Origin of the sequence: Pseudomonas sp. BIGb0278, from assembly GCF_024809895.1 — a bacterium.
Classification (GTDB): Bacteria; Pseudomonadota; Gammaproteobacteria; order Pseudomonadales; family Pseudomonadaceae; genus Aquipseudomonas; species Aquipseudomonas shirazensis.
On the sequence record NZ_JANUEL010000001.1, the window covers coordinates 285159 to 397962 of the forward strand.

The window sequence follows — 112804 nt, forward strand, 5'->3', positions numbered from 1 at the left end:
GCTGCTGATCGCGCTGGTTTGCTTCCAGTTCCTGTCGTCCAGCGTGCGCAGCTATGCCGAGCTGGTCGATGGCCCATTGCGCGCGTCACAGTTGATCGACGAGGCCAATCTGCAATTCAAGATCCAGGTGCAGGAGTGGAAGAACGTGCTGCTGCGCGGCCGCCAACCGGCCGAGCTGGACAAGTACTGGCAACAGTTTCAGAGCCGCGAGCAGCAGGTGCAGAGCCTGCTGGCGCAGTTGCTGGCAGACAGCGATGGCGAGCTGACGGCGCCACTGCGCCAGCTGCGCGACAGCCATCGCCAGTTGGGCCAGGCCTACAGCAAGGGGCGTGAGGCGTTTCTGGCCGCCGGCGGCGACCCGGTGGCAGGCGATGCGGCGGTCAAGGGTGTCGACCGCGCCGCCAGTGAGCAGATGAGCGCGCTGGTCGAGCAACTGCGCAGTGAGGCCCGCGAGCGTGCGGCGATCATCAATGACAGCGCCCAGCGTACCGTGTGGATCGGTCTGCTGGTCATGCTCGGCTCAGCCATATTGGTGGGGTTGCTCAGCCTGTGGCTGGTCAACCGCAGCCTGATCGAGCCAATCCGCCAGTTGATCGACTACGTGGCCCAGCTCAGCCAAGGACGTTTCGCCGCCCGCGTTGATGATCGCCGTAAAGATGAGCTCGGGCGCCTGGCGCGTGCGGCAAATACCTTGCGTGATTTTCTTGCCGAGACCATCGGCCGGCTCAAGGACAACGCCGAAGAACTGGAAGGCGCCAGTGGCCAGTTGCGCAACCTTGCCGGCGACATGGCGCGGGGCACCCAGGATCAGTTCCAGCGCACCGATCAGGTGGCCACGGCCATGCATGAAATGTCGGCGACTGCGCAGGAGGTCGCGCGCCATGCTGCCCAGGCCGCCCACGCTGCCGACGATGCCGATCACAGTGCCCAGGCGGGCGAGCAGGTGATGCAGGCAACCATCGAGACCATTGCCGGGGTCAACCGCGAGATTGCCGGTACCGCTGCAGTGATTCGCGACCTGGAGCACGACAGCACGCGCATTGGCAAAGTGCTTGAAGTCATCCGCGGGATCGCCGAACAGACCAACCTGCTGGCACTCAATGCCGCGATTGAAGCGGCGCGTGCCGGAGAGGCCGGGCGCGGATTTGCCGTGGTCGCCGATGAAGTACGCAGCCTGGCCCAGCGCACGGCGGCTTCGATTGCCGAGATCAATCAGATCATCGACGCGGTGCAATCAGGAGCGGTGGAGGCGGTCAAGGCGATCGAGAGCGGCCAGCGGCGCAGCGAGGAGGGCGCCGAACAAGTCCAGCATGCGGGGCAGATGCTGCAGCGGATTACCCAGGCGGTCGAGGCGATTCGCGATATGAATCGGCAGATTGCAACGGCAGCCGAGGAACAGACCAGCGTGGCCGAGGACATCTCGCGCAACTTGATCGAAATCACCCGCATCGCCACGGCCAATCAGCAGGCGGTCGAGCATACCGAGCAGGCTGGGCAGCGTTTGCATGGATTGTCCGGGCAGTTGGGGCAGGTGACGGCGCGGCTGGGGGTGTGAACTTTGTTCGACTCAGAATTGCCGGGGCCGCTACGCAGCCCTTTCGCGACACAAGGCCGCTCCTACGCCGACCGCGTATTACCTGAATGCGCGGTCTCTGTAGGAGCGGCCTTGTGTCGCGAAAGGGTCGCGTAGCGGCCCCAGCGATTTAGCATTAGCGCAGATCAGAGCTCTTTGACAGTACGAACCTGATCTTTATTGATGCGGGTACGCTTGCCGTCAAGCTGCTCGATTTCATAGAAGCCGGAATCGTCGTCATAGCTTGGAGTATCTACCGCCTGAATTTCGCGGCCGTCGTTCAAGGTGATCACGGTTGGCGAAGCACAGCCGGCGAGGGCGCCGAGGCCAAGTGCAAGAATAAAGGCGGGAAGGGTCCGTTGAATCATCGTGTCTCTCCTGTCGATGGTGCTTGATGGTTTTATGACGCGGTGTGTCCGCGCAAGTTCCTCAGCCAGTGCAGCATAGTCACAGCAGGCTGACATTGACCGAGAACAAGCGTCGCGTTCGGCGCTGTGCGGGCTGTGATATAACAGGCGCCATCTTCTTCCTTCCCTGCGCTGGAGCCCCTATGAAAGCCAAGGCAGACACCCCGTTCGTGCCGCTGAACATTGCCGTGCTCACGGTCAGCGATACCCGCACTTTTGAAACCGACACCTCTGGCCAGGTGTTCGTCGACCGTCTCACCGAGGCTGGTCACCAATTGGCCGCGCGGGTGCTGCTCAAGGATGACCTGTACAGGATTCGCGCTCAGGTTGCGACTTGGATTGCCGACGACCAGGTGCAGGTGGTGCTGATCACCGGCGGTACCGGCTTCACCGGCCGTGACAGCACGCCCGAGGCGGTCGCCTGCCTGCTGGATAAACAGGTCGATGGCTTTGGCGAATTGTTCCGGCAGATATCGCTTGCCGACATCGGCACCTCGACCGTCCAGTCCCGGGCCTTGGCTGGTCTGGCCAATGGCACGCTGGTGTGCTGCCTGCCGGGCTCGACCAATGCCGTGCGCACCGGCTGGGACGGCATTCTTGCCGAACAGCTCGACGCGCGTCATCGCCCGTGCAACTTTGTCCCTCATCTGAAGCAGGCAGCGGCCTGTGACAGCCGTGGTTGAACCCGCCCCAAGCCGGCCATTGATGCCGGTCGAAGAGGCCCTGCAACGTCTGCTGGCCTTGGCCGAAGCAGCGCCAATCAAGGACACCGAGTGGGTTGCCTTGGCGGACGCTGAAGGCCGCGTGCTGGCCACCGAGCTGGTGGCCGCACTGGACCTGCCGCCCTGGCCGAACAGCGCCATGGACGGCTACGCCCTGCGCCTGGCTGATTGGCACGGCGAGCCGCTGGCGGTCAGCCAGCGGATCTTTGCCGGGCATGCGCCGCAGCCGCTCCAGGCCGGGACCTGCGCGCGGATTTTCACCGGTGCGCCGCTACCCGAGGGCGCCGACTGTGTCGAAATGCAGGAAAACGCCCAAGTGCTGGATGACGGCCGGGTAACCTTCAGCGAGCCGTTGCGGGTGGGCCAGAATATTCGTCCGCAGGGCCAGGAAACCCGCGTTGGCGAGCAGGTCATGAGCGCTGGCACTCGGCTTGGGCCGATTGAACTTGGCCTGGCGGCGACGCTTGGGCATGCGCGCCTTGAAGTGGTGCGCAAGGTGCGCGTGGCGCTGCTGTCGACCGGTGACGAACTGGTTGAGCCGGGTTTGCCCCTGGGGCCGGGGCAGATCTACAACAGTAATCGTCGCCTGCTCGCCAGTTGGCTGCAACGTCTGGGCTGCGAAGTGGTCGATGCCGGTATCCTGGCTGACGACCTGCAACTGACCCGCGACTGCCTGGCGCGGTTGGCTGACGTTGACCTGATTCTTTCGACGGGCGGGGTTTCGGTAGGCGAGGCTGATTATCTCGGCATCGCCCTGCGTGAAGCCGGCGAGCTGGCGCTGTGGAAGCTGGCGATCAAGCCCGGCAAACCGCTGACCTTTGGCCATTATCGCGGTGTACCGGTGATCGGCTTGCCTGGCAACCCGGCCTCGACCCTGGTCACCTTTGGCCTGCTGACGCGACCTTATCTATTGCGTCGCCAGGGCGTGGCAAATGTCACGCCGCTGCAGTTCAGCGTGCCGGCCGGGTTCGATTGGCCCAAGGCCGGGACGCGCCGCGAGTACCTGCGCGCACGTATCGAAGACGGCCGCGTGCGCATTTACAAGAACCAGAGTTCGGGTGTGCTGCGCAGCGCGGCGTGGGCTGAAGGTCTGGTCGAAGTGCGCGAAGGCAGCACCCCGCAACAGGGCGACAACGTCAGTTTCATCCCCCTCAGCGAACTACTTGGCTGAGCGCCTCAGAATCACCGCCGCTGGCGCTGGGGCGGTGCTTGGCAGCGTCTGGGTCAAGCGCGTGTGCACGCTCTCCAGCTGCTGCGCGACGACGCTCCAGTCATGCCGCTGGCGGGTGAACTGGCGGCCGCTTTCGCCCAGCTGACACATCCGCCACGGCTGGTTGAGCAACTGGGTGATCTGCAACGCCAACTGGCCGCTGTCATCGCTGCCCAGATAATGCTCGCCGTTGTTGACCGCCAGTCCCGACACACCCTTGCTGGTAGTGATCACCGGCAGGCCGGCCGCCATGGCTTCGAGAATCTTCACTTTGGAGCCGCCGGCATACCGTAGCGGGGCAAAAAACAGCGCGGAGCGGCGCTGCAGTTCGCGCAGGTCGGGGCGGTAGCCGATCCATTCGATACGCGGGTCGTTCCAGTGCAGCTTCCAGCTCGCCGGCAGGGCGTGCCCGGCAATCGCCAGTCGCACGGCGGGGTTGCTCAGCCAGACCTGCGGCAGGATTTCTTCCAGCGCCCACTCGATAGCCTCGAGGTTGGCGCCATACTCGAAATTGCCGACAAACAGCAGGCGCTGACTGTGCGCGGCGGGGCGCACCTGTTCGAAGTAGTCGCAATCAACGCCGTTGACCACCACATTGACCGGCCGGCCGCTGATCTGGCTGATCAACTCGGCATCATGCGGGCTCACCGCGACCACCTCCGAGGGCTGGCGCAGCACCCGCTGCTCCCAGCGCCGGTAGCGCCAACGGTCGAATGCGTTCAGAGGCCTGAGCCACAGCGGCAGGCGGTCGTGACAGGCCGCACCCATCACCGACTCCAGCGTGTGTTCGCTGAGCATGTAGGGCAAGCCGCGGGCCTGCAGAGCTTTTTCGAAGGGCTGAAAGCTGTAGCTGTGCTCGATCTGGATAACATCCCAGGGCTCGTCCAGCAGTTGTTCGAACTGATGACGCAGGGCAGGAGCCAGGCCATGGATGATCGCCCGCATGGGGTAATCGATGATCGGCGAAGCAAGCAGGTTGAGTGGGCTGTGCAACGCGCGCCTGGGCAGCACGATCAGGCGCTCGAGCAGGGGTTCAAGGGCAGTGCGGGCGGCGTCGCCGAGGGGCACCTTGGACTGCACCAGCAAGGTAATCCGGTGACCACGCTGCGCCAGTTCGCGCAGCAGGTGGTATTGCCGGGTCTTGCTGCCACTGGTGGTTGGCCAGGGCAGGTAGGGCAAAGTCCAAAGTATGCGCATCGCCCCAAATCCTCGCTGACGGTTGGGTCATGGATGGCAAGGCACGCCCGCACAGGTTCAGCCGATGGCGGCTTCTTCCGGGACGCGTCCGTAGATATCAGTAAAGCGCACGATGTCGTCTTCGCCCAGATACTCGCCGCTCTGCACCTCGATCATCACCAGATCGATCACCCCCGGGTTGGTCAGGCGGTGGGTACGGCCTGGCTTGATGAAGGTCGACTCGTTGGTGTCGAGCAGGAACTCTTCGTCACCGTTGGTCACGCAGGCCATGCCACTGACGATGATCCAGTGCTCGCTGCGGTGATGGTGCATTTGCAGCGACAGCGATTCGCCGGGGCGGACCATGATCCGCTTGATCTTGAACCGCGCACCTTCCTCGAGGATGGTGTAGGTGCCCCATGGCCGGGTCACGGTCCGGTGCAGGCGATAGGCTTCGTGGCCCTCGCGCTTGAGCTGCTGGGCGATGATCTTGACTTCCTGGCTGCGCGCCGCATCGGCGATCAGCAGCGCATCGGGGGTGTCGATGATGATCAGGTTGTCCAGGCCCACGCCACCGACCAGGCGCCGCGGCGAGTCGATGTAGCAGTTGCTCACATCATGCAGTACGGTCTCGCCATTGGCGTAGTTGCCCTGAGCGTCGGTCTGGCGCAGTTCGCGTACTGCTTCCCAGCTGCCGATATCGCTCCAGCCCAGCTCGCACGGTACCACTGCAACCTGGCTGGAGCGCTCCATCAACGCGTAGTCGATGGAGATGTCCGGCGCCAGAACGAACGTGTCCGGGTCCAGTTCTACCTGAAGGGCACGCTCACCTTGTTTGCTGACGCTCTGCTCAAGGCAATGGGCGACGGTTTCCAGCACCTCGGGCGCGTGGGTCTGCAACTCGCGCAGCACGGCGTCGACGCGCAGGCAGAACATGCCGGCGTTCCACAGGTGGCGGCCGCCGTCCAGGTAGGCCTGAGCGGTCGCGGCGTCCGGTTTTTCGACAAAGCGTGCGACCTTGTACGCGCGCTCACCCAATGTCTCGCCTTGCTCGATATAGCCAAAGCCGGTTTCAGCACGGCTGGGCAGCAAGCCGAAGGTGCTCAACCAGCCGTCATGGGCGAGCTGGGCCGCTTGGGCGACCGCTTGTTCGAAGGCTTGGATGTCTTCGATCAAATGATCTGCCGGCAAGATCAGCAGCAGACTATCCTCACCATACTGCTTGGCGCAGTGCAGCGCGGCGGCAGCGATGGCCGGCGCAGTGTTGCGGCCACATGGCTCGAGAATGAAGTCCAGCGCGACATTGAAGCTGTTGACCCGGTTGTATTCATCCTGGGTGCGGAACAGCACGTCGCGGTTGGTCACTGTCAGCACGCGCTCGACACCCGGCAGGGCGCTGGCACGCACGAAGGTCTTCTGCAGCAGGCTTTCACCATCGGCCAGGCGCATGAACGGTTTGGGCATGGCTTCACGGGAAACCGGCCACAATCGGGTGCCGGCACCGCCAGCAATGATGCAAGGGATCAGAACGCTCATTATCACAGCCTCGAAGCGGGGGCGCTGAGGGCAGCGCGATCAAAGGGACTTCGCCATAAACTCAGGCGATCTGTCAGATGTACGGCGAGGCAATAAGTCAAAAAACCGACATTTATTAGCGGCATCCTCCGTGATGGCCAATTATTTGTCGATGATGCGCTTGCTCGCCCCGGCTTTCAATGACATTTGTGTTAAACCCGCTTATTTTCTGACGCAAGCGCTCTTTGTATGCAGCAATTTGCCCTCGGCCATGGTCGAGATTGGGATAGGTATTTTTGCGGAGTGGAACGGATGAGCGAGCGCAAGGCGATGTTGGTGCTGCATGGCAAGCAAGCCATGAACGAGGATGTCAGAGCCGCTGTGGGCACCATGCGCGAGCAAGGCTGGCAGCTCGATGTGCGCCTGACCTGGGAGGGCGGCGACGCCCAGCGGCTGGTCACTGAAGCCCTGGCAGCAGGGTACAGCCACATCATCGCCGGTGGTGGTGATGGCACCCTCCGCGATATCGCCGAAGCCATGGGCCTGGCCGCGACACAGGCCAGCCTGGTGCTGCTGCCACTGGGCACTGCCAATGACTTCGCCAAAGCGGCCGGAATACCGCTAGAGCCAGCCCAGGCGCTGGCCTTGATGGACCAGCCCGCACGCGCCATCGACCTGGGGCGGGCCGGTGATCAGTTGTTTCTGAACATGGCTACTGGCGGCTTCGGCAGCCAGGTCACGGCCAACACTTCCGAGGACCTCAAGAAAGTCCTGGGCGCAGCGGCCTACTTGTTTACCGGGCTGTCGCGCTTCAGTGAGCTGCAGGCCGCTGCAGTCGAGCTGACCGGGCCGGATTTTCACTGGCAAGGCGATGTGCTGGCGTTGGGTATCGGCAATGGCCGCCAGGCCGGAGGTGGGCATGAGCTGTGCCCCGAGGCGCTGGCTGACGACGGCCTGCTCGATATCGGCATCTTGCCCGCACCGCAGGAGGTGGTCGGTGCGCTGAAAGAGCTGATCGGTGGTGAGGGCTTGTACGTGCGTGCGCGCCTGCCGTGGGTCGAAATAAAAAGTGCGCAGGGGTTGGATATCAACCTGGATGGTGAGCCGATGCACGGCGAAAGTCTGCGCTTCGAAGCCGTCCCAGCAGCACTGCGTGTGCACCTGCCAGCCGATTCACCGCTGCTCAGTCGTCCAGGCTGATGATCTTCTCGCGCACGGCAAACAGCACCAGGCCTGCGACGTCGTAGATCTGCAGGCGCTTCATGATCTGGGAGCGATGGGTCTCCACGGTCTTGATCGACAGGCCCAGGCCGCCGGCTATTTCCCGAGTTGATTTGCCGCGTACGATCAAGCGCAGGATTTCCAGCTGGCGTGCAGTGAGGTTAAGTCGGTCGTTGATGCTTTGGCGGCTGTTCTGCACGCGCAGCAAGGCCTGGTTGATCACGGTGTGAGCGATCGCTGGGCTGAGATAGCGTTCATCCCCACGCAAGGCGCTCAGCGCCTGCTCCAGTTCAACAGCGCTGGTGTCTTTGAGCAAGTAGCCATGCGCACCGCATTCGAGCGCACGCATGATCAGCTCCGGATCAGTGTGCATCGACAGAATCAGCACTTTGCAGGGATGACCGCTGGCACGCAGTTGGGTCAAGGCGTCAAGGCCGCTGGTAGAGCGCATGGAGATATCCAGCAGGACGATGTCCGGCTGCAGCTGTTCGACAAGCGCGTTGAGCTGGCCGCCGTCATCCGCTTCACCAACCACCGTATAGCCAGCGATGTCCGCCACGAGCGCGCGCACCCCCGCGCGAATGAGCGAATGGTCATCGACCAGAAGTAATCTACAGGTCATGGCTGGCAAAGGTCCTGGCGCGTTCTTGAGTGCGGGCTGGCCACGGCAGCATGGCCTCGATGCGGGCGCCCCGTCCCGGTTGGCTGTACACGCTCAGGCTACCGTGCAACGCGCGGGCGCGTTCATGCATGCCGGCCATACCGCGCTGACCGGCCGCAGCCGGATCGCTGTTGGGGATGAATCCGCAGCCGTCATCCTCGATGGTCAAGGCCAGCCCCGCAGCGGTGCGCTGCAACTGCACCCGCAGATTGCGCGCGCTGGCGTGGCGCAGCATGTTGGTGACAGCCTCCTGGGTGATGCGAAACGCAGCCATGCTGATATCGTCGTTGATCCCGGTCAGGCGCTGTTTGCACTCCAGGCTCCACTGCACCTCGCTATCGTTCAGCGTGCGCAGCAGGTGCTCGCGCAGGCTGGCTTCCAAGCCGAGGCTTGCCAGCTGGCGCGGATTAAGCAGGGCGGCAACATCACGCACGCTGTTCAAGGCCTCATCCAGGGTGCTGCGCAAGCTGCTGGCATGGCTCAGCAGCTCACTTGGCAGGCGCCGCTGGAGCCAGTCCAACTGCAGCTTCGCTGCTGTGAGCAATTGGCCGATATCATCATGCAATTCACGGCTCAGACGCTGGCGTTCGTTCTCCTGGACCTTGAGCATGCGCTCGGCCAGTTCTGCGGGGCGCAGGCTGATCGAGCGGGCCCACTGGTGCCATTGCCAGGCGGCGCCAAGCAGGGCCGCCATCTGCAGCAGGATCAGGCCGATCGGCATCGGCAAGGCTTTTACGTGCAGTGCCACGTTAGCGCTCAGTGACGCCACGCATAGCGCCGCGGTCGTCCAGCGCGCCACGGCGCTGCGAGAGCAGTGGCGCGGGGTAAGATTCAAACGTGGGAACATAAATTGGAAAGCCACTGAGTTAATGCTATTGGAGGCCTTGCACGTGTCTAGTCAGCGGCTTTGGCGTCCTGCTCACAATCAATTAAAAGCATCTGTTCAATTGACGGCTATCTGCATGGGCTGCATTCATTGGCGCGCATGGTATCACTTAAGTTGTGTTTGGTCGCCTTGCTCAGGGGTCTCAAACCGCCGTATTCACGGGCTCAAAACGATCTGGCCGGGTCTGGCATAACTATCAAAAAGCCAGCATTGGCGAGTGCGTGCATAATCGAGCACTGCAACTAACGACTATTACTCAAGCGGCCATTCGGAACTTGCCAAGTGTCTGGCTGATAAATGCAGCTTGATTGACTTAGTTGCAGACGAATGCCGAACTTACTGTACGTTTGGCGGTGATTCCGATGGCGACCTGGCTGACCCTTGCAGGGCGCTGGCCAGATCATCCAGAAGCACTGCCTGCTCGCTGCGGTCCAGGTTCAGTTGTCCGGTTTGTGCATCGACCAGCTCCAGTTGCCAGTCCAGCAGGTTCAGGCAGGCTTCGACTGCCGGCAGTGCTGTGCTATGCAGGTGTCGCTGGCCGCAGGCAGGTGCGAGCAGATGGTGCAGGGCGGAGCTGTAGTGGGCGACCTCGTCAAGGCCCAGTTGCTCGGCGCGCTTGGCCAGCTTGGTGAGGGTGTCGTTGAGGCACCGGCAGGCATCTGGATCATTGTCGATCAGTTGCAGGTGTAGCAGGCACTCCTGCGCCTGGCTCAACAAGCGCTGTGCATCCCGCAGGAATTCCGGCAGCTCGGCGCCGGGCGGCACGCAGCTATCCATCCTGAGCCTCCAGCACGGTGGGCTGGAGCGGGCTGGGCAACACCGAAACGATTGCTAGCAAAAGCCTGACTCCATTCATGCAATGAGAATGGCGTCACATTAATGGCTAATGGATATCGCGAACATCAGGTTAGGCCTGATCGCGGCATAGGGGAAACCCTGAGGGGCGTTGCTGGTTACGCCGCCGTAACAGGTGTTGCTGAAAGTGTCGAAGCAGTAAAGCATGATGGTAAAATGATATCAATCGCCTGGTCTGGATTTGCTGACGAGGGTCAAGCTGCCGGTTTACCCGCCGATATAGAGCAGATGATTACATTTTCCCGATACGCGCCTGGGGGCTTCCAATGGCTGGCATTCTCGACACTGTAGACCAACGTACGCAACTGGTAGGTGAGAACCGCCTGGAAATCCTGATGTTCCGTCTGGCGGGCCGTCAGTTGTTCGCCATCAACGTGTTCAAGGTGCAGGAAGTGCTGCAGCTGCCCAAGTTGACCTTGATGCCGCAGCGTCATGCTTATGTGTGTGGGGTGGTCAACCTGCGCGGGCAGACCTTGCCGGTGATTGACCTGTCCCAGGCGATTGGCATGCGCCCGCTGCAACCAGGCCCGGACAGCACCATCATCGTCACCGAATACAACCGCTCGGTGCAGGCGTTTCTGGTCGGCGGTGTCGATCGCATCGTCAACATGAACTGGGAAGCCATCATGCCGCCGCCGACCAGTGCCGGTCGCCAGCATTATTTGACGGCGATCACCAAGGTCGAAGAACAGTTGGTCGAGATCATCGACGTCGAGAAGGTGCTGGCCGAGATCGTGCCGTACAACGCCAAGGTGTCCGGCGACAAGCTTGCCGATCCGGTACTGGCCAAGGCGCGCGGCCGCGAGATATTGCTGGTCGACGATTCCACCGTGGCCTTGGCGCAGTTGCGCGATACCTTGTCGCAACTGGGCGTAAAACTGCATGTGGCCAGCGATGGCCTGAAGGCCTTGCGCATGCTCAAGGCCTGGGCAGATGCCGGTGAAGACCTGTGTGAAAAACTGCTGATGATTTTCACCGACGCCGAAATGCCGGAAATGGACGGCTACCGCCTGACCACCGAGATCCGTAGCGATCCGCGTCTGCGTGGCCTGTACGTAGTGCTGCATACCTCGTTGTCGGGTAGCTTCAACGAGTCGATGGTGAAAAAAGTCGGCTGTGACAACTTCCTGTCCAAATTCCAGCCAGACCGTCTGGTAGAGGTGGTGCGGCAGCGCCTGATGCTTGATCACGCGCCGGCCTGATACCTGCACGCGTCCTGCTGGGTATAAGCTAGGCGTTTTTGCACTGGCATGAGGCGGGCAGGGATGTTTGTAAGTGAGTTGTATCGGTATCCGGTGAAGTCGTGTCGGGCGCAAAGCCTGCAGGCCTCGCCGGTAGGTCTGCTCGGCCTGGAAGGCGACCGCCGCTGGCTGGTGGTAGAGGAGGGCAACGGACGCTTCCTGACCCAGCGCGCCTGGCCACTGCTGAGTCAGCTCAGTGCCACGGTCGCTGCCAGTGGTGATCTGCTGCTGGAGACGCCAGGGCAGGCACCGCTGCTGGTCGCCGTGCCGGCGGACGACGAAGACTTGCGCGGTGTGACCATCTGGCGCGACACCTTGCGCGTGCCAGACGCAGGCGACGCTGCTGCGCTGTGGTTGAGCCAACTGCTCGGCAAGCCGGTGCGGCTGGTGTATTGCCCCGAGCCGCGCGCGCGTTACCTGCCCAGCGGCTATGGCTTGAACAGCGACCGTGCGGCGTTTCCGGATGGCTTTCCGTTGCTGCTGATCGGCCAGGGATCACTGGATGAGCTGAGCCGGCGAGTTGGCCGGGCGATGGAGATGCTGCGTTTCAGGCCCAATCTGGTGGTGCAGGGCAGCGCAGCGTTTGCCGAAGACGGCTGGAAACGGATCCGCATCGGTGCGCTGACTTATCGCATCCTCAAACCCAGCGTTCGTTGCATATTCACTACCCTTGACCCGCACACGGGCGAGCGCAGTGCTGACCGCGAACCGCTGGCCACCCTGAAGACATTTCGTGAGCGTGACGGCGATGTGCTGTTCGGGCAGAACCTGGCGGTGGATGGGCCGGGTGAGATTGCCGTGGGCATGCCGGTAGAAGTGCTGGAGTAAGCCGCCAGCTCAAGCCCGCTGCAGCCGATGGCAGCGGGCTTGAGCTTAGGGTGGCTCGATTACATGTCGTCGAAGTAACGCTCGTGCCAGTCCACCAGCGGCTGCGGTGAATTGAGCTTTTGCCCGTAGATCACCGAGTACGACAGCACGTTCTGCACGTACTGGCGGGTTTCATCGAACGGGATCGACTCGACCCAGACATCGAAGCTCAAGTGCTTGGCGCCTTTGAGCCACTGCCTCACGCGCCCTGGCCCGGCATTGTAGGCGGCCGATGCCAGCACCCGATTGCCGTTGAATTGACCATGTACCTGGCTCAGATAGGCGGCGCCGAGCTGGATGTTCTTGTCCGGGTTGAGTACCTGAGCCGGTGACGCCAACGGGATGCTGAACTTGCGTGCAGTCTCCTTGGCGGTGGCTGGCATCAGTTGCATCAGGCCGCTGGCGCCCACCGGCGAGCGAGCGTCTTCCATGAAGGCGCTTTCCTGGCGGGTGATGGCAAACACCCAGCTCGAGTGCAGGCCGCGGACCTTGGCTTCGCGCACCAGGGTGTCGCGGTGCGCCATCGGGAAGCGAATATCCAGGTCGTCCCAGTACTGCGCCTGGCTGATGGTGCGAATCGCCGGGAAGTACCAGCGCAGGTCGTAGGCCAGGCGGGCCTGGGCGACCATTTCGTCGCGGTTGAAGTGGCGGCTGACGTGGTACCACTCGCGGCGGCCCTCGACGATCTGGCCGCGGGCATGGAATTCCAGTGCGCGGCGCACGCCCGGGGTGTTGCGCACCTTGTTGACCAGCTGCGGGCTGAGCACCAGCGGTTTGTTGTTCAGCTGGTAGGGCGTCTGCACCCGATCTGCGGCCAGGAAGCCATAGAAGTCACGCTCACGCGCGACCGCTTTGTACAGCAACGGGATCTGCGCGTTGTTCGGCTGTGCCAGTTCCAGGCTGCGCGCCTGCCAATAGCGCCAGCGGCTGCTGGCGGCCAACTCCTGCGGCAGGCGCTTGGTCAGCTCGTAGGCATCTTCCCAGCGGCCCAGGCGCAGCAGCAGGCGCAGGCGCCATTCGCTGACGGTGTTGTCCCGCAGCTCCGGATCGTAACGGGTCATCAGGTCGATCGCGCGCGGGTCGTAGCGGCGAGCCAGGGTCAGGCCGATCTCGCGGGCGATGGCAACCTTTTCGTCGCGCGAGAAATGCATGCGCTGGGCATAGTCATCGAGCAGCGCCATGGCCCGCTCGGGGTCCTGGCGTGCCAGCCGGCGCAGGCCTAGGCTGACCACGTCGGACATTGCCTCGTTGACCGGGGTGAAACGCGACGGCTGATTGAGCAGCTCGGGCTTCTGCGCCACATCGATCAGCAATTGGCCCTGGGGGGCGAGGGTGGTCAGGGTCTTGACCAGACTGTTCGCCAATGGGTAGTTGCGCGCCTGTGCGGCCAGTTTGGCTCGCTCCCAGCGTCTGGCTTCGGTGAGCTGACCTTCGGCCGCCCACATCGCAAACAGCGTGTCACACGCAGCAGGTTGCGACTTGCCCACGTTCCACAGCTTGGCAGCGCTGGCAAAGCCTTCGGCGCGTTTGCCGGTGCTGAGCTGGTACTGCCCGTTGATGCAGTCCAGCTCGGTGAAGTTGAGCTTGGGGTCGTAGTACTTGGCGAAGGTGGCCCACTCGCCGCGCTCGGACAACCAGCGCAACCAGCGCAGTTTCATCCAGTTGGCTTGTGGCAGGTCGCCGTGTTGGGCCAGAAAACCCTCGATCTCTTCGTTGCTGGCGCTCTTCAGGCGAGCAGTGAGTTCGTCGTACGCCAGATACGGGGTCAGTGGATAGTCACTGAGGGCCTGCGAGTAGCGCAGGTAGGGACCTTTGTCGCCCTTGGCCAGGGCGCGTTTGGCTTCGTCGTAGTACTGACGCTGCTGGCTAAGGTCGATGGCCTGTGCCGCACTCGTGGTGGCGGCAGTCAGCAGCAGGCATGAAGCAATCTGTAACAGGCGGCTGCGCATGATACGTCCGGGCAGTTGAACCATGGGAAAGTGACGGCGGTGCCAGCACTGTTGTATGGCGTTAGCTTAGCCGGTTGCCGGCTACCGGCGAAAGCACTGCGGTTGTATCGGGGTGTTATCGGCGACCGGATATCGCAAAGCCTTGATACACACGCTGACTTAGTGCTGGCGAGGGTCAAGTCAGGTAGAATACGCGCCCAGTTTTTGGAGATGATCATGACCCTGCTCAAATTAAGCGATGTGTCCCTTGCATTCGGCGCGATGCCGCTGCTGGACAAGGTTTCCTGGCAGATCGCCCGAGGTGAGCGGGTGTGCATCATCGGCCGCAACGGTACCGGCAAGTCGAGCATGCTGCGCCTGATCAAGGGCGAGCAAAAGCCTGATGACGGCTCGGTCTGGCGCGCACCCGCGCTGAAAATCGGCGAGCTGCCGCAGGAACTGCCGGTGGCCGACGAGCGGACCGTGTTCGACGTGGTCGCGGCTGGCCTGGACGGCGTAGGCGAGCTGCTCGCGCAGTATCACCACCTTAGCCAGAACATCCATAACGACGAAGATCTGGACAAGCTCATGCACGTCCAGCACGAGCTCGAAGCGCGCGATGGCTGGCGTTTGCAGCAAGTGGTCGACAGCACCCTGAGCCGCTTGCAGCTACCTGCCGACAAGACCCTGGCCGAGCTCTCCGGTGGCTGGCGTCGCCGTGTGCTGTTGGCCCAGGCGCTGGTTTCCGAACCTGACCTGCTGCTGCTCGATGAGCCAACCAACCACCTGGACATCGGTGCGATTGCCTGGCTGGAAGAAGCCTTGAGCGGCTTTGGCGGCGCGGTGCTGTTCATCACCCACGACCGTTCCTTCCTGCAAAACCTGGCCAACCGCATCCTTGAACTGGACCGCGGTGGGCTGATCGACTGGAACGGCGACTACGCCAGCTTCCTGGTGCACAAGGAAGCCGCGCTGGCGGCCGAAGAGACCGCCAACGCGCTGTTCGACAAGCGCCTGGCCCAGGAAGAAGTGTGGATTCGCCAAGGCATCAAGGCCCGCCGCACCCGTAACGAAGGCCGCGTGCGTGCGCTCAAGGAGCTGCGCGTCGAGCGTGGTGAGCGCCGTGAGCGTCAGGGCAAGGCCAACATCCAGATCGACACCGCGGAAAAATCCGGGAAGCAAGTGATGCTGCTGGAGAACGTCAGCTTCTCGCACCCGAACGGGCCGATGCTGGTCAAGGACTTCTCCATGGTCCTGCAGCGTCAGGATCGGATTGGCCTGCTCGGCGCCAACGGTACCGGCAAGACCACCCTGCTCAAACTGATGCTGGGTGACTTGCAGCCGACGTCGGGCAAGGTCGAGAGCGGCACCAAGCTGGAAGTGGCCTATTTTGACCAGATGCGCCACCAACTCGATCTGGAAAAGACTGTCATCGAGAACCTCGCCGAGGGGCGCGACTTCATCGAAATCGACGGCCAGAACCGTCACGTGCTGTCCTACCTGGGCGACTTCCTGTTCAGCCCGCAGCGTGCCCGGACGCCGGTCAAAGCCTTGTCCGGAGGTGAGCGTGCGCGTCTGCTGCTGGCCAAGCTGTTCAGCAAGCCAGCCAACCTGCTGGTGTTGGACGAACCGACCAACGACCTCGATGTGGAAACCCTCGAGCTGCTCGAAGAAGTCCTGTGCAACTACAAGGGCACCGTGCTGATGGTCAGCCACGACCGGGCCTTCCTCGACAACGTGGTGACCAGCACCCTGGTGTTCGAAGGCGGCGGCAAGGTTCAGGAATACGTCGGCGGCTACGAAGACTGGATCCGTCAGGGCGGCTCGCCGAAGCTGCTGGGCGTCACCGAAAGCAAGGGTGGCAAGTCCGAACTCAACAGCGCCGTGGTCGAAAAGGCTGCCGATGTGGCCGCGCCAGTTGCTGCTGCACCGGTAGAGGCGAGCAAGAAGAAGCTCAGCTACAAGCTGCAGCGTGAGCTGGAGGCGTTGCCAGGGCAGATCGACGTGATCGAGAAAGCCATGGCCAAGCTTCAGGAAGAAGTGGCTTCGGCGAACTTCTACCAGCGCCCGATCGGCGAGACGTCCGAGGTGCTGGCCAAGCTCGAGAAGCTACAGGGCGAGCTGGATGTTCTGGTCGAGCGCTGGGCAGAGCTGGAAGGCTAAGCGGCCATCAGCCATCGCGGGGTTGCCCGCGATGGCGTCAGTGCATTTTTCAGTCTTTCTTCAGCAGGCGTACTGCCAGCACATCACACGGCGCGCCGTGCAGCACATCGTTGGCGGTGGAGCCTAGCAGCAGCGCCAGGCCGTGGCGACCGTGGCTGCCGACCACGATCAGGTCGCACTTCTGATCCTTGGCCAACTGGTGGATTTCCTGGCGCGGCTGGCCGTAGACCAGGTGCGAGTCACCCCGGTTGATATCCGGGTACTTGTTGAACAGGCGATCCATGCGTTCCTTGGCCTGGTCGAACTGCTGTTGCTGCAGCTGCGACAGGTCCATCGGTACGTCGCCGCCAAAGGCCATGGCCATCGGTTCGACGATATGCACCAGCGATACCTTGGCGCCGCTCGCCGAAGCGATTGCCTTGGCGCGCTTGATCACCGGATCGCATTCTTCGGTGAGGTCGACAGCGACCAGAAGATGTTCGTAGGACATTGGAGGTGCTCCTGACAATCGCGATAGTAGAAGTATGGTCGCTTTGTGGCGGTTTACCGTGAAACCTGGCTAACCAGCTCATTTGCAACGCTTTATGGGATCTACAGATATGACGGTATGGCTGGTGGTGTCAATCCTTGCGCTGATTCTCAGCCCACTTGCCTGGCTGCGTCCATCACGCAAACAGAGCGAGCAGATGAGCCTGCGCCTGGCCGGCAGGCGCATTGGCCTGGCCATGCAGCTGGCGCCGCAGCAGTGGCCGCACTGGCTCGAACAGCAGCCGCCGAGCCCGTGCCCGCAGTACCATCGGCCGCGGCGCAAGGGCCGGGATGACTGCTGGGCGTATTGGCAGGTCAGCCCTGGGGTGTGGTGGAACAAGTGGCGTGAGGCCTGCGAAGATCCGCGCCTGGCCAAGGCCTTGGCGGTGTTGCCGGGCAATGTCTACATGATTGAAGCCACCACGCAAATGGTTGCCCTGTACTGGGGCGAGCGCGGTGATGAATCTGTGTTGCAGAACATTGCGCAAACCCTCGAAGACCTCGCTTAACCCTTCGTAACGACATCGCGGGGCACCCCTGCCGATCCGCCACCCATGCTCAGGTGGCGGATCGGCAGGGGTGCCCCGCGATGCGTTCTGCTGCCGCAGAAAGGCCAGGCAGGCCGGGATACTTTGCTTGCGAGAGTGACTATAGCCTGCTGCGCAGTTTTTGCCGGGTGCCTGGCGCAGCTTCTGCTGCCCGCCAAGGGTTTATCGCTGGCATGAATGGCTGGCGATCACTGTCATCAAGGTTGATACCTAGTCGCGACAAAATGACCGGAAAGTCGCGTTTTCACCTCCTCAGGGAGGATTTGACAACGCCGACCTTTTCGGAGAATGTGTGCGTACCCAAATCAAACGGGCGTATGAATTGAGCGTTTGTATGTTGCGCCGTTCATGCCAATCCCGACTATCGCGCTGACGGGTGTGCCTGACCAAGCCGCTGTTGTGACAGGGTTTAGCCAGCGTCCGGCGTGTACAGTTTAGCTTCCATATCGTGGAGATCAGTTGATGATTTACGAAGGTAAAGCCATCACGGTTAAGGCTCTTGAAAGCGGCATCGTCGAACTGAAGTTCGACCTCAAGGGTGAGTCCGTCAACAAGTTCAACCGCCTGACCCTGGACGATCTGCGTCAGGCCGTGGCCGCCATCAAGAGCGACGCCTCGGTCAAGGGCGTCATCGTCAGCAGTGGCAAGGATGTGTTCATCGTCGGCGCCGACATCACCGAGTTTGTCGACAACTTCAAGCTGCCCGAGGCCGAGCTGGTCGCTGGCAACCTGGAAGCCAACCGCATCTTCAATGATTTCGAAGACCTCGGCGTACCTACTGTTGCCGCGATCAACGGCATCGCACTGGGTGGCGGCCTGGAAATGTGCCTGGCAGCTGATTACCGGGTGATGTCCAGCACCGCCAAGATCGGCCTGCCGGAGGTCAAACTGGGCATCTACCCAGGCTTTGGCGGTACCGTGCGCCTGCCGCGCCTGATCGGCTCGGACAATGCCATCGAGTGGATTGCCTCGGGCAAGGAAAACCGCGCCGAAGACGCCCTCAAGGTTGGCGTCGTTGATGCCGTGGTCACCCCAGAGCTGCTGCAGGCTGCAGCGCTGGACCTGATCAAGCGGGCCATCAGCGGTGAACTGGACTACAAGGCCAAGCGCCAGCCCAAGTTGGAAAAACTCAAGCTCAACGCCATCGAGCAGATGATGGCCTTCGAAACCGCCAAAGGTTTTGTTGCCGGCCAGGCCGGGCCGAACTACCCGGCGCCGGTCGAAGCGATCAAGACCATCCAGAAAGCCGCCAACTTCGGTCGTGACAAAGCGCTGGAAGTGGAAGCTGCCGGCTTTGCCAAACTGGCCAAGACGCCCGTCGCTGCCAGCCTGATCGGCTTGTTCCTGAATGACCAGGAGCTCAAGCGCAAGGCCAAGGCGCACGACCAGATCGCCAATGACGTGAAGCAGGCTGCCGTACTCGGCGCTGGCATCATGGGCGGTGGTATCGCCTATCAGTCGGCGGTCAAAGGCACCCCGATCCTGATGAAGGATATCCGCGAGGATGCCATCCAGCTGGGCCTGAACGAAGCCTCCAAGCTGCTCGGCAATCGTGTCGAGAAGGGTCGCCTGACCCCGGCGAAAATGGCCGAGGCGCTCAATGCGATTCGCCCGACCTTGTCCTACGGCGACTTCGCCAATGTCGACATCGTGGTCGAAGCTGTAGTCGAGAACCCCAAGGTCAAGCAAGCCGTTCTGGCCGAAGTCGAAGGTCAGGTCAAAGAGGACGCGATTCTCGCCTCCAACACCTCGACCATCTCCATCAACTTGTTGGCCAAGGCCCTCAAGCGTCCGGAGAACTTCGTCGGCATGCACTTCTTCAACCCGGTGCACATGATGCCGCTGGTGGAAGTGATCCGTGGCGAGAAGTCCAGCGAAGTGGCCGTGGCCACCACCGTTGCCTATGCCAAGAAAATGGGCAAGAACCCGATCGTGGTCAATGACTGCCCAGGCTTCTTGGTCAACCGCGTACTGTTCCCGTATTTCGGCGGCTTTGCTCGCCTGGTCAGCGCCGGTGTCGACTTCGTGCGCATCGACAAGGTCATGGAGAAATTCGGCTGGCCGATGGGTCCTGCGTACCTGATGGACGTGGTCGGCATCGACACCGGCCATCACGGTCGCGACGTCATGGCTGAAGGCTTCCCGGACCGCATGAAGGACGATCGCCGCACCGCCATCGATGCCTTGTACGAAGCCAAACGCCTGGGCCAGAAGAACGGCAAGGGCTTCTATGCCTACGAGACCGACAAACGCGGCAAGCCGAAAAAGGTTGCCGACGAGAGCGTGCTCGAAGTGCTCAAGCCGATTGTCTTCGAGCAGCGTGAAGTCAGCGACGAGGACATCATCAACTGGATGATGATCCCGCTGTGCCTGGAAACCGTCCGCTGCCTGGAAGACGGCATTGTCGAAACCGCAGCCGAGGCCGACATGGGCCTGGTCTACGGTATCGGCTTCCCTCCCTTCCGCGGTGGTGCATTGCGCTACATCGACTCGATCGGGGTTGCCGAGTTCGTCGCCCTGGCTGACCAGTACGCCGACCTGGGGCCGCTGTACCACCCCACCGCGAAGCTGCGCGAAATGGCCAAGACCGGCCAGCGTTTCTTCAACTGAGCGCCCAACGAGTTAGAGCGAGAGTATTGATATGAGCCTGAATCCAAGAGACGTGGTGATTGTCGACTTCGGTCGGACCCCGATGGGTCGTTCCAAGGGTGGCATGCACCGCAACACCCGCGCCGAAGACATGTCGGCGCACCTGATCAGCAAGTTGCTCGAGCGCAACGACAAGGTCGACCCGAAAGAAGTCGAGGACGTGATCTGGGGCTGCGTCAACCAGACCCTTGAGCAGGGCTGGAACATCGCCCGCATGGCCTCGCTGATGACCCAGATTCCGCACACCTCGGCGGCGCAGACCGTCAGCCGCCTGTGCGGCTCGTCGATGAGCGCACTGCACACAGCTGCCCAGGCGATCATGACCGGCAACGGTGACGTATTCGTCATCGGCGGTGTCGAACACATGGGTCACGTCAGCATGATGCACGGTGTCGATCCCAACCCGCACATGTCCTTGCACGCTGCCAAGGCCTCCGGGATGATGGGTCTGACTGCAGAGATGCTCGGCAAGATGCACGGCATCAGCCGCGAACAACAGGATGCTTTCGCTGTGCGTTCGCATCAGTTGGCGCACAAGGCCACGGTCGAGGGCAAGTTCAAGGACGAGATCATCCCGATGCAGGGCTATGACGAGAATGGCTTCCTCAAGGTCTTTGACTTCGATGAAACCATTCGTCCGGAAACCACCCTCGAAGGCCTGGCCTCGCTCAAGCCTGCGTTCAACCCCAAAGGTGGTACCGTCACTGCCGGTACCTCGTCGCAGATTACCGATGGCGCTTCGTGCATGATCGTCATGTCCGGTCAGCGCGCCATGGACCTGGGCATCCAGCCGCTGGCGGTGCTTCGCTCGATGGCGGTGGCCGGTGTCGACCCGGCTATCATGGGTTACGGCCCGGTGCCTTCGACGCAGAAAGCGCTCAAGCGTGCCGGCCTGAGCATGGCCGATATCGACTTCATCGAGCTCAATGAAGCCTTCGCTGCACAGGCCCTGCCGGTGCTGAAAGATTTGAAAGTGCTCGACAAGATGAATGAGAAGGTTAACCTGCACGGCGGCGCCATTGCCCTGGGTCATCCGTTTGGTTGCTCCGGTGCGCGAATTTCCGGCACCTTGCTCAACGTCATGAAGCAGAATGGCGGTACCCTCGGCGTCGCCACCATGTGTGTCGGCCTGGGCCAAGGCATCACCACTGTCTTCGAACGCGTCTGATCGCGGCGCAAGACAGCAGCCGGGGCCATGTGCCCCGGTTTTTGTTTTTTACAGGATTTATCACGAGGGTCAGCAACATGCACATACAGCCAGGCGTGTACCGGCATTACAAAGGGCCTGAGTATCGTGTGTTCGGCGCAGCCCGCCATTCTGAAAGCGAAGAGTGGATGGTGTTCTACCAATGCCTGTATGGTGATTACGGGCTGTGGGTGCGACCCTTGGCAATGTTTGTCGAATCGGTCGAAGTTGACGGCGAGCAGGTCCCGCGCTTTGCTCTGGTCACGGCCGAGGAGGGGCGTTTTGGCCCGTCCGAACAGGCCAGCGGTTAGTCGAGCGCGCTTGACCTGACCCTGTAGCCACTATATATAGCGGTGCCGCGTGCGGCACCTGACGCGATTTTTAATTTTCAGATTCAGGAATACACCGATCCATGGGCAAATCGCTGGTCATTGTGGAATCCCCGGCCAAGGCCAAGACCATCAACAAGTACCTGGGCAACCAGTACGTGGTGAAGTCGAGTATCGGCCACATCCGTGACCTTCCCACCAGCGGTTCGGCCAGCGCCAGTAAGGAGCCGGCGGCCAAACGTGGCAAGGCAGCTGCGGCTGAGGCACCGGTACTGACGCCGAAAGAAAAGGCTCGCCGCCAGTTGGTCTCGCGCATGGGTGTCGATCCGGACGCTGGCTGGAAAGCCAAGTACGAGATCTTGCCCGGCAAGGAAAAGGTCATCGAAGAGCTGCGCCGCCTGGCCAAAGATGCCGACACCATCTATCTCGCGACCGACTTGGACCGCGAAGGGGAGGCAATCGCCTGGCACCTGCGTGAAGCCATTGGTGGTGATGACACCCGCTACAAGCGCGTGGTGTTCAACGAGATCACCAAAAAGGCCATCCAGGAGGCGTTCTCGCAGCCAGGTGAGCTGGACATCAACCGGGTCAACGCCCAGCAGGCGCGGCGCTTCCTCGACCGTGTGGTGGGCTATATGGTCTCACCACTGCTGTGGTCGAAGATTGCCCGTGGCCTGTCTGCCGGCCGTGTGCAGTCGGTAGCGGTCAAGCTGGTGGTCGAGCGTGAGCGCGAGATTCGTGCGTTCAACCCGGAAGAGTACTGGGAAGTACACGCCGACCTCGGCACCGCCAAGGACGCCAAGGTCCGCTTTGAAGTAGCGCGCGAGAAGGGTGAAGCCTTCAAGCCGCTCAACGAAGCCCAGGCCATGGCTGCCCTGGATCAGCTCAAGTCGTCGAGCTACACCGTCGCCAAGCGTGAAGACCGGCCGACCAGCAGCAAGCCGTCGGCGCCGTTCATCACTTCGACCCTGCAGCAAGCGGCGAGCAATCGCCTCGGCTACGGCGTGAAGAAGACCATGATGATGGCCCAGCGTCTGTACGAAGCCGGCTACATCACCTACATGCGTACCGACTCGACCAACCTCTCGGCCGATGCCGTGGAAATGGCCCGCAGCTACATCGAGCGCGAGTTCGGCAAGCAGTACCTGCCGGAAGCGCCGATCGTCTACGGCAGCAAGGCCGGCGCACAGGAGGCGCACGAAGCGATTCGTCCGTCCGATGTGGCGACCCATCCAAGCAAGCTGACTGGCATGGAACGCGATGCCGAGCGCCTGTACGAGCTGATCTGGCGCCAGTTCCTGGCCTGCCAGATGCCACCCGCGCAGTACCTGTCGACCAGCGTCACGGTCAAGGCCGGTGACTTCGAGCTGCGCGCCAAGGGCCGCATCCTCAAGTTCGACGGTTACACCCGCGTCCTGCCGCAGCAGAGCAAGCCAGGCGAAGATGACGTGTTGCCTGACATGGGCCAGGGCGAAGTGCTCAAGTTGATCAAACTTGATCCAAGCCAGCACTTCACCAAGCCGCCGGCGCGCTTCACCGAGGCCAGCCTGGTCAAGGAAATGGAAAAACGCGGTATCGGTCGCCCGTCGACCTATGCAGCGATCATTTCCACCATCCAGGACCGCGGCTACGTCACCCTGCACAACCGCCGCTTCTACTCCGAGAAGATGGGCGACATCGTTACCGAGCGGTTGTCCGAGAGCTTCTCCGACCTGATGGACTACGGCTTCACCGCCGGCATGGAAGAGAACCTCGACGACGTCGCCCAGGGCGAACGTGACTGGAAAAACGTACTCGACGAGTTCTACGGCGATTTCAGCAAAAAGCTGCAAACCGCTGAGTCTCCCGAGAACGGCATGCGCGCCAACCAGCCGACCATGACCAACATCGCCTGTAAGGAATGTGGCCGGCCAATGATGATTCGTACCGCCTCTACCGGCGTGTTCCTCGGTTGCTCGGGTTACACCCTGCCGCCGAAAGAGCGCTGCAAGGCGACCGTCAACCTGGTCCCCGGCGACGAAATCGCCGCGGACGACGAGGGTGAGTCCGAATCGCGCGTGCTGCTCGGCAAGCACCGTTGCCCGATCTGCGCCACGGCGATGGATGCCTACCTGCTGGACGAGAAGCACAAGCTGCACATCTGCGGTAACAACCCGGATTGCGTTGGCTACGAAATCGAGCAGGGCAGCTACCGGATCAAGGGCTACGAAGGTCCGAGCCTTGAGTGCGACAAGTGCGGCAGCGAAATGCAGCTCAAGACCGGCCGTTTCGGCAAGTTCTTCGGTTGCACCAACCCGGCCTGCAAAAACACTCGCAAGCTGCTCAAGAACGGCGAAGCAGCGCCACCGAAGATGGACAAGGTGGAAATGCCTGAGCTCAAGTGCGAGAAGGTCGATGACACCTACGTGCTGCGTGACGGTGCCTCGGGCTTGTTCCTGGCGGCCAGCCAGTTCCCGAAAAACCGCGAAACTCGCGCGCCATTGGTGAAAGAAATCATCCCGCACAAGGATGAGATCGATCCCAAGTACCACTTCCTCTGTGAAGCGCCTGCCAAGGATCCAGACGGTCGCCCGACCGTGATCCGCTACAGCCGCAAGACCAAGGAGCAGTACGTGCAGTCCGAAGTTGACGGCAAGCCGACCGGTTGGAAGGCGTTCTACGACGGCAAGGCCTGGAAGGTCGAAGACAAGCGCTGATCCGGCGCCGCAGCACCTGCGCGGGGCAAGCCCGCTGTTGTGTCCTCAGGGTGAGGCGCAGCAGCAGGCTTGCCCCGCGCTGCTTTTGCGCTTGCGGCTTTTGTGCTTGCGAGAGTGCCCGGCGATAGCTGAAACTTGCTGATCGCCACGCTGCCCTCAGGAGGCCAACCGCCATGGCCCAGGAACTCTATACCCGCACCAACCAGAAACTGTTCTTCGCCGGCCTCGCGCTGGAGTCCATGGCTAAGGCTGAGCAAAGCCAGGCCATGAACGCCCAGGGGCTGGTGCAGGCTGAGCGCGAAGCGGCGCAGTTTCATCTGTACGGTGCGCTGCTTGGGTTATGTCACGAAATCGCCGGCTTCTACCGCCTGCCGCAAGCGGGCGCTGCTCGCGCTGAACAGCTACTGGACGCCGAAGTGCTGGCCGGCATGGCCATCCCGGAGTTGGCCGAGCTGATCGAACTGGCAGACAATCGGCAAACCTGGCTGGCGCAGATGTTGACCGCTTATGCAGATTTATTCCGACCACCTGTCGCGAAAAAAACCGCCAAAACTGACGTCACCCAGCCGTTGATTCAAGCCATCAACCTCGACGAGCCCGAGCAGCCTGCGCTTTCGCGGGCAGAGCTCGAGCAGTGGCGGAGCAATTTGAAAGACCTGGCCAGGCGCTTTCGTGATGCGTTGAGTGAGTGCTGAGCAGGCACTTGGCTGGTACAATGCTCGCCTTTCGTGGAGAACAGCCTTTTATGTCGACGTCCTTTCTTGAAATTGTAGAGTTGCCTGATGGCCGGATCGAGCTGCGTCGCGCCGAAGATGAAGGCTCATTGGTAACCCTGGATTTCTCCGAGGACGCCAAGGTGTTTTTGCAGGGTCAACACGTCGAAGTGGCCAAGGCCATGCTCAGCGTCGGCGTGCAAATGGCTGGCAAGCTGGTGGAAGGCGAGTTGGAGCGTGACGAAGGGCCGCGCGTTCTGCACTGAGTAGTGCCAGACCCCTACACGATCACGATGAGAGCAGGCGAAGCCTGAACATCAGCCGAGGCGGATGTTCAGGCTTTGTGCGTTTCCGACCGTGGCGGCGCGGATCAGCTGCTGACGCAGGGTGACATTGAGGCTACCCAGCCAGCTGACTACGGTATGGCTGTGGCCCATGCGCAGGGCTTCGCAGGTGAGCTGCAAGGCGCTTTTGTTGCTGCTGGGGTGCAGCAGCAGAATGCGCTCGCGGTTGAGCCCGGCATCGCGCAGCCAGGCCTGGGTCAGGCTGGTCGGCGGGGCGATCAGCGTCAGCCAGCGGGCATCCACTTCTTCGCTCAGGTCGCGCAGTACCGGCGCCAGCAGGCTTTGGCAATGTCCCGGCGCACCGCGCAGGGCCAGTTCGCTGAACCGCTCGGGGTCGCTGTTTTTTTGCCGTGCCTGGGCGCTGGCCTTGAGGCCAGGCAGCACCGGTTCGGCCAGAAACGCTTCGAATAATGGCAACTGGATTGACTGCGGTACGTGGATTGCTTGCTGCATGACGCCTCCTGGATCAGCGACGAATGACGCCGACGCTCAAGCCCTCGATCACCAAGTCCTGTTGCTTGAGGTCGACTTCGATCGGGGCAAATTCGGGGTTCTCGGCCATCAACCAGACCTTGTTGCCTTCACGCTTGAAGCGCTTGACCGTGACTTCGTCGCCAATGCGTGCGACCACGATCTGGCCATTGCGTGCTTCGCGGCAGGTATGCACGGCCAGCAGGTCGCCGTCGAAGATACCGACGTCCTTCATGCTCATGCCGTGTACGCGCAGCAAGTAGTCAGCGGGCGGGTGAAAGAAGGTCGGGTTGATGTTGCACGACTGCTCGATATGCTGTTCAGCCAGGATCGGCGCACCGGCAGCGACGCGGCCAATGATCGGCAAACCGCTCTCTTCGGCCTTGGCTTCGTGGCCAGGGATGCGGATGCCGCGGGACGCGCCCGGAGTCATCTCGATGGCGCCTTTGCGCGCCAAGGCCTTGAGGTGTTCTTCAGCGGCGTTGGGCGACTTGAAGCCCAGCTCCTGGGCGATCTCCGCGCGGGTCGGCGGATAGCCGTTGTCGTCGAGGCAGCGTTTGATGAAAGCCAGGATTTCGGCTTGGCGTGGCGTCAGTTTCAACATGGCGATCGCTCTGTCTTTTTATACAGTGACTGGGATTATATACAGTAGAAGGCTGGCTGCAAGCATCTTGCCGCAGAAGATGCTCGGGCTGACGCACGGCGTGGCCTGCAGCTCTGTACGCGAGGCTGTGTTTTAATGGCGACCGGTGAGTCAGCCAACCTTGACAGATAGAAGCCTGAAACGTATGTTTCAAACAACTGTTTGTCAGGCCCCCACCCCGGAGTAGCGAGTAGTCATGGCCCAATCGGAAACCGTTGAACGCATTCTCGATGCTGCCGAGCAGCTATTCGCGGAAAGGGGGTTCGCGGAAACCTCGTTGCGCCTGATCACCAGCAAGGCTGGCGTCAACCTCGCAGCGGTGAATTACCACTTCGGCTCGAAAAAGGCGCTGATCCAGGCGGTCTTCTCGCGCTTCCTCGGGCCGTTTTGCGCAAGCCTTGAGCGTGAACTCGAGCGCCGCCAGGGCCGGCCGGAACTCAAGCCGAGCCTTGAAGAGCTGCTGGAGATGCTCGTTGAGCAAGCGCTGGTGGTGCAGCCGCGCAGCAATAATGACCTGTCGATCTTCATGCGCCTGCTCGGCCTGGCGTTCAGCCAGAGCCAGGGCCACCTGCGCCGCTACCTTGAAGACATGTACGGCAAGGTGTTCCGCCGCTACATGCTGCTGGTCAATGATGCCGCGCCGCGTATCCCGCCGATCGAGTTGTTCTGGCGGGTGCACTTCATGCTTGGCGCGGCGGCGTTCAGCATGTCCGGGATCAAGGCCTTGCGCGCTATCGCCGAAACCGACTTTGGTATCAACACCTCGATCGAGCAGGTCATGCGCCTGATGGTGCCGTTCCTCGCAGCCGGTATGCGTGCCGACAGCGGCGTCACCGACCAGGCCATGGCTGCCGCGCAACTGCGCCCGCGCAGCAAGACCAGCCCTGCTGGCACGCCGGCCAAAGCCTGAGCCGGCACTGGCGCGTGGGCACAGGCTTCGCAGATAATTCACTGCACGACATTCCCTGAAGGACTTTTCATGACTGCCAGCCTGCAAGGCTCCCTGATGATCGACATCGCCGGTACCTGGCTGACTGCCGAGGACCGGCAGTTGCTGCGCCAGCCTGAAGTAGCTGGCCTGATCGTCTTCGCCCGCAATATCGACAGCCCGCGCCAGGTGCGTGAGTTGTGTGCGTCGATTCGGGCGATCCGGCCTGACCTGATTCTGGCTGTCGATCAGGAGGGCGGGCGCGTGCAGCGCTTGCGTCAGGGCTTTGTGCGCCTGCCGGCCATGCGCGCTATAGCCGACAACCGCAATGCCGAGTACCTGGCCGAGCAATGTGGCTGGTTGATGGCCACTGAGGTGCTGGCGGTCGGTCTGGACCTGAGCTTTGCGCCGGTGCTCGACCTTGATCATCAGCGCAGCGCAGTGGTTGGCAGCCGCGCCTTCGAAGGCGATCCGGAGCGGGCCACGCAACTGGCCGGCGCGTTCATCCGCGGCATGAGCTCAGCCGGCATGGCTGCCTGCGGCAAACACTTCCCGGGGCATGGTTGGGCCGAGGCCGACTCGCACGTGGCCATTCCCACCGACGAGCGCAGCCTCGAGCAGTTGCGCCAGGCTGACCTGGTGCCGTTCACCCGCCTGCGCGGTCAGTTGGCTGCGGTCATGCCCGCGCATGTGATCTACCCGCAGATCGACAATCAGCCTGCTGGCTTCTCGCGCCGCTGGTTGCAGGACATTCTGCGTGGCGAGCTGGGCTTTACCGGGGTTATCTTCAGTGACGACCTGTCGATGGCCGGTGCGCATGTGGTCGGCGATGCCGCCAACCGGATCGAAGCGGCCTTGAGCGCCGGCTGTGACATGGGCTTGGTGTGTAATGACCGGGCCGCGGCAGAGCTGGCTTTGAGTGCAGCGCAGCGGCTCAAGGTCAAGCCTTCGCCACGGGTTGCCGGCATGCGCGGGCAAGGTTTTGCCAGCACCGAGTATCGCCAGCAGCCACGCTGGCTGGAGGCGCTTGGCGCTTTGAAAGAAGCACAGTTGATCGACTGAACAAATGCCGAGCTGACCTAGGTGACAGGTCAGCCCGGCTCACCTAACGGCTGCGCTTGCCCGGCAGCGGCGCGAACAGCGCTTCAATCTCTTCATCACCCAGACGCCACTGGCCGCTATGGCCGCCATCGAGCAGGCCGGCGGCGAGTGCTGCCTTCTCTTGCTGCAGCAACTGAATCTTCTCTTCGACGGTACCGCGAGTGATCAGCTTGTAGACGAACACTGGTTTGTCCTGGCCAATCCGGTAGGCACGGTCGGTCGCCTGGTTTTCGCTTGCCGGGTTCCACCATGGGTCATAGTGGATCACCGTATCCGCGGCGGTCAGGTTGAGCCCGGTGCCGCCGGCCTTGAGGCTGATCAGAAACACTTCGCTGTCACCCTGCTGGAACTGCTGCACCGGTGCGCGCCGATCGCGAGTGTCGCCGGTCAGCAGGCTGTAGCGGATGTCACGCTTGATCAGCTCCTGCTCGATCAGCGCCAGCATTGAGGTGAACTGGGAAAACAACAGGACCCGGCGGCCTTCGCTGAGTAACTCTTCGAGCATCTGCAGCAGGCTGCCCAGCTTGCCCTTGTCGGCTTGATTACCCTTGCTCTCGACACTCTTGACCAGGCGCAGGTCGCAGCACACCTGGCGCAGCTTCAGCAGGGCATCGAGAATCACGATCTGGCTGCGTGCTGCGCCGTTACGGGCAAGTTCGTCGCGGACCTTCTTGTCCATCGCCACTCGCACCGCCTCGTAGGTGTCGCGCTGGGCGTCGCTGAGCTCGACCCAGTGCACCATCTCGGTCTTGGCTGGCAGCTCCTTGGCCACCTGCTCTTTGGTACGACGCAGCAGGAACGGGCGAATGCGCCCAGCCAGGTGGGCCAGGCGGTCCTGATCGCCGTGGCGCTCGATGGGGGTGCGATATTCCTGATTGAAGCGTTTGCTGTCGCCCAGCCAGCCGGGCATGAGGAAGTGAAACAGCGACCAGAGCTCGCCGAGGTTGTTTTCCATCGGCGTACCGGTCAGGCACAGGCGCTGGCCTGCCTGCAGCTCGCCGACGGCGACGGCGGCCTTGCTGGTGCTGGTCTTGATGTTCTGCGCTTCATCCAGCACCAGCGTGTGCCAGTGCTGCCCGCGCAGCTGCTCTATATCGCGCGGCACCAGCGCGTAGGTGGTCAGGACTAGGTCGTATTGGTCAAGGCTGGCGAAGTGCTTGCTGCGCGCCGGCCCATGCAGGGCCAGCACGCGCAGGTCGGGGGCAAAGCGCTGAGCTTCGTCGATCCAGTTGGGGATCAAGCTGGTCGGCATCACCGCCAAGGCTGGCTGCAGCAGGCGTCCATGTTGTTTCTCCAGCAGCAGATGGGCGAGGGTCTGCAGAGTCTTGCCCAGGCCCATGTCGTCGCCCAGAATCCCGCCCGTGCCGATCTCGCGCAACGCCTGCAGCCAGTTCAAGCCCTGTTGCTGGTACGGGCGCAGGGTGGCGTTGAGCGCGAGCGGCGGCTCGACCTGGATATCCCGTGCATCGCGCAGGCGCCGGCCGAGGCCGCGCACGTGCTCGCCGCCTTCCCACAGCAGCGGCATGTGTTCCATGTCGCTCAGGCGCGCGGCATCGGCGCGGTCTAGGCGCAGCGCCGGGCCGCCTGCATGTTCATGCAGGTACAGCTCGCCGAGGGTCGCCATCACGGCCTTGATCCGGCCATAGGGCAGGGCAACGCGCAGCGGCGGGCTGTCGAGGCGGCCGCGGTTGAGGTCCAGCAGCAAGTGCTCATCGTCACTGCGCCGGGCCAGTTCGCTGGGGCGCAGCATTTCCGGATTGCTGCGCAGCAGTTGCAGCACGATCGGCAGCAGGCTGTGACGCTGGCCATCGACAACGATGCCCAGCTCAAGGTCGAACCATTCGTGGCCAGGCGCTTCGTCGACGCTGGCGTACCAGTCTTCGACCTCCTGCAAGTTGAAGGCAAAGTCGCGGTGCACATCGATGTGCCAGCCGGCCTCACGCAGGCGCGGCAAGCCGTCGCGGGCAAATGTCAGCCACGCTTCGTCGTCGGCAAGCTGATGCATGTCGCCGGCACTGTCGGGCAATGCTTTGCTTTGCCGGGTGGCCAGCTTGAAGCCCAGCTCGCGCAGGGTCTTGCGCATGGCTTGCTCGGCCTGTGGCTGACGGCGGATGCGCTGGCTGGTGGCGCCAACCAGGCGGGTCAGGGGCTTGTCGTCGTTGCCGATTGCCAGCACGCCGTCGTAGTCGAACGCCAGCGCGGCGCGGTGTTGCATCTGCCGCTGCATGCGCCCGGTCTTGGGCGTGTAAGCGCTGAACTCGAGGCTGCCCAGGGTCAGGCGCGGGGTCGGCTGGATATCTTCGAGCAACTGCTGCTTGACCTGGGTCGGGGTCGGCACTTGATGGTTGAGGGCGTTAAGCTTGTGACTTAGCGGCACTACCAGATGCTCGGGTACCGGTGGTGCCAGTGATAGTTGCAGGGCAATATGCGGGTCGAGTGAGTGGCTGACACGGCCAATTTCACCGGCGCGTACATCCAGCCAGAACAGCGGCGCCAGTGCCAGCACGAACAGCTTCTCCTCGCCGCTGAACCAGCTGCCGCAATAGGTGGCGTCGCTCTGGCGCACCCAGCGGAACTCGGCCTCGCGCTCCGGGCCCTGGCGCAGCAGTGGTCGGTCGTCGCTGTACAGGACGCGGCCGGTGTCCAGTGCGCGCTGCAGCAATTCGCCGCCTTCCTGGCCTTTGAGTGCGTAGCCGCGGTCCTGGCCGTAAGGGATGTTCTGTCCATTCAACTGGCGCAGGATGCGCAGGTCTTCAGCTGTGACGAAGCGCGGCGTGTCATACAAAAAGTCATACAGCGACTGTACCCGGCTGAAGCGCAGGCCACGCTCATCGTCGGTGCCTTTGCGCACGCGCAGGCTGCAGCTGCGGTCTTCATGGAGTACCAGCTGATAGCAGACCATCCGCCCGCGTTTGTCATCTGCGCCGAGGCTGACGGTGGCCGGTTGCTGCATTCCTTGCAGCCAGTGCTGTAAATGATGGGGCAGGGCGTCGCTTTCAGCCGGCGCGCTGCTGTCGAGCAGGGCGAACAGCACCGCAGCACAGTGCTTGCAGTTCTCTCTGACCGGGCACGAACAGTGGCCGCGCACATGGCACTGGCCAGCTGCCGCAGTGATGAAAATGCGCTGGGTATAGATGCCGCTGCCGCTACCGCGACAGGTGGCTTCAATCCGCGTGTCGTCATGGTCGAGGATCTGTACCCGGTCTTCTTCGGCGTAGCGCTGGCCGCGTTGCAAAACCGCAGCGGAGAAGGCGCGTTTCCAGCTGATGTTGCTGCGCACCAAGGCGACTGCGTCGGAAGTCACGGTGTCACTGCTCCATCATCTCCGGAGTCATCTCCGGCAGTTTGCGCGCGCCGACAGGTGCGACCTTGAGCAGAAGTGCCAGGTGGCCACCGTCGAGGAAGGTCAGCTGGCCGCTTTTCATGTTGCGATTGCTCTGCTGGAAGTGCTCGCTGCGCAGCACGTTACCGTTGCCATCGAGCTGGTTGACCCAGAAGCTCGCCTGCACGGCGATGAAGCGGCCGTCGGCCAGGCTCAGGTTGCCCTCGATCGGGAAGTGACCGAACTGCTCCTCGCCAGCGCCCAGAGCAATGCTGCTGGGCTCGCTGCCGAGCTGTTGCTGCCAGGCCTTGTGCAGCAGCACGGTGTAGCTCGGCGTGGCCTCGAGGCGGGTCGCTTCGTCGGTCAGCACCGGTGGCCGTTCGGCTTCCTTGCTCAAGCGCGGCGCGCCGGCGCGCCAGTCTTCCGGGGCGAACTGGCTGGTCACCGCCGGCACATCGTTTTGCCGCACCAGCAGCATTTCCACCTGATACAAGCCATCAGCAAACGCCGTCGGCGCACACAGCGTCAACAGCAAGGTCAGGCAACGAATGGCACGCATGTAACTTCCTTCAAGCAGGCTGTGGGGTGAGGCGCTCGAACAGCGCCTCCACGGTATTGAAGCGTTCTTCCGGGCGTTCCATCGGCACCAGGAAGCGGAACTGGGTAGCGCCTTCGAACTTGTAGCGTTTGGGCTGGCCCTGGATCAGCTTGATCAGGGTCAGCGGGTCGACCGGGGTCTCGGCTTCGAATTCGATCTTGCCGCCGTTGGGGCCGCCGTCGACTTTCTTGATGCCGAGTTTTTCGGCCTGCAGCTTGAGCAGGGTGATGCGGATCAGGTTCTTGGTCGGCTCCGGCAACAGGCCGAAACGGTCGATCATCTCGACCTGCAGGTCCTTGAGGCCTTCTTCGTCGGCCGCTGAAGCGATGCGCTTGTACAGGATCAGCCGCGCATGCACATCGGGCAGGTAGTCTTCCGGGATCAACGCCGGCAGGCGCAGGTTGATTTCCGGGCCGCCGCCAAGCGGTTGTTCCAGGTTTGGCTGATTGCCCTTGCGGATCGCCTTGACTGCGCGTTCGAGCATTTCCATGTACAGGGTGAAACCGACTGCCTGGATCTGACCGCTCTGGCCATCGCCAAGCAACTCGCCGGCGCCGCGGATTTCCAGGTCGTTGGTGGCCAGCACGAAGCCGGCACCGAGGTCCTGAGTGTTGGCAATCGCCTCCAGGCGTTTTTCGGCGTCGCTGCTGACCTTCTGCCGGGCAGGGGTGAGCAGGTAGGCATAGGCCTGGTGGTGGCTACGGCCAACCCGGCCGCGCAGCTGGTGCAGCTGGGCCAGGCCGAATTTGTCGGCGCGCTCGATGACGATGGTGTTGGCGCTGGGCACGTCGATACCGGTTTCGATGATGGTCGAGGCGATCAGCACGTTGAAGCGCTTGTGGTAAAAGTCGCTCATGACCTGTTCCAGCTCGCGTTCGCGCATCTGCCCGTGGCCGATGCCGATGCGCGCTTCAGGTACCAGTTCGGCGAGGTCGGCGGCGCACTTCTCGATGGTCTTGACGTCGTTGTGCAGGTAATACACCTGGCCGCCACGCAGCAGTTCGCGCAGTAGAGCTTCCTTCACCGTGCTGTTGTTCTGCTCCATGACGAAGGTGCGCACCGACAACCGGCGCGCCGGCGGGGTGGCGATGATCGACAGGTCGCGCATGCCGGCCACGGCCATGTTCAGGGTGCGCGGGATCGGCGTGGCGGTCAGGGTGAGGATGTCGACTTCGCTGCGCAGGGCCTTGAGCTGCTCTTTTTGCCGCACGCCAAAGCGGTGCTCTTCGTCGATCACTACCAGACCGAGGTCTTTGAAGCGCACGTCATCCTGCAGCAGCTTGTGCGTGCCGATCAGGATGTCGATCTTGCCCTCGGCCAGATCGGCAGCAGCAGTGGCGATGTCCTTGGCCGACTTGAAGCGGCTCATCACCTCGACGGTTACCGGCCAGTCGGCAAAGCGGTCGCGGAAGCTGTTGTAGTGCTGCTGGGCGAGCAGGGTGGTCGGTACCAGCACGGCCACCTGGCGGCCGCTGTGCACGGCGATGAATGCCGCGCGCATGGCCACTTCGGTCTTGCCAAAGCCGACGTCGCCGCAGACCAGGCGGTCCATCGGCTTGGCAGCGAGCATGTCCTCGCGCACCGCGTCGATGGCGTTCTGCTGATCGGGTGTTTCCTCGAACGGGAAGCCGGCGCTGAAGGTGGCGTAATCGGCTGCAGGATCGGCAAAGGCATAGCCCTTGCGTGCGGCGCGACGGGCATAGATGTCGAGCAGTTCGGCAGCCACGTCGCGGACCTGCTCGGCAGCCTTGCGCTTGGCCTTCTGCCAGGTTTCCGAGCCGAGCCGGTGCAGCGGCGCCAGGGCGTCATCGCTGCCGGTGTAGCGGGCGATCAGGTGCAGGTTGGCGACCGGCACGTACAGCTTGGCGTTCTCGGCGTACTCAAGGGTGAGGAATTCGGCGGCCTGGCCGTCGATTTCCAGTGTGGCCAGGCCCAGATAGCGGCCGACCCCGTGATCGATATGCACCACCGGTGCGCCTTCGCGCAGCTCGGTGAGGTTTTTGATCACCGCATCGTTGGCCGCCTCGCCGCGCTTTTCGCGGCGTCGGCGCTGCATCACGCGCTGGCCGAACAACGGGCTTTCGGCGATCAACGCCAGTGCCGGGTCGTCCAGCAACAGGCCGTAGTCGAGCGGTGCGATGGTGATCGCCAGGCGCTCTTTGCCGGTAATGAAATCGGTCCAGCCGTCAACGGTCTGCGGGCGCAGCTTGAGCCGTTCGAGCAGCTCCAGCAGCACTTCGCGGCGGCCGGCAGATTCTGCAGTGAACAGCACCCGGCCCGGGAACTGCTCAAGAAATGCCGACAATGCCGCCAGGGGTTGATTGGCCTTGGCTTCGATGGCCAGGTTGGGCAGCTCGCGCGCCGGGAAGCTTTGCCGGCCAGCGCCGGGTTCGAGGTCGTCACTGCTGACCACCACGCGCGGCCACTGCTTGAGGCGGGCAAAGCAGTCTTCCACTGGCATGAATAGTTCAGCCGGCGGCAGCAGTGGTCGGGTCAGGTCGCCGCGGCGGTCTTCATAGCGCCCGCGCACGTCGTTCCAGAAATGCTCGGCAGCCTGCTCGACGCCGGGCATCGAGAACACCTGGGTGTCAGCCGGAAGGTAGTCGAACAGTGTCGCGGTTTCTTCAAAGAACAGCGGCAGGTAGTACTCGATGCCGGCCGGGATGATCCCGCTGGCAAGGTCCTGGAAGATCGCGCTGCGGCGAAAATCCACGTCGAAGCGCTCGCGGAAACGTGCCTTGAAGCGGGTGACTTCTTCCTTCTGCATCGGAAATTCGCGTGCCGGCAGCAGGCGTACCGATTCGACCTTGTCGATCGAGCGCTGGGTCTCTGGATCGAAGGTGCGCAAGGTCTCGATTTCGTTGTCGAACAGGTCGATCCGAAACGGCAGCTTGCTGCCCATCGGGAACAGGTCGATCAGCGCGCCGCGCACGGCAAATTCGCCATGCTCGTAGACCGTGTCGACGCAGCGATAGCCGCTGGCTTCGAGGCGGCTGCGCATCTGCTCGACATCGATGGTCTGGCCGACGTCGAGGACCAGGCTGCTGCCGAGCAGAAAGCGCGTTGGCGCCAGGCGGTGCAGGGCGGTGGTGATCGGCACCACAAGAATGCCGTGGTCCAGCTCCGGCAGCCGGTACAGGCTGGCGATACGCTGCGAGATGATGTCCTGATGCGGCGAGAACAGATCGTATGGCAGGGTTTCCCAGTCGGGGAACGGCAGCACCGGCAGGTCCGGGGCAAAGAAGCGCAGCTCCTGCTCGAGACGGTCGGCGGCCTGGCTGTCGGCGGTCAGCAGCAGGGTAAAGCGCCGGGCGCCACTGGCGGCCTCGGCGATGGCCAGGCTGAGGGCGGCACCGGGCAAGTTGCCCCAGGTTTGTTTGCCGGCCTGGGCCGACAATTGCGGTAAGCGCAGAACTGACACGGGAGAATGCACTCCAAGCGTTGCGGCAAAGAGGTCGATTGTACCGACGCCGGTGCCAGCTGTCAGGCTCGCGAGGGCTCAGGCAGCGGTGTGCAGCGTTAACGACAGGCGCTCATTGCTCGATACGCCGTGGGGCGTCATAATGTAGCCCCTTTTTTCTACCCCTACATGTGGAAGGTTCCCGTGACTCAGAAGCCCGACCAGTGTCTTGGTGAGTGGATTGATCGTGAAGCTTTGGCTGAAGCCATGATCCCGCTTATCGGTCAGCTCTACCGCAACAACAATGTGGTGAGCTCGATCTATGGCCGTAGCCTGATCAACCGTTCGGTGATCTCGATCCTCAAGGCGCACCGCTTTGCGCGTCACCGTCAGACCGACGAGACCGAACTGTCTGTCCACGAGACGTTCCCTTTGCTCAAGGCGATGAGCGAGCTGAAACTGGGCGCCGCTTCGGTCGACCTGGGCAAGCTGGCCAACAAGTTCAAGCTTGAAGGCAATGGCCGCAGCGCCGAGCAGTTCGTCCGCGAAGAACTGGCCGACGTGGTTGGTCAGCAAAACGTTTCGGCGCGCAAGGGCACCGACGTCGTGCTGTACGGCTTCGGTCGTATCGGCCGTCTGCTGGCACGCATCCTGATCGAAAAAACCGGTGGTGGCGACGGCCTGCGTCTGCGCGCCATCGTTGTCCGCAAGGGTGCTGAAAACGACCTGGTCAAGCGCGCCAGCCTGCTGCGTCGTGACTCGGTGCATGGCCCGTTCGATGGCACCATCACCATCGACGAAGCCAACAACACCATCACCGCCAACGGCAACCTGATCCAGGTTATCTACGCCAAGAGCCCGAGCGAAGTCGACTACACCCAGTACGGCATCAAAGATGCGCTGATCGTCGACAACACCGGTGTATGGCGTGACGCCGACGGCCTCGGCCAGCACCTGGCATGCCCAGGCGCTGCCCGCGTGATCCTCACCGCACCTGGCAAAGGCGCGCTGAAGAACATCGTGCACGGCATCAACCACGGTGAAATCAGCGCTGATGACAAGATCATCTCCGCGGCTTCCTGCACCACCAACGCCATCGTGCCGGTGCTCAAGGCAGTCAACGACAAGTTCGGCATCATCAACGGCCACGTCGAAACCGTTCACTCGTTCACCAACGACCAGAACCTGATCGACAACTTCCACAAGGGCAGCCGTCGTGGCCGCGCCGCGCCGCTGAACATGGTCATCACCGAAACCGGTGCTGCCACCGCCGCTGCCAAGGCGCTGCCTGTGCTCAAGGGCAAGCTGACCGGCAACGCGATCCGCGTACCGACGCCGAACGTGTCCATGGCCATCCTCAACCTGAACCTCGAAACCGGCACCAGCCGCGAAGAGATCAACGAGTACCTGCGCCAGACCGCGATGCACTCCGAGCTGCACAAGCAGATCGACTACGTCAACTCGCAGGAAGTGGTTTCGACCGACTTCGTTGGCTCGCGCCACGCCGGTGTGGTTGATGCTGAAGCGACCATCTGCAACGAAAACCGTGTTGTCCTGTACGTCTGGTACGACAACGAATTCGGTTACAGCTGCCAGGTAGTGCGCGTGATGGAAGACATGGCCGGGGTCAACCCGCCAGCCTTCCCGCGCTGATCCGCCGATAGCATTGTTTTGCTGATTTTGGGGCCGCTTTGCGGCCCTTCGCGGGTGAACCCGCTCCCACAGATAGCCGCGATCCTGTGGGAGCGGGTTCACCCGCGAAGGGCCGCAAAGCGGCCCCATTGCTTAACTGATGGGCATTCGGCCGCCTCACGCAGGCGTGCTTGCCACGATATGTAGTGAAGGCAAAATTCGCCTACGACGCGACCAAGGGTTAATGTGCGCGGCGTTCCCGCTTGATTAGACTGCACCCGAATTTTTCCATGGCGCCGCGGCGACATGATCGCGCCCCGCGGCCAACCGGCCGGCGGGCCAGTTTTGAAGGAGTACGCATGGCTGTCTACAACTACGACGTAGTGGTGCTGGGTTCCGGCCCGGCCGGAGAAGGTGCGGCAATGAACGCCGCCAAAGCAGGGCGCAAGGTGGCGATGGTCGATAGCCGTCGCCAGGTTGGCGGCAACTGCACCCACCTGGGCACCATCCCGTCCAAGGCACTGCGTCACTCGGTGCGGCAGATCATGCAGTTCAACACCAACCCGATGTTCCGTGCCATCGGCGAGCCGCGCTGGTTCTCGTTCCCTGACGTGCTCAAGAGCGCCGAGAAGGTGATCTCCAAGCAGGTCGCTTCGCGCACTGGTTACTACGCCCGTAACCGCGTCGACGTGTTTGTCGGCACCGGCAGCTTTGCCGACGAGCAAACCGTCGAAGTGGTCTGCGCCAATGGCGTGGTCGAAAAGCTGGTGGCCAAGCACATCATCATCGCCACCGGTTCGCGCCCGTACCGCCCGGCTGACATCGACTTCAACCACCCGCGTGTGTACGACAGCGACACCATCCTCAGCCTCAGCCACACCCCGCGCAAACTGATTGTCTACGGCGCTGGCGTGATCGGTTGCGAGTACGCCTCGATCTTCAGCGGCCTGGGTGTACTGGTCGAGCTGGTCGACAACCGTGGGCAGTTGCTGAGCTTCCTCGATTCGGAAATCTCCCAGGCACTGAGCTACCACTTCAGCAACAACAACATCACCGTGCGTCATAACGAAGACTACGAGCGGGTCGAAGGCCTCGACAACGGCGTGATCCTGCATTTGAAGTCGGGCAAGAAGATCAAAGCCGACGCCTTGCTCTGGTGCAACGGCCGTACCGGCAACACCGACAAGCTGGGCCTGGAAAACATCGGCATCAAGGTCAACAGCCGTGGCCAGATCGAAGTCGACGAAGCCTACCGCAGCACCGTGCCGAACATTTATGGCGCCGGTGACGTGATCGGCTGGCCGAGCCTGGCCAGTGCCGCCCACGACCAGGGCCGCTCGGCAGCGGGCAGCATTGTCGACAATGGCAGCTGGCGCTTCGTCAACGACGTGCCGACCGGGATCTACACCATCCCCGAGATCAGCTCGATCGGCAAGAACGAGCAGGAGCTGACCCAGGCCAAGGTGCCGTACGAAGTCGGCAAGGCATTCTTCAAGAGCATGGCGCGTGCGCAGATCGCCGGTGAGCCGCAAGGCATGCTGAAGATCCTGTTCCATCGCGAGACCTTGCAGATCCTTGGCGTACACTGCTTTGGTTACCAGGCCTCGGAGATCGTGCACATCGGCCAGGCGATCATGGATCAGCCGGGTGAGCGCAATACCCTGAAGTACTTCGTCAACACCACCTTCAACTACCCGACCATGGCCGAAGCCTATCGCGTAGCGGCCTACGACGGCCTCAACCGGCTTTTTTGAGCGGCTCCGACCGGTGGCCTGAGCCGGTCGGGGAGCTCGGTTTCAATCCTACCCAAGGGTGGTCTTGGCCAAACCGGGAAAGTCTGTAATCAGGCTGTCAGCGCCAAAGTCGGCGAGTCGGCGCATCAGTGCCGGCTCGTTGACCGTCCATACCGACACGTGCAAACCCTGGCGCTGTGCCTTGATCAGGCGCTCGGGAGTGCATAGCGTCCAGTTCAGGGCGAGCATCTGGCAGTTGTAGTTCTGCGCGACCTTCAGTGGGTCGAGCCAGGCATATTCCGCCACCAGTCCACGCGATACATCCGGCACCAGCTCGACCGCAGCGCTGAGCACTTCACGCGAGCTTGAGGTGATGGTGACCTTGTCGAGCAGGCCATATTGCTGCGCCAGCTCACGGATGGCCAGCACGGTGCTGGCGGCGCGGGTGCGCGACGCGCTTTTGACCTCAAGCTGCCAGTGCTCGAATGCGCATTTCTCGAACAGCTCTTCAAGCCGTGGAATAGGGCAGGGCTGTACATGGCCGGGGCCGCCGGCACGGGCGTCATAGGTGGTCAGGTCAGCGGCGCTGTGCTCGACCACCTTGCCGCGGCGGCCAGTGGTGCGCTTGAGTGTCGGGTCGTGGATCACCATCAGCTGGTTGTCGGCCGACAGGTGCAGGTCCAGTTCACAGCGATTGACGCCGTGCTCCAGGCACTGACGGAAGCTGGTCAGGGTGTTTTCAGGTGCTTCGCCCTTGGCGCCGCGATGGCCGTAGATCAGGGTCACGTTCGTTCCTTCAAATCAATAAGAGCGGAGCTCAGGAGGCGGGGTCGTTCTGTTCCAGTGCCTGCCTACGTTGCTGTTGCTGGCGCTGCAGGATATACCGCGCCAACAACTGGCGCTGGGCGTCGGTCATGTCGGTGAATTCGGTGCCGACTTCATAGTCGCCCCCGGGGCGAGCGTCGCAGTGGGTAACCTGGCCGCGCAGCAGCAAACCGTGGGCGCGGGGCATCAACACCATCTTGACCTTGACCCGGGTGCCGGCGGCGATCGCGCTGGTCTGGCTGAACTCGATGCCGCCCTCGGAGAGGATCACCCGATGCGGTGCGCCGATCTCGCCGAGCAGGCTGTGCGCGACCACTGCGCTGAGCAGGTCGAGGCGTTTGTTCTGGGCCCGTAAAAACGCCGCCAGGGTGCGGTCCTTGTCGCTCAACTGGCGCAGCAGATGTTGCGATTCAAAGTCCGACAGATGCAGTTCGCTGAGCAGGTTGAACAGCGGCGAATCATCCTGCAACAGTTCTGGCTCCAGGGCCTCAGCCGCGCTCAGCGGGGTGATTTCCAGTGCGATCCTGTCTTCGATGCGGTAGTATTCGCGGCGATCTTCATCGTCTATTGTCGTCATGGCGAACCCAAGGTTACGGCGGTGGTCCGAGTGTAAAGCCGCCGTAGGCGCCTCGCCACAAGGACGTTCCCTTTCATCCGAACAAGCCCCGACATGTTCAGACCTCTTTTCGTATTTATTGGTACTCGCTACACCCGTGCCAAACGCCGCAACCATTTCGTCTCGTTCATTTCCCTGACCTCGATGATCGGCCTCGCCCTGGGCGTGGTGGTGATGATCGTGGTGCTCTCGGTGATGAATGGCTTTGACCACGAGATGCGTACCCGCGTGCTTGGCATGATCCCTCACGCCACGCTTGAGAGCGGCCAGCCGATCAATGATTGGCCTGCCCTTGCTCAACAAGTAAAGCAGAATCCACAAGTCGTGGCGGTCGCGCCCTTCACCCAGATGCAGGGCCTGCTGACCTTCGATGGCAAGGTCAGCAAGGTGCTGCTCAACGGTATTGATCCTGCGCGTGAGCGGGAGGTGTCGATCATCGACAACTTCATCCGCGAAGGCAGCATCGACAAGCTGGCGCCGGGCGAGTGGGGCATCATGATCGGCGACAAGGCCGCGGCCAAACTGGGTGTCAAGGTCGGTGACAAACTGACCTTCGTGGCGCCAGAGGTCAGCGTCACGCCGGCGGGCATGTTCCCGCGCATGAAGCGCTTCACCGTGGTCGGCACCTTTCATGTCGGTGCGGGCGAGATCGACGGCTTCCTGGGCTTGACCAACATCGCCGACCTATCGCGCCTGCACCGCTGGAAAGCGGATCAGGTGCAGGGCCTGCGGCTGAAATTCGACGACCTGTTCGAAGCCCCGCGCGTGGCCTGGAGCATCGCCCAGCAGTTGGGCGAGCAGGAGTTCTACTCGCGTGACTGGACCCGCACCCACGGCAACCTGTATCAGGCCATCCGCATGGAGAAGGCGATGATTGGTCTGCTCCTGCTGCTGATCGTGGCGGTGGCGGCGTTCAACATCATTTCTACCCTGGTGATGGTGGTCAATGACAAGCGCGGCGACATCGCCATCCTGCGCACCCTGGGCACTACGCCGGGGCAGATCATGGCCATCTTCATGGTCCAGGGTACGGTGATCGGCGTGGTCGGCACCTTGATTGGTGCGGTGGTCGGCATTCTCGCAGCGCTCAATGTCAGCGCGGCGATTGCCGGCATCGAGAAGCTGATCGGGCACAAGTTCCTCAACGCCGATGTGTACTTCATCGACTACCTGCCTTCGCAGATCATCGCCCAGGACGTGTGGATGGTCTGCGGCGCGGCATTGATCCTGAGTTTCCTCGCCACCCTGTATCCGGCCTGGCGTGCGGCGCGCACCCAGCCTGCAGAGGCGCTACGTTATGAGTGAGTCGCGCATGAGTGATAAAGCCGTTCTGAGTTGCCGCAACCTGGGCAAGTCCTACGACGAGGGCCCGGAGTCGGTGCAGGTGCTGGCCAATCTGCAGCTTGAACTGCTGCCGGGTGAGCGGGTGGCGATTGTCGGCAGCTCCGGTTCCGGCAAGAGTACCTTGCTCAACTTGCTGGGCGGCCTCGACACGCCGAGCCAAGGCAGCGTGTGGCTGGCTGGCGAAGAGTTGTCGGCACTGGGCGAGCGCGCCCGTGGCCTGCTGCGCAACCGTGCGCTGGGCTTCGTTTATCAGTTTCACCACCTGCTGGCCGAGTTCACGGCGCTGGAAAACGTGTGCATGCCGCTGCTGATCGGGCGCACGCCGATCCCGGAAGCGCGCGAGCGTGCCGAGGCCTTGCTCAAGCGGGTCGGCCTCGGCCATCGCCTGAGCCACAAACCGGCCGAGCTGTCCGGTGGTGAGCGCCAGCGTGTGGCGATCGCCCGCGCTCTGGTCAATCGGCCGGGGCTGGTGATGCTCGATGAGCCGACCGGCAACCTCGACCATCACACTGCGCAGGGCATTCAGGAACTGATGCAAGAGCTTTCCAGCTCATCGCGCACTGCGTTCCTGGTGGTGACCCACGACCTGAGCCTGGCGCGGCAGATGGATCGCGTGCTCAAGCTGGAAGATGGCCACCTGGTGGCGATCTGAGTCGACTGCCCGGGGTGGAATGATCCACCCCGCAACTTTTGTTCATTGGGTGTTCTCGTACATGTTCAGACCCTTGCCCTTGTTCATCGGTGCTCGCTACACCCGTGCCAAGCGCCGCAATCACTTCATCTCGTTCATCTCGATGACTTCGATGATCGGCTTGTCCCTGGGCGTGCTGGCCATGATCGTGGTGCTGTCGGTGATGAACGGCTTCCAGCGCGAAATGAGCTCACGCATTCTTGGCCTGGTTCCGCATGCGAGCATCCTTGGCGCGCAGCCGCTGAGCGACTGGCGCAGTGTGGCTGACGCAGCGCTGAAGAACCCGGCAGTGGTCGCTGCGGCGCCGGTCACCGAAATGGAAGGCATGCTCTCGTACAAAGGCGCGATGCAGCCGATTCAGGTCAGCGGGATCGAGCCGGCCGAAGAGGGCAAGGTGTCGATCGTCGGCCAGCATATCGTCCAGGGCGCGTTGCAGGATCTGGTCCCGGGTGAATACGGGGTGGTGATCGGCGAGCTGACGGCGCGGCGCTTCCGGCTCAACACCGGTGACAAGCTGACTTTGATCGTGCCGGAAATCAGCAAGGCCCCGGGTGGAATCACGCCACGCATGCAGCGCCTGACCGTGGTCGGCATCTTCAAGGTGGGTGCCGAGCTGGATGGCTCGCAGGCTTATATCAACGTGGCCGACGCCGCCGAGATGCAGCGCTGGGTGCCGGGCAGCGTGCAGGGCGTGCGGCTCAAACTTCAGGACCTGTACGCGGCGCCGCAGGTGTCCAAGGCCATCGCCGGGCAGTTGGGCGATGCCTACCACGCCGATGACTGGTCGCACACCCAGGGCAGCCTTTTCAGCGCCATGAAGATGGAAAAGACCATGATCGGCTTGCTGCTGATGATGATCATCGCGGTGGCGGCGTTCAATATCATCGCCACCCTGGTGATGGTGGTGAACGACAAGGGCGCGGATATCGCCATCCTGCGCACCATTGGCGCCACGCCGATGCAGATCATGGGCACGTTCATGGTTCAGGGTAGCTTGATCGGTGTGGTCGGCACGCTGATTGGCGGGGTGCTGGGGGTAATTGCGGCGATCAACGTGAGTCAGATCGTTGGCTGGCTGGAGCGGGTCAGCGGCCAGCACATCTTCACCTCCGATGTGTATTTCATCAGCAGCTTGCCTTCGCAGTTGCAGTGGGGGGATGTGCTGATGATCTGTACGGCGGGCTTGGTGATGAGCTTCCTGGCGACTGTGTATCCGGCTTACCGGGCTTCGCAGATCGAGCCGGCTATGGCATTGCGTTACGAGTAAGGGCGGCGTTGGTATCTTTGGGGTCGCTGTGCGGCCCCTTGCCGAAATCAATCACAAACCGCGTCCATCCTGCTTCGCACTCCACCTGAATCCCGCCACCATGGGCGAGGACGATCGAACGGGTAATTGCCAGGCCCAGCCCGGCGTGCTCAGCGCCTCCTTCGGCCCGTGCCGAATCCCCGCGGTAGAATCGATCAAACAAGCGCTGCGCAGCCGCTGCTTCAATCGCCACACCGGTATTGGCGACCGTAACTTGCCCTCCAGCTTGTAAACCCACCTTCACCACGCCACCTACTCCAGCAAACCGCAGCGCATTTTCCAGCAAGTTGGAAAACGCCCGCCGCAACATCTGCCGATCGCCCTCGATCACCAGCTCACCCTCGCGGAGCAGGGTCGCTCCAGCGTCCTCAGCCAGTGGCGCGTAATACTCCAGCAGTGCATCCACTTCCGAGGCAAGGTCCAGCACCTGCTGTTCTGGCACCAGCAGGCCGTGCTCAGCCTTGGCCAGATAGAGCATGTCGTTGACCAGTTGCGCCATCCATTGCAGCTCCTCAAGGTTGCCATGCAAGGCCTCGCGATATTCGTCCAGGCTGCGTGGGCGGGTTAGCGTTACCTGAGTGTGGGTCAGCAGGTTCGACAACGGCGTGCGCAGTTCATGGGCGATGTCCGCGGAGAACGCCGACAGCCGTTGAAACGCATCGTCCAGCCGCTGCAGCATGGCATTCATGCTTTCTGCCAGCTGAGCCAACTCCTCGGGCATCTGCGCCACTGGCAGACGTGTGGTCAGCGAACGAGCGTTGACGCTCGCCGCCACCGCGCCGATCTGGCGCAACGGGCGCAAGCCGCGGCGTACCGCCCAGGCGCCGAGCAATGCCGTGGCCAGTGCCGACAGACCCACCGTTAGCCAGATCAAGCGCTGCATGCTCTGCAAGAAGTGCTGGTGATGGGTGATGTCGAGCAGCACGGTCAGTTGCGGTGACTGTGGGTCATGCTCGATCAATGGCGCCGACAAGCCGCGATAGTCGACGCCGCCGGCCTGCAGTGTCTTCAGTTGTGCAGACTGGTTGGCATCGGGCAAACCTGGCCGGCTTTCGAACCAGGCTTCGCCCGTGCCGCTGCTGATGCGCAGTGCGACATCGGTCTGGAGGTTGAATTGGCTTCGTAGCTCGGGGAGCCTGTCGACTACCTGCTGCCGTGTCTGGAAACCGGTAAGTTGCTCGCGTAACTGCGTCAGGCGAGTGTCGAGCAGCTGCTCATCCAACTCGATGAAATGCTGCTCGCTGGCTTGGGTGAAGAGCACGCCGGCGCCAAGCGAAACCGCCGCGGTACAGGCAGCGAACAGCAGAGCGAGGCGGCTGCCGAGGGATATCCGGCGCATCAGTCCTGGCGCTCTTCGAGTACATAACCCATGCCACGCACCGTGTGTATCAGCTTGCTGGCGTGACCGTCGTCGATCTTCAGCCGCAGCCTGCGGATGGCCACTTCGATGACGTTGGTGTCGCTGTCGAAGTTCATGTCCCACACCTGCGAGGCAATCAACGACTTGGGCAGCACCTCGCCCTGACGGCGCAATAGCAATTCCAGCAGGGCGAACTCCTTGGCGGTGAGGTCGACGCGCTGGCCGGCACGCTCGGCGCGGCGGCGGATCAAGTCCAGGCGCAGGTCCGCCAAGGCCAGGGTGGTGTCCTGCACCCCGGCGCCGCCTCGGCGCAGCAAGCTGCGCACGCGGGCCAGCAGCTCGGAGAAGGCGAACGGCTTGACCAGATAGTCGTCTGCGCCCAGTTCCAGGCCATGCACGCGGTCCTCCACGGCGTCGCGGGCGGTGAGGAACAATACTGGGGTGGCGAGCCCTGCCTGGCGTACCGCCTGCAGAATCTGCCAACCGCTGCGGCCTGGCAGCATCACATCAAGAATCAGCAGGGCATGATCGCCGGTCAGCGCCAGGTGCAGTCCGGTTTCACCGTCGGCGCTGAGTTCGCAGGCAAAGCCGGCCTCGGTGAGGCCTTGTTGCAGGTATTGGCCAGTCTTGACCTGGTCTTCGACGATCAGCAGTTTCATCAGGTTTTTGCGTCGGTCAGGGAGTAGTGGAAATGATACGTGACGAACCCGCTCTCAAGCCAAGCTGACAAAGTTGTAATCTTGCGGTCAGCCAGTTGCCAGCTGCGCCAGCCCAGAGTGGTACGACATTGCCGTCATAATCGGAGTAGATATGAAACACCTGTTCATCGCCGCTGCCTTCGCGCTGTTCAGCACGTCGGGCTGGGCTGACGCCGAGCACACCAGCTTCGCTTTCGGTGAGCCAGCGCCAGCGGCCAAGGCCACTCGCACGGTTGAGGTGGTGCTCAAGGACATCGCCTTTGAGCCCAGCAGTTTGCAGGTCAAGGCCGGCGAGACCGTGCGTTTCGTGCTGATCAACCAGGGCCAGTTGCCCCACGAGTTCAACTTGGGCGACAAGGCCATGCACGCAGAGCATCAGAAACAGATGGTGGCGATGCAGGGCAAACTGTTCACCGGGGGCATGGATCACAGCCAGATGGGCCATGCTGAACACGGCCACGACAGCGGCAACACCGTGCTGCTGCAGCCCGGCCAGCGCGGTGAGCTGACCTGGACCTTCCGTAGCGCTGCGCCGATCGAGTTTGCCTGCAACGTGCCGGGGCATTATCAGGCCGGGATGGTCGGGCCGCTGACCATCGAGTGAGTTCGGACCCAAGGCGGGCTGCAAAACCGGTAAACTGGGCGCATCCGTTTTTTTCAGGTCCTGACCATGCATCCCGCTGCCGAAGACTCTCCGCTGGGTAAATCCAGTGAATACATTGCAACCTACACCCCGTCGCTGCTGTTCCCGATTCCGCGCCTGGCCAAGTGGGCCGAGCTCGGTGTCAGTGGCGACGCCCTGCCGTGGCAGGGCGTTGACTACTGGAACTGCTTCGAGCTGTCCTGGCTGTTGCCGTCCGGCAAGCCGGTGGTGGCCATCGGTGAGTTCGCCATCCCGGCACAGTCACCGAATATCATCGAATCGAAGTCGTTCAAGCTGTACCTCAACTCGCTTAACCAGACGGCCTTTGCCAGCAGCGCTGAGCTGCAGGCTTGCCTGGAGAAAGACTTGTCTGCCGCTGCGGGCGCGCCAGTGACGGTGCGCGTGCGCAGCCTGGCAGAAGTGCAGAGTGAAGGTGTAGTGGCATTGCCTGGGGTGTGCATTGACGAACTCGATGTCGCGATCAGCAACTACGAGCAACCGCAGCCGCAACTGTTGCAGTGCGATTCAACCCAAGTAGTGGAAGAGACGGTGCACAGCCACCTGCTCAAGTCCAATTGCCCGGTGACGGGTCAGCCTGACTGGGGCACGGTGGTAGTCAAGTACAAGGGCCTGGCGCTGGATCACGCCAGCTTGCTGACGTATCTGGTGAGCTTCCGCCAGCACGCTGACTTCCATGAGCAGTGCGTCGAGCGGATCTATCTGGACCTCAAGCGCTTGCTGCAGCCTGAGCACCTGACGGTGTACGCGCGGTACGTGCGTCGCGGTGGGCTGGATATCAACCCGTACCGCAGCACCGGGCCGATCAGCCCGCAAAACCTGCGTCTGGTTCGGCAGTAATAGTGGGCCGACGGGGCACATGAGTGCCGCGTCGGCCCCGCCTGATTCAGATGCCCATGCTGTGCAAGCTGTTGGCGATGTTGCGCAGCGTGGCGGTGAGGTCGGGGTGGGCCACCTCGAAGCGCTCGACGGCGAGGTTGACGCCGTCGACCAGGTTGGTGTCCTGGGTGGCTTCTTCCAGTTTGATCTGCGCCTCGATCTGTTGCATCAGGCTGTGCAGGTTGTCGCGCTCTTCCAGCGTGAGCGGCGGGTTGCGATCCAGTTGATCGCGCAGGCTATCGAGCTGCTCTTGCAATTCGCGGGCAGGCATCAGGTGTTCTCCCTCTATGACTTGGCAAAGCATGGACCTCGGCCATTGGGCAAAGGTTCGCGCATGCCTCAAGCGTAATCCACTCGCCACGGCTTTGCATGATCCGCGTCAAGCCGCCTGTATCAGGGTTTTTCACCTTTGCGGCGGCGTTGGGCGATATCTGCCAGGCACGGTTGTAGCGCTTCCAGATGATCGATCACCGAATGCGCGCCGAGCCTGAACAGCTCTAGGGTGGCCTTGCCGCGATTCGCTTGCTGGTCTTGGGCGGTCATCGCCTGCCAGCGCTTCGACGAGGCCTCGCAGCGGGGACTGCATGCCGCCAGGCCGATAGTCCACAAACCGGCTTTGAGCGCAGATTCAAGCAGGCGCGGATCACCGCTGACCAGCACGCTGCCATCAAGCTTCGCGCTGTTGAGCTGCATCAGCGCCTGCCAGCAGGCATTCGGTGCCGGCCACGGCAGGGAAGGGGTCGAATGCCCCGGCAGCCAACTCGGCAGCACCCTGGTCAATGACTCGCCGGTGCCGGGCTCATCCAGCCAGATGCAAGGCACCTGCTGGCTGTGCAGGTCAGCCAGCATGGCCAGCGCGCCAGGCGCTGGCGCAGATACGTCATTGGCGGTTTCCACCAGGCAGCCACGCAGCCCGAAAAGCACAGCGGTGAAGGCGGGTGCGTCGTGCATGGCAACTTCCCTGAAAATAGTCAGACTAAGTAGCGACTGTTACACGTAGATGACGTAGCAACAGTTACTAACAAAATATCGAGCAATACTCAGCGAAGCTGTTTATCAGCCGTCGACGCTTTATACTGTCGCCCAAACTCAGCAGAGCAAACGCGCATCTGCGACCGTGAATCTTGATGGAGAAACATCTATGCATAGGATCGGCGCCAGTGTGATCGAGCGAATCACCCAGGCCTGTGTCTGCGCCAGTCTGTTGCTGGCGCCCGTGGCTGCTACGCAGGCAGCTACCGAAGAAGATCCCTGGGAGGCGGTCAACCGGCCGATCTTCCGGTTCAACGATACGATCGACACCTATGCATTCAAGCCGTTGGCCCAAGGCTACCAGGCGATCACCCCGCAGTTCGTCGAAGACGGCATTCACAACGTCTTTCGCAACATCGGCGATGTCACCAACCTGGCCAACAACATTCTGCAGCTCAAGCCCCACGCTGCTGGCGTCGACACTGCCCGCTTGATCGTCAACACCACGTTCGGTATTGGCGGCCTGTTCGATGTGGGTACCCGCATGGGCCTGCAGCGCAACGACGAAGACTTCGGTCAGACCCTCGGTTACTGGGGCGTCGCAAGTGGCCCCTACGTGGTCATTCCGCTGCTCGGCCCGAGCACCGTGCGTGACGGCCTGGCCAAGTACCCGGACAGCTACACCAAGCCGTACCGCTACATCGATCATGTACCGACCCGCAATACGACGCTCGGGGTAGACCTGGTTGACACCCGTGCCAGCCTGCTCTCGGCTGAAAAGCTGATCAGTGGCGACAAGTACGTGTTCATCCGCAACGCCTACCTGCAGAACCGCGAGTTCAAGGTCAAGGATGGCGAAGTCGAAGACGACTTCTAAGTCTGGGTAGCTGGGGCTGCAAAGCAGCCCCAAAGCTGAGCCCGCAACGGGCCTTGCGACCATCCATCGGGTTACCTCAAACACATTTCTTATAACTACCAGCAATTTGCCAAAGGCTGTGTAATCAAGCCGACTCGCGCATGCTTGAAACCCCCGGCGGATGGGAGTACCGTCTGCGCCTGACAGGGCACCTCTGCTGTTGCCGGACAAGGGTTCTTGTCCTACAACTCTATAGGTAGAGCAGCCAAACAGTATTCCAGTAGTGATAGGCGCAATTGCGACGATCCTACGCAAACCTAATCCGGCGCCGTTCGCCCACATGCAGAAAACCAGTGCAACGCTGCTGATTATCGATGACGACGACGTGGTCCGTGCGAGCCTCGCCGCGTATCTCGAAGACAGCGGCTTTAGCGTCCTCCAGGCCGGCAATGGCCAGCAGGGGCTTCAGGTCTTCGAACAACACCAGCCTGATCTCGTGATCTGCGATCTGCGCATGCCGCAGATGGGCGGCCTTGAGTTGATCCGTCGGATCAGCGAAGTGGCCCCGCAGTTGCCGGTGATCGTGGTGTCGGGTGCCGGTGTCATGAGCGACGCTGTCGAGGCTCTGCGCCTGGGCGCTGACGATTACCTGATCAAGCCGCTCGAGGACCTGGCAGTGCTGGAGCACTCGGTGCACCGTGCGCTTGACCGTTCGCGCCTGCTGGTCGAAAACCAGCGCTATCGCGACAAACTGGAAACCGCCAATCGCGAGCTCGAGGCCAGCCTGCACCTGCTGCAGGAAGACCAGACCGCAGGGCGCCAGGTGCAGATGAACATGCTGCCCGAGAGCCCGTGGGTAGCCGGCGAGTTCTCCTTCGAGCACCAGATCATCCCGTCGCTGTACCTGTCGGGCGACTTTGCCGACTACTTCCGCGTGGATGAGCGGCGTATCGCGTTCTACCTGGCCGACGTATCCGGCCATGGTGCTTCGTCGGCGTTCGTGACCGTACTATTGAAATTCATGACCACCCGCCTGATGTTCGAATTCAAGCGTGGCGGCAAGATGCGCGATTTCAAGCCTTCGGAAGTGCTCAGTCACATCAACCGTGGCCTGATCAACTGCAAGCTGGGCAAGCATGTGACCATGGTCGGTGGCGTCATCGACGAAGACACCGGCCTTTTGACCTACGCCGTCGGTGGCCACCTGCCAATGCCGGTGCTGTATACCCCAGAGCACACGCGCTACCTCGAAGGCCGCGGCCTGCCGGTGGGGTTGTTCGAAGAAGCCACCTATCAGGATCTGGTGGTCGAACTGCCCGCGCAGTTCAGCCTCAGCCTGATGTCGGACGGTATTCTGGACCTTTTGCCCGGTAACACGCTCAAAGATAAAGAAGCTGCCTTGCCGGAGATCGTCAAAGCAGCAGGGGGTAGCCTGGATGGGCTGCGCCAACGTTTCGGATTGGCTACGCTTGGGGAGATGCCGGATGATATCGCCCTATTGGTGTTAAGCAGGAACCTTCAATGAGTACCGGTAGAATCCAGTTCGCCGAGCAAAGCGGTACCTTTGTACTGAAGTTTGTCGGTGAAGTACGCCTGACCTTGTGTTCGGCTTTGGATGCGACGATCGAGAAAATCTTCACTGCGCTGAATTTCTCGGCCATCGTCATCGATCTGACCGAAACCGAAAGCATCGACAGCACCACCCTGGGGCTGTTGGCCAAATTGTCCATTCTGTCCCGGCAGAAGGTGGGTCTGTTGCCGACCGTGGTCACCACCAATCCGGATATCTCACGCTTGCTGCAGTCGATGGGTTTCGATCAGGTGTTCAACATTGTGGGTCGGCCGATCCCCTGCCCAGAGTGCCTGACCGACCTGCCGTCGCAAGACCAGAGCGAAGAGGTTGTACGCTCCAAGGTGCTTGAAGCACACCGCATTCTCATGGGCCTGAACGACTCCAATCGTGAAGCCTTCCATGACCTGGTCAGCGCGCTCGAGCGCTCCTGAGCCTCGACTGCGGTGAACTGATCACCGCAGCCGCTCACTGATCGCGCAAGAACTCATTAGCCTCTGAGCCATCCGCATTGAGCTGGAACACCCGCTCTGGCTGGCCATCAGCGGTGAAAAACACCTGCCCCAGCCCCGCGCTGTTCCACAGCCGCTCGCCGGCCTTGCTGCGGCTCGGCAGGCGTGGTGCGACTTCCATCAGGCGCCGCTTGGTAAACCAGTTCAGGGGCGAGCGCGGCGAATACAGCCAGCGGTTTAGCCGATCAAGCACATCCAGCAAACGCTGCGGAAACTGGTTCTTGATGCCGCTGCTGGTGACCTGCCACAGGTGCGGGTTGTGCTGGCGATGGCGGATCATCACTTCATAGACAAACGAATAATGCACGTCGCCTGACAGCACCACGTAATGCCCCGGGGTGCGCGAGTGGCGGAAGATATTCAGGATGACCTGCGCCGCGCCGCGGTGCGCCATCCAGTTTTCAGCGTCGACCAGCAGCGGATAACCCAGCCAGCTGAACACCCGCTGCACCGCCTCGATCAGCTTGACGCCGAAGATCGGCGCCGGTGACACGATGATCGCCGAAGGGTGGTCAAGCAATGCCTGCTGCAGCTCGCACAGCGCTTCCCAGTCGAGCAGGCCAGAAGGCTTGCTCAGGCTGTTCTCGCTACGCCAGCGCCGGGTGCGGGTGTCCAGCACCAGTAGCGGCGGGGTGGTCGGCAGGCTGAACTGCCAGCCCTGAAAGCGCAGCAGTTCGCCAATCAGTGCATCCTGCGCTTGCTTGGCCAGATGTTGCTCGGCCAGGCTGCAATACTGCTCCAGCAGTGGCGCGCAACCGTCCGGGTCGTTACCCCAGCCCTGGCAGAGCAGGTAGCCGAGCAGGGCATTGCCGATGATCCGCCGCGAGAACGGATGGCCATAAGCGGTCTCCTCCCACTGCGCCGACAGGTTCCAGTCATCGGTGATGTCGTGGTCATCGAAGATCATCAGACACGGCAGATGCGCCATGACCCTAGCGACCTGACCCAGCCCTGCAACAAAGCCCTCGATCAGCGGCAGCTCTTCCTGATAGCGCGCCTGGCGCTTGTCGGTCAGCCCCGCCGGCATGTCCATCTGCACCAGGCTCCAGGGCGTTGGTGACCACACCAGCAGGTACATCGCCATCACCTCGGCGAAGGTCACCAGATGGTTGTCAGCGTTGCTGGAGGAGAAGATCGGCTTGCGCTTGCCGCCAAAGAAGCGCTCACGCAGGGTCTCGTTACCTTCCTGTGCGGGCAGCAGATCGGCGCGGTGGTAATAACAGGCAGGGTGGCCGTAGAGCTCGGCGCTGTCAGCGACCAGCGCACCTTCCAGGCTTTCCTCGAATAACCCCAAACGCTCGATCAAACTGTGAATCGCACGCAGCATCGGCCCGGCGACATCGTCGGCGTAAACCTGGTCGCCGGTCATCATCAGTACCGCAGGCCGCTGCTCCGGATTTGGGTTCGCTTGCAGCAAGCGATCGGCGCAGAGCAGGCCATCCGCCGCCGGGTGATGAGGCTTGCGGCAGGAGCCATGCAGCAGTTGGTCGATGCGCTCACGCAGCACCAGGCTCGGTCGGCTGGCGCCGGGGTAGAGCAGATGCGGCGCCCAGCTGGCAATGCCTTCGCCCGAATCGAGCAGCAAGTCGTATTCGAGGGCCACGTCAAACGGCAGCGCGGTGTCGAAATGGATATCCAGCAGGTGGATAAAAGCCGACCTGCCGATGGGCACGGTCTGGCAATTAATCTGAGCAGTGACACCGGGGTGTTCAAGGACGAAGTCCAGCTGCAGCGGTTGCGATCCAACCAGCCAGATCGCCAGGCGCTGAGGCTCCAGGCGGCGCAGTACCGGGCCAGCGAGGACAAGGGGTAACGATTCAGGGGGGGGCGTCATCGACAACTCAACAGCTCGGTCAAGCCGGGGATTATCTCACAGGCAAAAAAACGGCGGAAAATGCTCGGCATTTCCCGCCTGTTGCTTACGCGCAGATTTGTATCAAGCCTTGTCGGCCATCAACGCTTCCAGCTTCTCCTGATCGCGGGCGAACTGGCGAATACCCTCGGCCAGCTTCTCGGTGGCCATGGCGTCTTCGTTCATCGCCCAGCGGAACTGGCTTTCGTTCAGTTGCTGCTTGGCTTCACCGGCATTGCCAGGCTTGAGGATGCGTGGCAGCTCGCCGTGGTCTTCGCTCAACTGCTGCAGCAGCTCAGGGCTGATGGTCAGTCGGTCGCAGCCGGCCAGATGCTCGATCTGGCCGATATTGCGGAAGCTCGCGCCCATCACCACGGTGTTGTAGCCGTTGGTTTTGTAGTAGTCGTAGATGCGGGTTACCGACTGCACACCCGGATCATCAGCGCCGACATATTCTTTGCCGGTGCTCTTCTTGTACCAGTCGTAGATACGCCCAACGAATGGCGAAATCAGGAATACCCCAGCGTCGGCACAGGCCTGCGCCTGAGCGAAGGAGAACAGCAGGGTCAGGTTGGTCTGGATGCCTTCCTTCTCCAGCTTCTCGGCAGCACGGATACCTTCCCAGGTCGACGCCAGCTTGATCAGCACCCGATCACGGCCAACACCGGCTGCGTCATACAGCGCAATCAGTTGGCGCGCCTTGGCCAGCAGCGCATCTTCGTCAAACGACAAGCGCGCATCGACCTCGGTCGAAATCCGCCCCGGGATGACTTTAAGGATCCCGCTACCTACCGCTACCGAGAACTTGTCACAGGCAAGGCCAACATCGCCTTTGGCATCCGCCTTCACCTGCTTGAGCAAGTCGGCATAGCCAGCAATACCAGCAGCCTTGAGCAATAGCGAAGGGTTGGTGGTGGCATCTTCCGGCTGCAGCCGGGTGATGGCATCCAGATCGCCAGTGTCGGCGACCACGGTGGTGAACTGCTTGAGTTGTTCCAGCTTGGAAGTCATGGCGTGCTCTGTCCTGTGCAATGGCTCGACATTACCCGAGCCCGGAGCAGCGCTCAAGGGGCGTCAGGGCAGGCCGAGCATGCCCCTCGTGAAATAGCGCGAAACCTTGATCAGGCAGGGCCAATTACGAGGGGCGGCGGGTTAGCTCAGGGGACGACGGCGAACCGCAGCCCCAGCGCTGAAGAAAGTGTGCACGTTCGAGTCGTAGCCGTGCTCAGGGTTCCATCCATTCCCGCCCAACGGCTCAACGGCCCTGCAGCAGCTCGGCCGCCTGATCCAGCACCGCCAGCGGTTGGTCGGTCTTGTGGATGTCTGCAGACAGCAACTGCCGGAACCGCCGCGCCCCCGGGAAGCCTTGGCCGAGGCCGAGGATATGCCGAGTGATGTGATGCATCGCACCGCCGCTTTCGATGTGCGCGACGATGTAAGGCCGCAGGCGCGCCATCGCCTCGCTGCGGGTGACTACCGGCGCGGTGCTGCCAAATAACTGTTGGTCGACCTCGGCCAGCAAGTACGGGTTGTGATAGGCCTCGCGGCCGAGCATCACACCATCGAAGGTCTGCAGATGACTGCGGCATTCATCAAGCGTCTTGATGCCGCCGTTGAGGATGATTTCCAGGTCGGGGAAGTCGGTCTTCAGCTGCGCGGCAACGTCATAGCGCAGCGGCGGGATATCGCGGTTTTCCTTGGGCGAGAGGCCCTCGAGAATCGCGATCCGCGCGTGTACGGTAAAGCTCTGGCAGCCGGCGTCACGCACCTGGCCAACGAAGTCGCACAACTCGGCGTAGCTGTCGCGGCCGTTGATGCCGATCCGGTGCTTGACCGTGATCGGCGTCGAAACCGCATCGCGCATTGCCCTGACGCAATCGGCGACCAACGCCGGATGGGCCATCAGGCAGGCGCCGATCATGTTGTTCTGCACCCGGTCGCTTGGGCAGCCGACGTTGAGGTTGACCTCGTCGTAGCCTGCTGCCTGCGCGAGTTTTGCGCAGGCGGCCAAGTCGGTCGGATTGCTGCCGCCGAGTTGCAAGGCGAGCGGGTGCTCGGAGACGTCATGGCGCAGGAAACGGTCGGCGTCGTTATGCAGCAGGGCGCCGGTGGTGACCATTTCGGTGTAGAGCAGGGTGTGCTGGGAGAGCAGGCGCAGGAAGTACCGGCAGTGGCGATCGGTCCAGTCCATCATCGGTGCAACGCTGAAGCGCCGGGACGGTCCAGGAAGCGTGGTTTGTGGGTTTGAGGCTAATTCTAAGGGCATTCTGGTCTACGCATTTTGTACCATTATTCGGGGTTTTTCGGCGTTTTTGGTGCGACGGTGGTACGATGTACCACCGCCAGCCACGCTTGTACCACCGGAAATCATGGCAACGATTAGAGCAAGGAAAAAGGCCGATGGAACGGTTAGCTATACCGTCCAGATCCGCCTCAAGAAAAAGGGTGTCTTAGTCTACCAAGAAGCCCAGACGTTCGCCCGAAAGCAGGCAGCTCAGGCCTGGGCGAAGCGACGAGAGACAGAGTTGGCAGAGCCAGGCGCGATCGAGCGCGCCAACCGTGGTGGGCACGCAGTCAAGGACATGATCGATCGCTACCTGGTGGAAGCCGAGAAAGCCCGGCCGCTGGGTAAGACGAAGCGGCAGACCCTCCTAGCTATCAAGAACAGCTACCTCGGGGAGGTGGTCGACTCCGACATCTCTCAGCAGGTGCTGGTGGACTATGCCCTCTGGCGCATGAGCCCTGAAGGCGGTGGTATCAAACCGCAGACAGCCGGCAATGATCTGGCTCACCTGGGTTCAGTGTTGTCGCTGGCCCGGGCAGCGTGGGAGTACGAGATCAATCCCCAAGCCATGCCTGACGCGCGGTTGGTGCTGAAGCGGCTCGGCTACAACATGAAAAGTCGGGAGCGGGATCGCCGGCCAACTCTTGAAGAGTTGGATAAGGTGCTCGATCACTTCTTCGAGATGCTTGCACGTCGCCCTACTGTGATTCATATGCCCAAGGTCGTGGCGTTTGCCATTTTCTCAACACGCCGCATGGACGAAATCGCCCGCATCATGTGGGAGGATTTGGATGAACACCGCCAGGCGGTGAAAGTGCGGGACATGAAGAATCCTGGGCAGAAGATCGGCAACGATGTGTGGTGCCATCTGCCGGACGAGGCGTGGGCGATTGTGCAAAGCATGCCGCGTCAGTGCAAAGAGATCTTCCCTTACAATACCGACTCGATCGGTACGGCCTGGTCCAGGGCATGCAAGATGGTTGGCGTGAAGGACTTGCATTTTCACGACCTGCGCCACGAAGGTGTTAGTAGGCTGTTTGAAATGGATTGGGATATCCCGCGCGTATCGAGTGTTTCCGGTCATCGTGACTGGAACTCGCTACGGCGGTATACCCACTTGAGGGGGCGTGGCGATCGATATACGAAGTGGAGCTGGTTAGAACGGATCATCCAGGCGTCAGTCACCCTAGGTGCCCGGGTTGAGTAGGTGTTTGGGGAAGCGCAGAATTGAGCGTTACTTGCACTTGTCTTGACGACTCGATTGCACCGGACCTGATTTGTCCAATGGATGGATTGATCGGCACGAAGCGGCCATGATCTGCTCTGCGCGTAACACCGCTTTTGGTCTATCCGACTGGCGGGGTGGCCGCTTCTGACTCATAATTGGTGTTCAGCATCGACTAAATTTGGCCGTTTATTACTTGTGGCGAGAGGCCGAACACCCGAACCCTGACCGGCGACCAAGGAATGAACGGGGCAAGGGCAATAAAGGGAAGTGCGCATATATACATGGATGTAGAAAGGGCCTTGGACAGCCCTTTCTTTTTGTCTACTTCGCGCCTTGGTAGGCCTTATTCAAGGCTGAATAGAGCTGCTCTCTAGCATCGAGAATCTTGGTCCGCCAGGACTCCAGCTCTGCACTGGATGCAAGTGCATTATTCGGGGAGGTGTAGCGATGGTATTCGGAGATAATAGATCCGTAATTCCGCAGTTTCTTCTGTTGATCTACACATCCAATGAGTAGCAATCTGCCCTCACCATTGGTCAAGCCTTTGAATAGGTGGTACACCTCAGATCTCAGACCCGAGATGTGCTTCAACTTTTCCTCCGATGCTTCAACGCCTTTTTCACTATTTCTCGCCACATCTACGATAAACGACCAGTGTTTGAGTAGCGTATGGGTCATCTCTTCAATGCTCAGGGTTACACTCTCGAGAACCGCGACGCTTCTATGAAGGCTGTCTTTCTCGGCGCTTTTGGTATGCGATAACTTGTTGTTCAACAGTGTCGCAATGCCGGTGACTACGGCACCCAAGCCAATTTTTACTGTCGTATCGACTATTTCAATCCATGTTGTCGGCACAGGAAGCCCTTATTGTGGAGGGGGAGTTCAGTTGGGAAAGCTACCGATTCGCAATCATCCTAACATCGGCTGCCTCAGCACAAATGACAAACGCGCTTTAGAGAGCGCCCCTTATTCCTACCTGTCATTCAGACGCTTTCTGCGGCTTGGCCTTCGAGACGTGCACCTTCTTAAGCAACTCCATGATTATTTCTTGCGTATTGATGGGGAAGGGATCAGCACCGACTTTGGAAAAATCTCTACCCGCAAAAATTTTTGACGCGATTGCGATCTTTATTTTGTGTTGCTCTTCGTCAGGGAGAGAAGCCACAAAGGGTGACAGAGCTTTCAAGTCAAGTGACGTCTGCAAGTGCTGGTACTGCTGCTCACGGTGCTTTGCGGACTCCCTTGCCAGATACGCTGCCGGTACGGATAGCAAAAAAGTCAGTGAGATGCGGAATAGGGACTGCTGCCAATCGGTTGAATGTCCCACGAGGGTGTAGACTAAACAACCAGCAATGACCGCCATGCATACCAAGGACCAAAATCGCAGTCGGTCAGCCATCTTTTTTTCTTCAGCAGCGCTCTTTTCGTAGTCGCCGGCGATTGCCCTACCCGAGACGTGCCCCAGTATGCCGTCTATCTCCGTCTTTTTTACCCCAATTTCCCGAAGACCATCCGAATAGGCAGAAGAGATTTTATCTATCTCTCCTTGAGCAGCTCCCTCAAGCTCTTGAAGACGCTTCGCTAAGCTAGTAATCCTCAGTTCGTTCTCATTTAGAAGCTTCTTGACACGCTGATCGTGCTTCTCTTGCTCTTCGATCATCACCTTAAGTCTTGACGCGTCAGCGCTGTCGATGGAACTCGGGAAGAGAGTGAAGCGCTTAAAGCTGGGGCGGAGCTCGCTTTTTTTAAGGGTGTCCAGGTTGAGGGGGCTTTGTTCTACCGCCCTTCGAAGCTCGACCGCTTTGGTCATGATCTTTTGCCCGGCTTCGTGAAAATCCGTGCTGTTTAATTTTAGAGATTGATGTCCTATTGCCTCGCCGTAAATGGCAGCTGTATTTGCGCTGTTAGTGATCGCATCGATGTCGTTAGATGTAAAGGCTGAAGCTAGACTATTCAAATTCGCGAACAAGGATTCAAACGCGACGCGGAGATCTTTATGTACTTTTGTATCTGCTAACAAATTCCTGAAGCTGTCTGCCAGCTTCTCAAGCTCCTCGGCTAGGACACCGATTTTTTGTAGCTCTTCGTTCATCGACAGTCTCTCGTGCTAGGTGCTGGTTGAGCGGATCGAAGGCGTATCCGCAGATCCGCCCCATAATTTTTGGCAGAACGCTACTACAGTTAGTTAGTCTTGGCTACGCCTCGCGGTTTCACTACAACCCCGCGACTCGAAAGGTACGGCGCGGATGGTCGAGCTGCCATACCCCACCAATGACACGCTGCTGCTTACCCGGGCCGCTACCGAAGCAGTTGAGCGGATCTACCGGCCAGAATTCCGGTACAGCAAGGCAGAGGTGCTTCTGCTTGATCTGCGGCAGCCTGGTGAATTCAGTGATGATCTGTTTGCGGTCACGCAGCCGGTGGCCAGCGACCGGCTAATGTCGGTGCTAGACGAGATTAATGGCAAATATGGAAGAGGCACGATGCATACAGCGACTGTCCCCCGCACCCCCGATTGGGGGATGCGCCGGGAAATGATGAGTAGCTCCTACACAACTCGAATTGATCAGCTATGGAAGGTTCGCTGACCTGGTCACTCGATCAAATGGTAGTCGTCCCTCCTACGGGGATGAGGCGTGGCCCCTCGGCAGTTGCCGGCGCGCAGGGGAGGGTGGCCAGGGAAGAACACTAGGCCCTTCGCCTCCAGTGCATGAGCAAGGGCCTGCATCGTGACGCGGCGCAGCTCGGCCCCGTTCTCGATGCTCCTTATCGCGCCTGGTGATACGCCCGAACGAAATGCCAAGGCCTCGACGCTCCATCCCAGCAGGGAGCGCGCTGGAGCGCAGTGGTAGGGTAGAAAGCCAAGCGGCAGTTGCTCCATCAGCCATTCCATGGCCTCGAGCTGTTCGTCATCCAAGACTAATCGAATGGGTTGCGTGTCGATTACGTCTGCAGACATCTGAGAACTCAAATATAGCTGTATGTCTGTACAGTATAATGGTTGAGCCAGTCTTAAGGCAAAGCGTGCGGGCGCCGCCGGTACGGCTGCGAGGGTGTGGGGCACAAACGGGGCAAACCGAGCGCTATTCCATGCCCCTCGATGCCCTTTCAGCGTCTCGCCAGTAGCTACTAAAAAGCGCCCAAGCCCTTTGTATATGGGGCTTGGGCGCTTCATGACGTTAATACCACAGCACAATCGGGGTGTGTGCCAATTGATAATTTGGCGTGTGGAGGTGATCAAATTTACTTTGTTTGAGCACGCCCTATTTCACGGGATTAGTTTCTGCAAGGCACTTTGCGCGCTGGAAGCCGTGGTGCCTTCAAGTGAATTGTGTGAAATGAACTGGAAGTCAGTGGCTTTTAGTAGTCTGTAGGGGTTGGCTGTTAAAGTGATTTCATAGTGGTCAAGTCGTGAGCCAAACTTACCTAAAGCTATCCCTGTCATTGAAGCTGCGCCAGCGGCTTTAAGGAACGCAGCTGCGACCCCAAATGAGAGCCCGTAGGTAGTGCAGTCGTCAATCAGTATTACATCTTTCCCTTTGATGCTCGTCGCATATCTCGGATTGAGATGAAGGGTGGTGATTTGTGAGGTGGGATCTGTGCGGTCACCGCCTTGGCCTCGCGACCTCTTGGGCGAAGCAGAATGTCTGATAAACAGTGGTTCGTCTCGGCTCGCGAAACGTACGCGTGAGACTGTTGTGCGTAGTCTGTGTGTGAAATCGGTGAGTACTTCATTGTTCTTGTTGGCAGGATTGGATGATGGGAATACAGCAAAAAATACTCCCTTCTTTTCCCCGCCCCATTCTTGCAGAAGGGATCTAGAGGTAATTGCCAATAGCGCATTGAGAGGGCCGCCACCTTGTTTCACCGCAGCGGTAACTTTCTGGGAGAATTGGAACTGGGTTGTATCGGCGCCATAGCTTGATAGGTCGGCTAGAGCGCGGACCCCGTACGCAGGTCCAGATCCTGAGAACCACCAGCTACCAGGCCAATTGTCCGTGAGTTCGAAAACCTCCTTAAGTTCGCTGGCATCCGCGACCTGGATTCCGAGCTCTTTGGCCTTGGCGTTATTCGACCAGCCGGCAGCTATAAGAATTGCTTGCCCATTTTTCCCCATCATATAATCTTCATCCGAGGCTGTGAGGCACAGGAAGTTGGATGTAGGGACGTTGTTTTTTTGGGAGATGTCTTTTAGATATTGGCCGCTTTGGCGGCCCATGACTTGCTTGAACTGTACTTTCGATCCATTAAAAGCTTTGCTAAACCAGTCAGGTTCTGACTTGTTGGATACTACGAGTACCGGGTTTTTATTTGCGATATCAATCATCGCGTTGGCGACCGCTTGGTTCACATTTAGGCTTGTGTCTAAGAGAGCGCTTGGTGAGGCGATAAGTACTAGCATCATTTAGTCCCTTGTGATGTGCTGGTGAACTATTGCTTTACAGTAGCTGTTTCTGATCGGGCTTTTTCGGGGTGAATGCAAAGGTAAGTAAGGTCACGATGCTTATTGGTAGCTCGAATGAGAGCGCCCCGTGCTCTTGTTCCGAGAAGGCTAGTTCGGGCCTTGCATGATAGGTTTGGGGGAGAAAAATGTTCGCAATGTTTTTGTTGTATTTTTTTGCGAAGCCTACAGTGTGGGCTGTCCCGCTTTTGATTTTCCATTCTACTGGAACAAGCGTGTCGCAAAGCGCAGCCTGAATTCGATTTCTTCTGACAAAGTTTTCAGGGCTTGAGCGTTGATATGGTAAGTATTCGCTGACTACGCAGCCGCCGGCTTGGATTATTCGGTGACGGATTATTTCAGATCCTTTCGGGTAGTCGAGAAAAATTCCAGTGCCAAGTACTGCTGCAGTTTTGATTCCATATCGGATTGATTCAGTGTGCGCGAGTTGATCGATTCCCGCAGCTAAGCCGCTTATGGTGGTAATATTGCTTTCGCTCAGCGCGGAAACAAGCATCCTCGTAAGGAATGCGCCGTCTTCACTAGCATCTCTTGTTCCAACAATGGCAATAGAGTAATCGTAGAGGCAATGAGGGTTTCCTTGGATGAAGATCCACTCAGGGGAGTCTTTTGTTTCTCTGAGTTTAAGAGGGAACCCGTCCTCATCTTTGAAGACAAGGATTGTTGCAGATTCTTTAAGCTTTCGTGCAAGCTCTAGGCCCTTCTGCCAAAGGGTTTCTTGAAGTGATTCGAGCTCTTGAGCTTGTGGATCTTTAGAAGAAGCAGAAGCTACAGTCTGAATGAACTCAGCGCTAGGATTTCTGAGAGCATCATTAAAGCTTTGGCCGCTGGACGCGATTTTATGAAGCGACCAGAAGTTAATTCCTTCAATGGAACTTAAAGCCAAGAAGGCAATTTTTTCATTACGCCAGTATTTACGCTGTTCTGGGGAGGTCAGATTTTTATCCATAAATCTCAAGTCCTTAGTAGCTGGCGCATGGTGAGAAATGCCAATAGCCGTACGAACTCTAACAGGTGGTAGGGGTGGCAGCTAGCTTGGGAAAGGTTGACTGATTGGGTGGGCTTTTGAGGGCTACTGACGGCGGCGTATCTTGCAGACGCGAATATGGCTGGCCTTAGCATTGAGGGTGCCGCTACACGATAGGTACAAAATTGGTACTAGCCTTCAAGCTTTGCCGTTAACCCGCCTGTTTCCGGGGTACATAAGGAAGCCATGCCCAATCCATCATCGGTGCAACGCTGAAGCGCCGGGACGGTCCAGGAAGCGTGGTTTGTGGGTTTGAGGCTGATTCTAGGGGCATTCTGGTCTACGCATGTCCGTACCATTTCTACGAGTAGGCGCCTTGTTATGACAGCGGAGAAAGCCGTTCCACTGCTGGGCGCGCCGGCTCCGTCGAGATGGCAACAATGAGAGCAAGTAATAAGGCTGACGGATCGGTTAGCTGCACCGCCCTTACCAGCCTGAAAGGATGCCGTAGTCTACCAAGAAGCCCGCAGTTTCGCCCGTGATCACCCTGATAGGGCGTGCATGAGGCGACTAGAGGTGAAGTGATTACGAAAAATGGCATGTGCGCCCTTGGCAGTTCAAAGGGCAGGAGCAAGCATCCGATCGGATGGGTGCCATATGACTTACATCAGCCGTTTATGGCGGGAAAAACGAGCGGGGATTGATGGCAACCCACGCGGGCTGCCATCTGTGCGTACCTTATTTCCCTTCAATCGCCGCAGCGATAGCGTCATTGAAGGCTGGAATGTCCTTCGGCGTCCGCGAAGTAATCAAGGTCCAGCCATTGGCCTCGCACTGTTTCACCTCCGCATCGACCCAACCTTCAGCCCCAGCATTTTCAAGGTCAAGCCTAACGCTAGGGTACGAGGTGAGGGTCTTGCCCGGAATAACCCCGGCATTGATCAACACCCAAGGGCCATGGCAGATCGCAGCGATCACCTTGCCCGCATCGGCGAACTCCTTCACCAGGCGCTGAGCGTTCTCGTCCAATCGCAGCGTATCGGCATTGACCGTGCCGCCTGGAATCACAAGCGCATCGAAGTCTGCCGCCTTGAGCCCAGCCAGAGCGGTCTGGGACTCGACGGTGCGATCCTTCTCGGTGTCGCCAACGAACGTCTGCGTTGTGCCGCCCTCGCTCGACCCGTGGGTGACTTCCGCACCCTGAGCCTTCAGCGCTTCCAGCGGTTTGACCAGCTCATCGCGTTCGATGCCGGTGTTTGCGGTGATGAACAGTACCTTCTTGCCTGCCAGTTGATTACTCATGGTGGTCTCTCGGTCCTCTCGATCAAGGTGGTGGAAATGGTTCGGTCGGTGCTTTTCCCCGACGCGTAAAAATGGGAGGGCAGGGCGGTTTCGAAAGTTCAGCTGGATTCGCTCGGGTGTTGGGTACGCCTACCTAAGTTAAGGTCTCTGCATTTATCTGACTTTTTGTTTGGCTTGAGATCGCTGGGGCCGCTGCGCAGCCCTTTCGCGACACAAGGCCGCTCCTACAGGGTGGCGTGCAGCCTGATTTTGATCAGTAGGCGAAATTTACTGCACGGCGCCGTCTGTGTAGGAGCGGCCTTGTGTCGCGAAAGGGGCGCATAGCGCCCCCGACGACCTCACGACAAGTGCACTTTCAGAACACTTCAAAAGGGATGGCTCTACAGGCGGGCTGGACCAAACCGCAGTAATGTACGATGGATTTCGTATGTATACGGGCGTCGCGACGTGCCATTCAGCGACGGCCAAGGCCAGGCGCGAGATATTCTTGTGGGCGTCTGCAGCGGCTGCGAAACCGTGGTGGCGATTCCGCCGCAGTCCACGCCGGCGCAAGCTTGTGTATCTCGCGGTTTGATTCAATCTCAGCTCGGTCGATATGACGGGTGTCTTATTTTGTTTCATATCGGCCCTACGTCCTACGTGAATTAATCAGATTTTCGCTCTTCCCTGTAGTCCATTTCCGAATCATCCTATTACCGCTTTTTCGCCATTGCAGTGGTATCTCCAACCTCCTAGTCTCGCCCTGTCGCTGCGAAATCAGCGAACGGGTCTGCAAACCCGAGCCAGAGAGGAAGGAGTCACCACCAGGCTGTCTGCATGAATTCATGCTGGCGGTTGCGCTTTATGGTGGCTGCGTATGGGAGGTTTTCGGACCTACCGGGTTTCCTTCTTCTGCCCCGGCTTTGCAGCCTGTACGTAGCCGCCACCCATCCTCTGCAAAGGACAGGTGTCTGGCTTTCCCCACGCAGGAGAAGTCGACATGATCAAGATCGTCCCCGACCCACCCCATCCCAACTCCCTCCACGCCCTCGAAGACACCCTGATCCAAGCCGCAGATTACGTCCTGTGCGCACTGACGGTGGCCCATCAATCTGCCTTGCTCCTGCCGCGCACGCCCGGCTCGATCATGATGCTGACCATCATGCATGAGCTCGAAACCGCCCGAGCTTTGGTGGATACGGCTCTCACGCAGGTACAGCGCTTCGATGAGCCGACCAAGCCGACGTTGCACTGAATCAGCCAAGCCGGAGGACTGCACATGGACAAAGAACCGCTAGACCGCATCGGCAGGCTGGGCCTGACAGTCGGCACAGCGACTTGCCTGGAAGGCGCCATTATGGGCAAGCGGCTGTTTCGGGTAGAAGCGGGTAACTGTTGTGATCACGCCTTGGCGCAGGCATCGGTGTTGATGGATAGCGCCCGTAAGGCCTCGTTTATTGGCGTCATGGACAATGAGCCTGCACTGGTTTGGGCCTCTCATTTTCTTGGTGAAATGGCTAAAGCGCTGATGGATGATGCGCATATGGGCATTAACAGAAACTCTTGAAGGGAACCCTTCAAGGTATTTGTCGGGCAGAAATTTTGGGGGCGCTGTGCGCCCCTTTCGCGACACAAGGCCGCTCCTACAGTGACCGAGTAGCGCTATCGGTCATCGCGTCGGTTTCAGGATACGTCTGGTCGCTGGCGCACATCCCTGTACTGGCAGGAGTGCCATGCTGTCAGGATGCCCTCGACGCCAGTGCACGTAGATGCGCGGCCGTGGGCAAGGAGGTGTCCGGCGACCACGCAACCGTGACGTGGCCGGTGCGCCGCAGCAGAACACGTCGGGCGCAGGTATTGCCTGCGCTCGCGACGCCGAGGTCCGCTGTATGCCTGATGAGACGCTTGACCTGCCCGTGATCCAGCGTGTGCTGGATCACCACCGTGACACCCCCGGCGCGCTGTTGCCGATCCTGCATGCGATCCAGGCCGGCGTTGGGTATATCCCCGATGCCGCCGTGCCGGATATCGCCCATGCACTTAACCTCAGCCAGGCTGAGGTGCGCGGGGTGATCACCTTCTACCATGACTTCCGTACCGCGCCGCCAGCGCGGCATATCCTGCGCCTGTGCCGGGCCGAATCCTGCAAGAGCCGTGGCGCCGAGACGCTGGCGGCGCAGCTGCGCGAGCAGTTGGGGCTGGATGATCACGGCACCAGTGCCGACGGCGCGGTAAGCCTGCGGCCGGTGTATTGCCTGGGGGCCTGCGCCTGTTCGCCAGCGCTGGAACTGGATGGCCAGGTGCATGCGCGGCTGACGCCGGAGCGCTTGAGCGCACTGGTCAGCGGCTGCCTGCAGGAGGTGAAGCCATGCTGAAGCTCTTTGTTCCCTGCGACTCGGTGGCGCGTGCAGTGGGCGCCGATCAACTGGCCGACGCGCTCAGCGCCGAGGCGCAACGGCGGCAGGTCGAGGTACAGATTCAGCGCACCAGCTCGCGCGGGCTGTACTGGCTGGAACCGTTGCTTGAAGTGGAAACCGCTGAGGGCCGGCAGGGCTTTGGGCCGGTGGCTGCCGAAGATGTCGCGGGCCTGTTCGAGGCGTTGACGGCGGCGCCGGCTGAGCATCCGCTGGCGCTGGGCCTGGTCGAGGAGATCCCGTATCTGAGCAGTCAGCAGCGTTTGCTGTTCGCCCGTGCCGGCATCACCCGGCCGCTGTCGCTGGACGATTACCGCAACCACGGCGGCTTCGAAGGCCTGGCCAAGGCTGCGTTGCTGGAGCAGGCAGAGGTGGTCGCGGCAGTGCTCGATTCGGGCCTGCGCGGGCGGGGCGGCGCGGCGTTTCCGGCGGGGATCAAATGGCGCACGGTGCGCGATGCTCCGGCGGTGCAGAAGTACGTGGTATGCAACGCCGACGAGGGCGACTCGGGGACGTTTGCCGACCGCATGCTGATGGAGGGCGATCCGTTTCTGCTGATCGAAGGCATGATCATTGCCGGCCTGGCGGTGGGTGCCAGCAAGGGCTACATCTACGTGCGTTCGGAATATCCGGATGCGGTCCACGCGCTCAACGAGGCGGTGTTGTTGGCCCGTGAGGCGGGCTATCTGGATACCACCGGCAGCGGTGTGGCGTTCGACCTGGAGGTGCGGGTCGGCGCTGGCGCGTATATCTGCGGTGAAGAAACCGCTCTGCTCGAATCTCTCGAGGGCAAGCGCGGCATCGTCCGCGCCAAGCCGCCACTGCCGGCGCTCGAAGGCCTGTTCGGCCAGCCGACGCTGGTGCACAACGTGCTCACCCTGGCCTCGGTGCCGATCATCATGGCCAAGGGCGCGCAGTTCTATCGCGACTTCGGCATGGGCCGTTCGCTGGGCACCTTGCCGTTCCAGCTGGCGGGCAACGTGCGCTATGGCGGTTTGGTCGAACGTGCATTTGGCTTGACCTTGCGCGAGCTGGTCGAAGGCTACGGCGGTGGCACTGCCAGCGGGCGTCCGCTGAAAGCCGCTCAGGTCGGCGGCCCATTGGGCGCTTGGGTGCCGCCGAGCCAGTTCGATACGCCGCTGGACTACGAAGCGTTCGCCGCGCTTGGCGCGATGATCGGCCACGGCGGTGTGGTCGTCGCCGATGACACCCTGAACATGGCCAACATGGCGCGCTTTGCCTTGCAGTTCTGCGCTGAAGAATCCTGCGGCAAGTGCACCCCGTGCCGGATCGGCTCGACCCGTGGCATGGAGGTGGTCGACCGCTTGATCGCCAGCAGCGACCCGGCCTACCGCGCCGACCAGGCCAACCTGCTGCACGACCTGTGCGACACCATGCAATACGGCTCGCTATGCGCCATGGGCGGGATGACTTCATACCCCGTGGCCAGCGCCCTCAAGCACTTCCCTGCCGACTTCGGTCTGGCCAGCCCGGAGGCCGCCCAATGATCAATTATTTCGACCCTGCCAGTGATGCCGACCTCGGCACCCCCGCGCGTGAAAGCCAGGTGCAGGTCAGCCTGAATATCGACGGCCGCGCCATCAGCGTGCCCGCTGGCACCTCAGTGATGCGCGCCGCCGCGTTGCTCGGCACCAACATCCCCAAACTGTGTGCCACCGATACCCTCGAAGCCTTTGGCTCGTGCCGCATGTGCATGGTCGAAGTCGACGGCATGCGCGGTTACCCGGCGTCGTGCACCACACCGGTCACCGAGGGCATGGTGGTGCGCACGCAGACGCCACGCCTGGCCGACCTGCGCCGCAATGTGATGGAGCTGTACATCTCTGACCACCCGCTGGACTGCCTGACCTGCTCGGCCAACGGCAACTGCGAGTTGCAGACCGTGGCCGGCCAGGTTGGCCTGCGTGAGGTGCGTTATGGCTACGAAGGCGCCAACCACCTTGCCGACGCCAAGGACCTGTCCAACCCATATTTCAATTACGAACCGAGCAAGTGCATTGTCTGCAGCCGTTGTGTGCGCGCTTGTGAAGACATTCAGGGCACCTTTGCTCTGACCATCACCGGTCGCGGTTTCGACTCGCGAGTAGCGGCGGCTGGCGGTAGCGACTTCCTCACCTCCGAGTGCGTGTCGTGCGGCGCCTGCGTGCAGGCCTGCCCAACCGCAACCCTGACTGAAAAAAGCCTGGTCGAACTGGGCCAGCCAGAACGTGCTGTGATCACCACCTGCGCCTATTGCGGCGTGGGCTGCTCGTTCCGCGCCGAGATGAAAGGCGACCAGCTGGTGCGCATGGTCCCGGACAAGAACGGCGGCGCCAACCACGGCCATGCCTGTGTCAAAGGCCGCTTCGCCTGGGGTTACGCGACCCACCCGGACCGCATCACCAAACCAATGATTCGCAAGCACATCGACGACCCGTGGCAAGAGGTCAGCTGGGACGAGGCGGTCACCTACGCAGCCAGCGAGCTACGCCGCATTCAGCTCAAGTACGGGCGCGACTCGATCGGCGGCATCACCTCCAGCCGCTGCACCAACGAAGAAGCCTATCTGGTGCAGAAACTGGTGCGCACGGCGTTTGGCAACAACAACGTCGACACCTGTGCACGGGTCTGCCATTCGCCGACCGGTTATGGCCTCAAGCAGACCTTGGGCGAATCCGCTGGCACCCAGAGCTTTGACTCGGTGATGCAGGCCGACGTGATCCTGGTGATCGGTGCCAACCCAACCGACGCGCACCCGGTGTTCGGCTCGCAGCTCAAACGCCGCCTGCGTGAAGGCGCCAAACTAATCGTCATCGACCCTCGGCGGATCGATCTGGTCGACTCGCCGCATGCCCGCGCCGAGCTGCACCTGCAACTGCGCCCCGGCACCAACGTGGCCATGCTCAACGCACTTGCCCATGTGATCGTTACCGAAGGGCTACTTGATCAGGGCTTTATCGATGCCCGCTGTGAAGGGCCGGAGTTCGCTCGCTGGCGCGATTTCGTCAGCCTGCCGGAGAACTCCCCCGAAGCCCTTGGCCCGACCTGTGGCGTACCGGCCGAGCAGATCCGTGCGGCAGCCCGGCTGTATGCCGGCGCTGGCAACGCGGCCATCTACTACGGCCTCGGCGTGACCGAGCACAGCCAAGGCAGCACCGCAGTGATGGGCATCGCCAACCTGGCTATGGCTACTGGCAACATCGGCCGTGAAGGGGTAGGGGTGAACCCGCTGCGTGGGCAGAACAACGTCCAGGGCTCGTGTGACATGGGCTCGTTCCCGCATGAGCTGCCGGGTTATCGGCACATCTCCAACGCCACCGTGCGTGCCGAGTTCGAGCAGGCCTGGGGTGTGACCCTGCAGCCTGACCCAGGTCTGCGCATCCCCAACATGTTCGAGGCGGCGCTGGATGGCAGCTTCAAGGCGCTGTACTGCCAGGGCGAAGACATCGCCCAGAGCGATCCCAACACCCAGCACGTGACGGCCGCGCTGCGGGCGATGGAATGCGTGGTGGTGCAGGATATCTTCCTCAACGAGACGGCCAAGTTTGCCCATGTATTCCTGCCGGGCAGCTCGTTCCTTGAAAAGGACGGCACCTTCACCAACGCCGAACGGCGTATTTCGCGGGTGCGCAAGGTCATGCAGCCGTTGGCCGGCAAGGCTGACTGGGAAGGCACCATGGCCCTGGCCAACGCCCTCGGCTACCCGATGAACTACCGTCATCCGTCAGAGATCATGGACGAGATCGCCCGGCTGACACCGAGCTTCCACAGCGTCAGCTACAGCGAGCTGGAGCGTCACGGTAGCCTGCAATGGCCGTGCAACGAAGCCGCGCCAGACGGCACGCCGACCATGCACATCGACCAGTTCGTGCGCGGCAAGGGCCGCTTCATGCTGACTGGCTACGTGCCCACCGACGAGAAGGTCAACAGCCGTTATCCGCTGCTGCTGACCACTGGCCGCATCCTCAGCCAGTACAACGTCGGCGCGCAGACACGGCGTACCGAAAACGTCGCCTGGCATGCCCAGGATCGGCTTGAGATTCACCCAAGCGACGCCGAAAGCCGCGGCATTGTCGAAGGCGATTGGGTCGGTATTGGCAGCCGCGCCGGGCAGACGGTGCTGCGTGCTCAGGTCAGTACTCGGGTTGCGCCGGGAGTGGTGTACACCACTTTCCACTTCCCCGAGTCGGGCGCCAACGTCATCACCACCGACAACTCCGACTGGGCCACCAACTGCCCCGAGTACAAGGTTACGGCGGTAGAAGTGGTGCGTGTATCGCAGCCGTCGCAATGGCAGCAGCGTTATCAGGCGTTCAGTGACGAACAACGGCGCCTGCTGCAGGAGCGGCGCAACAGCGAGCAACAGGAAACTGCCGAGGTACGCCGATGAGTGTCGACAGCCTGGTCAAGATGGCCAACCAGATCGCCCACTACTTTGACAGCGAGCCCAACCGGACGCTGGCGGTGCAGGGGGTACGCCAGCATATTCACAGCTTCTGGACCCCGCTGATGCGCAAACAGATCGTCGAGTGGATGCAGGCACATCCCGACGAAGGCGTGGACGATCTGGTGCGTGAGGCCCTCGCGGAGGGTTGACCAGAGGAGGCAGGCAGCGGCGTCCAGCCGCTGCCTTCTGCCTAGAACAGCGTTCCTTGCACTGTTTCCAGCACCAGCAACTGGGCACCTTCATTGCGCATGTTGCCTACGTCTTTGCTGACCGCAAACCACTCGAAATCAGCCACCGGCAAGCACTGCTCACGGGCCAGCCGTTCAGCCTGCTCGGCGGGTAGTTGCGGGTCGAGCCAGGCCCGTGCCTGTTCCGGCGCCAGCACCAATGGGCGGCGGTCGTGGATATCGAGCATGCCCTCATCACTGGCCGCGGTGATGATCACGAAGCCATCGCCCTCGTTCGGCTCAAGCCCGGCTTGCACCTGCGCCAACGCTGCCATGAAAATAGGCGCCCGGCTTTTCAAACGGATGAAATACGGCTGCTTGCGCTTGGGGTCGGCCGGGTCGACCACCCATTCATACCAACCATCGGCCATCACCAGTGCCCGGCCTTGCGGCCACAGCGGTTGAAAGAACTTGCCGGTAGTCACCGTCTCGACCCGTGCATTGATCGGCGCTGGGCGTTTGCCGGTGGCCCAGAACGGCGCCCAGCCCCAATGACACGGGTCGATGCGCAGGCCGTCGGCGGCGTTGTGCAGGATCAGTACACGGCTGCCCGGGGCGACGTTGTAGCGGTCGATCGGCACGTTGTCGTAGCCACTGATGACATCCTGCTCGGCGTCCAGCTCACGCAGATAATCGGCCAGGCCTTGCGACTGAACAAAGCGTCCGCACATTGCAGGTCTCCCACTTGTCGAAATTTCCTACGCCGAAATTGACCAAAGCCGTGGCGCCCGATTAACTGTATATCCGTACAGTTTAATTGCAAGGCGTGCCCCATGACTACCATCCTTGGCCCCATCGCAGCCGGCGCAGGCGCGCTGTCACGCTATCTGTTCAGCGTGCCGGCAGGCTTTCCCTCGCCTGCGGCGGACCACATGGAGCAGCCGATCTCGCTGGACGAGCTGTTCAACCTGCGCGCGCCGCATATGTACCTGGTGAGAATAGACGGCGACAGCATGCAGGACGCGGGCATCTTCGATGGCGACCTGGTGCTGGTCGATCGCTCGATCGAAGCCCAGCACGGCCATGTGGTGATCGCCGCCGTCAATGGCGAGCCATTGTGCAAGCGGCTGCACAGAGTTGGCCGGCAGGTGGTGCTGCGCTCGGACAACCCGCGCTTTGCCCCGCGGCATATCCTCGAGGGCGACGAGCTGGCGATCTGGGGCGTGGTCACCTTCAGCGTGCGCAGCCACGATCCCAAGGCTTGAGTTCAAGATCGGGCACGCCAGAGAGCATTGAATTGGGTGGTGAAACTCTGGCTCATCAACTCGCGGCGCATCTCCCAATCCGGTGCCGCTGGCACACTGGCCGCGCGCATGGTGCCCGAGCCCCAGCGCCCGTTGATGTCATCCATCACCTGCATCAGGCGATCACAAGTCGGCGATTGTCTGGGGGCGAACAGGTCATCTGAAAACTCCCCCGGTTGGCACAGGTCCATCAACAACACCTCGGCCTTACTGTAGCGAAAGTCTGGGCGAAAGATCGTGCCTACCGCCTCCAGCGCCATGCGCGTAAGTAGCCGTACGTCGTCGGTGGGGTAGGGCAGTTGCACCACTACGCCGCTGGCGTACTTGGCTTCTTCGGGGTTGAACATGCCGGTGCGGATGCTCACCCGCAGCTTGCGCGCCAGCGAGCGTTGCGCGCGCAGTTTCTGCGTTGCGCGCATGACGTAGGTGGCCACCGCCTGCCTGATCGGCTGCAACTCGCTGACCCGCTCGCCGAACATGCGGCTGCAGCAGATTTCCTGGCGCGGCGGCTCCTGCGCCTGCAGTTCCAGGCAGGGCGTGCCGGACAACTCGCGGGCGGTTTTTTCAACTACCACGCTGAACTGCTTGCGCAGGCTCCACGGGTCGGCCTGAGCCAGGTCCCAGGCGCTGCGGATGTTCAGCGCGGTCAGGTGCGCCGCCATGCGCGGGCCGATACCCCAGACGTCCGAGGCCTGGCACTTTTTCAGTACCCAGTCGCGCCGTACCGGGTCGCGCATGTCGTAGACCCCGCCGGTTTGCGCGGTCCAGCGCTTGGCCGCGTGATTGGCCAGCTTGGCCAGGGTCTTGGTACCGGCGATGCCGACCCCGACGGGAATGCCGGTGTGCTTGAGAACACGCTCGCGAATGTCGCGGCCCAGTTGCTCGAGATCGCCAGGCACGCCGCTGAGGTCGGCGAAGGCTTCATCGATCGAGTACACCTCGGTGGCCGGGACCATGCCTTCTATCACCGTCATTACTCGCTGGCTCATGTCGCCATACAGCGCGTAATTGGAGGAGAACGCCACCACGCCGTGACGGCGCAGCACATCCCGCACTTGAAAGTACGGCTGGCCCATCTTTACCCATTGCTTGGCCTCGGCGCTGCGGGCAATGACGCAACCGTCGTTGTTGCTCAATACCACGATCGGCGTGCGTACCAGGTCGGGGCGGAACACCCGTTCGCAGCTGGCGTAGAAGCTGTTGCAGTCGATCAGGGCGAATACGGGTGAGGTGGCGGTTGGCATGGCGGCTGGCTTTTTGCTGTATATACATACAGTAAACAGCTGCGGTTTGGGACGGTCAAGTTGGCCGCGACCGCCGGCCCGGCGACGTTGGTAAAGTTGACTGATGGATCAACACCAATCGCCGGTTTAATTGTGTACAGGAGATTAGCTAAAGATATAGATCCGTGCGGCCGAAACAGTGTGAGTAGCAGGTCGCCACTACTGCCCAGCAGCGGCCATTTGCCCCCGCCCTACATGGATGGTCGTGACAGTGAAAATAAAAACCAAATTGATCCTTGCCTTCGTCTCGGTAGCCTTTATCCCAGTCAGCGTGGTCGGGGTTATATCGGTGCTGAATATCCGCGCCGATGCACTTGAACAGTTTGTCGATGGCAGCACGCGGGAAATCCGTCAGATAGACGGCAACATGCGTCAGTTCTTTGATGCAACTACGCAAAACGTCGATCAACTGTCCGCTGATCCTGTATACACTTCAGTAAGTACTTTAAAACAGTACACCAGTACCGACGCCGCCAGTCAGCCAATGCCGGCTGCGGCGCAGCAGGTCATTGATCAATTCGCCCGCTATGGTTCGACTCACCCGGCCGCGGCGATTCTGTCCATCGGCCTGGAAGACGGCAGTTACGCGAAATGGCCGGATGATCCCAAGCTTGCCAACTACGATCCGCGCACGCGGCCTTGGTACAAGGCGGCCATGGCCAGCCCGAACAAGACCGTGCGCACCGCTGCCTATTACTACGACAAGGACGATGTGGCGCTGGTCGGCACTGCGCGGGCATTGCTCGATGACGCCGGCAAGCCCAAGGGTGTGTTCGTCGTCAGCGTCTCGCTGAAAAACCTCACCGAGCTGATCAAGAGCATCAAGCTCGGCAACAGCGGCTACGTGATGCTGGTCGAAGACGGCACGGTGCTGGTCGACCCACGCGACGCCAGCCACAGTTTCAAGCAGCTCAAGGACCTTGGCGAGCCTTACGCGCATCTGGCAGCGACCGCGCAGGGCTCGACTGAAGTCGAGATCGATGGCGTCAACTACATGGCCAACGTATGGACTTCTCCAGGCCTGGGCTGGCGCTTTGTCGGCCTGATCGAGAAGCAGGAAGTGATGGCTGCGGCCACGCGCATGAGCTATCTCACGGCAGTCATCGTCATCTTGCTGGCGCTGGTATTTGCGGTGATCGCGGCGGCGTTCTCCAAGCTGATCGTCAAGCCCATCGGCCAGGTCAGCACCGGCTTGCAGTCGATCGCCGAAGGCGAGGGTGACCTGCGCCGAGATCTGCAGGTGCAGGGCAAGGATGAAACAGCTGAGCTGGCCGGCTGGTTCAACAAGTTCTTGGCGGCGATTCGCCAGCTGATCCAGCGCATCGGCGCTGCGTCGAGCAATCTTGAGGACGCTTCGCGGGTCAATAGCGAGGTGGCGAGCAATATGAACGAAGCCGCCGGGCGTCAGCGCGAAGCAGTCGAACTGGTGTCCACTGCATTCAACGAGATGGTCGCCACCGCCAACGAAGTTGCGCGCTCGTGCAGCAGCGCTGCCGATGCTGCCGAAAACGGCCACCGCCGTGTCGCTGAGGGCAAGCAGCAGATCGAGCAGACCACCGACAACGTCAACCGCCTCGGCATGCGCTTGAGCGAGTCGTCTCAGGCGATGGTCGAGCTGGAGCAGGGCAGTCGTAGCATCAACCAGATCCTCGGCACCATCCGCGCCATTGCCGAGCAGACCAACCTGCTGGCGTTGAACGCTGCGATCGAAGCTGCCCGCGCCGGTGATCAGGGCCGCGGCTTTGCCGTGGTGGCCGATGAAGTGCGCGCGCTGGCCAAGCGTACCGCTGACTCCACGGGCGAAATCGACCTGCTGCTCAATACCCTCGGCAGCAAGACTGCAGAGGTCTCGGAGAAGATGGACAGCTGCCTGGATCTGTCGCGGGCCAGCGTGTCGTCGATCGAGAGTGCGCGCGACAGCTTTGAAGGGATTCAGTTGTCGGTCAATGAAATCCGCGACCAGAACCTGCAGATTTCCGCAGCGGCGGAGGAGCAGCACAGCGTTGCCGAAGAGATCAACCGGCATATTCAGCAGATCTATGACGAAGCGCAGCTGGTCGAGGGCCTGGCCAGTTCGGCGCAGGCTGACTCCGGGCGGTTGTCGCAGCTGTCGCAGGAGTTGAATGGGTTGGTTGGGCGGTTCAAGTCCTGACAGCTAGGGCCGTACATTGGCTTGATGATTAGGGCAACCATTTGGGTTTCGGGGCTGCTGTGCAGCCCCTTTCGACTGGATTGCCGCCCCGCCAAGGGGTTTCACGTGGCAGGGTATCAGTGGCGATTCTGCAGCACCTCTCGAAACACGTCCGGGCGAGAGGCCGCGATATATAGCAGCGAGCGAGCCGCACCAGAAGGCGCTCGACGCCCTTGTTCCCACTCCTGAAGGGTTCGAATCGAAACACCCAGCAGTTCTGCGAATTTAAGCTGCGATAGCCCCGTCTTGTTACGCGCCTCAGCGGCTTCAGTCACTTCAACCTGATGCACTGCGCCGTAGCGGCCGGCTTTCACATCGCGGATCGACTGCAGTAATTCTTCGCCGATGTCGCGCTTGGCGTCCCGAAGCATGAGCTCTGTCTCACTCAACGGCATGGTCCAGCTCCTTCATGATCTTGCGCAGCACATGCGCAGGTATATTTTCTACAGCGCTTTTGCAGTACACGAGCAGTGTAACCAGTGCACCGTCAGCGAGTTGGGCCGTGTAGATGACTCTGACCGCGCCCCGTTTCCCTTGCCCATCCATGCTCCAGCGCACCTTGCGACACCCACCAGAACCGGCGATCACGACGCCAGCTTCTGGATCCGCAGCAAGGTACGCCATAAAAGCTCCATGCTCCTCGGCGGTCCAGTAATCCGGCCACTGCCTGGAGAAAAGCGGCGATTCGATAATGGTCAGCATACCTCATCCCTACGTCTTTGACGTAGCGATTGTGGGAGTCATAACACTGACGAGGGAAGGTCGATGTTGTATCGAGCAGTTGCTCGGCCTTGGATCGCAGCAGGCCGGCAACCTGCGCAAGTTCCCCACCCAATCTGTAAATTTCGTAAATAAGATTTAAAGTCATTTGAGAATCGTTATATTCCACATCCCTATTGGCCCCCCAAGTACTGCTTGAGAGGCCGGAGGGTGTGGGCTCTTCGGTTTCCTGGTCGGGGTTGGCATTTGCCCATGATCAGGAGATGTGTCGATGCAATCCAGAACCTCACCCAATGGCCTGGCCCTGGCTTTTGTTGCCTTGGCCACACCAGCACTGCTGGTCGCGCCGGCTCACGCCGAAGAGCAGCAAAACGCCGAGGTGCTGGACGTCCCGCTAGACAGCAATGCACTGATCATCCAGGACACTCTGGTTACCGCCGAACGTGAGGCGCGTCAGGCGCTCGGTTCGTCGATCATTACCGAAGAAGACATCAAGCGCCGCCCGCCCGCCAATGACCTGTCCGACATCATCCGCCGCGAGCCTGGGGTCAATCTGACCGGCAACAGCGCCAGCGGCGCGCGTGGCAACAACCGCCAGATCGACCTGCGTGGCATGGGCCCGGAAAACACCCTGATCCTGATCGACGGCAAGCCGTCCAATGCGCGCAACGCCGTGCGCTACGGCTGGAACGGTGACCGCGATACCCGTGGCGAGACCAACTGGGTGCCGGCCGAAGCGGTCGAGCGCATCGAGATCCTGCGTGGCCCGGCGGCGGCGCGTTACGGCTCCGGGGCCATGGGTGGGGTGGTCAACATCATCACCAAGCGCCCGACCGATGAGTTCAAGGGCAACGTCAACGTCTACACCCAGCTGCCGGAAGACAGCGCCGAGGGCATGAGCCGGCGGACCAACTTCAACCTCAGCGGTGGCCTGACCGAAAACCTTGGCTTCCGTCTGTTCGGCGGCCTGGCAAAGACCGATGCCGATGACCTCGACATCAATGCCGACGCGGCCAACAGTGCCCTCGTGGGCGGCCGCGAAGGTGTGCGCAACAAAGACATCAACGGCCTGCTGAGCTGGAAGCTCAACGACGAGCATCGCCTCGAGATGAGCAGCGGTTACAGCCGCCAAGGCAACATCTACGCCGGCGACACCATGAACAGCAACGGCGGCGGCAACGTTGATCTGATCTCCAGCCTGTACGGCAAGGAGACCAACATCATGCAGCGCAGCACCTACGACCTGACCCACCTGGGCGACTTCAGCTGGGGCACCAGCAAGACCGTGCTGGCCTACGAGTACGTGCGCAACTGGCGCCTCAACGAAGGCCTCGCCGGTGGCCCGGAGGGCGCGATCAACGACAGTGGCGCGGCTATGTCGCGGCTGCGCAACACGCGCCTGACCAGTGAGGTCAACCTGCCGTTCGCCATGGGCAGCACCGAACACGTGCTGACCCTGGGCGGCGAATACCTGTACGAGAGCCTCAACGACCAGGGCTCGTTCCGCCCGCAGAGCTTCGACCCGAGCGGCAACGGCGGCGATGCGATCAGTGGCTTTGATCGCAGCAACTCGAAGATGACTGCCAAGAGCTACGCGCTGTTCGTCGAAGACAACGTCATCATCGGCGATACCACCGTCACCCCCGGGCTGCGCCTGGATCACCACGAAGCCTTCGGTGACAACCTCAGCCCAAGCCTGAACCTGTCGCACAAGCTGACCGAGGCGCTGACCGTCAAAGGCGGCATTGCCCGTGCCTACAAAACGCCGAACCTGTACCAGTACAACTCCAACTACCTGCTGTACAGCCGCGGCAACGGGTGCAGTGTCGGCCAGACCAACTCCGGTGGCTGCTACCTGCAGGGCAACAGCGACCTCAAGCCGGAAATCAGCGTCAACAAGGAAATCGGCCTGCAGTACGACCGCGGCACTTGGCGCACCAGCGCGACGTACTTCCGTAACGACTACCAGAACAAGATCATCGGTGGCACCGACGTGATCTATGCGATCAATAGTGGTCGTCGCGTGACCCAGTGGGAAAACGCCGGCGAAGCGCGGGTCGAGGGTATCGAGGGCAACTTCTTCATCGAGCTGAGCCCGGCGCTCGACTGGAACACCAACCTGACCTGGATGCTCGACAACGACAACCGTGAAACCGGCGAGCCGCTGTCGGTGATCCCCGAGTACACGGTCAATACCACCCTCGACTGGCGCGCCACCGACAAGTTGTCGTTCCAGCTCGCCGGCACCTACTTCGGCAAGCAGAAGTCGCCAAGCTACAACTACCGCACCCAGCAGGACTACGACCTGGCAGCACAGCAGGATGTGGAAGCCTACGGCCTGGTGGATATCAGCACCGGCTACAAATTCAACCAGAACTACGACGTGCGCGTGGGCGTGAACAACGTCTTCGACAAGCAGATCCTGCGCGGCGGCAACGCCAGCAGCTCCGGCGCCAACACCTATAACCAGCCTGGGCGCGCCGTGTTTGCCTCGTTGAACATTTCGTTCTGATCGATCGGCACAAGGACCTTCTGATGAGCGAAACCCCAACCTGGCTGCGCATCCTCTCGCGCAGCGGCGCAGCCCTGTTGGGTGGCTACGCCTTCAGTTACGCCAGCACCGCCTGCCTGGCGCGGATCCTGCCGCTGGCGCCGGCGGACGCGGTGATCGTCGCCACGCTGCCGGCGTTCGTCTTCTATACCCTGGCGATCCTCTGGGCCTTCGCCAGCCGTGACGCGCTGCGGGCCTGGGCGCCACTGGCGCTGGCGGTGCCGTTGGCGTTGATTGGCTTCTGGCCGCAGGCGCTGCGGTGGCTGGCATGAAAAACACCTTCACTCAATCGATGGCCTGGCTGCACACCTGGGCCGGGCTGATCTTTGGCTGGCTGCTGTTCGCAATCTTTGTCACCGGCACCCTGGCGGTGTTCGACAAAGAGCTCAACCACTGGATGCAGCCAGAAATCCCGGCAAGTACAGTGTCCCAGGCCGATGCCGCCAAGCGCGCGATCAGCTACCTGCAACAGCACCAAGCCAACGCCGGCAACTGGGGTATCAGCTTGCCGACCGAACGCTCGCCGGGCTTGAGCGTCTCCACCGGCGATCGCCGCCACGGCGTGGTGGTGCCGCTCGACCCGAACAGCGGCGAGCCGCTTGCCGTACGTGACAGCGTCGGCGGCAACTTCTTCTTCCGCTTCCACTTCACCCTCGACCTGCCGCGCAACTGGGGCATCTTCGTGGTCGGCGCGCTGGCGCTGGTGATGCTTGCGGGGTTGATCACCGGCATCGTCATTCACAAGAAGATCTTCAAGGAGTTCTTTACCTTCCGCCCCGACAAAGGCCAGCGCTCGTGGCTGGACTTTCACAACGCCAGCGCGGTGTTGCTGCTGCCGTTTCACTTGATGATCACCTACACCGGCCTGGTGATTTTCATGATGATCTACATCCCCGCAGGCGTGGACGCCGTGTTCGAGGGCGACAGCCGGGCGTACTTCCAGGCCCAGGGCAATGCCCGTGTGGAACAACCGCGACGGCTGGCCAAGACGCCCGCCGAGCTGGTCGAACTGGCGCCGCTGCTGGCCCAGGCCGAAGCTCGTCTCGGACCAGTTGGCAGCATTGGCATCCGTAACCCGAACACCGCCGCGGCGCTGATCGAAGTGCGGCCGGTGCTGGGTAACCGCATCGCGCTGACCAAAGGCAATGCAATGGTGTTCGACGGTGTCAGCGGCAAGCTGCTCAGCGACGTCGCCGAACTGCGCCCGGCGCCGCTGACTCAGCGGGTCATGGCCGGGCTGCATTTTGCGCAGTTTGGTGGCTACCCGATGCGCTGGCTGTACTTCATCTGCGGCTTGATCAGCTGCGCAATGATCGCCAGCGGGCTGGTGCTGTTCTGCGTCAAGCGTGGGCGCAAATATGCCGCTGCCGACAGCCGTGCCGATGCGGCGGCGCGACGTTGGTATCGCGTGGCTGAAGTGTGCAACGTCGGCTTTATCAGCGGCCTGATGGTCGCCTGTGTCGGCTTGCTGTGGGCCAGCCGACTGTTGCCAGCGGAGCTGGCGCAACGTGAGGCGTGGGAAGTGCGGGCGTTCTTTGGCCTGTGGCTGCTGGCGTTACTGCATGCCGGCGTGCGCCCTGCCAAACAGGCATGGGTCGAGCAGTTGGCACTTTGCGCCGTGCTGTGCGGTGGTCTGGGTGTGCTGGGTATCTTTGCCGGCGGCGTCGACCACCTGCGCCTGGGTGTCGAGGTCACGGGCCTGGTGTTGGGTATTGGCCTGGCCTTGGCGGCATGGCGTGTGGCGTGCCCCAAACCGGTGGTGGTCAAGCCGCGCGCGGCGCGCACAATGGAGGCCAAGGCATGATCAGTCTGGTGACGGGTAGCCTGCTGTTTGCCTATGCCGGCATGCTCGGTTTGTGTCAGGGGCTGGAGCGCCATTACAAACAGGTGTGGCAACGGTCACCGTCGCCAGCGCTGCGCCTGAGCCTGCGCGCGCTGGGCTGGCTGGGGCTGCTGTTGAGCTTGCTGCTGTGCGCTCAGGCCTGGGGCTGGGCGATGGGCGCGGTGGCCTGGTTTGGGGTGATCTCGCTGGCGGCGGTGGTGCTGGTGATGCTGCTGCCGTACTGGCCCAGGTTCGCCGTAGCGCTGGTGGCGGCAATACCGGCGTGGGGCGTGCTGCACCTGTTCGGTTGATCAGGCCAGCACGCCGCAGTCCTGCAGCCAGTGCTCGAAGCACTCAAACGTAGCGATGGCGGCGGCCACCGTCTGCGGGTGACTGGCGGCAGGCTGGTCGAGGCGCTGCAGGAAACTGCGCCAATGCGCGCCGGTCAGCGGCCCGTACACGTCGAGAAAGCGCGCGCCGTGGTCGCCGTCGATCCCCAGGCGCTCGGCCATCGCCCGCTTGAGCACCTGACCGCCGAGGGTCGAGCCTTCGATCACATACATCACGCCGAGCACGCTGGCTTCATCGGCAGTTGCCGGCAGCGCCTCGCAGCGGGGCAGGGCGGCAACCTCTGCGCGGCTCAGGCCCAATGCCTGAAGGTCATGTTCGAGCACTGTGGTCTTGGCCCGCTCGCTGCCTTGATGGTCTGTCAGTAGCGCTTGTAGCGGGGCATGGAAGCCATAGTAAGCCTGCATCAGCCGTCGATAGGCAGGCAGGTCGAAGTCATCACGGAAAAACGGCAAGCGGGCTTCCAGGCGCTGGTGACAGGCTTGGGTACCTGCGCGCAGTGCGAGCAGAAGCGGACTGGGGGTGTGGGGCATTGGCGGCTCGGGTAAAAGGGTATGGCATCTAGACAGCATCCTACCGCAAGGTAGCGGTGGCAGCGTAGTATCAGCCCGCCTGAAGCCTGCGTTGGAGGACACCGGTGAAAGCTGTTCGCTTGACCTTGATCTGCCATGGACTGACCGATGCCCAGCGGCTCGGCCGTATGGCTTGCCCTGATGATGCGCTGGTTGCGCTGCCTTCTGCCGCTGAACTGATGGCTGATTACACGCAGGTAGTGTCAGCGCCCGAGCGCCGTACCCTCGACACCGCCGGTGTGCTGGGCGATCAGGTGATGAGCGAGCCGGCCTTGGCCGACGCTGATCTGGGACGCTGGCAGGGATTGACGCTGAAGCAGTTGCAGCGCGAGCAGCCGGATGCGCTGGCGCAGTGGCTGAGCGATCCCTACAGTGCCTCCCACGGCGGCGAATCCCTGGCTCAGCTGAGCGAACGAGTGGCCGCCTGGCTTGCGGCGTTCAACAGCCCAGGCTCGACCTTGGCAGTGACTCATCCTCAGGTGATCAGGGCTGTGCTTGGGCAACTGCTCGACTGCCCGCTGGCTGCCCTGCAGCGCATCGATGTACTGCCCCTGGCAAAACTACAGCTGAGCTTCAACGGGCAGTGGCGGGTGCGTCTGCTGTGACCTGACGCAAATCCTGGCAACGCCCGGTTGCACTTGGCGGCGCATCTGCAATGATCGTCAGGCCCGTTCAGGGCACCTCAAGGACTGCACAGGAATCAGCATGATGCACGTAACCCTCCCATGCCGGGCAGCCCTGCTCGGCCTCGCGTTGCTGCCGAGCCTGGCCGTAGCGGCTGGCCCGGAACCAGTACCGGTATATCGGCAGATCAAGGACTGGATCGTTGGCTGCGACAACACCCGCGCCTGTACCGCCGTCGCCGCAGCGCAGGAAGATACCAATTCGCTGTGGCTGGTGGTGCACCGCGAGGCCGGTCTGAACGGTGCGCTGAGCCTGCGCGTGGTCGGCGGTGCTGCCTGGGATTCGCCGCCGCTACTCGACGGCCAGCCATTGACGGCGAGCTGGCACAAGCAGCGCGACGAGTATCAGACCGTCCTGCAGGTGGACGGTGAGGCCGGCGCCGCGCTCATGCGCCAGTTGCGCAACGGCGAGCGCCTGACAGCGGCCAGCAGCGACGGCGCGTTGCAGGCATCGCTGCAGGGCATCAGTGCGGCGCTGCTGCTGATCGATTCGGTGCAAGGCCGTATCGGCCACGCCAGCGCGTTGGTGCGCCCCGGCACTGCCGCAGATGCGAGCGTGCCACCAGCACCCACTATGGCCAAACTGCCGCTGTTCACCGCAGCGCCCGCGCTGGACCCTGCGCAGGCCACCCAGATGCGCAGCGCGGTCATGGCCAAAGCCAAGGCCGACGGCGATGTATTTGATCAAGAGGGTGTGCGTAGCCTCGAACTGCAGCCACTCGACAGCCAGCACGCGCTGGCCCTGATCAGTTCGGAATGCGGCGCCTACAACTGCTCGTACACGCTGTACCGGGTTGGCCGCGCAGCGCCTTACGTGATCAGCGAGCTACCGTTCGAGGCGCTGGCAAGTGAGGTGGTCGACAGCCGCTTGACCGGCTATGTCGCGTTCGATTCGAACAGCGGCGAGCTGTATGGCTTCGACAAGGGCCGCGGGATTGGCGACTGCGGTGTCAACGAGATCTGGCGCTACGACGGTGAGCGCATGCGCTTGCTTAGCCTGGCCAAGATGGACCGCTGTGCGCAGGTTTCTTCAGAGTATTGGCCGGTGCTGTGGCGTGCCGGCAAGTAACGGCAAGGGCTGCGCTGCAGCCCCGGAAGAAGGTCAGAACGCCAGCTTGTAACCGATCAGCAGCAGCATCGCCGCCAGGCATGGGCGCAGGACGTTGTCGGAGATGCGCCCGCTGAGGTGGCTGCCCAGGTAGATGCCCGGCAGCGAACCCAGCAACAGATAACCGAGCAGCGACCAGTCCATGTTGCCCATGCCGGCATGGCCAAGGCCCGCGACCAGCGTCAGCGGCACGGCGTGAGCGATCTCGGTGCCGACCAGGCGGCGGGTAACCAGGAACGGGTACAGCAGGAACAACGCTACCGTGCCCAGGGCACCGGCGCCGATCGAGGTCAGGGTCACCATCACGCCGAGGATCACCCCGGTGAACACGGTCAGGCCGTTGAGGGTGCGATCGCTGAGGTGATAGTGGTCGCCGGCATGGCGGCTGGCAAAGGCCTGCAGGCGCGATTTGAACAGCAGCGCCAGCGCGGTCAGGATCAGCACCACAGCCAGGCCTTGCTTGATCACCGCATTCAGCGCCGAGGTGTCGGCATGCAGCGTGCTGAGGAACCACAGGGTTAGCGCCGCCGCAGGCACGCTGCCCAGGCTGAGCCAGCCGGTGATCTTCCAGTCGATGTTCTTGTTGCGCCCGTGCACCCAGACGCCACTGGCCTTGGTAATAGCAGCATAGAGCAGGTCAGTGCCCACGGCAGTTGCAGGGTTGACGCCAAACCAGAGCAGGATCGGCGTCATCAACGACCCGCCGCCAACGCCAGTCATGCCAACGATGAAACCTACGATTAGCCCTGCAATGGTGAAACCGAAAGAACCTACATCCATACGTTACTCGACTGCCCAACTGCCCGTGATCGGATGAGCGCAAGCATATAGGTAGTTAATATAGCCAAATAGATTTGTTGGTTATTAGGTTATAACCGGGTGCGGGAGGGTGTTGCGGGCAAGCCCCGCGCCGTAACTGGCGCGGGGCTTTGTTAGGCGGGGCTGGATCAGATACGGAAACTGCCGACCAGCTGCTTCAGACGCCCAGCCTGCTGGCTCAGCGCATCGCAGTGCTGCAGGGTCTCGTTGAGGTTCTGCACGCCTTGCTGGTTGAGGGTGTTGATCTGGGTGATATCCAGGTTGAGGCTTTCGACCACGGCGGTCTGCTCTTCGGTGGCGGTGGCCACCGACTGGTTCATACCGTCGATTTCACCGATCCGCTGCGTGACACTGGCCAGCCGCTCACCGGCCTTGTTGGCGACCTGCACGGTCTGCTCACTCGACACCTGGCTGGCGTTCATGGTGTGCACCGCCTCACGCGAACCGACCTGCAGGCTGGTGATCATGCGGTGAATCTCTTCTGCCGACTCCTGCGTACGGTGGGCAAGGTTGCGCACCTCGTCGGCAACCACGGCAAAGCCACGGCCGGCTTCACCGGCGCGGGCAGCTTCGATGGCAGCGTTGAGTGCAAGCAGGTTGGTCTGCTGGGAAATCCCCTTGATCACATCGAGAATCTTGCCGATGTCGTCAGTGCTGGTGTTGAGGATTTCGATCTGCTCGCACGACTCACTGATTTTCAGCGACAGTGCGGTCATCGCCGTGATGGCATCGTCGACCACCTGGCGGCCGTCATGGGCCTGGTCGCTGGCGCCGCTGGCATGTTGCGAGGCGTCGGCGGCGTTGCGGGCAATTTCCTGGGTCGCGGCACCGAGCTGATTGATCGCTGCCGCGACGCTGTTGGTGCGCATGCTTTGCTCTTCCGAGCCGCTGATCGAGGCATTGGAGGCACTGACGACTTTTTCCGAGAGGTCATGGACCAGGCGGGTCGCCGAGGACACCTCGCTGATGGAAGCATGGATGCGCTCGACGAAGCGGTTGAACGAGGTCGCCAGTTCGCCGAATTCGTCCTGGTTCTGCACGGTGAGGCGGCGGGTCAGGTCGCCTTCGCCTTCGGCGATGTCGCGCATGGCGCGGCCCATGGTGGTCAGCGGGCGCATCAATACCGGGATCAGCAAACCGAGCAGACCGGCGATGGCCGCTACGGCAACCAGCATGGCAATGATTGCCGAGGTGCGGAACTGGCTCAGTGCGGCATAGGCCTTGTCCTTGTCGATGGACAGGCCGATATACCACTTGGCCGAAGGCAGGCCGTTGATCGGGGCGAACGAGATCAGCCGCTCCTGGCCATCGAGCACCACGTCCTGCATGCCCGGCTCGACGCGCAGGTTGGCGGCAGGGTAGATGTCCTTTAGGTTTTTCATCACCTGGGTCTTGTCCGGGCTGACGATCACCTGGCCGTCGCGGTCGGCCAGAAACGCATGGCCGATGCCGCCGAAGTCGACCGAGTTGATGATCTCGACCAGGGTGTCGAGCGACAGGTCACCGCCGATTACACCGAGCAGTTGGCCGTCGGCCTTGGCTTTGACCGGGGTGGCAATGGTCACCACCAGGCCGCCGACGGCGCTCTGGTAGGGCGGCGTCAGCAGGGTCTGGCCGGCGCTGACAGCGGCGCTGTACCAGGGACGCTGACGCGGGTCGTAGGTGTCGGGCATCTTCTCGTCAGGGCGCTGGGTGAATACGCCATTGGTCTGGCCCAGGTAGGTGAAGAGGAAGTTGCGGGTGTACGAAGGCTGGCCGATCAGTCCGGCCAGGTTATTGCCAGCACCTTGCTCGGCAATGTCTTCAGCGAGGTTTTCCAGCACCAGGATGCGTCCACTCATCCAGTTTTGCACGCTGCTGGCAGTCAATGCGCCGGCCTGCTGCACCGACGATTCCAGGTTCTGGCGAATCGTACTGCGCTGCAGGTAGTCGTTGTAGAGGGTAAACAGGGCAAATGCCAGCACCACGACACCGCAGGCACTGAGGAGAATCTTGTGGCGGAACTTCAGGTTCATGTTTCGAGACCTTGAGCCATGTTGAGAGGACGCCGGGCGCTTGTGACGCGATGACGGCTTACTTGATTTCTATCGGCTCAAGCCGGACAAAACTGATAGGCCAGTGCGGCTTTATTTAGTGCACGGCGACGGACGGTGAGCGTCGGCTGGTTTGCCCATGCTGCAGTGCCTTGCGGCTAACGCTCAGTCAGCAGCTCGACCAGCATTCGCGCGCCCTGCGCCAGCGGCTGCTGTTTGCTCCAATAAGCATGCACGGGCAGCTCCAGGGCGTTCTGGGTATTGCCGAAATCCAGCTGCAGCAAGCGCCCGGCGGCGACCAGTGGGGTGACTCGAGAGGCCGGGAAGTCACCCCAGCCCAAGCCTGCCTCGACCAGCTGCAGGGCCAGATCGAGGCTGTTGCTGCGCCAGTGTGCGGCGCCGATCAGCGTGCGTGGATCAGCCAGCGGCAGCTCGCTGCTGCAGACCAGAATCTGGCGCACATTGACCAGGTCTTCGAGGTAGCGGATGCGCTTGCCGTTCAGGGCCGGATGATGCGGTGCCAGGGTTGCCAGTAGCGACTCCTTGCCGATGTTGTGAAAGCTGCGACGCGAGTCGACCTTGAGCTCGGCAAACGCCAGGCACAGGCTCACCCGTGCACTGTCGAGCAAGTGCAGGGCCTCATCCTGCGGCGCGCTGATCAGCTCAACGTCGAGCAGCGGGTAGCGTGCGCTCAAGGTCGCAATGGCTTGCAGCAGGGGTTGGTGGTCGATGTCCGGCACCACCGCAATGGCCAGGCTGCTTTCCAGCCCTCTGGACAGCTCCAGCGCATGCACCTGCAAGCGGCCCAGCTGGTCGCCGATCAGCCGTGCATGAGGCTCGAGTGCCAGTGCTTGCGGGGTAGGGCGGGCCTCACGCGGGCCTCGCTGAAACAGCGGGTAGCCAAGCTCAGCTTCGAGATTGCCGATTGCCATGCTCACCGCCGATGGCACCCGGCGCAAGGCGCGGGCGGCGGCCGAGAACGAGCCGTGGTCGAGGACGGCGAGAAACAGCTGGATCGTGTCGCTGGAAAAATTCATGGTCGGTCAGGCTCCTGTCAGCAAAGCTGATAGCAGCTGACTTTTCCTGTCAAGTCTACTGAAGCATCCTGCGCGCCTTCGGTGAACGCAAGACGTGAGGTAACGCTGTGCAAGGTGTCAAACGCAAACTGGTCTACGTGACTTTCTATGAGCTGATCGGCCTGTGCATGTCGACACTCGGGCTGGCTTATCTGTCCGACACCCAGGCGTCACATACCGGGCCGCTGGCGGTGATGATCACCACCATCGCGATGCTCTGGAACCTGATCTACAACAGCCTGTTCGAGTACTGGGAGGCGCGCCAGAGCAAGCGCGGGCGCAGCGTGGCGCGGCGGCTAGCGCATGCCATCGGTTTTCAGCTGACCCTGGTGGTATACCTGATCCCCCTGATTGCCTGGTGGCTGGACATGACCTTGCTTGAAGCACTGGTGGTGGATCTCGCGTTCATCATCTTGGTGCCGTGCTACACCTTTGCCTACAACTGGGCATTCGATCGCCTGTTCGGCCTGCCCACCTCGGCCATGGCTACTGCTTGAGCAGCAGGCCATCCTCGATCTGCCCCGACAGGTAATACACCCCGGACATCGCCCCACTCTGGCGGTTGTCCATCAGCTCGCGCCACTCCTGGTTGAGGGCAACGTTGAGGATCACCCGCAGTTGCTCGACCATCTGCGGTTGCTCTTGGTCGTGGCTGATCATCGCGATGCCGGTAGCGGCTACCGAGATCAACGCCCCGGCGGCCTTGCCCACCGCCGCCGCCACCGCACTGGCAATACCGCGTGGGGCGAGGGTGGCGCTGAGCTTTTCACTGGCGCGAGTGGCCACCGACGACAGGCCGAGCTGGGTTTGGCTGGCGAGTTTGGCTGCCTGTTGATTGAGGTGCTGGCGCAGCGCAAGCCAGGCTGGTTGCTGCGCCAGGGGTTTGGCTCTGAGCAGTTGATAGAGGCTGGCATCCCGCGCAGCGGGTGGGCCTAGTGCGATTGCCTTGACCCGAGTGAGGCGTTGGCTGAGCTGGTCGGGCGGGGCGTTGTAGCGCTGGATGATGGCCGTCAGTTGCTGGGCAAACAGTTGCAGGTACAGCTCGCTGGCGCGGTCACGGATGGCTTCGGGGTTGATCTCCCGTGCCACCGGCTCGAGTACGCGCTGGTGATACTGCTCCTGCAGATACAACGCCAGGCGCTTCTCGGGTGGCTCGGCACCGTTGCCGCTGTTCATCTTGTACCAGGCGACTTTTAGGGTCAGCCACTGCTGCGTCCAGTAGCCGGTGAACCACGGGATGAAGTCGCTTTCGGTGCGTTTCTGCACCTCGTCCTTCCATACTCGCATCGAGCGCCGCGCATAGTCGTTGGCCGAGCCGGTGGCAGCCAGCGAGGCGTTGATCAGTTCGCGATCGACCTGCTGCCAGGCGCCGACATTCAGAGCGACCGGGGGCGGCGCAGTGGGCCGCTTGCCGGCACAGCCGCCTACCGCCAGCACCAGGCAGAGCAAGAGCAAGCCACCACGCGCATTCATGCCGGCGCCTCCTTGTGAAGAGGCTGAGGGGATCAGCTGATTATAGGTAGGCAGCGGCCCCGCGGCAGTTTTTGCTAAAGGCTGTGGTCCTGGCCGAGATCGAGCTTGGCTTCGAGCCGGTCCAGATGCTCGTGCATCAAGGTCAGCGCCGCGCTGCTGTCGCCACTTTCAACGGCATCGATGATCGCGGCGTGTTCTTCCCAGGCGCAGTGGTCGCAGCAGGGTGACTCATAGCGGGCAATGATCAACGAAGTCATCGGCACCAGGCCATTGAGAAAGCGCGCCAAGGGTGCGTTGGCGGCCATCTGCGCAAGCTTCAGGTGGAACTCGCCGCCGAGGCGGATCGCCGTGCAGCGCTCGCCCTGTTCATGGTGCTGGCGCTCGCGCTCGACCAGTTGCCGTAGTTGCCGGATCTGATTGGGGCGGGCCCGTTGGGTCGCCAGGGTGATCAGGGTGGTTTCGGCCAGGCGGCGGGCGCTGAGCACTTGCCGCGCCTGTTGCGGGTCGGGTGCGGCCAGGTGCGCGGTATGGCTTGGACGCTGCACCACCACTTGCTGATCGGACAAGCGCCCAAGCACCCGCCGGATCACCGTGCGGCTGACGCCAAAGGCGTCGCCCAGGGCCTGTTCCGGCAGTGCACTGCCAGGTGGCAGGCGCTGTTCGAGGATGGCGTCGAACAAGCGTGGGTAGATCTGCTCGGCAGAGAGGCGGGTCTCGCCGGCGCCGAGCAGGGCAGGCAGGGGCTGGGCGGCGTGGGCGCAAGCGGTCATGGTCGCTCTCCTGGAGTCATGGGCCGGGGTGTTCGTCCGGGATATTCAGTTCGATACCCATGCGCAGGCCTTCCTGGAGGATGTGCCGACGCATCTGGGCACTGGCCTGGGCGCTGTTCTTGTCACGGATGGCACGCACCACGGCTTCGTTCTCACGCAGGCGCGCAGCCAGGTGCTCGGGCGAATTGCGCAGCATGTCGGCGCTTTGCTTGAGGGCATTGCCGGTCTGTTGCACCACGCTCTGGAAAATCGGGTTGGTGGTCAGGGCAAACAGCTCCTGATGGAAGGCGATGTAGGCGTTGACGCCGGCTTCGCTGTCGCTGGCCTCTAGCGCCTCGCGCATGTCCATCAGGGTCAGGCGCAGTTGGCCTATGTCCTGGCTGTTGGCCGACTGCGCGACCAGGCCGACAATAAACGGCTCAAGGGTGTAACGCAGTTCGAGCACGTCAGCCAGGCTGGCAGCGCCGACGGCGTCGCCGACCGGCTCCTGCGCTGCGGCGGCGTCAGCGTCCAGGACCAGCACCCCTTTGCCCGGCAGCGAGCGCACCAGGCCGAGGGTTTCGAGGACGGTTACCGCTTCGCGCAGGCTCGGCCGGCTGATGCCCATCTGTTCGGCCAGCTCGCGCTGGCCGGGCAGCATTTCACCGCTGCGCCACTGGCCGCGGGCCAGCGCCTGGCGCAGTTTTTCCACTACTGATGTGACCACGGTCGATGAACTGATCATGGGTCGTTTCCTGATAAAAGTTGCATAACGCTCCTGAAACAGGCCGGCATCGCAGCCGGCCTGTATCAATCAGAACTCCTGTTGATGGGCGATGGGTTGTTTGCGCGGCTGGTGGGCAAAGCCCGGTTTGCCGCTGAGCACGTTGTTGGCGCGCTCCAGGTCGATGTCTTTTTCCCAGCGGGCGATGGCCACGGTGGCGACGCAGTTGCCGATCAGGTTGGTCAGGGCGCGACCGATACCCATGAACCAGTCCACTGCCAGCACCAGCACCAGGCCAACCACCGGGATCGCCGGCACTGCGGTCAGCGTGGCTGCGAGGATCACCAGTGCCGAGCCGGGGATGCCGTGGGCGCCTTTGGAGGTGACCAGCGATACCAGCAAGATGGTCATCAGGTCAGTCATGGCCAGCGGCGTGCCGGTGGCATTGGCGATGAACACGATGGCCAACGTCAGGTAGATCGAGAAACCGTCGAGGTTGAACGAGTAGCCGGTAGGGATCACCAGGCCAACCGTCGAGCTACCGATACCGAGGTGCTCGAGCTTGCGCATGATCTGCGGCAGTACAGCGTCGGACGAAGCGGTGCCCATGACGATGGTCAGCTCTTCACGCAGGTACTTGATCAGTGGCAGCAGGCGCAGGCCCGACAGGCGCATCACGGTGCCGAGCACGACCAGCACGAAGCCGGCGCAGGTCAGGTAGAACAGCGCGACCAGGCCGCCCAGGTGGTGCAGCGACTCCAGGCCATATTTACTGGTAGTGAAAGCGATCGCGCCGAACACGCCAATCGGTGCCAGGCGCACGATCATGCCCATGATGCGGAAGATCACGTGGCTGAGTTCGTTGATCAGGCGCGAAATGCCTGACGCGGCTTCACCAACCAGGTTCAGGGCACTGCCGAACAGCACCGAGAACAGCAGCACCTGCAGGATGTTGTTGTCGGCGAAGGCGCCGATGACCGAGGTCGGGATCAGGCCCATAAGGAAGGTGGCGGTGCTGTGCACCTGCTGGCCGCGGTCGGCGAGGCCATTGGCGTCGGCAACAGACAGTTGATCCAGATGGATGTTGGCGCCGCTACCGATGCCGGTACTGAAGGCGAACACCAGGCCGATGACCAGGGCAATAGTTGTCAGTACCTCGAAGTAGATCACCGACTTGAGGCCGATGCGCCCGACCTTTTTCAGGTCGCCGGCACCGGAAATGCCACTGACCACCACGCAGAACACGATCAGGCCGATGAGCATCTTGATCAGCTTGATAAAGCCGTCGCCGAGGGGTTTCAACTGGAGGGAGACCTCAGGGAAGCTGAGGCCGCAAACGATACCAAGGACCAGCCCTAGCACCACCTGAAGGAAAATCGAACGCGAGCACCACTTAAGCATGGGAGGAGTCTCAGATCGGTGTCCTTGCTTCGATGGAGCAGCGGGCCAAAGAGCGCAGGACTTAATTATTGTGGTCTTACCGGTTTGTTCAGTGCCCGATCATAAAACCGCGAAATTTCCTACATTGCAAGTGAATTTGGCCTGACCGGTCTGACCAGTTGCGAGCTATCGCATCTGGCCGCTCTGGCGCGGGAAATTACCTGTGCAAGCGCTCGAGCCAGAGCAATTTGCTGTGCAGGGTGCGGCAGATGCCGCTTGAACCCAAACGGCGCTAGCCAGTGCGCTGATGCTTTGGCCTCATTTCCATTCTCGGCATGGACACGTAGAATCCGCCGCTTTTGCTTGAGCGGCCGCCTGATCTGTATGGATGAAGCGGTTCAAGCGCTGGGCCAGGATGGCATATGGACGATAACTACCGCGCGGCCGTGGACGCGGCCGCGATTTTTTCCGAAGCCGACCTGAGCGGGCGTATCACCTACGTCAACCAGCAGTTTTGCAGCATCTCCGGCTACAGCCGGGAGGAACTGCTCGGCGCCAACCACCGGATCCTCAATTCGGGCCTGCACGAGCCTGAGTTCTTCCTCGACATGTGGCGCGCGCTGGTGGCCGGGCAGGTCTGGAAAGGCGAGATCTGCAACCGTGCCAAGGACGGTTCGTTGTACTGGGTCGACAGCACCATGGTGCCGTTGATTGATCCGGCGTCGGGCAAGGTTCGCAAGTACGTTTCGATTCGCTTCGACGTGACCGAAAAGCGCCAACTGCTGCACACCCTGCAGTGGCGGGTCGGACACGATGTGTTGACCGGGCTGCCCAATCGCGCCTACCTGTCCGATCTGCTCAATCAGGCCCTGGCCTTTTCTCGCAGAGAGAACATTCCGTTGGCCGTGTGCATGCTTGATCTGGACCGGTTCAAGGCGGTCAACGACGGCTACGGGCATGCCGCGGGTGACCGGTTGCTGGTGGAAGTGGCGAGCCGTCTGCAAAAGATCTTGCGCGCAGGGGACTCGGTGGCGCGGCTGTCAGGGGATGAGTTTGTGCTGATCCTGCGCCATGTAAAGGACAGTGACCAGCTGCATGCAGGCCTGCAGCGCATCCTCGATGCCCTGGCGGCGCCTTATCCGTTACGCGAGCAGACCGTGATCGTCAGTGCGAGCATCGGCGTTACCCTGTTTCCGCAGGATGATGAGGATGCCGACACCCTGGTGCGCCATGCCGATCAGGCCATGTATGTCGCCAAGCAGCGCGGGCGCAACCGTTACCACCTGTTCGACGTGACGCAGGAGCTTGAGCTCAAGGCCACTCACCAGACCGTGGCGCGGGTTCGCCAGGCCCTGCATGACGGTGAGCTGTGCCTGCATTACCAGCCCAAGGTGAATATGCGCAGCGGGGAAGTGCTGGGCTTTGAAGGGCTGCTGCGCTGGCAGCACCCGCTCAACGGAATGGTGATGCCTGGAGATTTTCTGCCATTGGTCGAGCAGACCGACCTGATCGTCGAACTGGGCGAATGGGTGATCGAGCAGGCCTTGAGGCAATTGCAAAGCTGGCACACGCAAGGTCATCAATGGTCGGTCAGCGTCAACATCGCTGCGCGTCATTTGCAGCGCGCTGATTTTGCCGAGCGTCTGGAGCAATTGCTGGCGCGCCATGCCTCGGTCGATCCGGCGCTGCTGGACCTGGAGATCGTCGAGTCGGTCGCCATCGAGAATATCCAGCACGTCAGCCAATGCCTGGCGGCTTGTCAGGGCCTTGGGGTGCGTTTCTCGCTGGACGACTTCGGTACCGGCTATTCCTCGCTCAGCTACCTGAAGCGATTGCAGGCGCAGACGATCAAGATCGACAAGTCGTTCGTGCGGGACATTTTGCATGATCAGGATGACCTGGCTCTGACCCGGGCGGTGATCGGCCTGGCTCGGGCCTTTGGCCGCGAGGTCATCGCCGAGGGTCTTGAGACTCACGAGCACGGCCTGGTATTGATGGCGCTGGGCTGTGATCTGGCTCAGGGGTATGCGATTGCGCGGCCCATGCCGGCGGCGGATGTGCTGGTGTGGGCGCACGGCTACGTGCAGCCAGAGCAGTGGCCTGGTGGAGTGCTCAAACGTATCTGACGAACTGGGCTCAAAAAAAACGGCACATGAGTGCCGTTTTTTACGCTGTAGCAGCCGTGGCCACCGTTGGCGTTGACCTTATTTATGCAGCTCTTGCGCCGCATACAAGGTGTTTTCCAGCAGGCAGGCGCGAGTCATCGGCCCAACGCCGCCTGGTACCGGCGTAATCCAGCCGGCACGGGGCAGGGCGGTCTCGTAGACCACATCGCCGACCAGCTTGCCGTCTTCCTGGCGGTTGATGCCGACGTCGATGACGATTGCGCCCGGCTTGATCCACTCACCCTTGACCAGGCCCGGCTTGCCCGCCGCAACCACGACCAGATCGGCACGGCCGACGTGTTCGGCCAGGTCCTTGGTGAAGCGGTGGGTAACGGTCACGGTGCAGCCAGCCAGCAGCAGCTCCATGGCCATCGGCCGGCCAACGATATTCGAGGCGCCGACGACCACAGCGTCCATCCCGTACAGGTCCTGGCCGGTGCTTTCCAGCAGGGCCATGATGCCTTTCGGGGTGCATGGGCGCATTAGCGGGATGCGCTGGGCGAGGCGGCCGACGTTATACGGATGGAAACCGTCGACGTCCTTGTCCGGGCGAATCCGCTCGAGCAGCAGCGAAGCGTCGAGGTGCGCTGGCAACGGCAGCTGCAGGAGGATGCCGTCGACTGCGGCGTCCTCATTGAGCTGGTCGATCAGGTCGGTCAGCGCTTGCTGGGAGGTTTCGCTGGGCAGGTCGAACGCCTGGGAGATAAAGCCGACCTCTTCGCAGTCCTTGCGCTTGTGCGATACATAGACTTGGGAGGCGGGATCGGTGCCGACCAGGATCACTGCCAGGCCTGGCGTGCGCAGGCCTTGCTGGCGGCGCTCCACGACCTGTTGAGCGATCTGCTGGCGCAGGTTGGCGGCGATCGCCTTGCCATCGATAAGGTGTGCAGTCATAGACGCGTGATTAACCATCGAGAAAGAAACAGATAGAATGGCGCATTCTCGCACGACACGGCCCGAGGGCAAAGGCGGGTGGTCGGGCAAATCCTCTAACTCCTTCAATAATTTCGATTTTTTAGAGAAAGGTGTTGACGCTTTTACAGCTCGTCTATAACATTCGGCGCACTTGTCGGGCACAGCCTATCACTGGTTGGCGAAGTCGGGCAGAATGGGTGGTTCGCAGCGTTGCTGCCAGCCCCTGTGAGGTTAGGCAGATTGCTTATGTGCCCGTAGCTCAGCTGGATAGAGCATCCGCCTTCTAAGCGGATGGTCGCAGGTTCGAGTCCTGCCGGGTGCGCCATTAGGCAGCTTAGGCACGCAAGTGATGCAGTAACGTAATGCCGCTATATGGTGGGCGTAGCTCAGTTGGTAGAGCGCCGGATTGTGATTCCGGTTGTCGTGGGTTCGATTCCCATCGTCCACCCCATATTTTTCGAAGGCGCCTTGATTGAACGATCTGGCGCCTTTGATTTAAGTGTTGCATGCGGATGTGGTGGAATTGGTAGACACACTGGATTTAGGTTCCAGCGGCGCAAGCTGTAAGAGTTCGAGTCTCTTCATCCGCACCATGCTTCAAGGTTTCAACGCAGTACCGCACTATGGTGGGCGTAGCTCAGTTGGTAGAGCGCCGGATTGTGATTCCGGTTGTCGTGGGTTCGATTCCCATCGTCCACCCCATATTTATATTAAAGGCGCCTCGATCGAATGATCAGGCGCCTTTTTTTTGCCTTCTTTTCGAGGTGGTCCGTCATTTGGCTGGCGCCGCCTTCGCATGATGCAGGCTGTCGGGGGTGGCTTGCGCGAATAACCTGCTGATTCTATTGGTTTTTTATTCTTGTTGGTCGGTTTCTTGCTAGGTGGGAGGCCTGCCGCTGGTCTACTGGCGCGCCACTCTCGTGCATACAAGGATCAACCATGAAAGTCTGCCATACCAATCGAGACAACTTTTATCGTTTGCTGGGTGCAGTATTCCAGTCGCTTGAAAAGCGCCCATTGGTGGCGGAGCTGGGTGTGCTCCGCGGGGAAAACGCATTGAAGATGTATGCGGCCATGGAGCCGGAACGTATGGTCCTGATTGACAGCTGGAGCGCTGCGGCCAACGATGCCTACAGCCCATTCGACGAGCTGCCGGAGTGGGTCGCACCGGTTGATGCCTACGAGTACTACTATGGCGGCTCTATGCACGACCCGGCGACCTGGGATGCGCTCTATGACGAGTGCGCAGCGAAGTTCGTCGACAAGCCGGAAGTGAGCATGATCCGCGCCGATACCATTAGTGCCATCGACAAGGTCCGCCAACAAACCGGCATTCATCAGTTTGACCTGGTGTATGTCGATGCCAATCATCAGTACGAATACGTCCTGCGCGATATGATGCGCTATCAGGAGTTTCTCGGTGAAGATGGCATCATGATGCTCAATGATTGCTGCCACAGCGTCATGGGCACCAAGCAGAATCTGGGTGTTCTCGAGGCGCTGGGCAGTTTCATGAAGCGCACCGACTTCATCCCTGTCGCAGTCACCAATACGGATTGGTCGGACGTGATTCTTGTGCGCCGCAATTCCAAGCTGGTGCAATTGTTCGATGTGGCGCTGACCAACTCCGACGTGCCCTATGTAGAGATCCCACATCAGCTGATTACAGCGGCACGTGTAGTCTACGGCGCGCAGCGTCATAACATCAGTTTCGTCTGATCGCGACCATTATTGCCGCAAAGGTCTTGGGCGGCCCCTGCTGATTGGGGCTGGCCCGCAGGTGCACCTCGTCGGGCCACTCGTGCTCGGCGTCTGTAGCCTCTGGACGCGCTTTGGCACGCTGCGCTGGTGACAATTCAGTAAAAGCTGATAGATTTCAGCTGGTTGAATTGCGGCCAGCTGCCGCCAGAGGAAATACCCGATGATAGCCAAAGAAGCTCGCCAGGCGCTGGCACTGCAACGCTTTGCCGAGGCCAATCCGCAGATGCTCGAAGAGATCCGCGAATTGAGCCCGCGCGAGCAGGCTCAGCAGATCCAGTGGGCCTTTGATGATGCAGCGCAGGAGCAGGGCATCGAGCCCTGGGAACTGACCCTGCAACTGGTCGCTCAGAGCCCTGAAGAACTGCACGCCATGCGTCTTGAGGTGCACCGTGAGGTGGCCGAGGCGTTGGGCATGGAGTGGGATGAGTATTGCGCGTTCAACGAGATCGATCCCGAGCACGGCTGATTGCCGCCGTGTTTGTTTGACAAGGTTTTTCAGTCAGGGGCTGCGGCTGCCTGCGTGCAGCCCTTTATAGATGAGGCCTGGCGCATTTTGCGCAGGGTTTTCCATGAAATCGATCGGCGAGGTTTCCCGTCGTCTTGAGTGGGGTGACTTCTGGTGCGTGAGTCACTAGAATGTTTGCCCTTGATTCTGGAGTCGGGCTTTCGCCGGCTAACGTCTGTGCAACGAGGAATATCCATGCAAGTTTCGGTTGAAAACACTTCCGCTCTCGAGCGCCGCATGACCATCGCCGTCCCGGCCGAGCGCGTCGAGACCGAAGTCAACAAGCGTCTGCAGCAGACTGCCCGTCGCGCCAAGGTTGCGGGCTTCCGCCCTGGCAAGGTGCCAATGAGCGTGATCCGCCAGCGTTACGAAGAAGCTGCCCGTCAGGAAGCCTTCGGTGACCTGGTTCAGTCGTCCTTCTACGAAGCTGTGGTTGAGCAGAAGCTGAACCCGGCTGGCGCCCCGGCCGTTGAGCCAAAGTCCTTCGAAAAAGGCAAGGACCTGGAATTCGTTGCCATCTTCGAAGTGTTCCCAGAGTTCACCGTTGCCGGCTTCGACTCGATCAACGTCGAGCGTCTGAGCGCCGAAGTGGCTGATGCTGACCTGGACAACATGCTGGAAGTCCTGCGCAAGCAGAACACCCGCTTTGAAACTGTCGAGCGCGCTGCGCAGATCGACGACCAGGTCAACATCGACTTCGTCGGCAAGGTTGACGGTGAAGAGTTCGCCGGTGGCTCGGCCAAGGGCACTCAGCTGGTACTGGGCTCCGGCCGCATGATCCCAGGCTTCGAAGATGGCCTGGTAGGCGCCAAAGCTGGCGAAGAGCGCGTTGTCAACGTGACCTTCCCAGAGGACTACCAGAACCTCGACCTGGCTGGCAAAGCTGCTGAGTTCACCATCACCGTGAACAGCGTTTCGGCTCCCCAGCTGCCTGAGCTGAACGAAGAGTTCTTCGCCCAGTTCGGCATCAAGGAAACCACCCTGGAAGGCTTCCGCACCGAAGTTCGCAAGAACATGGAGCGTGAACTGCGCCAGGCGATCAAGACCAAGGTAAAAAACCAGGTCATGGACGGTCTGCTGGCCGCCAACCCGATCGAAGTGCCAAAAGCGCTGCTGGAAAACGAAGTCAACCGTCTGCGCGTACAGGCTGTTCAGCAGTTCGGTGGCAACATCAAGCCTGAGCAACTGCCGGCCGAGCTGTTCGAAGAACAAGCCAAGCGCCGCGTAGTGCTGGGTCTGATCGTGGCTGAAGTGGTCAAGCAGTTCGACCTCAAGCCTGACGAAGGCAAGGTTCGCGAGATGATCGAAGAAATGGCTTCCGCTTACCAGGAGCCAGAGCAGGTCATCAGCTGGTACTACAAAAACGACCAGCAGCTGAACGAAGTGCGTTCGGTTGTGCTGGAAGAGCAAGTTGTAGATACTGTCCTGCAGAAAGCGACTGTGACCGACAAATCGGTCTCGTACGAAGAAGCAGTAAAACCAGCACAGGCTCCTGCCGAAGCTGAGTAATCTGCAGCTCTCGTAGGAAACCACCACAAGCCAGCCTTCGCGCTGGCTTGTGCGTATTCAAGCCATGACTATTTGGGAGTGAGTGCAGGACATGTCCCGCAATTCTTATATTCAGCAGAGCTCTGACATCCAGGCCGCAGGCGGTCTGGTCCCGATGGTTGTCGAGCAGTCCGCCCGCGGCGAACGCGCCTATGACATCTACTCGCGCCTCTTGAAGGAGCGGGTGATCTTCCTGGTAGGTCCTGTAGAAGACTACATGGCCAACCTGGTAGTGGCACAGATGTTGTTCCTCGAAGCGGAAAACCCGGACAAGGATATCCATCTCTACATCAACTCACCGGGCGGTTCGGTGACTGCGGGCATGTCGATCTACGACACCATGCAGTTCATCAAGCCGGATGTCTCCACCATCTGCATCGGCCAAGCCTGCAGCATGGGTGCCTTCCTGTTGACCGCGGGTGCCAAGGGCAAGCGTCACTGCCTGCCGAACTCGCGCGTCATGATCCACCAGCCGCTTGGCGGCTTCCAGGGTCAGGCCACCGACATCCAGATCCACGCCCAGGAAATCCTCAGCATCAAGGCCCGTCTCAACGAGCTGCTGGCCTACCACACTGGCCAGGATCTGGAGACGATCCAGCGTGATACTGAGCGTGACAACTTCATGAGCGCGCAGCGCGCGGCCGAGTACGGCCTGGTCGACTCGGTATACGACAAGCGGCAACTGGCGTCCTGATCCTCAGGGCCAGAGCAGGCAGGCGTCAAAAGCGCCTGCCTGCGGACTTGAAAAAGCCCGCAATTGCCTTCATCTTGTGTTGCAAGCCTACCGGATTGGATCGATCGAATGACTGACACCCGTAACGGCGAGGACAGCGGCAAATTGCTTTATTGCTCCTTCTGCGGCAAAAGCCAGCACGAAGTGCGCAAATTGATTGCTGGGCCCTCGGTATTTATCTGCGACGAGTGCGTCGACCTGTGCAACGACATCATCCGAGAGGAGGTGCAGGAAGCCCAGGCCGAAAGCAATGCGCACAAATTGCCTTCGCCGAAAGAAATCAGCGGCATCCTTGACCAGTACGTGATTGGTCAGGAGCGCGCGAAGAAGGTGCTCGCGGTAGCGGTGTACAACCACTACAAGCGCCTGAATCAGCGTGACAAGAAGGGCGACGAAGTCGAACTCGGCAAGAGCAACATTCTCCTGATCGGGCCGACTGGCTCGGGCAAGACGCTGCTCGCCGAAACCCTGGCACGCCTTTTGAACGTACCGTTTACCATTGCCGACGCCACCACCCTGACCGAAGCCGGTTATGTTGGTGAGGACGTCGAGAACATCATTCAGAAGCTGCTGCAAAAGTGCGACTACGACGTGGAGAAGGCCCAGATGGGCATTGTCTACATCGACGAAATCGACAAGATTTCGCGCAAGTCGGACAACCCGTCGATCACCCGTGACGTTTCGGGTGAGGGCGTGCAGCAAGCGCTGTTGAAGTTGATTGAAGGCACCGTGGCTTCCGTGCCGCCGCAAGGTGGTCGCAAGCACCCGCAACAGGAATTCCTGCAGGTTGATACCCGCAATATCCTGTTCATTTGCGGTGGCGCATTCTCTGGCCTCGAGAAGGTCATCCAAGGCCGTTCCACCAAAGGTGGCATTGGTTTTGGTGCAGAAGTGCGCAGCAAGGAAGAAGGCAAGAAGGTTGGTGAATCCCTGCGTGAAGTCGAGCCTGACGATCTGGTCAAGTTCGGTCTGATCCCTGAGTTCGTTGGCCGTCTGCCGGTGTTGGCTACCCTCGACGAGTTGGACGAAGCTGCGCTGATGCAGATTCTGACCGAGCCAAAGAACGCCCTCACCAAGCAGTACGCCAAGCTGTTCGAGATGGAAAGCGTGGACCTCGAGTTCCGCAGCGACGCTCTCAAGGCCGTCGCGCGCAAGGCCCTGGAGCGCAAAACCGGCGCCCGTGGCCTGCGTTCGATTCTCGAAGGCGTGTTGCTCGACACCATGTACGAGATTCCTTCGCAGAAGGAAGTCAGCAAGGTGGTGATCGACGAGAGCGTCATCGAAGGTACCTCGCAGCCGTTGCTCATTTACGAGAATAACGAGCCGCAGGCCAAAGCCGCACCGGACGCCTGATCCAGGCAGCCGTTGTGAAAAATGAAAGGGGCCTTCGGGCCCCTTTCTGCTTTTCCCGCTTAAGTGCTTGTAATTTGAAGGACCTACCCCCACATTAGGTCCAAGCACTATTTCCACCGGATTCGGCCATAAGGCCGCTGTAGAGGCGAAATCATGAAGACAACCCTCGACTTGCCTCTTTTGCCATTGCGCGATGTCGTCGTTTACCCGCACATGGTTATCCCGCTGTTTGTGGGGCGCGAAAAATCCATCGAAGCCCTCGAGGCGGCGATGACGGGCGAAAAGCAGATCCTGCTGCTTGCCCAGAAAAACCCTGCCGATGATGATCCAGGTGAAGACGCCCTGTACCGCGTCGGCACCATCGCCACTGTCCTGCAGCTGCTGAAACTGCCCGATGGCACCGTCAAGGTCCTGGTCGAGGGTGAGCAGCGCGGCGCTGTCGAGCGTTTCAACGAGGTTGATGGGCATGTCCGTGCCGACGTCAGCCTGATCGATGAAACCGACGCCCCAGAGCGTGAGTCGGAAGTGTTCGTGCGCAGCTTGCTGTCGCAGTTCGAGCAGTACGTGCAATTGGGCAAGAAAGTCCCGGCTGAAGTACTGTCCTCGCTCAACAGCATCGAAGAGCCGGGTCGCCTGGTCGATACCATGGCCGCGCACATGGCGCTGAAGATCGAGCAGAAGCAAGAGATCCTCGAGATCGTCGACCTGCAGGCGCGGGTCGAGCACGTGCTGGCCTTGCTGGATGGCGAGATCGACCTGCTGCAGGTTGAAAAACGCATCCGCGGCCGGGTCAAGAAGCAGATGGAGCGCAGCCAGCGCGAGTACTACCTGAATGAGCAGATGAAGGCCATTCAGAAGGAGCTTGGTGATGGCGATGAAGGCCACAACGAAGTCGAAGAGCTGAAAAAGCGCATCGATGCCGCTGGCCTGCCCAAAGATGCCCTGACCAAGGCTCAGGCTGAGCTGAACAAACTCAAGCAGATGTCGCCTATGTCGGCTGAAGCTACCGTGGTGCGGACCTACCTCGACTGGCTGGTGCAGGTGCCATGGAAAGCCCAGAGCAAGGTCCGCCTGGACCTGGCCAAGGCTGAAGAAATTCTCGACGCCGACCACTATGGCCTGGACGAGGTCAAGGAGCGCATCCTTGAGTATCTCGCTGTACAGAAGCGGGTGAAAAAGATCCGTGGTCCTGTGCTGTGCCTGGTTGGCCCGCCTGGCGTCGGCAAGACCTCGCTGGCCGAGTCGATCGCCACTGCTACCAATCGCAAGTTCGTCCGGATGGCCCTCGGTGGCGTGCGTGACGAGGCCGAGATTCGTGGTCACCGGCGTACCTACATCGGCTCCATGCCGGGCCGCCTGATCCAGAAAATGACCAAGGTTGGCGTACGCAACCCGCTGTTCCTGCTTGACGAGATCGACAAGATGGGCAGCGACATGCGCGGCGATCCGGCCTCGGCGCTGCTGGAAGTACTCGACCCCGAGCAGAATCACAACTTCAACGACCATTACCTGGAGGTCGATTACGACCTGTCCGACGTAATGTTCCTGTGCACCTCGAACTCGATGAACATCCCTCCGGCGCTGCTCGACCGAATGGAAGTCATCCGTCTGCCGGGTTACACCGAAGACGAGAAGATCAACATCGCGGTCAAGTACCTGGTGCCCAAGCAGGTCAAGGCCAACGGCCTGAAGAAGGACGAGCTGGACATCGATGTCTCGGCGATCCGCGACATCATCCGCTTCTATACACGCGAAGCCGGTGTGCGTGGCCTCGAACGTCAGATTGCGAAGATCTGCCGCAAGGTGGTCAAGGAACACAGCGGGCAGAAATCGGTGAAGGTCAAGGTCACCAGCGAGCAGCTCGAGCATCACCTGGGCGTACGCAAGTTCCGTTACGGCCTGGCTGAGCAGCAGGATCAGATCGGTCAAGTGACCGGCCTGGCCTGGACCCAGGTGGGCGGGGAATTGCTCACCATCGAGGCGGTAGTGATCCCTGGCAAGGGGCAGTTGATCAAGACCGGTTCGCTCGGTGACGTCATGGTCGAGTCGATCACGGCGGCGCAAACCGTGGTTCGCAGCCGTGCCCGTAGTCTGGGGATCGCCGCTGACTTCCACGAGAAGCGCGACGTTCACATCCACATGCCTGAAGGCGCGACGCCGAAGGATGGCCCGAGCGCAGGCGTTGGCATGTGCACCGCATTGGTCTCGGCACTGACCCAGATCCCGGTACGCGCCGACGTGGCCATGACCGGCGAGATCACCTTGCGTGGTCAGGTTCTGGCCATCGGCGGGCTCAAGGAAAAGCTCCTTGCAGCGCACCGGGGTGGGATCAAGACGGTGATCATTCCCGAAGAGAACGTTCGTGACCTGAAAGAGATTCCGGACAACATCAAGCAGGATCTTCAGATCAAACCGGTCAAATGGATTGACGAAGTCCTCCAAATTGCGCTGCAATACGCCCCCGAGCCCTTGCCAGATGTGGCTCCGGAGATCGTCGCGAAGGATGACAAGCGCGACAGCGATGCCAAGGAAAGAATCAGCACGCACTAATACGTTTCACGCTGGGGGGCTTTCCTTGACAGTTTTTTCGGGCCCTTGCTATAAAGCGGCACGCTCGTGTCAACAGGCCACCCAGCGCTCGTTTTGCACGCACAAATTTTACACGCACTAATTACATACTTAGAAACATACTTAAATTAGAGATATAAGGGGACTTAGAGTGAACAAGTCGGAACTGATTGACGCTATCGCCACATCTGCTGATATTTCGAAAGCCACCGCCGGTAAGGCTCTGGATGCAGTGATCGACTCCGTACAGGGCGCTCTGCAAAAAGGCGACGACGTGGTTCTGGTAGGTTTCGGTACTTTCACGGTCAAAGACCGTGCCGAGCGCACTGGCCGTAACCCGCAAACCGGTGCTGCGATCAAGATCGCCGCCGCCAAGGTTCCTGGCTTCAAGCCTGGCAAAGGCCTGAAAGACGCTGTCAACTAAGTCGTCTGTTCAGCCGGCCGCGGCGCTACCGTGGCCAATCGCGTGACGGCGGGACGCAAACGTTCCCGCCGTCACGCTCGCTTCGAGAAGGCGCATCTTCGGATGCGCCTTTCTTCTATCAGGACTCTACCCACGCTCCGCGGTTGACGACGCAGTGGTACAACCGTTTCTGGGGGACGCATGCTGCAGAATATCAGGGACAATTCACAGGGTTGGATTGCCAAGACCATCATCGGCCTTATCGTCGTGCTGATGGCATTGACGGGCTTCGAGGCGATTTTTCAGGCCGCCAGCCATAGCCAGGACGCCGCCAAGGTAAACGGTGAAACCATCAGCCAGAACGAGCTGAGCCAGGCTGTCGATATGCAGCGCCGCCAGCTGATGCAACAGCTGGGCAAGGACTTCGATCCTGCTCTGCTGGACGAAAAGATGCTGCGTGAAGCAGCGCTCAAAGGCTTGATCGATCGCAAATTGCTGTTGGAAGGTGCCAAGGACGCGAAATTTGCATTCTCCGAGGCGGCGCTGGATCAAGTGATCCTGCAAACGCCTGAGTTCCAGGTTGATGGCAAGTTCGATGCAAACCGCTTCGACCAGGTCATTCGCCAGATGGGCTACGGGCGCCTGCAGTTCCGCGAGATGCTCGCCGAAGAAATGCTCATCGGCCAGCTGCGCACCGGGCTTGCCGGCAGCAGCTTTGTCACCGACAAACAGGTCGAGGCGTTTGCGCGTCTGGAAAAACAGACCCGCGACTTCGCCTCGCTGACCTTCAAGGCCAACCCGGCTGCGGTCAAGGTCAGTGATGAAGAGGTCAAAGCGCACTACGACCAGCACGCCAAGGAGTTCATGACGCCGGATCAGGTCGTCATCGACTACATCGAGCTGAAGAAGTCGGCGTTCTTCGACCAGGTCAAGGTCGATCCGGCCGAGCTGCAAGCGCTGTACGAGAAAGAGATCGCCAACCTGGCCGAGCAACGCCATGCCGCGCACATCCTCATCGATGTCAACGACAAGGTCAGCGATGCCCAGGCCAAGGCCAAGATCGAAGAGATCCAGCAGCGTCTGGCCAAAGGTGAAGACTTCGCCGCCCTGGCCAAGGAGTTCTCGCAGGACGCCGGTTCCGCTGCCAGCGGTGGTGATCTTGGCTTCGCCGGCCCTGGTGCTTACGACGCCGAGTTTGAAGATGCCCTGTACAAGCTGAACAAGGGCCAGGTGTCGCAGCCGGTTCGCAGCGAGTTTGGTTATCACCTGATCAAGCTGCTGGGTGTCGAGGCGCCGCAAGTGCCGACCTTCGCCAGCCTGAAAGACAAGCTGACCCGCGAGCTGAAAACCCAGCAGGTCGAGCAGCGCTTCGTTGAAGTGACCAAGCAACTGGAAGACTCCGCCTTCGAAGCCTCCGACCTGGCCCAGCCGGCTCAGGACCTGGGTTTGAAAGTGCAGACTTCGGCGCCGTTCGGGCGTGAAGGTGGCGACGGCATTACAGCTAACCGCCAGGTCGTCCAGGCCGCGTTCAGCGAGGAAGTGATCGACGAAGGCGCCAACAGCAGCGCCATCGAGCTGGATCCAGAGACCGTGCTGGTGCTGCGTGTCAAAGAACACCGCAAGCCCGAGCAACTGCCGCTGGAGGCAGTCGCGCAACGGATCAGCGAGCACCTGGCCAAAGAGAAGGCGACTGCCGAACTCAAAGCCAAGGCTGACAAACTGATTGCCGGTCTGCGTGACGGTTCGATCGCCGCCGGTGCTGGCCATGACGGTCAGACCTGGAAAGTCCAGGAAGCGGTCAGCCGCGGCCAGGAAGGTATCGACCCAGTCGAGCTGCAGGCAGTGTTCCGCCTGGCCAAGCCTGCCGGCAAGGACAAGCCTGAATACGCCAGTGCCGTGCTCGCCGATGGCAGCCTGGTGGTGGTCCAACTGCGCGGCGTCAACGAGGGCGCTGCGGCCACCGACGAAGAGAAGCAGCAGATCCGCCGCTACCTCGCTTCGCGTGCCGGTCAGCAGGACTTCGCGGCCTACCGCAAGCAGTTGGCAGCTAATGCCGAGATCACTCGCTACTGAGTTGATCTGCCCAAACCAGACAGGCCGCTTATGCGGCCTGTCTGGTTTCTGCAGCCTGCAAATGCGCGGCAATCAGCGCCGCTTGCCCTCGTAGATGTCCAGCGTGTCGCGGGCGATTTCCCGGCCCAGGGCGATCAGCTCCGGTGCCTTGTAGAACTCGAAGAACTGGCACACCCGCTTGGGCACGTTGATCAGTACATCTGGCGGGTAGCCGGCAATCTTGTACTGCGCCAGCGACGTCTGCATGACCTCGAAGCTCTGGTTGATCAGGTCGAGCAGGGACGCCGGGCCGACGTTGTCGATGATGAACGAGCCCGCTGCTGAGCGCGGTGCGCCGCCGCTCTCGGGCGCCGCAGCGGGTTGCTGGCCTTCGGGGTTGGCTGCTTCACCCAGCCACGGATTGCTTGCGATCAGGTTCTCGGCAAGCACTGCCTGGTCGATGCGGCTGAGCTGCTCTGCCGGCTTGCGGCGGAACGGCAGGCGCGAGCCCACCGAGCTCATCAGCGCGTCGAAGCGCTTCTTGAACGCGGCGGGGCGCTCGATCACCGGCAACTGGTACTGGTTCTGGTTGGTGGCGTTGAGGTTGACCGCGATGATCAGGTCACAGTGGCTGGAAACCACCGGCACGATCGGCAGCGGGTTGAGAATGCCGCCGTCGACCAGCATGCGGTTGCCCTGCACGACGGGGGTGAACAGGCTTGGTATTGCCGCCGAGGCGCGCATGGCCTGGTGCAGGCAGCCTTCCTGAAACCAGATTTCCTGCTGATTGGTGAGGTCGGTGGCCACCGCCGTATAGGGAATGCGCAGCTGTTCGATGTTGATTTCACCGACAATCTTGCGGATCTGGCCAAACACCTTGTCACCGCGAATAGCGCCGAGACGAAAGCTCACATCGACCAGCCTCAGTACATCCAGGTAATCCAGGCTCTCGATCCAGTGGCGATAGTCATCGAGCTTGCCGGCCGCATAGATACCGCCGACCACCGCGCCCATCGAGCAGCCGGCAATGCAGGATATCTCGTAGCCGCGGCGCTCGATTTCTTCGATCACCCCGATGTGCGCATAGCCTCGTGCACCGCCCGAACCCAGCACCAATGCAACGCGTTTACTCATGTCATTCCCTCGTGGCTGTGCAACCATCCCCGAACAATGCACCCATTGCGCCCTCGGCTTCAATGCAAGCCTTGCTGGACTACGCTGATGAGGGCACTTTTCGCTTGGCCGAGCGTCGAACGGCCACTCCCTTGTGCACTTTGAGGTATTACTGATGAAAGCATGGATCTGCCTGCCATTGATGGTTGTGGCGCTCGCTGGCTGCGCCGGCAAGACGGCCTATCGTGATAGCTGCGCAACCCAGCTGGACGCCGCCTGGAAGGAGCTCGACCTGGCCAAGGCCGAAGGGTTTGCGGGCACCGTCAGTTATTCCAAGGCATTGTCGCTGTTGACCGGGGCCAAGACCCAGCAGCAGTTCGAAGGCTTCGAAGGCTGTGCGAAAAAATCCGAGAAGGCCCGCTTCTACATTCGTGAGTCCCGCGCTGGGCGTTGAACAAGGAGCGTTGTATGTCTGCCATGCTTGATCACGTGGTTGCCCAGGTGCTGACCCTGCAGGTGCGCTTGCTCGCCTGCCGCGAGCGGCTGGCGGCTGATGTCGACAGTGAAGCCCTGCACGACCTACGCACCACCACGCGGCGCCTGCGCAGTTTGCTGCGGCCGCTACGGGGCTTGCCTGCAGTCGATCAGTTGGAAGATGCCGCGCGGGCACTGGGCGCCCTGACCACGCCGCTGCGTGACCGTGAGGTGCTCGCTGCCGAGTTGCGCGAGCGTGGTCAACAGGACGCTGCCGAGCGGCGCCTGCGGGGCAGGGCGCAGACCTTTGCCACTGTGGCCGCGAGTCCCGAGTTGACGCGCATGCTGGCGATCATCGACGCGTTTCCGGCGTTTCTGCGGGCAGCGGATCGCGAAGGCCTGGTCAAAGGCCTGCAAAAACGCGTCGACAAACGCCTCGGCAAACAGTGGCACAAACTACAGCAGGGGTTACTCGACCCAGCCCACGATCGGCACCGTTTGCGCCTGCTGATCAAGCGGGTGCGCTATGGCGATGAGGCCTACCCACAGCTTGATCATGCCGGCGACAAGTTGCAGCGCCTGCTCAAGCGCGCACAAGGCGATCTGGGCGATTGGCACGACCGTCTGCAGTGGTTGGTGCAGGTACCGCTCGACGCAGCGCTACGGCCCTGCCAGGCGGCCTGGCAGGCTGAGCTTGAGGCCGCTGAGCGGCAAGGCGACCTGACCTTGAAGCGCCTGCACAAGGCAGTGTCACGCCGCTAGGCGCTGGATTGACCGATATGAAGCCTGCATCGGCGAGCGCAGCTGGTTAAGATCGGCTGCAGCTGGGGCGCCTGGCCGCCCCGATTCGATAGCCAAGCCTGCGAGATCGCCATGACCTTCACCCAATTGCTGGCCGCGGTACAACAATCACCAGAAGCCGTCACGGTGCCTGCCACCTGGGCGCAGGGGCGTGCAGTTTTCGGCGGGCTGATGGCTGCCATGGTCTATGAGCGCATGCGCCTGCAACTTGTCGACGAGCGTCCGGTGCGCTCGCTGGCCATCACCTTCGTTGCTCCCGCCGCGGCAGATATCCCGATCAGCTTCGACGTAGAGGTGCTGCGCGAGGGTAAAGCCGTCAGCACCCTGCTTGGGCGTGCTGTGCAGCAAGGCCAGGTAGTGACGATCGTGCAGGGCAGCTTTGGCGCGGGCCGCTCCTCGCTGATAGATGTTCCTGCGCAGCCCCCGGTCGAGATGAAGGCGCTCGCCGAAGCAGCGCCGGAACTGCCTTATATCAAAGGCGTGACGCCAGAGTTCATGCGCAATGTAGCCTTGCGCTGGACGCTCGGCGGGCTGCCCTTCAGTGGCAACACTTCACGGCAAATGGGCGGCTGGGTGCGTCTGCGGGATGTGCCTGAGGAAGCCGCGACCGAAGCGCATCTGCTGGCCTTGGTCGACGCCTGGCCGCCGAGCCTGCTGCCGCACCTGAAACAGCCTGCGGCGGGCAGCACTCTGACCTGGACCATCGAATTTATTCAGCCCCGGCCGCAACTGAGCACCCATGACTGGTGCCGGTATTGCGTGGACACGGAATACGCCAAGGATGGCTACGGCCATGCCCGCGCGGCGTTGTGGACGGCTGACGGCGAGCTGCTTGCCCTCAGCCGCCAAACCGTCACCGTATTTGCCTAGCGACGATAGCCGTGGCGTTGCAGGCCCAGACCCGCGATCAAGGCGATCAGGCCTACCGCAATCTGGCTCAGGTCCATACTGAACACGCCGGACAGGACCAGCAATGCTCCAAGAACGCCCAACGCTACGGCTAGCAGCAACAGTGCCAGCTCGGCCGGTTGGCGGTGGGCGTGGTGGGCGCCACGCCATTGGCTGGGGTGAAGGTTGAACAGGCGCTTGCTCATGGGCATTTCCTCACAGTCATGCCCAAAGCTTAGTGCTGCGCGATCATTGCGGCCAATCGAGGCTGGCTATGGTGACTATAGCTTGAGCTGACCGATCGCCTTGTTCAGCTCACCGGCGAGGGTTGCCAGCTCGCTGCTGGTGGTCGCCGAGCCGACGGTCTGCTGCACGGTCTGCTCGGTGACATCGCGGATGCTTACCACCGCGCGGTTCATTTCTTCGGCCACCTGGCTTTGCTGTTCGGCAGCCACGGCAATCTGGGTGTTGCTCTCGCGCATCTGCGCAACCGCGCTGGTGATCTCCGCCAGCGACTCACCAGCCTCGCGAGCCTGCTTGACGCAGTCATCGGCCTTGTATGAACTCTCTTGCATGAACTCCACCGCGTCGCGAGTGCCGGACTGCAGGGCGCAGACCATGTCGGTGATCTCGTCGGTGGAGCTCTGTACCCGCTTGGCCAGGTTGCGCACCTCGTCGGCGACCACGGCAAAACCACGGCCCAGATCGCCCGCCCGCGCCGCTTCGATGGCGGCGTTCAGGGCAAGCAGATTGGTTTGCTCGGCAATACTATGAATCACCCCAACTACGCCGTTGATCTTCTGACTGTCTTCCGCCAGCTGACGGATCATTTCGGCGGTCTGCTGCACGCCGCTGGACAGCCCGGAAATTGAATCCTGCACGCGACCGACAACTGCCTGCCCGCTGCCGGCAAGGTTGTCCGCAGTTTGCGACAAATCACGGGTGGCACCGGCATGTTGGGCGATGTGGTGCACAGTCGCGGTCATTTCGTTGATCGCGGTAGCGGCCTGGTCAGTCTCGCTTTGCTGGCCGAGCATGCCGTGGCGTACATCGCTCATGCTCGCTGCCAGGCGCGCGGCGCCGGAGTCGAGTTGCGCTGCAGTGCGCGCTACGGTGCTGACTACCCGGTGATAGGTCGACTGCATGGCGTTGAACGCGCCGGCCATTTGCCCGACCTCATCGCCGCAGGCCAGCGGCACACGCGCCGACAGGTCGCCGGTCTTCTCGACGTGGAGCATGACGTCCTTGAGCGTGTTGAGCTGGCTGAGCAGAAAGCGGATTAGCAGCTGCGACGCACCGAGCATGGCCAGCATCAGGACCATCACGCACACCGCGTAATTGGCGAAGCGATCAATAAACACCTGGCGCAGGCTTGGCGAGTGCGCCAGCAGCGCCAGTTGCTGTTGGCCATGGCTCACGACCTGAGCGCCGCGCAGCGGGTTGTCACCCAATAGCGAGCGATTGGCCAGCTCGACCCAGCCCTGGGCGTTGTTCAGCGCGGGCAGTGGTTGGCCGGCGAAACTTGGCGTTTGCCCGGCTTGCCAGCTGATCAGGTTGGCCAGTTCAGGCAGCGCTTGCCCGGCCGGCCAGGCCGCAAGCAGACGAGCCTGCGCCTGGGCGGTTGCTCGCGCACCTTCGGCCCGGGCCTGCTGCTCGAGCTGCACGGCGTACAGCACCAGCAGCAGGGTGGTGACAAAGGCCACTGCGTTGACGGCCCAGAATTTGTACTTCAAGGAAATATTGCTAAGCCAGGCACCCATCGTATAGGTCTTCTCTGAGTTGAGCGGAAACAGTATTGGCAAGGTGCCATCATTGTTTCCGATTGCTTCAGAGTGGGTCTTGATGTGTGTCAACGAATCCCGGTCGACTTATGCCTCTGCCGGCGCCAGGGCGAAGAACTGGCGCGCGCACTCGGTGGTGTGCCTTGCCGTGTATTCCAGGCTCTCGCCGCGGTGCAAGGCGACCTCACGCAGCACCTCGGGCAAGAACGCAGGCTCGTTGCGGCCGCTTTTCGGTTTCGGCCGCAAGCTGCGCGGCAGCAGGTACGGTGCATCGCTTTCGAGCATCAGGCGACCCACGGGGATGCTGCTGACCAAGGGATGCAGGTGCGTGCCACGGCGCTCGTCACAGATCCAGCCAGTGATGCCGATGTGCAGGTCCAGATCGAGATAGGCGAACAGCGCCGCGCGCTCGCCGGTGAAGCAATGCACCACGGCGGCTGGTAACTGGTCACGGTAGTCCTTCAGGATCGCCAGCAGGCGCTCGCTGGCATCGCGCTCATGCAAAAACACCGGCAGTTGGGTTTCTACTGCCAGGGCCAGATGTGCGTGCAGGGCTTTCTCTTGCTCAGGCCGTGGCGAGAAATCGCGATTGAAGTCCAGGCCGCACTCGCCGACTGCCTTTACCCGAGGCTGAGCGAGCAGGTGGCGCAGTTGCCGCTCGCTGTCGACACCCCAGCTCTTGGCATCGTGAGGGTGCACGCCAGCGGTGGTGAACAGTCGATGCCCCGGTTCATCCAGTTGCTGGCACAGCTCCAGCGCCTGTTCGCTGCCTTCCAGGCTGGTACCGGTCACGACCATTTGCACGACGCCTGCCTGCTGCGCGCGCTCGACGATGTCAGCCTCTTTGCCGTGAAAGCTGCTGTTGGTCAGGTTGACGCCGATATCGATCAGTTGCATGGTGCTACCTCGTGCTGCGGGGCGGCCAGCATAGCAAATCCCCCGAACATCGCGAAAAAGCCAAGAACTTCAATGGATTGCCAAGGTCTCTCAGTCTCTGCTGGCGCCGCCGCAGAGGCCTCTTCCCACACCATGGACATGTTTGCCGATGCAGCGATTCCTGCTGATTGTTTCGCTGATGTTCAGCCTGCTCACGGCGGCCGCCGCGCATGCGGCAGTGTCCGGGCCGGCGCAGGCCAGCTCAACCAGCAAGCAGCCGCGCGATCTTGCGCAGGTGCGCAGCAGCAAGGTACTGCGGGTGCTGGTCAACCAGAGCCGCAACAGCTCCGGGGAAATCAAGGGCGAGCCGGTCGGCATCGAATACCATCGGCTGCGCGCGCTGGAACATTTTCTCAATGGCCGCGAACGCCAGGGTGATCTGATTCAAGTCAAATTGATCCCGCGGGCCAAGGAGCAACTGCTCGGCGCCTTGCAGCGCGGGGAGGGTGACCTGGCAGCGCCGGGCGAGCTGCTCGACCCGGCCCAGGTCAGTGGCGTCGGGGTGAGTGCGCCAGTGCTCGACAAGGTGCCGCTGCTGCTGGTTGGACGCAAGGGCGAGCGCAGCTTCAGTCGGGTCGAGCAGTTGTCCGGGCGCACCATCGCCCTGACCACCGCCAGCGGTGCGGGCGCTGCGATCCAGGCTATCAATCAGCAGCTGGCATTGCGCAAGCGCGCACCGATCAAGATCGAATGGGTAGACCCAACGCTGGCGGTCGAGGATGTGCTGGAGATGGTCCAGGCCGGCATCTATCACCTGACCGTGGTGGAGCGGCCGATCGCGCTGCGCTGGGCGCGGGTGATGCCGCGGCTGCGCGTCGACAGCAAGGTAAAGATCGGCCAACCGCAGGCTGTGCGCTGGTACGTCGGTAAAGACGCTGATCAGTTGCTGGCAACTGTCGACCGCTTTCTGGCCGGCTACCGCGCCCCGGAAAACCAGGACGCCGCATTCGAGCGTATCTACCGGCGCCAGTACCGCGTGCACAATCCGCTGGCCCGCCAGGAGCGCCAGCGCTTGCAGGCGGTGCGTGGGGTGTTGCAGAAGCACGGCGAGGCGCAGCAGATCGACTGGCTCAATCTGGCCGCGCTGGCGTTCAAGGAATCGACCCTCAATCCCGCCGCGCGCGGCGTCGGCGGCGCCCATGGGCTGATGCAGATCACGCCGTCGGCGGCGCAGCGGGTAGGGGTGAGCAACACGGCGAACGTGGATGGCAATGTCCAGGCCAGCGCGCGGTATCTGGCGTTGATCCGTCGCAAGTTTTTCGCCAGCCCCCAGCTCAACGAGCGCGAGCGCATGGCGTTTGTGCTGGCGGCGTACAACCTCGGCCCGGAGCGGG

General features: G+C 61.4%; 98 protein-coding genes, 4 tRNA genes and 4 pseudogenes (1 of these 106 running past the window's edge). 61 read left to right on the forward strand and 45 right to left on the reverse strand.

Annotated elements, in window-relative coordinates; all coding sequences use genetic code 11:
- Positions 1-511: 511 nt before the first annotated feature.
- Both M2396_RS24225 and M2396_RS24230 read left to right on the forward strand, forming a co-directional pair.
- A pseudogene (locus M2396_RS24225) lies at positions 512-622 on the forward strand (hypothetical protein); the annotation flags it as partial.
- 228 nt (positions 623-850) lie between these two features.
- Positions 851-1555, forward strand: a complete 705-nt coding sequence (locus tag M2396_RS24230) for a methyl-accepting chemotaxis protein (RefSeq protein WP_409035087.1) — start codon at positions 851-853, stop codon at positions 1553-1555.
- A gap of 164 nt (positions 1556-1719) precedes the next feature.
- Here M2396_RS24230 and M2396_RS01300 read toward each other — a convergent pair whose 3' ends face one another.
- Positions 1720-1941: a YgdI/YgdR family lipoprotein gene (locus tag M2396_RS01300; RefSeq protein ID WP_150570734.1), complete on the reverse strand. Its 222-nt coding sequence runs from the start codon at positions 1939-1941 to the stop codon at positions 1720-1722.
- 182 nt (positions 1942-2123) lie between these two features.
- Here M2396_RS01300 and moaB point away from each other — a divergent pair, with 182 nt between their 5' ends.
- Entirely contained in the window at positions 2124-2663 is a 540-nt protein-coding gene (gene moaB, locus M2396_RS01305; protein WP_103438039.1) for a molybdenum cofactor biosynthesis protein B, read from the forward strand.
- Between the two features lie 22 nt (positions 2664-2685).
- Complete coding sequence (gene glp, locus M2396_RS01310) at positions 2686-3873, forward strand: gephyrin-like molybdotransferase Glp (protein ID WP_181107974.1); 1188 nt, start codon at positions 2686-2688, stop codon at positions 3871-3873.
- On the opposite strand, the gene M2396_RS01315 is transcribed toward glp, so the two are convergent.
- Together M2396_RS01315 and M2396_RS01320 are read right to left on the reverse strand one after the other, a co-directional pair.
- Positions 3862-5109 (reverse strand): glycosyltransferase family 4 protein, encoded by a 1248-nt coding sequence (locus M2396_RS01315; protein WP_150570735.1) that lies wholly within the window; start codon positions 5107-5109, stop codon positions 3862-3864. The two genes, glp and M2396_RS01315, sit on opposite strands and share 12 nt — an antisense overlap.
- Before the next feature lie 57 nt (positions 5110-5166).
- A complete protein-coding gene (locus M2396_RS01320) occupies positions 5167-6624 on the reverse strand; it encodes a mannose-1-phosphate guanylyltransferase/mannose-6-phosphate isomerase (protein ID WP_259072439.1) in 1458 nt (485 codons plus the stop codon).
- 291 nt (positions 6625-6915) lie between these two features.
- On the opposite strand from M2396_RS01320, the gene yegS reads away from it, so the two are divergent.
- Positions 6916-7803, forward strand: a complete 888-nt coding sequence (gene yegS, locus M2396_RS01325; protein WP_150570736.1) for a lipid kinase YegS — start codon at positions 6916-6918, stop codon at positions 7801-7803.
- Here yegS and M2396_RS01330 read toward each other — a convergent pair.
- From M2396_RS01330 to M2396_RS01340, 3 genes are all read right to left on the reverse strand, one after another.
- A complete protein-coding gene (locus M2396_RS01330) occupies positions 7787-8446 on the reverse strand; it encodes a response regulator transcription factor (RefSeq protein WP_259072441.1) in 660 nt (219 codons plus the stop codon). The genes yegS and M2396_RS01330 overlap by 17 nt on opposite strands.
- Complete coding sequence (locus M2396_RS01335; protein ID WP_150570737.1) at positions 8436-9332, reverse strand: sensor histidine kinase; 897 nt, start codon at positions 9330-9332, stop codon at positions 8436-8438. The genes M2396_RS01330 and M2396_RS01335 overlap by 11 nt, the downstream gene beginning before the upstream one ends.
- A gap of 375 nt (positions 9333-9707) precedes the next feature.
- Positions 9708-10148, reverse strand: coding sequence for a histidine kinase (locus tag M2396_RS01340; RefSeq protein ID WP_259072443.1), 441 nt, complete (start codon positions 10146-10148; stop codon positions 9708-9710).
- Between the two features lie 344 nt (positions 10149-10492).
- On the opposite strand from M2396_RS01340, the gene M2396_RS01345 reads away from it, so the two are divergent.
- Both M2396_RS01345 and M2396_RS01350 read left to right on the forward strand, forming a co-directional pair.
- Entirely contained in the window at positions 10493-11428 is a 936-nt protein-coding gene (locus tag M2396_RS01345; protein WP_101321223.1) for a chemotaxis protein CheV, read from the forward strand.
- Between the two features lie 63 nt (positions 11429-11491).
- Complete coding sequence (locus tag M2396_RS01350; protein ID WP_188036425.1) at positions 11492-12295, forward strand: MOSC domain-containing protein; 804 nt, start codon at positions 11492-11494, stop codon at positions 12293-12295.
- Between the two features lie 59 nt (positions 12296-12354).
- On the opposite strand, the gene M2396_RS01355 is transcribed toward M2396_RS01350, so the two are convergent.
- A complete protein-coding gene (locus M2396_RS01355) occupies positions 12355-14283 on the reverse strand; it encodes a transglycosylase SLT domain-containing protein (protein WP_259072445.1) in 1929 nt (642 codons plus the stop codon).
- Positions 14284-14499: 216 nt separating this feature from the next.
- Between M2396_RS01355 and M2396_RS01360 the strand changes: the two genes are divergently transcribed.
- Positions 14500-16425, forward strand: a complete 1926-nt coding sequence (locus M2396_RS01360; RefSeq protein WP_101321216.1) for an ATP-binding cassette domain-containing protein — start codon at positions 14500-14502, stop codon at positions 16423-16425.
- Positions 16426-16474: 49 nt separating this feature from the next.
- Here M2396_RS01360 and M2396_RS01365 read toward each other — a convergent pair whose 3' ends face one another.
- The gene (locus M2396_RS01365) at positions 16475-16915 is read right to left on the reverse strand and encodes a universal stress protein (RefSeq protein WP_101321214.1); all 441 of its coding nucleotides are present in this window, start codon (positions 16913-16915) and stop codon (positions 16475-16477) included.
- A gap of 109 nt (positions 16916-17024) precedes the next feature.
- Between M2396_RS01365 and M2396_RS01370 the strand changes: the two genes are divergently transcribed.
- From M2396_RS01370 to M2396_RS01400, 7 genes are all read left to right on the forward strand, one after another.
- Entirely contained in the window at positions 17025-17462 is a 438-nt protein-coding gene (locus tag M2396_RS01370) for a hypothetical protein (protein WP_259072448.1), read from the forward strand.
- Positions 17463-17963: 501 nt separating this feature from the next.
- On the forward strand, positions 17964-20111 hold the full coding sequence (gene fadB / locus M2396_RS01375; RefSeq protein ID WP_101321210.1) for a fatty acid oxidation complex subunit alpha FadB: 2148 nt from the start codon (positions 17964-17966) through the stop codon (positions 20109-20111).
- Positions 20112-20142: 31 nt separating this feature from the next.
- Positions 20143-21318, forward strand: coding sequence for an acetyl-CoA C-acyltransferase FadA (fadA, locus tag M2396_RS01380; RefSeq protein ID WP_101321208.1), 1176 nt, complete (start codon positions 20143-20145; stop codon positions 21316-21318).
- A gap of 77 nt (positions 21319-21395) precedes the next feature.
- The gene (locus M2396_RS01385; RefSeq protein WP_101321206.1) at positions 21396-21647 is read left to right on the forward strand and encodes a DUF1653 domain-containing protein; all 252 of its coding nucleotides are present in this window, start codon (positions 21396-21398) and stop codon (positions 21645-21647) included.
- A 101-nt stretch (positions 21648-21748) separates the two neighbouring features.
- Positions 21749-24361, forward strand: a complete 2613-nt coding sequence (topA, locus tag M2396_RS01390) for a type I DNA topoisomerase (protein ID WP_150570742.1) — start codon at positions 21749-21751, stop codon at positions 24359-24361.
- A gap of 173 nt (positions 24362-24534) precedes the next feature.
- Positions 24535-25056, forward strand: coding sequence for a DUF6586 family protein (locus M2396_RS01395; protein WP_101321202.1), 522 nt, complete (start codon positions 24535-24537; stop codon positions 25054-25056).
- 50 nt (positions 25057-25106) lie between these two features.
- Positions 25107-25340, forward strand: a complete 234-nt coding sequence (locus M2396_RS01400) for a hypothetical protein (RefSeq protein WP_101321200.1) — start codon at positions 25107-25109, stop codon at positions 25338-25340.
- Positions 25341-25391: 51 nt separating this feature from the next.
- Here M2396_RS01400 and sulA read toward each other — a convergent pair whose 3' ends face one another.
- Together sulA and lexA are read right to left on the reverse strand one after the other, a co-directional pair.
- Positions 25392-25871, reverse strand: coding sequence for an SOS-induced cell division inhibitor SulA (gene sulA, locus M2396_RS01405; protein ID WP_101321197.1), 480 nt, complete (start codon positions 25869-25871; stop codon positions 25392-25394).
- Between the two features lie 13 nt (positions 25872-25884).
- Positions 25885-26493, reverse strand: a complete 609-nt coding sequence (gene lexA, locus M2396_RS01410; protein ID WP_101321195.1) for a transcriptional repressor LexA — start codon at positions 26491-26493, stop codon at positions 25885-25887.
- A gap of 235 nt (positions 26494-26728) precedes the next feature.
- Between lexA and M2396_RS01415 the strand changes: the two genes are divergently transcribed.
- Positions 26729-27442 (forward strand): TetR/AcrR family transcriptional regulator, encoded by a 714-nt coding sequence (locus tag M2396_RS01415; RefSeq protein ID WP_101321193.1) that lies wholly within the window; start codon positions 26729-26731, stop codon positions 27440-27442.
- An 81-nt stretch (positions 27443-27523) separates the two neighbouring features.
- A complete protein-coding gene (gene nagZ / locus M2396_RS01420; protein WP_259074204.1) occupies positions 27524-28522 on the forward strand; it encodes a beta-N-acetylhexosaminidase in 999 nt (332 codons plus the stop codon).
- 43 nt (positions 28523-28565) lie between these two features.
- On the opposite strand, the gene M2396_RS01425 is transcribed toward nagZ, so the two are convergent.
- Genes M2396_RS01425 through mfd form a run of 3 tightly spaced genes read right to left on the reverse strand, consistent with a single transcriptional unit; the run spans position 28566 to position 35902 of the window.
- Complete coding sequence (locus M2396_RS01425; protein WP_188036422.1) at positions 28566-31865, reverse strand: DEAD/DEAH box helicase; 3300 nt, start codon at positions 31863-31865, stop codon at positions 28566-28568.
- Positions 31866-31869: 4 nt separating this feature from the next.
- Complete coding sequence (locus M2396_RS01430) at positions 31870-32442, reverse strand: CsiV family protein (protein ID WP_103438022.1); 573 nt, start codon at positions 32440-32442, stop codon at positions 31870-31872.
- Positions 32443-32452: 10 nt separating this feature from the next.
- Positions 32453-35902, reverse strand: coding sequence for a transcription-repair coupling factor (mfd, locus tag M2396_RS01435; RefSeq protein WP_150572385.1), 3450 nt, complete (start codon positions 35900-35902; stop codon positions 32453-32455).
- Positions 35903-36070: 168 nt separating this feature from the next.
- Here mfd and M2396_RS01440 point away from each other — a divergent pair, with 168 nt between their 5' ends.
- Both M2396_RS01440 and sthA read left to right on the forward strand, forming a co-directional pair.
- Positions 36071-37534, forward strand: a complete 1464-nt coding sequence (locus M2396_RS01440) for a glyceraldehyde-3-phosphate dehydrogenase (RefSeq protein ID WP_101321182.1) — start codon at positions 36071-36073, stop codon at positions 37532-37534.
- 338 nt (positions 37535-37872) lie between these two features.
- On the forward strand, positions 37873-39267 hold the full coding sequence (gene sthA / locus M2396_RS01445) for a Si-specific NAD(P)(+) transhydrogenase (protein WP_101321180.1): 1395 nt from the start codon (positions 37873-37875) through the stop codon (positions 39265-39267).
- A gap of 48 nt (positions 39268-39315) precedes the next feature.
- Here the strand turns inward: sthA and M2396_RS01450 are convergent, their stop codons facing one another.
- Positions 39316-40032, reverse strand: coding sequence for a glycerophosphodiester phosphodiesterase (locus M2396_RS01450; protein WP_101321178.1), 717 nt, complete (start codon positions 40030-40032; stop codon positions 39316-39318).
- A 31-nt stretch (positions 40033-40063) separates the two neighbouring features.
- Positions 40064-40648, reverse strand: a complete 585-nt coding sequence (locus M2396_RS01455) for a PilZ domain-containing protein (protein ID WP_259072452.1) — start codon at positions 40646-40648, stop codon at positions 40064-40066.
- 93 nt (positions 40649-40741) lie between these two features.
- Here M2396_RS01455 and M2396_RS01460 point away from each other — a divergent pair, with 93 nt between their 5' ends.
- From M2396_RS01460 to M2396_RS01470, 3 genes are all read left to right on the forward strand, one after another.
- Positions 40742-41992: a lipoprotein-releasing ABC transporter permease subunit gene (locus M2396_RS01460; RefSeq protein WP_259072453.1), complete on the forward strand. Its 1251-nt coding sequence runs from the start codon at positions 40742-40744 to the stop codon at positions 41990-41992.
- 7 nt (positions 41993-41999) lie between these two features.
- On the forward strand, positions 42000-42683 hold the full coding sequence (gene lolD / locus M2396_RS01465; protein WP_178080783.1) for a lipoprotein-releasing ABC transporter ATP-binding protein LolD: 684 nt from the start codon (positions 42000-42002) through the stop codon (positions 42681-42683).
- 61 nt (positions 42684-42744) lie between these two features.
- Positions 42745-43989: a lipoprotein-releasing ABC transporter permease subunit gene (locus M2396_RS01470; protein WP_259072455.1), complete on the forward strand. Its 1245-nt coding sequence runs from the start codon at positions 42745-42747 to the stop codon at positions 43987-43989.
- Here the strand turns inward: M2396_RS01470 and M2396_RS01475 are convergent.
- Both M2396_RS01475 and M2396_RS01480 read right to left on the reverse strand, forming a co-directional pair.
- Complete coding sequence (locus M2396_RS01475; protein ID WP_259074206.1) at positions 43967-45370, reverse strand: heavy metal sensor histidine kinase; 1404 nt, start codon at positions 45368-45370, stop codon at positions 43967-43969. The genes M2396_RS01470 and M2396_RS01475 overlap by 23 nt on opposite strands.
- The gene (locus M2396_RS01480) at positions 45367-46047 is read right to left on the reverse strand and encodes a heavy metal response regulator transcription factor (RefSeq protein ID WP_181107921.1); all 681 of its coding nucleotides are present in this window, start codon (positions 46045-46047) and stop codon (positions 45367-45369) included. Before M2396_RS01480 ends, M2396_RS01475 begins: the two co-directional genes overlap by 4 nt.
- A 151-nt stretch (positions 46048-46198) precedes the next feature.
- Here M2396_RS01480 and M2396_RS01485 point away from each other — a divergent pair, with 151 nt between their 5' ends.
- Both M2396_RS01485 and queF read left to right on the forward strand, forming a co-directional pair.
- Positions 46199-46690, forward strand: a complete 492-nt coding sequence (locus M2396_RS01485; RefSeq protein ID WP_259072456.1) for a cupredoxin family protein — start codon at positions 46199-46201, stop codon at positions 46688-46690.
- Positions 46691-46756: 66 nt separating this feature from the next.
- Positions 46757-47587, forward strand: a complete 831-nt coding sequence (gene queF, locus M2396_RS01490; protein WP_101321166.1) for an NADPH-dependent 7-cyano-7-deazaguanine reductase QueF — start codon at positions 46757-46759, stop codon at positions 47585-47587.
- 46 nt (positions 47588-47633) lie between these two features.
- On the opposite strand, the gene M2396_RS01495 is transcribed toward queF, so the two are convergent.
- Both M2396_RS01495 and M2396_RS01500 read right to left on the reverse strand, forming a co-directional pair.
- On the reverse strand, positions 47634-47897 hold the full coding sequence (locus M2396_RS01495) for a DUF4404 family protein (RefSeq protein WP_101321164.1): 264 nt from the start codon (positions 47895-47897) through the stop codon (positions 47634-47636).
- A gap of 122 nt (positions 47898-48019) precedes the next feature.
- Positions 48020-48577, reverse strand: a complete 558-nt coding sequence (locus M2396_RS01500) for a phosphonoacetaldehyde phosphonohydrolase-related protein (RefSeq protein ID WP_101321161.1) — start codon at positions 48575-48577, stop codon at positions 48020-48022.
- A 190-nt stretch (positions 48578-48767) separates the two neighbouring features.
- On the opposite strand from M2396_RS01500, the gene M2396_RS01505 reads away from it, so the two are divergent.
- The 3 genes from M2396_RS01505 to rssC all read left to right on the forward strand — a co-directional run bounded on the left by M2396_RS01505 (position 48768) and on the right by rssC (position 51458).
- Positions 48768-49475 (forward strand): VacJ family lipoprotein, encoded by a 708-nt coding sequence (locus tag M2396_RS01505; RefSeq protein WP_101321158.1) that lies wholly within the window; start codon positions 48768-48770, stop codon positions 49473-49475.
- A gap of 319 nt (positions 49476-49794) precedes the next feature.
- Entirely contained in the window at positions 49795-50979 is a 1185-nt protein-coding gene (gene rssB, locus M2396_RS01510) for a two-component system response regulator RssB (protein ID WP_101321156.1), read from the forward strand.
- The gene (gene rssC, locus M2396_RS01515; RefSeq protein WP_101321154.1) at positions 50976-51458 is read left to right on the forward strand and encodes an anti-sigma factor antagonist RssC; all 483 of its coding nucleotides are present in this window, start codon (positions 50976-50978) and stop codon (positions 51456-51458) included. Before rssB ends, rssC begins: the two co-directional genes overlap by 4 nt.
- Positions 51459-51492: 34 nt before the next feature.
- On the opposite strand, the gene M2396_RS01520 is transcribed toward rssC, so the two are convergent.
- The 3 genes from M2396_RS01520 to dusA all read right to left on the reverse strand — a co-directional run bounded on the left by M2396_RS01520 (position 51493) and on the right by dusA (position 55654).
- Positions 51493-53370: an alkaline phosphatase D family protein gene (locus tag M2396_RS01520; RefSeq protein ID WP_259072459.1), complete on the reverse strand. Its 1878-nt coding sequence runs from the start codon at positions 53368-53370 to the stop codon at positions 51493-51495.
- Between the two features lie 102 nt (positions 53371-53472).
- A complete protein-coding gene (gene tal, locus M2396_RS01525) occupies positions 53473-54399 on the reverse strand; it encodes a transaldolase (RefSeq protein WP_101321150.1) in 927 nt (308 codons plus the stop codon).
- 244 nt (positions 54400-54643) lie between these two features.
- Complete coding sequence (gene dusA / locus M2396_RS01530) at positions 54644-55654, reverse strand: tRNA dihydrouridine(20/20a) synthase DusA (protein WP_259072461.1); 1011 nt, start codon at positions 55652-55654, stop codon at positions 54644-54646.
- Positions 55655-55757: 103 nt separating this feature from the next.
- Between dusA and M2396_RS01535 the strand changes: the two genes are divergently transcribed.
- Positions 55758-56879 carry a site-specific integrase gene (locus M2396_RS01535; protein ID WP_259072463.1) on the forward strand — a complete coding sequence of 374 codons (1122 nt, stop codon included), beginning with the start codon at positions 55758-55760 and terminating at the stop codon, positions 56877-56879.
- 342 nt (positions 56880-57221) lie between these two features.
- Here the strand turns inward: M2396_RS01535 and M2396_RS01540 are convergent, their stop codons facing one another.
- Positions 57222-57755 (reverse strand): hypothetical protein, encoded by a 534-nt coding sequence (locus M2396_RS01540; protein WP_259072464.1) that lies wholly within the window; start codon positions 57753-57755, stop codon positions 57222-57224.
- 124 nt (positions 57756-57879) lie between these two features.
- Positions 57880-58992, reverse strand: a complete 1113-nt coding sequence (locus M2396_RS01545) for a hypothetical protein (RefSeq protein ID WP_259072466.1) — start codon at positions 58990-58992, stop codon at positions 57880-57882.
- A gap of 127 nt (positions 58993-59119) precedes the next feature.
- Here M2396_RS01545 and M2396_RS01550 point away from each other — a divergent pair.
- A pseudogene (locus tag M2396_RS01550) lies at positions 59120-59488 on the forward strand (DUF4113 domain-containing protein); the annotation flags it as partial.
- Positions 59489-59493: 5 nt separating this feature from the next.
- Here M2396_RS01550 and M2396_RS01555 read toward each other — a convergent pair.
- The 4 genes from M2396_RS01555 to M2396_RS01570 form a co-directional block, all read right to left on the reverse strand.
- Positions 59494-59859, reverse strand: a complete 366-nt coding sequence (locus M2396_RS01555) for a helix-turn-helix transcriptional regulator (protein WP_259072467.1) — start codon at positions 59857-59859, stop codon at positions 59494-59496.
- A gap of 309 nt (positions 59860-60168) precedes the next feature.
- On the reverse strand, positions 60169-61302 hold the full coding sequence (locus M2396_RS01560; RefSeq protein ID WP_259072470.1) for a hypothetical protein: 1134 nt from the start codon (positions 61300-61302) through the stop codon (positions 60169-60171).
- A 37-nt stretch (positions 61303-61339) separates the two neighbouring features.
- Positions 61340-62311: a DNA-processing protein DprA gene (locus M2396_RS01565; protein WP_259072471.1), complete on the reverse strand. Its 972-nt coding sequence runs from the start codon at positions 62309-62311 to the stop codon at positions 61340-61342.
- 756 nt (positions 62312-63067) lie between these two features.
- Complete coding sequence (locus M2396_RS01570) at positions 63068-63631, reverse strand: type 1 glutamine amidotransferase domain-containing protein (protein ID WP_150570753.1); 564 nt, start codon at positions 63629-63631, stop codon at positions 63068-63070.
- 979 nt (positions 63632-64610) lie between these two features.
- Here M2396_RS01570 and M2396_RS01575 point away from each other — a divergent pair.
- The 6 genes from M2396_RS01575 (at position 64611) to M2396_RS01600 (ending at position 70620) form a co-directional block, all read left to right on the forward strand.
- Positions 64611-64865, forward strand: coding sequence for a hypothetical protein (locus M2396_RS01575; protein ID WP_101321129.1), 255 nt, complete (start codon positions 64611-64613; stop codon positions 64863-64865).
- A 24-nt stretch (positions 64866-64889) separates the two neighbouring features.
- Positions 64890-65177 (forward strand): DUF3077 domain-containing protein, encoded by a 288-nt coding sequence (locus tag M2396_RS01580; protein WP_188036408.1) that lies wholly within the window; start codon positions 64890-64892, stop codon positions 65175-65177.
- A gap of 322 nt (positions 65178-65499) precedes the next feature.
- Positions 65500-65985 carry a formate dehydrogenase subunit gamma gene (locus tag M2396_RS01585; RefSeq protein WP_181108103.1) on the forward strand — a complete coding sequence of 162 codons (486 nt, stop codon included), beginning with the start codon at positions 65500-65502 and terminating at the stop codon, positions 65983-65985.
- Positions 65979-67532 carry an NADH-quinone oxidoreductase subunit NuoF gene (locus M2396_RS01590; RefSeq protein WP_259072472.1) on the forward strand — a complete coding sequence of 518 codons (1554 nt, stop codon included), beginning with the start codon at positions 65979-65981 and terminating at the stop codon, positions 67530-67532. The genes M2396_RS01585 and M2396_RS01590 overlap by 7 nt, the downstream gene beginning before the upstream one ends.
- Entirely contained in the window at positions 67529-70414 is a 2886-nt protein-coding gene (gene fdhF, locus M2396_RS01595) for a formate dehydrogenase subunit alpha (protein WP_150570757.1), read from the forward strand. The genes M2396_RS01590 and fdhF overlap by 4 nt, the downstream gene beginning before the upstream one ends.
- Positions 70411-70620 carry a formate dehydrogenase subunit delta gene (locus M2396_RS01600; RefSeq protein ID WP_101321121.1) on the forward strand — a complete coding sequence of 70 codons (210 nt, stop codon included), beginning with the start codon at positions 70411-70413 and terminating at the stop codon, positions 70618-70620. The genes fdhF and M2396_RS01600 overlap by 4 nt, the downstream gene beginning before the upstream one ends.
- Before the next feature lie 41 nt (positions 70621-70661).
- On the opposite strand, the gene M2396_RS01605 is transcribed toward M2396_RS01600, so the two are convergent.
- Positions 70662-71369 carry an SOS response-associated peptidase family protein gene (locus tag M2396_RS01605; RefSeq protein WP_150570758.1) on the reverse strand — a complete coding sequence of 236 codons (708 nt, stop codon included), beginning with the start codon at positions 71367-71369 and terminating at the stop codon, positions 70662-70664.
- Positions 71370-71471: 102 nt separating this feature from the next.
- Here M2396_RS01605 and M2396_RS01610 point away from each other — a divergent pair, with 102 nt between their 5' ends.
- A complete protein-coding gene (locus M2396_RS01610) occupies positions 71472-71903 on the forward strand; it encodes a LexA family transcriptional regulator (RefSeq protein WP_101321117.1) in 432 nt (143 codons plus the stop codon).
- Positions 71904-71905: 2 nt separating this feature from the next.
- Here M2396_RS01610 and M2396_RS01615 read toward each other — a convergent pair whose 3' ends face one another.
- Positions 71906-73186, reverse strand: a complete 1281-nt coding sequence (locus M2396_RS01615; protein WP_259072473.1) for a Y-family DNA polymerase — start codon at positions 73184-73186, stop codon at positions 71906-71908.
- Positions 73187-73436: 250 nt separating this feature from the next.
- On the opposite strand from M2396_RS01615, the gene M2396_RS01620 reads away from it, so the two are divergent.
- Positions 73437-75377 (forward strand): methyl-accepting chemotaxis protein, encoded by a 1941-nt coding sequence (locus M2396_RS01620; RefSeq protein WP_259072474.1) that lies wholly within the window; start codon positions 73437-73439, stop codon positions 75375-75377.
- Positions 75378-75493: 116 nt separating this feature from the next.
- On the opposite strand, the gene M2396_RS01625 is transcribed toward M2396_RS01620, so the two are convergent.
- Both M2396_RS01625 and M2396_RS01630 read right to left on the reverse strand, forming a co-directional pair.
- Complete coding sequence (locus M2396_RS01625; RefSeq protein ID WP_150570764.1) at positions 75494-75811, reverse strand: DNA-binding transcriptional regulator; 318 nt, start codon at positions 75809-75811, stop codon at positions 75494-75496.
- Complete coding sequence (locus tag M2396_RS01630; RefSeq protein WP_188036404.1) at positions 75798-76118, reverse strand: transcriptional regulator; 321 nt, start codon at positions 76116-76118, stop codon at positions 75798-75800. Before M2396_RS01630 ends, M2396_RS01625 begins: the two co-directional genes overlap by 14 nt.
- A 289-nt stretch (positions 76119-76407) precedes the next feature.
- Between M2396_RS01630 and M2396_RS01635 the strand changes: the two genes are divergently transcribed.
- Genes M2396_RS01635 through M2396_RS01650 form a run of 4 tightly spaced genes read left to right on the forward strand, consistent with a single transcriptional unit; the run spans position 76408 to position 80820 of the window.
- Positions 76408-78648, forward strand: a complete 2241-nt coding sequence (locus M2396_RS01635; RefSeq protein WP_181087602.1) for a TonB-dependent siderophore receptor — start codon at positions 76408-76410, stop codon at positions 78646-78648.
- Positions 78649-78671: 23 nt separating this feature from the next.
- A complete protein-coding gene (locus M2396_RS01640) occupies positions 78672-78959 on the forward strand; it encodes an iron transporter (protein ID WP_101321110.1) in 288 nt (95 codons plus the stop codon).
- Complete coding sequence (locus M2396_RS01645; RefSeq protein ID WP_259072479.1) at positions 78956-80491, forward strand: PepSY domain-containing protein; 1536 nt, start codon at positions 78956-78958, stop codon at positions 80489-80491. Before M2396_RS01640 ends, M2396_RS01645 begins: the two co-directional genes overlap by 4 nt.
- On the forward strand, positions 80488-80820 hold the full coding sequence (locus M2396_RS01650; protein WP_150570767.1) for a DUF3325 domain-containing protein: 333 nt from the start codon (positions 80488-80490) through the stop codon (positions 80818-80820). The genes M2396_RS01645 and M2396_RS01650 overlap by 4 nt, the downstream gene beginning before the upstream one ends.
- On the opposite strand, the gene M2396_RS01655 is transcribed toward M2396_RS01650, so the two are convergent.
- A complete protein-coding gene (locus M2396_RS01655) occupies positions 80821-81390 on the reverse strand; it encodes a biliverdin-producing heme oxygenase (protein WP_101321104.1) in 570 nt (189 codons plus the stop codon).
- A 104-nt stretch (positions 81391-81494) separates the two neighbouring features.
- On the opposite strand from M2396_RS01655, the gene M2396_RS01660 reads away from it, so the two are divergent.
- The gene (locus M2396_RS01660) at positions 81495-82034 is read left to right on the forward strand and encodes a histidine phosphatase family protein (protein WP_150570769.1); all 540 of its coding nucleotides are present in this window, start codon (positions 81495-81497) and stop codon (positions 82032-82034) included.
- Positions 82035-82134: 100 nt separating this feature from the next.
- Positions 82135-83181: a DUF1176 domain-containing protein gene (locus M2396_RS01665; RefSeq protein ID WP_259072482.1), complete on the forward strand. Its 1047-nt coding sequence runs from the start codon at positions 82135-82137 to the stop codon at positions 83179-83181.
- A gap of 33 nt (positions 83182-83214) precedes the next feature.
- On the opposite strand, the gene M2396_RS01670 is transcribed toward M2396_RS01665, so the two are convergent.
- The 3 genes from M2396_RS01670 to M2396_RS01680 all read right to left on the reverse strand — a co-directional run bounded on the left by M2396_RS01670 (position 83215) and on the right by M2396_RS01680 (position 87109).
- Positions 83215-84000 carry a sulfite exporter TauE/SafE family protein gene (locus M2396_RS01670; RefSeq protein ID WP_101321097.1) on the reverse strand — a complete coding sequence of 262 codons (786 nt, stop codon included), beginning with the start codon at positions 83998-84000 and terminating at the stop codon, positions 83215-83217.
- Between the two features lie 167 nt (positions 84001-84167).
- Positions 84168-86054: a methyl-accepting chemotaxis protein McpA gene (mcpA, locus tag M2396_RS01675; RefSeq protein ID WP_150570771.1), complete on the reverse strand. Its 1887-nt coding sequence runs from the start codon at positions 86052-86054 to the stop codon at positions 84168-84170.
- A gap of 176 nt (positions 86055-86230) precedes the next feature.
- Complete coding sequence (locus M2396_RS01680) at positions 86231-87109, reverse strand: LysR family transcriptional regulator (protein WP_188036398.1); 879 nt, start codon at positions 87107-87109, stop codon at positions 86231-86233.
- Between the two features lie 107 nt (positions 87110-87216).
- Between M2396_RS01680 and M2396_RS01685 the strand changes: the two genes are divergently transcribed.
- Positions 87217-87645, forward strand: coding sequence for a PACE efflux transporter (locus M2396_RS01685; protein WP_150570772.1), 429 nt, complete (start codon positions 87217-87219; stop codon positions 87643-87645).
- A gap of 1 nt (position 87646) precedes the next feature.
- Here the strand turns inward: M2396_RS01685 and M2396_RS01690 are convergent.
- The 4 genes and pseudogenes from M2396_RS01690 to M2396_RS01705 form a co-directional block, all read right to left on the reverse strand.
- Positions 87647-88621 (reverse strand): annotated as a pseudogene (locus M2396_RS01690) (hypothetical protein); the annotation flags it as partial.
- A gap of 74 nt (positions 88622-88695) precedes the next feature.
- Entirely contained in the window at positions 88696-89391 is a 696-nt protein-coding gene (locus M2396_RS01695; protein WP_101321089.1) for a GntR family transcriptional regulator, read from the reverse strand.
- A gap of 16 nt (positions 89392-89407) precedes the next feature.
- Positions 89408-90115 (reverse strand): FadR/GntR family transcriptional regulator, encoded by a 708-nt coding sequence (locus tag M2396_RS01700; protein ID WP_259072489.1) that lies wholly within the window; start codon positions 90113-90115, stop codon positions 89408-89410.
- Between the two features lie 69 nt (positions 90116-90184).
- Positions 90185-91495 (reverse strand): C4-dicarboxylate transporter DctA, encoded by a 1311-nt coding sequence (locus tag M2396_RS01705; protein WP_101321087.1) that lies wholly within the window; start codon positions 91493-91495, stop codon positions 90185-90187.
- 401 nt (positions 91496-91896) lie between these two features.
- Between M2396_RS01705 and M2396_RS01710 the strand changes: the two genes are divergently transcribed.
- Positions 91897-93600, forward strand: coding sequence for a bifunctional diguanylate cyclase/phosphodiesterase (locus M2396_RS01710; RefSeq protein WP_101321085.1), 1704 nt, complete (start codon positions 91897-91899; stop codon positions 93598-93600).
- A 78-nt stretch (positions 93601-93678) separates the two neighbouring features.
- On the opposite strand, the gene folD is transcribed toward M2396_RS01710, so the two are convergent.
- Positions 93679-94533, reverse strand: a complete 855-nt coding sequence (gene folD / locus M2396_RS01715; protein WP_259072490.1) for a bifunctional methylenetetrahydrofolate dehydrogenase/methenyltetrahydrofolate cyclohydrolase FolD — start codon at positions 94531-94533, stop codon at positions 93679-93681.
- Between the two features lie 269 nt (positions 94534-94802).
- Between folD and M2396_RS01720 the strand changes: the two genes are divergently transcribed.
- The 12 genes from M2396_RS01720 to M2396_RS01775 all read left to right on the forward strand — a co-directional run bounded on the left by M2396_RS01720 (position 94803) and on the right by M2396_RS01775 (position 105498).
- Positions 94803-94879: transfer RNA gene (locus M2396_RS01720), tRNA-Arg, on the forward strand.
- Positions 94880-94929: 50 nt separating this feature from the next.
- Positions 94930-95005 (forward strand) — tRNA-His (locus M2396_RS01725).
- A 57-nt stretch (positions 95006-95062) separates the two neighbouring features.
- A tRNA-Leu gene (locus M2396_RS01730) sits at positions 95063-95147 on the forward strand.
- Positions 95148-95180: 33 nt separating this feature from the next.
- A tRNA-His gene (locus M2396_RS01735) sits at positions 95181-95256 on the forward strand.
- A gap of 237 nt (positions 95257-95493) precedes the next feature.
- Positions 95494-96273 (forward strand): class I SAM-dependent methyltransferase, encoded by a 780-nt coding sequence (locus M2396_RS01740; protein WP_150572403.1) that lies wholly within the window; start codon positions 95494-95496, stop codon positions 96271-96273.
- A 202-nt stretch (positions 96274-96475) separates the two neighbouring features.
- The gene (locus tag M2396_RS01745) at positions 96476-96781 is read left to right on the forward strand and encodes a DUF6388 family protein (RefSeq protein ID WP_150569837.1); all 306 of its coding nucleotides are present in this window, start codon (positions 96476-96478) and stop codon (positions 96779-96781) included.
- Between the two features lie 234 nt (positions 96782-97015).
- Positions 97016-98329 carry a trigger factor gene (gene tig, locus M2396_RS01750; RefSeq protein ID WP_103437967.1) on the forward strand — a complete coding sequence of 438 codons (1314 nt, stop codon included), beginning with the start codon at positions 97016-97018 and terminating at the stop codon, positions 98327-98329.
- Positions 98330-98420: 91 nt separating this feature from the next.
- Positions 98421-99062, forward strand: coding sequence for an ATP-dependent Clp endopeptidase proteolytic subunit ClpP (gene clpP, locus M2396_RS01755; protein ID WP_101321077.1), 642 nt, complete (start codon positions 98421-98423; stop codon positions 99060-99062).
- Positions 99063-99170: 108 nt separating this feature from the next.
- On the forward strand, positions 99171-100454 hold the full coding sequence (gene clpX / locus M2396_RS01760) for an ATP-dependent Clp protease ATP-binding subunit ClpX (protein ID WP_101321075.1): 1284 nt from the start codon (positions 99171-99173) through the stop codon (positions 100452-100454).
- A 153-nt stretch (positions 100455-100607) separates the two neighbouring features.
- Positions 100608-103004 (forward strand): endopeptidase La, encoded by a 2397-nt coding sequence (lon, locus tag M2396_RS01765; RefSeq protein WP_101321072.1) that lies wholly within the window; start codon positions 100608-100610, stop codon positions 103002-103004.
- Positions 103005-103173: 169 nt separating this feature from the next.
- Positions 103174-103446: an HU family DNA-binding protein gene (locus M2396_RS01770; RefSeq protein ID WP_101321070.1), complete on the forward strand. Its 273-nt coding sequence runs from the start codon at positions 103174-103176 to the stop codon at positions 103444-103446.
- Between the two features lie 180 nt (positions 103447-103626).
- Positions 103627-105498, forward strand: a complete 1872-nt coding sequence (locus tag M2396_RS01775) for a SurA N-terminal domain-containing protein (RefSeq protein ID WP_259072492.1) — start codon at positions 103627-103629, stop codon at positions 105496-105498.
- A gap of 72 nt (positions 105499-105570) precedes the next feature.
- Here the strand turns inward: M2396_RS01775 and M2396_RS01780 are convergent, their stop codons facing one another.
- Entirely contained in the window at positions 105571-106611 is a 1041-nt protein-coding gene (locus M2396_RS01780; protein ID WP_101321066.1) for a patatin-like phospholipase family protein, read from the reverse strand.
- Between the two features lie 154 nt (positions 106612-106765).
- On the opposite strand from M2396_RS01780, the gene M2396_RS01785 reads away from it, so the two are divergent.
- The 3 genes from M2396_RS01785 to M2396_RS01795 all read left to right on the forward strand — a co-directional run bounded on the left by M2396_RS01785 (position 106766) and on the right by M2396_RS01795 (position 108735).
- Positions 106766-107044: a hypothetical protein gene (locus tag M2396_RS01785; RefSeq protein ID WP_101321064.1), complete on the forward strand. Its 279-nt coding sequence runs from the start codon at positions 106766-106768 to the stop codon at positions 107042-107044.
- Positions 107045-107058: 14 nt separating this feature from the next.
- Entirely contained in the window at positions 107059-107826 is a 768-nt protein-coding gene (locus M2396_RS01790) for a CHAD domain-containing protein (protein ID WP_150569839.1), read from the forward strand.
- Positions 107827-107937: 111 nt separating this feature from the next.
- A complete protein-coding gene (locus M2396_RS01795; protein WP_181108120.1) occupies positions 107938-108735 on the forward strand; it encodes an acyl-CoA thioesterase II in 798 nt (265 codons plus the stop codon).
- 2 nt (positions 108736-108737) lie between these two features.
- On the opposite strand, the pseudogene M2396_RS01800 reads toward M2396_RS01795, so the two are convergent.
- The 3 genes and pseudogenes from M2396_RS01800 to M2396_RS01810 all read right to left on the reverse strand — a co-directional run.
- Positions 108738-108959 (reverse strand): annotated as a pseudogene (locus M2396_RS01800) (terminase); the annotation flags it as partial.
- Between the two features lie 75 nt (positions 108960-109034).
- A complete protein-coding gene (locus tag M2396_RS01805; RefSeq protein WP_150569841.1) occupies positions 109035-110513 on the reverse strand; it encodes a methyl-accepting chemotaxis protein in 1479 nt (492 codons plus the stop codon).
- 108 nt (positions 110514-110621) lie between these two features.
- Complete coding sequence (locus tag M2396_RS01810) at positions 110622-111431, reverse strand: TatD family hydrolase (RefSeq protein ID WP_259072498.1); 810 nt, start codon at positions 111429-111431, stop codon at positions 110622-110624.
- 148 nt (positions 111432-111579) lie between these two features.
- On the opposite strand from M2396_RS01810, the gene M2396_RS01815 reads away from it, so the two are divergent.
- Positions 111580-112804: the 5' portion of a transglycosylase SLT domain-containing protein gene (locus M2396_RS01815; RefSeq protein ID WP_150572408.1), read on the forward strand. 185 nt of this gene lie beyond the right edge of the window; the window shows 1225 of its 1410 coding nt (coding positions 1-1225); it begins with the start codon at positions 111580-111582; its stop codon lies beyond the right edge, outside the window.

Bases quoted from the DNA above. Each gene is read 5' to 3' on its own strand.
- M2396_RS01355 (WP_259072445.1), bottom strand. From the start codon at position 14,283: ATGCGCAGCCGCCTGTTACAGATTGCTTCATGCCTGCTGCTGACTGCC.
- lexA (WP_101321195.1), bottom strand. From the start codon at position 26,493: ATGTTGAAACTGACGCCACGCCAAGCCGAAATCCTGGCTTTCATCAAA.
- M2396_RS01460 (WP_259072453.1), top strand. From the start codon at position 40,742: ATGTTCAGACCTCTTTTCGTATTTATTGGTACTCGCTACACCCGTGCC.
- M2396_RS01470 (WP_259072455.1), top strand. From the start codon at position 42,745: ATGTTCAGACCCTTGCCCTTGTTCATCGGTGCTCGCTACACCCGTGCC.
- M2396_RS01570 (WP_150570753.1), bottom strand. From the start codon at position 63,631: ATGAGTAATCAACTGGCAGGCAAGAAGGTACTGTTCATCACCGCAAAC.
- M2396_RS01665 (WP_259072482.1), top strand. From the start codon at position 82,135: ATGATGCACGTAACCCTCCCATGCCGGGCAGCCCTGCTCGGCCTCGCG.
- M2396_RS01365 (WP_101321214.1), bottom strand. From the start codon at position 16,915: ATGTCCTACGAACATCTTCTGGTCGCTGTCGACCTCACCGAAGAATGC.
- M2396_RS01565 (WP_259072471.1), bottom strand. From the start codon at position 62,311: ATGGATAAAAATCTGACCTCCCCAGAACAGCGTAAATACTGGCGTAAT.
- M2396_RS01655 (WP_101321104.1), bottom strand. From the start codon at position 81,390: ATGCCCCACACCCCCAGTCCGCTTCTGCTCGCACTGCGCGCAGGTACC.
- M2396_RS01630 (WP_188036404.1), bottom strand. From the start codon at position 76,118: ATGCTGACCATTATCGAATCGCCGCTTTTCTCCAGGCAGTGGCCGGAT.
- M2396_RS01315 (WP_150570735.1), bottom strand. From the start codon at position 5,109: ATGCGCATACTTTGGACTTTGCCCTACCTGCCCTGGCCAACCACCAGT.
- fdhF (WP_150570757.1), top strand. From the start codon at position 67,529: ATGATCAATTATTTCGACCCTGCCAGTGATGCCGACCTCGGCACCCCC.
- folD (WP_259072490.1), bottom strand. From the start codon at position 94,533: ATGACTGCACACCTTATCGATGGCAAGGCGATCGCCGCCAACCTGCGC.
- M2396_RS01415 (WP_101321193.1), top strand. From the start codon at position 26,729: ATGGCCCAATCGGAAACCGTTGAACGCATTCTCGATGCTGCCGAGCAG.
- M2396_RS01360 (WP_101321216.1), top strand. From the start codon at position 14,500: ATGACCCTGCTCAAATTAAGCGATGTGTCCCTTGCATTCGGCGCGATG.
- M2396_RS01320 (WP_259072439.1), bottom strand. From the start codon at position 6,624: ATGAGCGTTCTGATCCCTTGCATCATTGCTGGCGGTGCCGGCACCCGA.
- dusA (WP_259072461.1), bottom strand. From the start codon at position 55,654: ATGCCCTTAGAATTAGCCTCAAACCCACAAACCACGCTTCCTGGACCG.
- M2396_RS01650 (WP_150570767.1), top strand. From the start codon at position 80,488: ATGATCAGTCTGGTGACGGGTAGCCTGCTGTTTGCCTATGCCGGCATG.
- M2396_RS01700 (WP_259072489.1), bottom strand. From the start codon at position 90,115: ATGATCAGTTCATCGACCGTGGTCACATCAGTAGTGGAAAAACTGCGC.
- M2396_RS01625 (WP_150570764.1), bottom strand. From the start codon at position 75,811: ATGCCGTTGAGTGAGACAGAGCTCATGCTTCGGGACGCCAAGCGCGAC.
- M2396_RS01590 (WP_259072472.1), top strand. From the start codon at position 65,979: ATGCTGAAGCTCTTTGTTCCCTGCGACTCGGTGGCGCGTGCAGTGGGC.
- M2396_RS01440 (WP_101321182.1), top strand. From the start codon at position 36,071: ATGTGGAAGGTTCCCGTGACTCAGAAGCCCGACCAGTGTCTTGGTGAG.
- M2396_RS01400 (WP_101321200.1), top strand. From the start codon at position 25,107: ATGTCGACGTCCTTTCTTGAAATTGTAGAGTTGCCTGATGGCCGGATC.
- M2396_RS01635 (WP_181087602.1), top strand. From the start codon at position 76,408: ATGCAATCCAGAACCTCACCCAATGGCCTGGCCCTGGCTTTTGTTGCC.
- M2396_RS01545 (WP_259072466.1), bottom strand. From the start codon at position 58,992: ATGAACGAAGAGCTACAAAAAATCGGTGTCCTAGCCGAGGAGCTTGAG.
- lolD (WP_178080783.1), top strand. From the start codon at position 42,000: ATGAGTGATAAAGCCGTTCTGAGTTGCCGCAACCTGGGCAAGTCCTAC.
- M2396_RS01610 (WP_101321117.1), top strand. From the start codon at position 71,472: ATGACTACCATCCTTGGCCCCATCGCAGCCGGCGCAGGCGCGCTGTCA.
- M2396_RS01695 (WP_101321089.1), bottom strand. From the start codon at position 89,391: ATGACCGCTTGCGCCCACGCCGCCCAGCCCCTGCCTGCCCTGCTCGGC.
- M2396_RS01600 (WP_101321121.1), top strand. From the start codon at position 70,411: ATGAGTGTCGACAGCCTGGTCAAGATGGCCAACCAGATCGCCCACTAC.
- M2396_RS01640 (WP_101321110.1), top strand. From the start codon at position 78,672: ATGAGCGAAACCCCAACCTGGCTGCGCATCCTCTCGCGCAGCGGCGCA.
- M2396_RS01345 (WP_101321223.1), top strand. From the start codon at position 10,493: ATGGCTGGCATTCTCGACACTGTAGACCAACGTACGCAACTGGTAGGT.
- M2396_RS01575 (WP_101321129.1), top strand. From the start codon at position 64,611: ATGATCAAGATCGTCCCCGACCCACCCCATCCCAACTCCCTCCACGCC.
- sulA (WP_101321197.1), bottom strand. From the start codon at position 25,871: ATGCAGCAAGCAATCCACGTACCGCAGTCAATCCAGTTGCCATTATTC.
- M2396_RS01350 (WP_188036425.1), top strand. From the start codon at position 11,492: ATGTTTGTAAGTGAGTTGTATCGGTATCCGGTGAAGTCGTGTCGGGCG.
- M2396_RS01495 (WP_101321164.1), bottom strand. From the start codon at position 47,897: ATGCCTGCCCGCGAATTGCAAGAGCAGCTCGATAGCCTGCGCGATCAA.
- M2396_RS01340 (WP_259072443.1), bottom strand. From the start codon at position 10,148: ATGGATAGCTGCGTGCCGCCCGGCGCCGAGCTGCCGGAATTCCTGCGG.
- M2396_RS01535 (WP_259072463.1), top strand. From the start codon at position 55,758: ATGGCAACGATTAGAGCAAGGAAAAAGGCCGATGGAACGGTTAGCTAT.
- queF (WP_101321166.1), top strand. From the start codon at position 46,757: ATGCATCCCGCTGCCGAAGACTCTCCGCTGGGTAAATCCAGTGAATAC.
- M2396_RS01430 (WP_103438022.1), bottom strand. From the start codon at position 32,442: ATGCGTGCCATTCGTTGCCTGACCTTGCTGTTGACGCTGTGTGCGCCG.
- M2396_RS01605 (WP_150570758.1), bottom strand. From the start codon at position 71,369: ATGTGCGGACGCTTTGTTCAGTCGCAAGGCCTGGCCGATTATCTGCGT.
- clpP (WP_101321077.1), top strand. From the start codon at position 98,421: ATGTCCCGCAATTCTTATATTCAGCAGAGCTCTGACATCCAGGCCGCA.
- M2396_RS01555 (WP_259072467.1), bottom strand. From the start codon at position 59,859: ATGTCTGCAGACGTAATCGACACGCAACCCATTCGATTAGTCTTGGAT.
- M2396_RS01795 (WP_181108120.1), top strand. From the start codon at position 107,938: ATGACCTTCACCCAATTGCTGGCCGCGGTACAACAATCACCAGAAGCC.
- M2396_RS01500 (WP_101321161.1), bottom strand. From the start codon at position 48,577: ATGCACGACGCACCCGCCTTCACCGCTGTGCTTTTCGGGCTGCGTGGC.
- M2396_RS01385 (WP_101321206.1), top strand. From the start codon at position 21,396: ATGCACATACAGCCAGGCGTGTACCGGCATTACAAAGGGCCTGAGTAT.
- M2396_RS01480 (WP_181107921.1), bottom strand. From the start codon at position 46,047: ATGAAACTGCTGATCGTCGAAGACCAGGTCAAGACTGGCCAATACCTG.
- yegS (WP_150570736.1), top strand. From the start codon at position 6,916: ATGAGCGAGCGCAAGGCGATGTTGGTGCTGCATGGCAAGCAAGCCATG.
- M2396_RS01710 (WP_101321085.1), top strand. From the start codon at position 91,897: ATGGACGATAACTACCGCGCGGCCGTGGACGCGGCCGCGATTTTTTCC.
- M2396_RS01520 (WP_259072459.1), bottom strand. From the start codon at position 53,370: ATGACGCCCCCCCCTGAATCGTTACCCCTTGTCCTCGCTGGCCCGGTA.
- rssC (WP_101321154.1), top strand. From the start codon at position 50,976: ATGAGTACCGGTAGAATCCAGTTCGCCGAGCAAAGCGGTACCTTTGTA.
- M2396_RS01505 (WP_101321158.1), top strand. From the start codon at position 48,768: ATGCATAGGATCGGCGCCAGTGTGATCGAGCGAATCACCCAGGCCTGT.
- M2396_RS01335 (WP_150570737.1), bottom strand. From the start codon at position 9,332: ATGTTCCCACGTTTGAATCTTACCCCGCGCCACTGCTCTCGCAGCGCC.
- lon (WP_101321072.1), top strand. From the start codon at position 100,608: ATGAAGACAACCCTCGACTTGCCTCTTTTGCCATTGCGCGATGTCGTC.
- moaB (WP_103438039.1), top strand. From the start codon at position 2,124: ATGAAAGCCAAGGCAGACACCCCGTTCGTGCCGCTGAACATTGCCGTG.
- M2396_RS01455 (WP_259072452.1), bottom strand. From the start codon at position 40,648: ATGACGACAATAGACGATGAAGATCGCCGCGAATACTACCGCATCGAA.
- M2396_RS01775 (WP_259072492.1), top strand. From the start codon at position 103,627: ATGCTGCAGAATATCAGGGACAATTCACAGGGTTGGATTGCCAAGACC.
- M2396_RS01680 (WP_188036398.1), bottom strand. From the start codon at position 87,109: ATGAATTTTTCCAGCGACACGATCCAGCTGTTTCTCGCCGTCCTCGAC.
- glp (WP_181107974.1), top strand. From the start codon at position 2,686: ATGCCGGTCGAAGAGGCCCTGCAACGTCTGCTGGCCTTGGCCGAAGCA.
- M2396_RS01745 (WP_150569837.1), top strand. From the start codon at position 96,476: ATGATAGCCAAAGAAGCTCGCCAGGCGCTGGCACTGCAACGCTTTGCC.
- M2396_RS24230 (WP_409035087.1), top strand. From the start codon at position 851: ATGTCGGCGACTGCGCAGGAGGTCGCGCGCCATGCTGCCCAGGCCGCC.
- M2396_RS01670 (WP_101321097.1), bottom strand. From the start codon at position 84,000: ATGGATGTAGGTTCTTTCGGTTTCACCATTGCAGGGCTAATCGTAGGT.
- M2396_RS01560 (WP_259072470.1), bottom strand. From the start codon at position 61,302: ATGCTAGTACTTATCGCCTCACCAAGCGCTCTCTTAGACACAAGCCTA.
- M2396_RS01370 (WP_259072448.1), top strand. From the start codon at position 17,025: ATGACGGTATGGCTGGTGGTGTCAATCCTTGCGCTGATTCTCAGCCCA.
- M2396_RS01805 (WP_150569841.1), bottom strand. From the start codon at position 110,513: ATGGGTGCCTGGCTTAGCAATATTTCCTTGAAGTACAAATTCTGGGCC.
- clpX (WP_101321075.1), top strand. From the start codon at position 99,171: ATGACTGACACCCGTAACGGCGAGGACAGCGGCAAATTGCTTTATTGC.
- M2396_RS01780 (WP_101321066.1), bottom strand. From the start codon at position 106,611: ATGAGTAAACGCGTTGCATTGGTGCTGGGTTCGGGCGGTGCACGAGGC.
- M2396_RS01810 (WP_259072498.1), bottom strand. From the start codon at position 111,431: ATGCAACTGATCGATATCGGCGTCAACCTGACCAACAGCAGCTTTCAC.
- tal (WP_101321150.1), bottom strand. From the start codon at position 54,399: ATGACTTCCAAGCTGGAACAACTCAAGCAGTTCACCACCGTGGTCGCC.
- M2396_RS01300 (WP_150570734.1), bottom strand. From the start codon at position 1,941: ATGATTCAACGGACCCTTCCCGCCTTTATTCTTGCACTTGGCCTCGGC.
- M2396_RS01395 (WP_101321202.1), top strand. From the start codon at position 24,535: ATGGCCCAGGAACTCTATACCCGCACCAACCAGAAACTGTTCTTCGCC.
- M2396_RS01580 (WP_188036408.1), top strand. From the start codon at position 64,890: ATGGACAAAGAACCGCTAGACCGCATCGGCAGGCTGGGCCTGACAGTC.
- fadB (WP_101321210.1), top strand. From the start codon at position 17,964: ATGATTTACGAAGGTAAAGCCATCACGGTTAAGGCTCTTGAAAGCGGC.
- tig (WP_103437967.1), top strand. From the start codon at position 97,016: ATGCAAGTTTCGGTTGAAAACACTTCCGCTCTCGAGCGCCGCATGACC.
- rssB (WP_101321156.1), top strand. From the start codon at position 49,795: ATGCAGAAAACCAGTGCAACGCTGCTGATTATCGATGACGACGACGTG.
- fadA (WP_101321208.1), top strand. From the start codon at position 20,143: ATGAGCCTGAATCCAAGAGACGTGGTGATTGTCGACTTCGGTCGGACC.
- M2396_RS01740 (WP_150572403.1), top strand. From the start codon at position 95,494: ATGAAAGTCTGCCATACCAATCGAGACAACTTTTATCGTTTGCTGGGT.
- M2396_RS01785 (WP_101321064.1), top strand. From the start codon at position 106,766: ATGAAAGCATGGATCTGCCTGCCATTGATGGTTGTGGCGCTCGCTGGC.
- M2396_RS01330 (WP_259072441.1), bottom strand. From the start codon at position 8,446: ATGACCTGTAGATTACTTCTGGTCGATGACCATTCGCTCATTCGCGCG.
- M2396_RS01645 (WP_259072479.1), top strand. From the start codon at position 78,956: ATGAAAAACACCTTCACTCAATCGATGGCCTGGCTGCACACCTGGGCC.
- M2396_RS01705 (WP_101321087.1), bottom strand. From the start codon at position 91,495: ATGCTTAAGTGGTGCTCGCGTTCGATTTTCCTTCAGGTGGTGCTAGGG.
- mcpA (WP_150570771.1), bottom strand. From the start codon at position 86,054: ATGAACCTGAAGTTCCGCCACAAGATTCTCCTCAGTGCCTGCGGTGTC.
- M2396_RS01615 (WP_259072473.1), bottom strand. From the start codon at position 73,186: ATGCCAACCGCCACCTCACCCGTATTCGCCCTGATCGACTGCAACAGC.
- M2396_RS01585 (WP_181108103.1), top strand. From the start codon at position 65,500: ATGCCTGATGAGACGCTTGACCTGCCCGTGATCCAGCGTGTGCTGGAT.
- M2396_RS01485 (WP_259072456.1), top strand. From the start codon at position 46,199: ATGAAACACCTGTTCATCGCCGCTGCCTTCGCGCTGTTCAGCACGTCG.
- topA (WP_150570742.1), top strand. From the start codon at position 21,749: ATGGGCAAATCGCTGGTCATTGTGGAATCCCCGGCCAAGGCCAAGACC.
- M2396_RS01790 (WP_150569839.1), top strand. From the start codon at position 107,059: ATGTCTGCCATGCTTGATCACGTGGTTGCCCAGGTGCTGACCCTGCAG.
- sthA (WP_101321180.1), top strand. From the start codon at position 37,873: ATGGCTGTCTACAACTACGACGTAGTGGTGCTGGGTTCCGGCCCGGCC.